Below are 111,834 nucleotides of genomic sequence, written 5' to 3'. Positions count from 1 at the left end.
GACGCCTTTATGGCGCTGGCCGGAGCGAGCGAGCCGCAATGGGGGAGCGAGCCGATCGAGCGGACCGGCTATTTTTGCCGGGCTGCCGATCCGGAGCGCGCGGCCGAGCTGCGGCGCCGGCTGGATCCGGGCGGAGAGAGGCGGCTGCTCGCGCTGTTTCCCGGCATGGGCTCGGGACCGGGCAGCCCGCTCGAGCGGCTCGCCCTGCTGCGCGATCCGCGCTGGCTGGCGGTCGTCTCCTCCGGCATGGAGCTGCCGGCCGGGGCGGAGGCGGTCCGCATCCCGGAGAGCTGCACGGAATCGCAGCTGTACGTCGCGGCCTGCGACGCGGTGCTGACGAAGCCCGGCTGGGGCGCCGTATCCGAGGCGGTCTGCCTCGGCAAGCCGCTCGCGCTGCTGGAGCGGCCCCGCTTCCGCGAGGACCGCTGCATCGCGGAGACGCTCCGCGGCCGGCATCCGCTGCTGATGCTCGGCGAGCCGGAGCTCGCGTCGCCGGAGCTCGGCGGCCGGCTGCTGAAGCTGCTTGCCGGCGGGCCCGGCTCGGCCGCGGCGGCAGCCGGCAGCCTGCTGGAGGAGGCGCCGCTCGCGCCGCCGGGAGAAGCGGCGCGGATCGCCGCCCGCCTGCTGGAGCGGGCCGCCGCAGGCGGACAGGCGCCCGGACTGAGCATGTAGAGAGTGTCCAATAAACGATCGGGAGTGGAAGCGATGAAGATTACGGTAGTAGGGACAGGATATGTCGGCCTCGTATCGGGCGTTTGCTACGCGGAGCTGGGGCACAGCGTCATCTGCGTGGACAAGGATCCGCTGAAGGTCGCGACGCTCCAGAACGGGGAGATCCCGATCTACGAGCCGGGCCTCCAGGAGCTGTCCGTGCGAAACGCGGAGCTCGGGCGGCTGCGCTTCACGTCGAGCCTCGGCGATTCGGTCAAGGGCGCGGATCTGATCGTCATCGCCGTCGGCACGCCGCCGCTTCCGGGCGGCCAGGCGAATCTGGCGTACATCGAGCTGGCGGCGCAGGAGATCGCCGACGCGATGGAAGGCCATCCCGTCGTCGCCATCAAGAGCACGGTGCCGGTCGGCACGAACGAAAAGGTGCGCGAGCTGATCCGGGAGCGGACGGACTGCCCGTTCGACAGCGTCTCGCTGCCGGAGTTCCTGCGGGAAGGCTCCGCCGTCTCCGACACGATGCATCCCGACCGGATCGTCATCGGCACCGACTCGCCGCGCGCCGAGGCGCTGCTGCGCGAGCTGCACGCCGGCCTCGGCTGCGCCTTCGTCGTCACCGACATCCGCAGCGCCGAGATGATCAAGTACGCCTCCAACGCCTTCCTCGCGACGAAGATCTCGTTCATCAACGAAATCGCCAACATCTGCGAGAAGGTCGGGGCCGACGTCACCCGCGTCGCCGAGGGCATGGGCCGCGACAAGCGGATCGGCGCCTCGTTCCTCAAGGCGGGCATCGGCTACGGCGGCTCCTGCTTCCCGAAGGACACGCAGGCGCTCATCCAGATCGCCGGCCACGTCGACTACGAGTTCAAGCTGCTGCGCTCGGTCGTCGAGGTGAACCAGGACCAGCGGTTCAACGTCATCCGCAAGCTCGAGACGATTTTCGGCGGCGAGCTGTCCGGCCGCACGGTCGCCGTCTGGGGCCTCGCGTTCAAGCCGGACACCGACGACGTGCGCGAGGCGCCCGCCCAGGAGATCATCGGCGAGCTGCTGGCGCGCGGCGTCGAGGTGCGGGTGTACGATCCGATCGCGATGGACAACTTCCGCAGCCAGTTCGGCAGCGGAGACGGCTCCGTCGTCTGGTGCGGCAGCGCGCTGGAGGCGGCGGCGGGCTCCGACGCGGTCTGCCTGCTCACCGAGTGGAGCGAGTTCGGCGAGACGGACCTGCAGCGGCTGCGCGCCGTCGTCCGCGAGCCGGTGCTGATCGACGGGCGCAACGCGTTCGACGAGGCCGCGCTCCAGGGAACCGACTTCATCTATTATTCCGTCGGCAGGCCGAGCCTCGCCCGCGGCGTCAAGGCTCCCGTGCCGGAGCTGAGCTACTAGAACCAAGCCGCACGCCGCTTCGGCGGCGGCTTTGCGCGTCAAGCCGAGCGCCGGGCCGAGCGGCAGGCAGAGCGTCAAGCCGCACGCCAGGCCGTGCGCTCGGGCAGCGCTCAAGCCGCGCCTTAAGCCGGGCGCGGTACGGCGCCTTGCTCGGCGGCCGGCCTGCTATCTCCCGCAACGCCTATCCGAACAATCGAGGTGAGGAAACCTATGACGAATCATCGCAAGCTGTCTCTGGCCATGCTCGCCGCTGTCATGGCGGCCGGCCCGTTGTCCGCGCTGCCTTCGGTCGCGCTTTCTTCCCTGTCCGGCGGCGGCATCGCCAGCGCGGCGGGCTCGCTGCCGCAGCCGCCGAACATCGACGGCGCGCTGGCGCAGCTGTACGCGCTGCATGAAGCGCTGCTGGCCGGAGATCCGGCCGACCTGCAGGACGTGCTTCGCTTCCGCGAGGAGCTCGAGGCGCTCGATCCGGCCGCCGAGTTCCAGCTCGCCGCGCCGGTATGGGACAAGATCGACGCCAAGCTGCCGGCTTCGGCGGACCGCGAGTTCATCCGGAACAACCTGTTCGCGCTGTACCGCGACACGCTCGCGCTGACGTACCGTCCTACCTACGACGACCTGCGCAAGCTGCGCTCCAACGCCGACTACCGCGCGGCGCTGGCCGCGATCGTGCGCGCGGGCGGCGACAGCGACCTGACGATGGACGAGGTCGTCGCGTTCTTCTACGGCGACGGCGGCTCGCGCCTCGGCGTCGAGGGCACCGTGCGCAAGCGTATCGCCGAGCTCAGCCAGGCGCAGCTGTTCCAGCTGCTCTACGAGCCGCAGAAGCGCAACGAGCTCATGCTGCGCGTGCTGAACGACCTGCTCGCCCGCACGGACGAGTATACGTTCGCCGCGATGCTGCAGGAGTACGGCATTACGAGCATGGACCTGCAGCAGACGATGGTGGGCTTCCAGGAGCGGCTCGCGTACGAGAAGCCGGCCGCGTCGGCGCTGCTCGTCGCGCTCATGCGGCTGACGAGCGCCGAGCAGGTGCAGGTGTCCCAGCAGGGACGGCAGCATCAATACTCGCTGACCGTCAGCGGCATCGCCATTCCTTCGGTAGCGCTCACCTGGGCCAAGCTGTCCGGCAGCGACGACGTGGCCGTCACGGGCAGCGGCATCGTTACGATCCCCGGCAGCGCCTCCTCGGGGAGCGCGGTCATCCAGGCCCGGCTGCTCAACCCGTACGGCGGTCCGGACAAGGTCATCTTCCAAAAGGAGATTACGCTGACGGCCGAAGGCGCGACGCCATCGCCGACGCCGAGCGAGTCCCCGACGCCGACGCCAAGCGCGTCTCCGACGCCGACGCCGAGCGAGTCCCCGACGCCGACGCCAAGCGCGTCTCCGACGCCGACACCGAGCGAGTCTCCGACACCGACGCCAAGCGCGTCTCCGACGCCAAGTCCGACGCCGGACCCTGGCGGAGGCGGCTTCCCGGGCTTTCCCGGGTTCCCTGGGTTCCCCGGCTTCCCGACGCCGACCCCGGGCAGCGGAGGCGGGTCCGGCGAGGAGCCGGGCAACACCGGTCCGGGCAGCGTAGCGGAGCAGATCGCGGCGATCCTGCAGCAGTATTTCGCCAAGCTCGAGTCGATCAAGCAGCGCTACAACGCCACGAACTCGATCAGCGAGAAGCTGAAGCTGATCCGCGAGGCGTTCAAGGCGGCGCAGGAAGCGCTCGATGCGATCGGCAAGATCAAGGTGCCGGCGCCGACGCCGCGCTCGGCCGGAGCCTTCAGCGCCGAGTGGAACGCCGAGGAGGCGGGCAGCCAGTTTTCGGCCATCTCGGACGCTGCGGCCCAGATCAAAGGCGCGCTCGCCGATTTCGAGGGAGCCGGACAAGCCGGCACGGGCTCGCTGCGGGTGAGCGCGGAGCTTGACTTCGAGACCGAGCAGGCCGACAGCTGGTCGCTCGACATCCCGGCCGAGGTGCTGGAGTCGGCCAAGAGCAGCGGCATCGACTTCATCGGACTCCAAGCGGAAGGCGCGCGCGTCTCCGTGCCGGTGGCGGCGCGGACCGGCAAGCTGTCGATCACCTTGAGCCGCCTGCAGGACAGCGCCGTCACCTCCGCCTCCAGCCTGCCGCTGGCGTCGAGAGCGTACACGTACGAGATCGAGCAGTCCGGCCGCAAGATTACGAGCTTCGGCAGGCCGGTGCGGCTCGAGCTGCCTCTCTCGCGTTCCGGATCGGTCGACGCCGACCGGCTGAGCCTCGTCAAGATCCGGGCGGGCCGGGCAGCCGACTTCCAGTCGGGCGTCGCGGGCTCGGTCTACTCGGCGGACGTGCAGGATGCCGGCTCGGTGTACGCGGTCGTCGAGAACCGGGTGGCGTTCAAGGACATTCCGGCCTCGCATTGGGCGCGGACGACGATCGAGACGATGGCGGCCAAAGGCATCATGAACGGCGTTTCGGCCGGCGCCTTCGAGCCGTCGCGCAGCGTGACGCGCGCCGAGTTCGCCAAGATGCTCGTGCGCACGTTCAACCTTGGCGCCGACGCGGTGCCGCTGACGTTCAAGGATGTCCGCGAGTCCGACTGGTTCGCTCCGTATGTGGGCACGGCGGCGGCGAGCGGCATCACGAGCGGCCGCAGCGCCGACAGCTTCGCTCCGCATGCGGCGATCAGCCGCCAGGAGATGGCCGCGATGATCGCGCGCGCGCTCCAGCAGGCGGGCGGCTATCCGACGTCGCTGCTCACCGAGCAGGCGCTTGCGAGCTTCAAGGACCGGGCTTCCGTCAGCGCTTCGCTGAAGCCGGCCGTAGCGATCGCCGCGCAGCTCGGCATCATCGGCGGCGGCGGCGAGCTGAAGCCGCAGCAGCAGGCTTCGCGCGCCGAGGCGTCGGCGATGCTGTACCGCGCCGCCAAGCAGCTGTAGCCGAATCGAATCGCGGGGGCGGAGCCTTCGCCGGACGGAGGGACATCCGTTCGGCGTCCGCCCTTGCTTTCGTTGCGGGGAAGGAGGATGGATCATGCGCAAGCGCGTGAAAAGGCTGCTGATCGGCCTCGCGGTCGCGCTGCTGCTCGGAGGCGGAGGCTGGATCGCCGCCGAGCGGGCCGCCGACAAGGCGCTGGCCGCCTTCATGGAGCAGCTCGCTCCCCAGCTGGCGGCGGAGGCGGGGGCTTCGGCAGCGGCCGCAGGCGATCCGCTCCTGGCGGGAGCGGTCCCGCCAGGAGCGGGCGCTGCCGCCCCGCCGCTGGAGGCGGAAGGGGCTCCGGCAGCGGGCGGCAAGGCCGCCTCGGCTGCGGCTGATGCCGGCTCCGAGGCGAGCGGCGGCCCGTCCGGCGCGGCAGCCGCGCCGGCAGTGCCGGCGGCCTATGCCGACGCGGCCGCCCGGCTGTCCGCAGCCGAGAAGCGGGAAGCGCTCTCCATCGTCGCCGGCGCGATGGACCGGCAGGAGGCGCTCGGCCTGCTGCGGCTCGCCGCAGGCGGGGTGACGGCGGAGGAGAAGGAGCAGATCAAGCGCAAGCTGCGGGCCGGACTGGACGAGGCCGATTACGGCCGGCTGCGCGAGCTCGCGCGCAAGGCGCTGGCGCTGGATAAGAAGGATGAAGGAGGCTGATCGGATATGAATCGGAATGGGGCAAGCAAAGGGGCGCTGCTGGCGGCCGCGCTGCTGCTGTTCTCGCCCGCAGCGGCGGGATCCTCGGCGGCCGCTCCGGCCGCCAAGGCCGCGGCAGCGGCGAAGACGGTGTCGGCGCTGTCGCTGCCAGCGACGATCGCGGTCGGGGGCCAGGTGCTCGTGCTGGACAAGGGGAGCTCGGTCTTTTTGCATGAAGGAAGGACGTATCTGCCGCTGCGTGCGGCGTCGGAGGCGCTCGGGCTGGAGGCGGCGTGGGACAACGCCGCCAAGAAGCTGTCGCTGCAGCAGCCGTCCGATGCCGGGCGCCAGGCGCTGGCGGCGAAGCTGGCCGCTCGGCTCAAGGCGGAGGGCCGCTCGGCGGACGGAGGCGTCAAGCTCGCCCTGACGCCGGTCCCGGTCCGCTTCCACGCCTTCGGGCAGGAGGCCGCGCTTCCGTCCGGGCAGCAAGTATTCATCGCCAAAGGCACGCTTTACGTCCCGCTGCGCTTCGCCGCGGAGCTGACGGGAGCGTCCGTCGCCTGGGACGGCAAGCGGCTGCGCGTCGACATCGCGCCGGCTGCGCAAGCCGGCAGCGGCGGCGGGGCCGAGGACGGACTGAGCGGCGGGGAGGACGGAGCCGCTCCGCCGGCCGGCGGAGCCTCGTCGCCGGCGCCGACCGCTTCGCCGTCTCCGGCCGGCCCGCCTGCAGGAGGAGGCGGAGGAGGCGGAGGAGGCTGGGCGCCGCCTCCGGCAACGCCTGCGCCGAGCGCCTCTCCGGCTCCATCGGCGCCTCCGGGCTCTCCGGCTCCATCGCCGACGGCATCGCCGTCTCCAGGCGCAACGCCGACGCCATCTCCAGGCGCAACGCCGACGCCGTCTTCTTCGGCATCGGAGGAGGAGATCCACCGCCAGGCAAGGAGCGAAGCCGACGCGCTGCGCGGCAAATGCCGCAGCGATCTCGTCGCGCTCGCGCTGCGCTACTCGTCCGCCTCCACGGGCGCGGAGAAGGCGAAGGCGCGGCAGGAAGGAGAAGCCGTATTCGCGGCTTGCGACGCTGCGTTCGAGCGCATCATGAGCGGGACGAGAGCGAAGCTGGAGGCCGGGGGCTATTCGACCGAGCGTCTGCAGGAATACCGCAAGGAATATGAACGGGAACTGGCGAAAGGGCGCGCGCTGCTGGAGGGACTGCTCGGCTGATTCAAGGACGCGCGCAGCATAAGCGAAAGAGGGGACGGTCATCATGAGCCATCGAAACAAGCGCAAGAAACGTTCCGCCGTCGGCCGCGGAGGGCTGCGGCCGCGGGCCGGGCGCCTGCTGCTCGCGCTGGCGATGGCGGCGGCCGTCGTGCCGGCCGTGCTCGGGTATCTGAATCATCGCGAGCTGGAACGGGGAACGACGGAGACGGCGATGGCGCTGCTGCCGCAGCGCTCCGCGGCTCCCGCGCCCTCGCCGGCAGGCGCAGCAGCGGACCCTGGCGAGGGCACGGGGGCGAGCGGCGCGGCGGCGAGCGGAGACGGAGCGGCCGAAGCTGCGCCTCCGCTCGCCGCTGGTGCCGGCGACGCTGCGAAGGAAGCTTCCGGCGAAGCTCCCCAGTCGGCCGCCGCCGGTGCCGAAGGCGACGCGGAGGAAGCATCCCAGTCGGCCGGCGCGGGAGCGGGCGGCATCGCGAAGGAGGCTTCTCGGCCAGGCGGCGCGGGAGCGGGCGGGCCTTCGCCTGCGGGAGGGCAGTCGGCCGGACAGCCGGCGGGAGCTGCTCCATCGGCGGCGCCGTCTGCGGCGAAGCCGCCGGCCGCGAGTGCCGAGCCGGACACTGCCGTCTACGAGCGGAGGCTGGAAACGATCCGCGAGCAATGCGTCTCGGCGGGAGCCTCGGTGCTCCAGGAAGGCGAGGCACGGCTCCGCGAGGCGAGGAGCGGAGAGCTGACGGAGCAGCAGCGGCAGCAGGCCGGCGCGGAGCTTGCCGGCGAGATGGAGGCTGCCGAATCTGGCTGCCGCAGCCGCTTCGACCGGCTGATCGCGGAGGCGGAGCAGGCGAATGTCCCTGAGAGCGAGCGCAGCAAGTGGAAGCAGAGCTACGAGCAGTCCCGCGAGCTGCTGCGCGCCGGGCTGAGCAAGCAGCTCGACGCCTTGGCGTCGGCTGCAGACCCGCTTAGTTAGTTAGGGGCATCTATCCCCGCCTTTTTGCCCTCTGCTTCGTCACGCAGGCTCGACGTACCCCTGGGTACGCCTATGCCTGCATTCCTGCAGGGATCAAAAATCCGGCCCTATCTGCCTCCTTCGGAGTATGCAAACACGCCCTAGAGCGTGCCCTAGAGCGTGCCCTAGAGCGTGCCCTAGGGCGTGTTCCGCGGCGGCCGGCGCCTGATCCGCGACGGGCCGTGGGCGTTGGCTGGCAAGCGAAAGGGGCCGCAACTTCAAGAGGGCTGTCCCGCAGGTCGATATCTGACCTCGGCCAGCCTGTTCGTTGCTTCCGCATGCGCGGTTTTTCCGCGCGTAGACGGCGCGCCCAGGCCGCAGCGGCAAGCTACGCGCGGTTTTTCCGCGCGTAGGAGGCGCGCCCAGGCCGCAGCGGCAAGCTACGCGCGGTTTTTCCGCGTGTAGGCGGCGCGCCCAGGCCGCAGCGGCAAGCTACGCGCGGTTTTTCCGCGTGTAGGCGGCGCGCCCAAGCCGCAGCGGCAAGCTACGCGCGGTTTTTCCGCGCATAGGCGGCGCGCCCAGGCCGCAGCGGCAAGCTACGCGCGGTTTTTCCGCGCGTAGGAGGCGCGCCCAGGCCGCAGCGGCAAGCTACGCGCGGTTTTTCCGCGCATAGGCGGCGCGCCCAGGTCGCAGCGGCAAGCTGCGCGCGGTTTTTCCGCGCATAGGCGGCGCGCCCAGACCGCAGCGGCAAGCTACGCGCGGTTTTTCCGCGCATAGGCGGCGCGCCCAGACCGCAGCGGCAAGCTACGCGCGGTTTTTCCGCGCATAGGCGGCGCGCCCAGGTCGCAGCGGCAAGCTACGCGCGGTTTTTCCGCGCATAGGCGGCGCGCCCAGGCCGCAGCGGCAAGCTACGCGCGGTTTTTCCGCGCATAGGCGGCGCGCCCAGGCCGCAGCGGCAAGCTGCGCGCGGTTTTTCCGCGTGTAGGCGGCGCGCCCAAGCCGCAGCGAGCTGTGGCGGTGTCTGACTGCTCTCAGGCAGATAAAAAAACCGGTCAAGGCAGTTCAGCCTTGGCCGGTTTGATCGTTGCGGAGCCTTTCGCGGACGACGCGCTCGAGCAGCAGCCGGACGAGCTCGACGTCCTCTTCCTCCAGCGGAATTCCGTCCCAGTGCAGCTGCTGGAGGTTCAGCCATTCGCGGGCGTTGCTGCTCGGCTCGACCGGCTCGGCATATTCCGTGAGGCCGAGCAGATAATCGGACGTCGTATGCAAGCGGCGCGCGATCGTCTGGATCGATTCCAGGGTCGGCTGGCGGTATCCGGACTCATAGCCGGCGTAGGTGCTTTTGGCGACCCCAACATAATCGGCTACTTCCTGCATCGTAAGCTTTCTCTTTTTACGCAGCGCTTTGAGTCGTTTCGCAAACATCCGCCACCATCCCCCCCTGCGGCCTACGTTCCCGTCCGGTGCCGCCAAGGCGTTCCAGAGGGTTCATGCCGGTCTGAAAATGTCACATGTACTGAATATTCGTATTATAGCATGGCTTCTAGGAAGATGCACCCGTAATTATAGGACATTAGTAACATGGCATTGAGACTATAGTCTCAACATCGAGCCGAAAATTTGTATAAATTGTCATTATTGGACGTGACGGGTTATTTCAAGCGGGCTTTCTCGTTCCGCAGAGCGGCGTTTCGAAAAGCGAACCGCTTACGGCGCTGTTTATCGGCAAGCTCCGTTATGGTATGCTTTGGAGAAAGACACTCGGCGAACGGAGCGTACGATTCATGGATACCAAACAATGCGCCGTATGCGGCCGCGACAAACCAGAAGGAGCCTTCCCGAAGCGCACCGGCCGCAAGGGGCGCAGAGGCACGTGCAGAGCTTGCCAGCGCAGGCGCAAGCGGGACGAAGTCGGTGCGGAGGCTCTGCTCCCGCCGGCCGCCGCTCGTCGTGCGCGCGGCCGCGCGGCCGTCCTCGCCCCAGGAGCGTCCGCCGCCGCGCCGACCGCCGGCGGGGGCGAGCGTGCCCCGGGAGCGTCCGTCGCCGCGCCGGCCGCCGGCGGGGGCGAGCGCGCCTCGCAATCCGTCGCCGCGCCGGCTGCCGCCGCGGCCGAACGGGACCCTGCCGCCGGCAAAGGAGCGGCCGCCGTTGCGGCGGCGCGGAGAACCGCGCCCGATCCGCCGGCCGCCGCTTCCGGACGGGAGCCGAGTCCGGACAGTCCGGCCGCGGAGGCGCGGCCTTCCGCCGGCGCTTCCGGCACTGCCGCCGCCCGCTCGCCGGAGGCGGTCGTCTCGTCGGCCGATGCCGTCTCGGAGACGGGACCGTCCAAGCGCAAGCGCAAGCGCCGCCGCCGCCGCAAAGGGCGCAAGGCGGCCGTCGCCGCTTCGCATTCCCATACGCCGGGAGTGCGCTTGCCGTACAAGCCTATCCGGCCGTTCAAGGGTCCTTTTTCGTACGATCCGTCGGTGCTCAACGATAGAGGAACCGGCCTCATCCAGCTGCGGGGCCGCCGCGAGAGCGGCAAGCGCTGGCATACCGAAATCGACCGCGACATCGCGGTGCGCATGGTTCAGGAAGGGGCGGCCGGCATTCTGCATCCGCGCCTCATCCACAAGCTGTACACCAAGAGCGATTTCCGCCTGCTCATCCTGCAGCGGGACAACTATGTCTGCCACTATTGCGGCCGCTTCGGCGATACGATCGACCATGTGTTTCCCAAGTCCAAGGGCGGCCTGAGCACCCCGGACAACTGCGTCTGCGCCTGCTCCGCCTGCAACCTCAAAAAAGCCGATACGCTGCCGGACTATCTCTAGATCCAAAAGTCGAGCCGGATGCGCTCGGCTTTTTTTCGTTCTCTTTTTCCCGTTTGGAACTCCGAACGCCGATGAGAGAATTCTCATTGCTCTCAGGACGCGTTTCGCAACCCGCATCCCGACTGAATTTCGAGCCTTCGAGCGTTCTCATTTTTCAGTCTCCAGCTTGAGTTGCCAGGAACTAACAGCGTTTTTCGGCGGATCGGCGTGCTAGGATAGAGGAGCGAAAGGCTTGCACGGCCTTTTACTCGACCTTCGGCTGACGAAGGATAACAGGAGGAGAATTCATTTTGAATAAGAAATTTCTATCTCTAGCATTGGCCGCCGGAGTCGCGTTCACGGGCGTCTCGGCCGCCGGAACAGCCAGCGCAGCGCCTGCTCAGCCTTCTTCTTCGGCCTTGCTTCAACAGCTTTATGCCGGCTCGGGCTTCAACTTTGAAGAGCTTTTGAATAAACTGCAGCAAAACGGCTTTACATGGCCGGGATATACGGCGAAGCCGACGACGGCCCCAACGGCGACGCCGAAGCCGACGACGGCCCCAACGGCGACGCCGAAGCCGACGACGGCCCCAACGGCGACGCCGAAGCCGACGACGGCTCCAGGGTCCGGACAGGAGGAGAGCGGCACGGCCACCTTTGCGCAGCAGGTCGTCACGATCGTGAACCAGGAGCGCGCCAAGCAAGGATTGGCCGCGCTCAAGAGCGACTCGCAGCTGTCTGAAGTCGCGCTCGTGAAAGCGAAGGACATGTACACGAACAATTACTTCTCGCATACGTCCCCGACGTACGGCTCGCCATTCGACATGATGAAGCAGTTCGGCGTGACGTACAGCTATGCAGGCGAGAACATCGCCAAAGGCCAGCGCACCCCGGCCGAAGTAATGAATGCCTGGATGAACAGCGCGGGCCACAAGGCCAACATCCTGAAGGCCGAGTACACGAACATCGGCGTCGCGTACCATAACGGCGTTTGGGTGCAAATGTTCAAGGCGTAATCTCTCTCTGTAGATCGGCTTGACCGGGCAAGGGCTGTCTCCGATTCGCCATGAGGCGACCGGGGGCAGCCCTATTCGGCTTTCCGGACGGCATTGAGGGCATCGGGGGCATCGGACGGGATCCAGCTGCATGGAACGAAATCTAGCGGCATCGGACAGGATCGGCAGGCAGCGGGCGGCCCGGAAAATGACGCGGCGGCACGGAGTTTTTGATCGCCGCCCACGCGGGCGAGGCTGCATTAGAGTTTTTTCATCCGCCGCCCATGCGCGGTGCCTGCGGGACGCTTCGGGCCTTGCGCGCCTAAGGATTGACCGCTGTCGGGCGAAAATGAGAGCCTTTCATAATCCGCAGCTGGTTGTTTTTGGCTGGTCCGCCGCGAGGAAGCCTGTGTTATTCTGACACCCGTAGGTTTTTGCGCGGACCGCACCATTCCGCTGCCGGGCCCGACGAACGGAGCCCGAAGCGTCCCACCAAGGAGGAACCATGCCCATGACGATGAAGACCATGCTCCGCCCGATGATCAAATCCGCCGCCGCCGTTTTGGCCGGCCTCGCGCTTTTGAGCTCTCCCGTATCGGCCTCCGCCGCTACGACGTATGTCGCCAAGGACGGCGATACGTTCTGGAAGCTCGCGCAGGCGTTCCATGTTCCGCTGGACAAGCTGATGGAGATGAACGAAGGCATCGAGCCGACGAACATCTACTCCGGCTTGAAGCTCTCCATTCCGGCCGGCACGACGATCCACGCCTCGTCCGCAGGCATCCGCCTGATCGCCGCCGACGAGGGAACGAAAAAAGTCATCGATCCGACCGGCAAGTCCTACGAGGTAGGACGCACGCTTCAGATCAAGGCAAGCGCCTATACGTCCGCGGCTTCCGAAAACGGAAAATGGGGAGCGGTCGACTATTTCGGAAACCCGCTTCGCGTCGGCACCGTCGCGGTCGATCCGAAGCAGATTCCGCTTGGAACGAAGCTGTACATTACCGGCTACAGCTACGACGGCCTGCCGGTCGGCGGCATGATCGCGACCGCGACGGATACAGGCGGCAGCATCAAAGGAGACCGAATCGACATCTTCGTGCCCGGCACGACGGCCGAAGCTCGTTCGTTCGGCTTCCAATGGGTCAAGGTGCATGTCCTGACCTGATCCAAGCCAAACCAAACCATACCATACCGCTTCATTTAGATAGAAGAACCGGCTCCTTTCGCCAAGGAGCCGGTTCTTTGTCAATAGAGGCGCATTTTCTCGATTTCTTCCGATTCGCCGAGCAGCTCCGGCACCGTCACCATCTCGTAGCCCTGATCGCGCAGCATGCGGATGAGGCGGGGCAGCGCCTTGACGGTGCCGCTCAGATCCTCGCCGATGCCGCCGCCGGCATGCTGCAGGATGATGCTGCCCGGTGCGAGCGTCTTTTGGGCGTTGCGCACGATCTGGTCGGCGGACAGCCCTCTCCAGTCCTGCGTGTCGACATCCCAATTGACGACGAAGTAGCCGCGGCTCTGGGTCCACATCAGCTGGCGGGGCGTGATTTCTCCGTAGGGAGGCCGCAGGAAGCGCGGCGTGAAGCCGAGATGGGTCCTGAGCAGGCGGCTCGTCGACTCGATCTGTTCCTCGAACTTCGAGGGAGGCAGATGGGCGTAAGACGTATGGTCGTACGAATGATTGCCGATGGCATGGCCTTCCGCGCGGATGCGGCAGAGCACGGAGGGCGCCTTCGCCGCTCTTTCTCCGACGACAAAAAAGGTGGCCCGCACATGCTCTCGGGCCAGAATGTCCAGCACCTCCGGCGTATACTGCTCGTCCGGCACATCGTCGAACGTCAGCGCCACGCGCTTGATGCCGGCCGGTCCGCGCGTGGCGAACGCCCCGGGATACTCCCGCGATAGCGTAATCCAGGAAACCGTCCTTGGCTTGAGGGCGGCCGCCTGAACGACCGCTTCCGCCGGGGCAGCGGTCGGGGCCTCCCCAGCGGAAGCGGCGCCGGCGATCTTCGGCGTTCCGCCCAGAAGCGGCAGCAGCGCGAGCAGCAGGGCGGGCCAACCCGGCCAACGGCGCAAAGGCTTCATCGGTACACCTCCTACAGGGATCAAGCCGGCCTTCCGGATGGCGGTCCAGAGGCTTGCGGATTAGCTATTCCCTGCGTTCCCCCGCTCCATACGGCCCATCGGCCATGAAGAGAGCGACGGCCGATGGCGGCGTCCTTCGCGGACAAGAGACGGATCAGAATTTGAAAATCTGAATCGTGCGCTGCAGCTGGGAAGCCATCTGCTGCATCCGTCCGGTCTCCTCGACGATCGTCTGGATGGAGTCGACCTGCTCGTTCATCGAAGCGGACACCTGCTGGGTGCCGGCGGCGGACTGCTGCGTGATCGCCGAGATGTTGCCGATGGCCTCGGAGATGGCGCGCGCGTTGTCCAGCATGCTCTCGCTCTCGCGGGCGAACTGCTCGATCTGGCTGGAGATGAACTGCACGCTCTCCACGATCTCGCGGAACACCGCTTCGGTCTCGCGCAGCATCTGCGACTGGAGCTCGACGGCCTGCTCGTTGATCTTGATGTTGGCGTTGGCGTCCTTGAGGCCGTGCTCGATGCCTTTGACGAGCGTGAACACTTCCTTGGTCGACGCCGTCGATTCCTCGGCGAGCTTGCGCACCTCCTGGGCGACGACCGCGAAGCCCTTGCCGTGCTCGCCGGCCCGGGCCGCCTCGATGGAGGCGTTGAGCGAGAGCAGGTTCGTCTGCTCCGCCAGATCGGAGATCGTGCGGGTGATGGCGGAGATGCCGCCAGCCGCCTCGGACAGGCGGGCGATCGCCTCGGAGACATGGGCCGCGGCCTCAGCCGTGCGGCGGGTGCCTTCGGCCTGCGTCTCGACGGACTGCTGCCCGCGCTCGACGAGGCGCATCGCCGCCTCCGAGCGCTCGTTCATCATGCGGCTCGATTCGGCGTAGGTGGCCACCTTGGACTCGATCTCGCGGATCGAGTCGCTCATGCCGCCGACCTCCTCGGCGATTTCGCCCGCTCCGGAGGCGAGCTCGCCGGCCGAGGTGCCGACCTGCTCCATGACGGCTTTCACTTGCGAGTTTTTGTTGTAGATGCTCGTGCTCGTCTCGTTGACCATGCGGCCGATGCGGGACGTGTCGGCGAGAATCTCGCGGAGCTTGTCGATCATGCTGTTGAAGGAGTGGGCCAGCTGCCCCAGCGAGGCGCTGGACGTATCGACCCGCTGCGTGAAGTCGCCCTTGGAGATGCCGTAGGCGACCGTCGTCATCTCCTCGATGGAGCTGGTGAGCGAGCGCTCCACGACGGCGGCGAGCGGATAGGAGGCGGCGGCTCCGGCGACGAGCGCGACCGCGACCGGCCAGAGCGGCGAGCCCGCCATCAGGCTGAGGACGAGGAAAAACAGGATGGATACAGCGAGCGCCGTAAAGATGCCGAAGCGAACCTTGTTCTTGATGGAGAGAGAATGATACCATTCCATGCTGAAATCGACTCCTATCGCTGATATGGATAAAGAAAGCGTTACCTAATAATCGGTAATCCGACCATGAAGATGTAGACCTGGGGCCAGGGAAACGAAAAAAAGGGGGAATTGCGTCGAAAGGTGCTTAAGTCCTATTGGGAAGTAGATCGATGTACCCTAAAAAGGGTTAAAACTCTATCCTATTCTGTTAATATTTAGTTGAACCTGAAAAAACGCTGTCCTATAATGTCGCTAAACGACTTCATTTCGATCGGAGGTGAATTAGATGCAAAGCAACAGCGCTTCGCCTCTGGCACGGCAAGTCGACTTTGTATTCCGTCAGCTTGAGTCCGAGCTTACCCATGCCTCCTCGGGTACAGTGCTGATCCATATCCGCAACAATACGGTCGGAAAATACGGCATCCGCCACAATCCTATCGAGCTGAAGCCTCCCGCCTCCCCCCAATCGCCAGCGGGATTGACAGCCGAGCAGGTCAAGGAATTCCGGCAGATGGCGGTGGATGCGCTCAAGAGCAAGTGGAGCTGGACCCATGGCGAGCTTCTATACGACTTCTCGGTGCGCCGCCAAGGAGCCGCCTCCAGCTGGTCGGCCAGCATGCTATGCGAATCGAATTACAATATGGCCAGTTCTCATTTCCGCTACGAGCCGAGGCATCCCGGCCTGTGGGATCGCGGCAGCGTGTCGGAAGAATGATGTTCCCTGAAAAACAGCCTTTGTCCATGGCGGACAAAGGCTGTTTTTCGTTCTGTCTTCGGAGCTGCGCTCTCAGCGCATAGGACGGGCGTTGCCGGACAGCTGCTGCTCGGCGATCTCGACCAGACGTTTCGTTATGTAGCCTCCGAGAGAGCCTGCATCGCGGGTCGCCATGTTGCCGTAATAGCCGTCTTGAGGAATCTGGATGCCCAGCGCCTGAGCGGCCTCGTATTTCATCTGCTCCAGGGCGGCTTGGCAGCCCGGAACGACGAGCCTGTTGTTGCTTGCCATATGCGTCACCTCCTTTTTGATGGAGGTAGTATGCGCCTCGTCTGCCAATATATGCACATCGAGGTCCTCGATTTAAAAATCGGGATCGAGATAGACGTACGGGGAGGCGGGCGGAGGAGCGGATCGCGTCTGTTCGGCTCGGAGCACGAGCGCGGGCTGGCCGTCGTAGACGCCTTCCTCGAGCACGCCTTCCACCGTGAGCCACTCGTCGGTCCGCCGCTGCTTCGCCTGCGCGTCGAGGACCGGCAAGCCGTAGGCCCGGGCGTCGGCGGGACAGCAGGAGACGGCGAAGCGGCTGAGCAGATAGACGCCGTCCGTCGCGCCGGAATCGCGATGGACGAAGCCGGTCAGGCGGATGCGATGGCCTGCGAACGCTTTTCGGTACAGGTCGATCGACGAGAGCGTCTCGATATAAAGCGGCTCCGGAACGTCGATCAAGGGCAGCGCGTGCAGCCGGCGGGCCAGCTCGGCATAAGGACGGGTGAATTCGTCGAACGGAAACGCTTCGGCATCCGCCGCCGTGTCGGAGCGCTGCGGGTGCTCCGCCGCGGCGCCAGGCAGATGGATGCCGGCGCGGGCGGCGTCGGCGCTGCCGAGCGGCACGGCGGGCAGCAGCCCGAAGACGATCGGCAGCAGGAACATCGCGTACACGGCCAGCTGCCTCGGTCCCGCAGCCGCAGGGCCGTGGGCGCCGCAGCCGCAGTCCGCCTCGGCGTCGTCGCCCTGCCAGGCGCGCAGCGCGATCCAGAGCCGGAATACGGCGAGCGCGAACAGGGCGAGCGCGGACAGCTTGACGCCGAGCTCGAGCTTCGGCGCGATGTAGCGGTTCAGCGTCCCGGTCCGTGCAAGCTGCGTGAGCGACAGCGACAAAGCCGCGAGCACGGCCGATTTGGCCGCATGATGAAGGGCGGCGAGAGCGGTTGGAGCCATTTTGCGGAGCGCCTCCTTGTCAAGGAAGATAGACGGCTTCGAGCAGCCAGGAGCCGGTCAGCGTGAAGACGGCGGCCAGGCTGGCGACGAGCAGAACCGTGCGGGCGCGGAACGAAGCGAGCAGGAGCAGCAGGCTCTTGAGATCGATCATCGGTCCGAAGACGAGGAAGGCGAGCAGCGCGCCGTTCTCGAAGCTGCCGCCGAAGGAGGCGGCGACGAACGCGTCCGACGTCGAGCAGAGCGAGAGCAGGAAGGCGACGCCCATCAGGAACAGATGCGACAGCAGCTGGTTGCCGCCGAGCTCCTCGAGGAAGGAGCGGCTGACGGCTGTCTGGAACAGCGTGGCCAGCGCGGCGCCGAGGATGAGATATTTGCCCATGTCGAAAAACTCGTCCGTCGCATGGAGCGCGGCCGACTGCAGCCGGCCTCCGAAGGGGCGCGCCGGCGGCTCCTCCTGCGGCAGCGAAGCGTAGAGCGAGGCGAGATCGGCCTTCAGCGGATCGCTTTTGAGCGTCTTCCACAGGATGGCTCCGATCGCGAAGGCGACGGCGAAGGCGAGCCCGGTCCGCGCGATGGCCATCTGCGGCGTGCCGCCAAACGCGGCCCAGGTGGACGAGAAGACGACGGGGTTGACGACCGGTCCGGCGAGGATGTAGGCGATGCCCGCGTAGGCGGGCATGCCTTTGCGGATGAGGCGCCGCACGGCCGGGATCATGCCGCATTCGCAGAGCGGAAAGACGATGCCGAGCAGTCCGGCCGCCGTCACCGCGAGCAGCGGATGGCGGGGAAGGAGGCGGCGCAGCAGCCGCTCCGACAGATAGATCTGCACGACGGCGGAGATGGCGACGCCGAGCAGCAGGTAGGGCAGCGCTTCGAGCAGGATCCCGATGAAGACGGAGCCGAAGCGGGAGGCGGCAGCCGCGTCCAGCCCCATGTCGCGCCGCGCGATCAGCAGCAGGATTGCACCCGCGCCGATCGTCGAAACGGCGGCGAGCAGCGGCAGCAAGCGTCGGGTCATCGAAAGGAGCTCCTTTCCGGTCCGGCTTGTCCTGTCCTGCGCCGAGAAAGGGCGGACAGGCTGGACGTTCCTCCTCCATGCCTATGCGCGCTCCGCCGAGGACAGAACGGGAACTTCCGCTTTCTGGCCGCATCGCCCAGTTTGGCGTGCTCGCCTTGACTTTTCGCAGAGCGGGACTATAATCGTTCTAAAGGCAACGACAGAATGGAGTACGCGCAGCCAAGGACGTTTCCCAGAGAGCCGGCGGATGCTGAGAAGCCGGCGGAACGGACCGCGCGGAATGGACTCTGGAGCCGGGCTTGTCCCCGCTTGATCCCCGTTAGCGGATCCAAAGGCCGATGCAGCCCCGAAGCGGGCGCCGGCGAATTAGGGTGGCACCACGGTCTCTCGTCCCTTGCGGAGGAGAGGCCTTTTTTGCGTTCAAAAATTCCAAGAGAAGGCGTGAAGCAAGATGAAAAAAGTGCTTTCCGGCATCCAGCCGAGCGGCCAGCTGACGCTCGGCAACTACATCGGAGCTCTCCAGAACTTCGTCCGCCTGCAGGAGACGCATGAATGCTACTTCATGGTCGTCGACCTGCATGCGATCACCGTTCCTCAGGAGCCTGCCGCGCTGCGCGAGCAGTCGCAGTCGATCGCCGCCCTCTATCTGGCGGCGGGCATCGACCCGCAGCATGCGGCCATCTATATGCAGTCCCATGTGCGGGCGCATGCGGAGCTCGGATGGCTGCTGACGACGCTGACGTCGATGGGCGAGCTGGAGCGGATGACGCAGTTCAAGGACAAGTCGGCGGGCAAGGAGTCGGTCGGAGCCGGGCTGTTCGTCTATCCTTCGCTCATGGCGGCCGACATCCTCGTTTACAATGCGGATCTCGTGCCGGTCGGCGACGACCAGAAGCAGCATCTGGAGCTGACGCGCGATCTCGCAGGCCGCTTCAACAGCCGCTACGGCGACTATTTCACGATTCCGGAGCCGTACATTCCGGAGATCGGCGCCCGCATCATGTCGCTCGACGACGTTTCCAAAAAGATGAGCAAGAGCAACCCGAATCCGGGCAGCTTCATCGCTCTGCTCGACGAGCCGGATGTCATCCGCAAGAAGATCAGCCGCGCGACGACCGATTCGGGCCGCGAGATCCGGTTCGACCGCGAATCGAAGCCCGAAGTGAGCAATCTGATGGGCATCTACTCGCTCATGTCGGGCCTCTCGCTGCCGGAGGTCGAGGCGAGATTCGAAGGCCAGGGCTACGGTCCGTTCAAGAAGGAGCTGGCCGAGCGCATCGTCGACGTGCTGGAGCCGCTGCAGCAGCGCTATCGCGAGATCCGCAGCTCCGGCATGCTGGAGGAAGTGCTGAAGCAAGGCGCGGAGAAGGCGTCCGTCGTCGCCGACCGCGTCGTCGCCGGCGTCAAGGAGCGCATGGGCTTCCTTAAAGCCTGATCCGGCCGCAGGCCGAGGCGCGAGGCTGGCGGGTCGCCTTCCGCGGGCTCAGGCAAGCCGCATGAGCCATGCGCGCAAAAAAAAGAAGCGTCTGCCCTTGCGGGCGGACGCTTCTTTTCGTTTTGCCTGCAGCCGGCCGCTCAGCGCTTCTTGAGGCGCGACTTGAGCACGAAGCCGGCTCCGATGAACAGGAACGTGGCCAGTCCGAGCGCGATGGCGGCGCGGCCGCTGTAGCTGATGGAGATCGCGGTGGCGGTCATGAGCGCTACGGACAGCAGGGCGTAGACGAGAGCAAGGGGCTTGGACATGGGGAACGGCCTCCCGAATATAAAGTGGAGAAAAAAACGCGATAGTGAGAATAGAACGAAGCAATCGGAACATAATAAGCTTGCAAGCTTGCAACACACACAACACAGTGCGAACTTCGAAAGGAGCAATTCACAATGGCAAGCAACAACAGCGGCAGCAACAGACTGGTCGTACCAGGCGCAAAACAAGCCCTTGAGCAACTGAAATTCGAAGCGGCACAATCCCTGGGTGTTCAAATCCCGGCTGACGGCTACTACGGAAACGTAGCTACGCGCGACGCTGGATCGCTGGGCGGCTACATCACCAAGAAACTGGTGCAAATCGCCGAGCAGCAGCTGTCCGGAACTCAACGCTAAGCCATACAAGAAAAGGTCCAAGGGAAACCTTGGGCTTTTTTTCTGCTTTTGCCGGGCCAGGCGCACGGGAAAAATGCTGCGCGGCGCACGAAAGCCCCCATCTATTGTGCAGGATGGGGGCGCTCTCGGTCAACCGGCAGGACGTTCAATACGTATTCATCCGCAGCCTCTTCTGCAGCCGCTCGTCGCTCAGCCAGCCGACGTAAGAGCCGAGCGTCTTGTAGTCGCGGTCCATGACGACGACGGCGACGAACGGATATTGCTTGCGATGCCGATAGCGGACGTCGAACCAGCGCACCTCGTACCCCCAGGCATGCTCGGTCATTTCCGAGCAGGCGAACGAGGTGAAATAAAGGAAGGAGCGGACGGAGGCGTCGAACTTCGACTGGTCGATCGCCTCATGCTCCTCGCAGCGGGCGGTGCCCGTCCACGAAAGCTTGCCGCCGCGCAGGTCTCCGATGCGGAAGGCGCCGTCCTTGAGCTGCTTCACGACGTTCCAGCTGGCGGGCTTCAGCGTCGGGATGAGGATGTAGCGCTCGCCCTCGGCCGCTTCGGGGTCGAGTCCGGGCAGCGAGCTTGCGGTGCGCCGATGGACGAGCGTTCTCCAGACGTAATAAAGCACGACGAACGCGTAGAGGACCGGGAAGACGACCTGCGGGGCGGCCGCTCCGAGCGCCCACAGCAGCAGGGCGGCGGCATGGGCGGCGAACAGGAACGGATCGAAAATATGGATGATGTTCCAGGAGATCCATTTGGACGAGATCGGACGGGCCGCCTGCGTGCCGTACGTATTGAAGCAGTCGCTGAAAACATGCACCGAGACGGCGAGCAGCACCCAGAAGGCGAGATGCGTCCACGAGACGTTTCCGCGCCAGGCGAGCCCGATCGCGGCGGTGATGAGAAGCGTCCAGCCGAGCACGGCCGGCAGCGAATGCGAGGCTCCGCGGTGGTTGCGGATATAAAGCGCGTTGCTTTTCAACCTTAGCAGGCCGTCCAGATCCGGCGCCTGGGAGCCGACAATCGTGCCTGCGAGGACGGCGCCGAACATCGCCGGGCTGGCGGCGACGATGGGATCGACGGTGGCGAGTCCGGCGAGTCCGAGACCGAATACGAGATGAGTGCCCGTATCCATCGGTGGATGTCCCCTTTCGATGTTGGACTTCTCTCTAGGCTCCCCCGGGAGAAGGCGGATTATCCGGCTTGAGGCGAGCCGGCCGGGACGAGCCGCGCTTGTCCGGCAGGCCGGTCAATGGTAGGATGAGGCGATCGACCTCGGGCGTTGCGCCGCCCGGGTGCGGACAGGAGGACAAAGATGGACGGATATGCGCTGATGGTGGAGTACAAGATCGAGGAGCGGCACCGGCACGAGTACCTGGAGCGGCTCCGGGAGCTGCGCGAGCGCTGGCCGGACGTCCGGCTCTATGAAGGCTCCGAGCAGCCGGGACTGTTCGTGGAGATCTGGCCTGCGGCCTCGGAGGCGGCGGCCAAGGCATGCCAAGAAGAGCGTCTGGACGGACGCTCTCCTTGGTCGGCGATCGGAGGCTGGACGGCAGGCGGGGCGGGCCGCATCCATGCGTGGACGTTCCGCCCGGCGCCGCTCTAGCGCTGGGCGGCCGGAGTCTGGTTCGTGATGGTCTGCCCCTGGAAGCTGTACTCGTACGCGATCGGACCGTCGAACGTGACATAGTCCAGGTTCAGCGTGAGCAGCAGGTAGCGCATGCCGGTGGACGGATCGCTGATGATGATATGGTCGCGTCCGGCCGCCTCGACGATGCCGCGGAAAATTTTGGCGTTCCACTCTTTGTTGTTCTCGTACGTCATGTAGAACGTAGCCATCTTGCCGCGGTTCAGGCGCAGGATGTTCTCGACGTAGGATTCCTCGGTCGCCGGCAGCATCTGCACCGTTCCGCCCTGAGGCGTGACGACGGCGCCGCTCGGCACGGCCGGCGGCATGGCGACGAAGTTGCCTCCGTAAGGCGATTGCATCGGCATGCCGGGATAGCCGCCGTGGGCGTACATACGGTAATCGTAAACATTCGACATGGTTGTTTCCCCGCTCTCTAGTGGTTGTCGTTGCTTGGTCCTGCAGCTTGCTTCAGTAGACGTTCGGACAGTCCTCGGCGGTCGGCGCGAAGAAGCAATGCGCCTTGAAGCGGCCCGTATTGGCCTGATTGTACCAGGTGCCGGGGCAGCTGCCCGACGGCCGGAAGAACCACAGCGCGTTGCTCGCCGGATGCTGGCGCTCGCCGGCGATGACCCGCTCGGCGAGCCGGATCTCCTTGTCGCGCGCCTTCTGATAGAAATAGCTTTTTTGCACGGCCTCGTATCCGCCCGGACTTTGATACACCATATCGGGAATCGACCGGATGTTGCGGAAGTCGAGGCAGTTGCCGAGGACGCGGTTGACGCTGACGTTGCCGACCATGAGCATGCCGAGCTCGCCTTCGCCTTCCGCCTCCGCCCTCATCAGCCGGGCTAGCAGCCTCGTATTCTCGGCGTTCGTCTTGATGACGGCCATCTTTCTGATCACGCTCCTCCTGCGGGAGTCTGGCCTTGAGCCGGATGCCCTCCGCCTGGGCTCCTGACCACATCTCTAATCTATGCGGGCCGCCGCGGTGTGTTCCTGCGGACAATCCTGCAGCTGCAAAAAAAGTCGGATTGTTGACGCTCCGGCATGTCGAAATCTTGAACAACTTCGGCGCTCCGTTGTCACCGTGTTTGATTTTCGGTATCATAAGTACCGTTGACTACTGAAGCCCTTAGCGCCCCGTTGCGCTTTTGCCGCTCCAAAAACAGGAGGCGCACGAATGTGCTGAAAGACCTGATCGCTCTTACCAAGCCGGGCATCGTCCGGATGAATGCTTTTGCCGCGTTCGGCGGCTTCTGGGTGGCGTCCAAATGGCAGGTCGACTGGCTGCTGCTCGTCTGGATGCTGGCCGGAACTTGCTTGACGATGGCTTCGGCCTGCGTCATCAACAATTACTGGGACCGCGAGCTCGACACGCGCATGGAACGCACCCGCAACCGCGCGCTGCCGACGGGCCGGGTCTCTCCCCGCTTCGTCATCACATACGGCGTCGTGCTCGGCGCGGCGGGACTGGCGCTGCTGTTCGCGCTCGATCCGCTGACCGGCTGGCTCGGCCTGCTCGGCTGGTTCGTCTATATCGTCGTCTACACGATCTGGCTCAAGCGCAGCTCGACGTGGAGCACCTCGATCGGCGGCGTGTCCGGCGCGATGCCGCCGGTCATCGGCTATGCCGCCGTCACCGGCGAGATCGACGCCGGAGCCTGGATCCTGTTCGCGCTGCTGTTCCTCTGGCAGCCCGCCCATTTCTGGTCGCTCGCCATCCGCAGGGTGGAGGAGTACCGCGCCGCCGGCTATCCGCTGCTGCCTGTCGTCAAAGGCATCCGCCGCACCAAGCTGCAGATGATTCCGTATGTGCTGCTGCTCATCCCGACCGTCATTCTGATGTATGCGTACGATTATGTCGGACCGTGGTTCCTGTGGATCTCGGGCATTCTCACCGTCGTCTGGTTCGTGCATACGTTCACCGGCGTCTACGCCTCCACCGAGGAGAAGACGGAAAAATGGGCGAAGGTCAACTTCCTCATTTCGGTCAATTATCTGCTGATCGTGTTCCTGCTCATGATCGCGGACACGTCGCGCCAAGCCGGCCTGTCGATCTGGACGAGCCTATTCTCCTGATCGGCCTCGCGCCGCCGGAGCCCGCAGCGGCTCCGCCTACATAAGGCCATGGGGGCCATAAGGAGAGAACCACGTTGACCTTCATCCGCAGGCACGCCTTCAAGATCGCCCTCTTCGCGCTGTGCGCGCTGATGGGCGCCTATCTGCTCGTCACCTATCTGCAGGACAACCGCAGCTCGGTCAGCTTCCCGATGGACACGCCGGCCCCGGCGTACACGCTGCAGAGCGAGCTGGACGGCGGCAAGGCCTTCTCATCCGCCGAATCAGACGGCAAGGTCCGCCTCGTCTACTTCTATTGGGCGAGCTGCCCGGACGTCTGCCCCGCGACGACGTTCATCCTGTCCAAGGTGCAGGACCAGCTCAAGGAAAAAGGGCTGTTCGGCACCAAAGCCGAGCTGCAGTCGATCACGTTCGACCCTGAGCGCGACACGCCGGAGGCGATCCGCTCGTTCGCGGCCAAGTTCCATGCCGATCCGGCCGGATGGCGGTTCCTGCGCCAGGACGACGCGGCCGCCTCGGAGCAGCTCGCCAAGGACTTCGGCCTCATGGTCGTCAAGGACGAGTCACGCAATTATTCCCATACCGACGCCATTTTCGTCGTCGACAAGAAGGGCAGCATCCGCAAGTACATCATCGGCGGCAACGATCTCAAGAAGACGCCGGACGAAATCGCCGCCTCCCTCGTCGAGGCGGTCGAAGCTCTCACCTAGACCAGGCTGGCCGCTCGCAGCGCCGCGTCCTATCCCGGGCCGCGCCGCGAGCGCCGGCCTTTTGCCGTCCCGCAAAGAAAGGAAGGCGCGCCCATGGCTCTGCTCGGCTCGATCCTGCTGCACAACATCATTCCGCTCTGCGTCATGATCCTGATCGGGGTGTCCCTGCAGCGCATCTTCACGCTCGACATCCGCACGCTGTCCAAGCTGAACTTCTACCTGTTCTCTCCGGCCGTCATCTTCAAGCTGCTGTACTCGACGGACATTCCGGTCTCGCTGATCGGGCAGGTGCTGCTGTTTTTCGCCGTGTTCATGGCGCTCCAATACGCCTTCGTCGAGCTGGTTGTCCGCCTGCGCGGCTACGAGGGCGGGATGCGGGCGGCGATGCGCAACAGCGTGCTCTTCTACAACAGCGCCAACTACGGCATTCCGCTCAACCAGCTCGCCTTCGCGGCGAATCCGTTCACGCTGTCGATCCAGGTGCTCATCATGATGATGCAGTCGCTGCTGCCCAATACGTACGGCATCTACAGCGTCAACGCGCATAAGAGCAGCTGGGCCGGCATCCGCCGCCAGATTCTGTCGCAGCCGGTCATCTACGTCATTCCGCTTGCCTTCCTGCTCAACTGGACGCAGACGCCGATGCCGGTCTACCTGCAGACTCCGCTCGACTATGTGGCCGACGCGTTCATCGGCACCGCGCTGCTGACGCTCGGCGTGCAGCTCGGGAGCATGAAGCGGGGCGCCGCGCCCAAGGCGGGCCGCGGGCTCGATCTCGGCCTGTCGCTCGGGCTGCGCCTTGCCGCCGGACCGGCGCTCGCCGCGCTGACCGTCTGGCTGCTCGGCATCGACGGCCTCGCCGCCAAGGCGCTGATCGTCAGCTCCGCCGTGCCGACCTCGCTCAGCAGCGTGCTGCTGGCGGTCGAATTCGACAACGAGCCGGAATTCTCCTCGCAGGCGGTGCTGCTGTCGACGGTCGCGAGCATCGCGACGGTGACGGGCGTCATCGCGCTGCTGGACCTCTAATCGCGCTTCCCCCCAGTGCCGATAAAGGGAAGAGTTGCATCAAGACGATTCGGCCTGCCCGTGGGGCCAGGCCCGGAGGGAGTCCGCCGCGTGAGAGAATCCATCCGCCGCTACATGCCGTCCCGACGCGAACGCCTGACCTTGTGGGGGCTGCTCGGCTTGCTGTTCATCCTGCTTTCGTCCATGGTGCTGTGGAGCACCGCGCTCTACCGCCAGCAGCTCGTCGACGAGGCTTACCGCGACGCTTCCCGGCAGATGGCGTTCAAGGCCAACGAGCTGAGGCTCGGCGTCGAGCGCCGGGTGCTGCTGACGGAGAGCCTGGTCGCCTTCGTCGAAACGGAGCTGCGCTACAACGGCCATGTCGATTACGGCAGGTTCAACCAGTTTTCCTCGCATTTCGTGCCGGCGCTGCCGGATGTGCGCAATCTGTCCCTCTACCCGAACGGAGTAGCCTGGTACGTCTATCCGCAAAAGGGCAACGAGCTGCTGCTCGGGAACGACTTGTTCAAGGACAAGCGTCCGGCGGTCAAAGCCAACGCGGAGCGGGCGAAAGGGCTGAGGACGGTCACGCTGGTCGGGCCGCTTGACCTGATCCAAGGCGGAAGCGGTCTCATTACCCGACAGTCGGTCTATCTGGACGACCAGTTCTGGGGCTTCGCCTCGGTCGTGCTGGACATGGAGGACCTGCTCAAGGGCATTTCGGACGAGTTCGTGGACGAGCAGTTCGACATCGCGCTGCGGGTGAACGGCAGCGTGCTGCTTGGCGACTCCGGCTTGTTCGGGGACAGTCGCCTCAGGGAGCTCGTGGACGTGCCGGACGGGACATGGGAGCTCGCCGGGGCGCTCAAGAAAGAAGTTCTGGGACAGATCGAGCTGAAGCTGTGGCTGGCCCGCATCGGCAGCGTCGTCGTCATGATGCTCGTGCTGTACTTGCTGTACATGCAGCTGACGGGCCGCTACAAGCTGGAGGCCAAGGTCGATATGCGCACGCGCGAGCTGCAGGAGGCGAACGAGGAGATCGAGGCTTCCAACGAGGAGCTGATCGCGATCGAAGAGGAGCTGCGCGCCCAGAACCGCATGCTGGCGAGCAAGGAGCGGGAGCTGCATTTCCTCGCCTACCGCGATCCGCTGACGGGGCTGTTCAACCGCTCCTGCTTCAACCTGCATCTCGAGCAGACGATCGCCAGAGCGGGGGAGACGCCGGGGAGGAGCGTGGCGCTCCTCTACCTCGACCTGGATCAGTTCAAGCTCGTCAACGACACGTTCGGGCATCAGCTCGGCGACCACCTGCTGCGCGAGGCTTCGCTGAGGCTGACCGACCGGCAGGAGCGGGGGCTGGAGCGGATGCCGGGAGACGGCCCGGCCTGCTTCCGGCTCGGAGGCGACGAGTTCACAGTCGTGCTGCCGGATGTCTCCGGCATGGCCGAGGCGGAGGCGCTGGCCGATGCGATCATCGGCCGCTTCCGGATGCCGTTCCAGCTGCGCGGAGCGGAGTATTTCCTGACGACGAGCATCGGCATCGCCCTCTATCCCGAGCATGGGGCGGACGCGGAGGAGCTGACGAAGCACGCCGATCTGGCGATGTACCGGGCCAAGGACGAAGGCAAGAACCATTACAAATGGTTCGACGGCACCGAGGAGGCCGGAGCCGCGGAGCTGATGGAGCTGCGCAACGGCCTGCGCCGCGCGCTGGAGCGGGGAGAGTTCGAGCTGTACTACCAGCCGCAGATCGAGGCGGCCTCCGGCCGGCTGACCGGGCTGGAGGCGCTGCTGCGCTGGAACCATCCGCGGCTCGGCCAGGTGTCGCCGCAGACCTTCATCCCGCTCGCGGAGGAGACCGGCCTCATCGTCGAGATCGGCGCATGGGCGCTGCGCGAGGCCTGTGCCCAGAACAAGGCCTGGCAGGACGCCGGCGCGGCGGGGCTGCGGATCGCGGTCAATCTGTCGGCGCGCCAGTTCGCGGCTCCGGATCTGGTCGGCACGGTGCGCGGCGTGCTGGAGGAGACGGGGCTCGACCCGAGCTGCCTGGAGCTCGAGATCACGGAGAACATGGCGATGCGCAACGAGAATCTCGCCACGCTGGAGCAGCTGCGCGACATGGGCATCCTGCTGTCGATCGACGACTTCGGCACGCAGCATTCCTCGCTCAGCTACCTGAAGCGGCTGCCGGTCGGGCGGATCAAGATCGACCGCAGCTTCGTCAGCGGCATCGGCGTCGACGAGCGGGACGAGGCGATCATCCATGCGATGCTGCTCATCGCCAGGAGGCTGAAGCTGTCCGTCGTCGCCGAAGGCGTCGAGTCGGAGCTGCAGCTGAGCTATCTGCTGGAGCATGACTGCGACGAGCTCCAGGGCTATCTGTTCTTCCGGCCGCAGCCGGCGGAGCAGACCGGAGAGGTGCTGCGGCGCGTCCGCCACCGTCCTTACGGCTCGCGCCAAAAAGGCCCGGAGCGGGCCTGAGGCTGAGGCGGCTCGCCGGCCTCCCGCCCGCGCCCGCCGTGCCAAGTTTGCACGGACTTCGCCTCGCGAGAAAGAAAAAGAAGACGGCCTGCGGCGCATCCATGCGCTACAGGCCGTCTTCTTTGCTCCAGCGGACGCCCTCCGGCTGCTCCGGGAAGATCAGCTCCTCCTCGAAGCCGGCTTTCTGGAGCTGCTCCAGCAAATATTCCGGCGGCGTCTTCTCTACGCCGGGGTAGCCGCGCCGCGTGTAGATATGCTCGGCGTCCGGGAACTGGTCGCGCAGCATGCCGCGGATGCGCTTGCCGGACGCGTCGTTGTCGGTGAAGATGAACACCTGGGCGTCGCCGGCCTGCTTGCGCAGCAGCTCCAGCTGCGCCGTGCCCGGTGTGCCGTAGGTGCACAGGATGCCGACTTCCTCGCGCAGCACGCGCCGCAGCCGGCTGCGGTCGTTCTTTCCTTCGACGATGATGACGCTCCTCATTCGCCGCCACGCTCCTTTTCGCCCGGCGCGGGGGCGGCTTGTCCGCTCCCGCGCCGTCTCTGTCTTCTTACGATACCCTTCTTGGGGATCCGCTACAAGCAGGCGGGCCGGGCCGGCAACGCGCTTGTCCCTCCTCCTTTCAAAAGGAAGGCCCGCCGAGGCGGGCCTTCAAGGGGTTTTTATGAGAGCGGGGGCTCCGGATTAGTAGCAGAAGCTGCTGATGATGATTACGAGCAGAATGAACAGGACGAGGATCGCGCCCGTGGAACCCCACGCGCCGCCGACTCCGCCTACAGGACCGCAAGCGCCTGCACCTGCAACACCTTCGACATAAGACATCTGATTTGTCACCCCTTTGCTTGCATGTTGGGGTCGTTCGGAGGGAAGCGCCGACGCTTCGGCGTGTTCTCCGGCAGACATGATGCAGTATATGTACCTCCCTGGCACGCGCCCTGTGCATTCACCCAGGTTCAGCGCAATTGGGCGGTCGGGGAGGCGGAGCGGCGCCGGAAGCCGCCGTGGAACGGCAAAATCGCCGCCGCCGTCATGAGCACGAGGAACGAGATGAAATAAGGCGACACGAGGTGGCGCACATGGCCGGCGATCATCGGACCGAGGAAGGCGCCGACCGAAAAGGAGATCGACAGCATCGAGAACGTGCGCCCGTAGCGGTTGCTCGGACTGAGCTCGATGAGCAGCGTCGAGAGGGCGGGGAAGATGACGCCCTTGGCCATGCCGACGACGAACAGCAGGTAGACGAGCGGCAGCGGAGCCTCGGCGGCGATGCCGTAATAGGCGGCCGCGAGCAGAAGCGCGCCGAGCAGCGTGCGCGAGAAGGCCGAGACGCGGTTCAGGAACAGCATGCTGAGCGTGACGAGTCCGCCGAGGCTGACGACGGAGAACAGGATGCCGGTGCGCATCATGCCTTCGGTCGTGGCGGACAGCAGCGGCAGCTCGAAGGAAAGGATGCCCTGCGAGCAGCTGACCGCTACAGGCAGCGCATAGAGCAGCCACGGGATGCGGGCGGTCCCGCCGGCCGCCGCCGAGGGGGGCTCGATGGCGGGCGCGGCCGCCTCGGCCGGGGCGGTCTTCGGATCGCGCACGAACAGGATGGAGCAGACGGCGGTGGCGATCAGCACCCATCCGAGCAGGTAAAACGCGCTGGCGAAGCCGATGCGGGCGACGAGGAAGGCGCCGGCCGCCGGCGAGACGACGGACGCGAGCGTGTGCACGAGCCCGCTGCCGGACATGAGCCGGCCCTGCTGCAGCGCCGACGTGGCCATGCGCGCGAGCAGCGCGCTGCAGGCCGGCGAGAGGAAGGCGAGCACGAAGCCGCTCACCGAGCGCAGCGCGAGCAGCTGCCACGGATTGGTCACCTGCGCCTGCAGCAGCAGGATGACGCCTGCGCCGAGCAGGCTCAGCGAGATGAACAAGCGGCTGCCGAAGCGGTCGATGCCGTAGCCGGCGATCAGGTTGCCGGGCAGATGCGTGAGCGAGTACAGCCCCATCATCAGGCCGATGAAGGACGGCGCCGCGCCGAGCGAGACGGCGAACGGCGTGAGGATCGGATACTGGGCGTGCAGGTCGAAAAACGCCACGAAAAGAAACAGGTACAGCCAGACGGCTGTCTTCACGGCGAACAACCTCCTTTGCGGCGTTCATTTGCCCCGGCGGGGCATGCGGTCAGGCTCTACTACTTGTACGCCCTGCGGCGCCCGGATATGACGGGCCTGGACCGGGGCCGCGTTTACGCTCCGAAGGGAGGCGGGTATAATGGGGACTGGGGATAGAAGAAAGGCGCCGACAATCCGCGCGCCTCACACAGGGGGCTTGAACGATGGATCTTTCCGGACTCGATCTGGATACATGGAAAACGTTCTTCGAAGAAAACTGGCTCGTGCTGGCGGCGGGGCTTGTCGTGCTGCTGCTCGTCGTCGGCATCGTCAAGACGGTCGCCAAGTGGGCGCTGGCGGCGGTCATCGTGATCGGGCTCGTGCTGTACAGCGGCTACAACCTGCAGGATCTGCGCGATCTGGGGGACAAGGTGCGCGACCAGGCGGTGACGGCGATGGCCGGCGAGGCGGCGGAGGCCGTCTACAAGGACAACGGTGACGGCACGTTCACGGTGACCACCCGCAATCTCGAGCTGACGGGCTCGAAGGGCGAGGACAAGGTCGACGTCTCGTTCAAAGGCGCGCCGCTCGGCAGCTGGAGCATCGACGGCACGATCCGCGCCCTGATCGACGGCGCGAAGCGCGGCGGCTAGAAGGAAGCCGCTGCGGATGCGGCTAGCGCCGCCGGAAGGGAGGAGAAGTCGATGGAGGAGCCGGCATGGCTGCGCTCGCTGCTCGGGCTGGAGCCGGTCGCCCTGGCCGTGCTGCTGCTGATTGCCGTGTCGCTGCTGCAGGGCTTCCGCCGAGGAGCGGGGCGCTCCTCGCGGCGGCTGTTCTCGTTCGTTTGGGACGGGGTGCTGCTCGTCCTGTCGCTGCTCGGCGCGGCCAGGCTCGCGCAGCTGCTGTCCGCTCCCGCGGCCGACTGGCTGCGGAGCCGGGTGGCCGTGCCGGAGCGCGGCCTCGGCTCGTTCGAGCAGATCTGGTACACGTTCCTGACGAGCGTGCGCGATCTGCCGCTGCTGCGGCTCGGCGTGCTGTTCCTGCTCGCGTATGCGGCGCTGCGGCTGCTGCTGTCCGCGTTTACGCCGCTGGCCTGGAAGGGCTACGAGGCGCTGGCCCGTCCGCCGCGCAGCGACGACGAGGATGAGCTCGGACCGGAGCGGCATCATCGCGGCGAGCCGTACGCCGAGCATCGGCGTCGCGGGCGGGACGGCGGATACGGGCAGGATCGCTGGAGCGCTCATGACGAGCCGGATGGGACGTACGGGTACGATCCGGAGGAGCGGCATGCGGAGGAGGACGGACCGCGCCGCGGCGGTTCCTTCCGCAGTCCGCGCCCGTCGCGCCGCTCTCCGGGAGGAGGGCTGGCCAGCCGCGCGGCAGGCGCGCTGCTCGGCGGGCTGCATGGCATCGGCCGCTCGCTCGTGCTGCTGGCGGGGCTGTTCCTGTACGTCTCGCTGTTCCCGGCGGCGCCGCTGGCGGCAGGCATCGAGAGCTCGCCCGTCTACCGGCAGGCGGCGGACCGCCTGCTGCAGCCGCTTGCCGGCGATCTGCTGAAGGGCGGCGGTCCGGTCATTACCGAGGCGGTCGGCAGCGAGCTGCAGCAGGTCATGCAGCGCCGCTACGAGCTGATCGACGCCGACATTCCCGACGAGATCGCCGCGGCGGCGCTCCGGATTACGGCCGGCGCGGACGGCGACCGCGACAAGGCGCGGCGGCTCTATGACTGGCTCGGCAGCCGCATCGCCTACGATTGGGACAAGGCCGACGGCTATGTCGAGCGCGGCGTCTGGAAGGAGCAGAATCCGGAGGATACGTTCCGCACCCGCAAGGGCGTCTGCATCGACACGGCCCGGCTGTACGCCGTGATGGCGCGTTCGGTCGGACTGGAGGTCAAGGTCGTGACGGGCATGGGCGCCGACGGCCGCGGCGGCTTCGGCTCGCATGCCTGGAACGCGGTCCGGCTGACGGACGAGGACGGCGGCTGGATACCGCTCGATGCGACGTGGGCGCGGACGGGCGACTGGTTCGACTCGCCGGATTTCGAAAAGACGCATGTCGCAAAAGCATGAACGCAGCCGGTCAAGCCGGTTGCGCAGCACGGCCGCAAGGCGCGCCGTCTCCGCTCGTTCCCGATTTCGGGAGCGCGCCGGGGCGGCGTTTTTTGCGTTCGACGCGACCCGGAAATGTTAGTCCGACAAAAATATGTTGCACAAGAGAAACAAAATTGTGTAGGATGAACATATAGTCGCTCGGCCAACATGTCCTCGGGATAGGCAAGGAGCGGAAGAGGAAAAGGAAAAAGAGAGGGGAGACGCTAGCGATGCAACGAAGCATGCAGAGGCTGATCGGCAGCATGGTCCTGCTCGGAACGATGCTGGCCGTCCAGGCTTGCGGCCAAGCCGGCGAAGCGGGAGGCAAGGAGGAAGGAGGCGCAGCGGCCGCGCTGGCCGTGACCGCCACGACCGGGATGATCGCGGACGCGGCCAAGGAAGTCGGAGGAGAGCGGGTGAGCGTGACGGCGCTGATGGGACCGGGCGTCGATCCCCATCTGTACAAAGCTTCGCACGGCGACATGGTGAAGCTCGACGAAGCGGACGTCGTGCTTTACGGCGGGCTGCATCTGGAGGGCAAGATGACGGAGGTGCTGGAGAAGCTGGGCCGCTCCCGGCCCGTCGTCGCCGTCACGGACGGCATTCCCGAGGACCAGGTGCTCGAGAGCGAGCCGGGCTCGGGCTCGCCCGATCCGCATGTCTGGTTCGACGCCAGCCTGTGGAAGCATGCCGTGGAAAAGATCCGCGACACGCTGATCGAGCAGGACCCGGAGCATGAGGCGGGCTATCGCGAGCGTGCGGACGCCTACCTCTCGGAGCTCGAGGAGCTGCATGCCTACGCGCTGGAGCGGATCGGGTCCATCCCGGAGCAGCAGCGCGTGCTGGTCACCGCCCATGACGCCTTCGGATACTTCGGCCGCGCCTACGGCCTGGAGGTGACTGGGTTGCAAGGGATGAGCACCGCCTCCGAATACGGCTCCAAGGACGTCGCCGCCTTGCGCGATTTCCTCGTCGAGCGCGGCATCCCGGCCGTATTCGTGGAGTCGAGCATCCCGCGCAAGTCGATCGAATCGGTCATCGAGGGAGCAGGACGCCTCGGCCATAAGGTCGTCATCGGCGGAGAGCTGTTCTCCGACGCGATGGGCGAGGCGGGCACGCCGGAGGGAACGTATGTCGGCATGTTCCGGCACAACGTCGATACGATCGCGGACGCATTGAAAGGAGAGAGCGCATCATGAGCAGCAGCGAACGGAATGAAATCGGGCTCGAAGCCTCGCCGCCCGAGCAAGGCCAAGGCGCAGGCGCGCGGCCGGCCCGTCGGCAAGAGGGCGCGCCGCCGGTGCTGGAGGTGAGCGGCCTGAGCTCCGCCTACCGCAGCCAGGCCGTGCTGCGGGAGGTGAGCTTCGAGGCGCCGCAGGGCGAGCTGATCGCGATCGTCGGCCCGAACGGAGCCGGCAAGTCGACGCTCATCAAGACGATCCTCGGCCTGAACCCTTCGCTCGGCGGCAGCGTGCGGGCGTTCGGACGGCCGGTCGCCGAGGTGCGGGGACGCATCGGCTACGTGCCGCAGCGCGAGTCGGTCGACTGGGACTTCCCGACGCATGCGCTCGATGTCGTTATGATGGGCCGCTACGGCCGGCTCGGCTGGTTCCGGCGGCCGGGCCGCAAGGAGAAGGCGATCGCCATGGAATGCCTGAGAGGAGTCGGCATGGAGGCGTTCGCCGAGCGGCAGATCAGCCAGCTGTCCGGCGGCCAGCAGCAGCGGATCTTCCTGGCGCGGGCGCTGGCGCAGGAGGCGGACCTGTATTTCATGGATGAGCCGTTCGCCGGCGTCGACGCCGCCACGGAGAAGGCGATCGTCGAGCTGCTGCGCCGCCTCCGCTCGGAGGGCAAGACGGTCATCGTCGTGCATCACGACCTGGCGACCGTGCCGGACTACTTCGACAGCGTGCTGCTGCTCAACGTCTCGCTGCAGGCGTTCGGCCCGACGGCCGAGACGTTCACGCAGGAAAACCTGCAGCGGACGTACGGCGGGCGGATGGCGTTCGCCGCGGCGGCGGCATCTCCGTCCGCTGTCGAGTCCGGCTCGGCTGCGGCTGCCCCGCTCCACGCGGCTGAGCCTGCCTCCGCATCGGCGAAGAGGGCAGAGGCATGAACGGCCTCTGGAATTCCTTTTCCGCGCTCGCCAGCGATCCGAACCTGCGCTGGATCGCGCTCGGCTGCATGCTGCTCGGCCTGAGCAGCGGCATGATCGGCTGCTTCGCCTATTTGCGCCGCCAGAGCCTCATGGGCGACACGATCGCGCATACGGCGCTGCCGGGCATCTGCGTCGCCTTCCTGCTGAGCGGCACGAAGTCGCTGCCGCTGTTCATGCTCGGCGCCGTCGCCGCCGGCATCGTCGGCACGCTCGCCATCCGGATCATTACGGCCCGTTCGCGGATCAAGCCGGACGCGGCGATGGGCATCGTGCTGTCTTCGTTTTTCGGCGTCGGCATCGTGCTGCTGACGATGATCCAGCATAGCGGCGACGGCAGCCAGAGCGGGCTCGACAAGTTCCTGTTCGGCCAGGCGGCCTCGATGATCGGCTCGGACGTGCAGCTCATGGCCGGCGTGAGCGTCGTGCTCGCGGCGGCATGCACGCTGCTGTTCAAGGAATTCAAGCTGCTCTCGTTCGACCCGGCGTTCGCCAAGGGAGCGGGCTTCCCGGTGTCGGTGCTGGACTTCATCCTGCAGGCGCTGTTCGTCACGGCGGTCGTGACGGGCATCCAGGCGGTCGGCGTCGTGCTCGTCGCCGCGCTGCTCATCACCCCGGCCGTCTCCGCCCGCTTCTGGACGGAGCGGCTCGGCCGCATGCTTGCGCTCTCCGGCCTGTTCGGCATGGTGAGCGGCCTGCTCGGCGCGTGGATCAGCTCCCAGGTGAGCCAGCTGCCGACAGGTCCGGTCAGCGTGCTGGCCGCGGCGGCGCTGTTCCTCGTCTCGGTCGTGTTCGGCACGAAGCGAGGGCTGCTGACGGCCCGTCTGACGCGCCGCGAGGCCCGCCGCCGGCTGCTGCTGCATGCGGCCGGAGCAGCCTCGCCCGCGGCGGCATCATCCTCGACATCGGCAAAGGAGGCCGGCTGACATGAGCATGGACTTCTGGATTTTGCTGACCGGCTCGCTCGCCGCCGTCAGCTGCGCCATTCTCGGCTGCTTCCTCATCCTGCGCCGGATGGCGCTGATCGGCGACGCCATCAGCCACTCGGTGCTGCCCGGCATCGTCATCGCCTACATGGTCAGCGGCTCGCGCGGCTCGATTCTGATGCTCGTCGCGGCGGCGATCATGGGGCTGCTGTGCGTGTTCCTGATCCAATGGTTCAATCAGCGCGGCATCCAGAGCGACGCCTCCATCGGCGTCGTGTTCACGGCGCTGTTTGCGATCGGGGTCGTGCTCGTCAGCCTGAACGCGCGCCAGGTCGACCTCGATCTCGACTGCGTGCTGTACGGCGAGATCGCCTACGCCGCCTGGAACACGCTGCAGATCGGCGGCGTCGATCTCGGCCCGCGCTCGGTCTGGCTGCTCGGCGGCACGCTGCTGCTCGTGCTGGCCGTCATCGGCACGTTCTACAAGCAGTTCAAGCTATGCGCCTTCGACCCGATGCTCGCTGCGGCTGTCGGCATCCCGGCGGCGCTGTTCCATTACCTGCTAATGGGACTCGTCTCCGTCGCCACGGTCAGCTCGTTCGAAAGCGTCGGCGCGATCCTCGTCGTCGGCCTGCTCGTCATCCCGCCGTCTGCGGCTTATCTGCTGACGGACCGGCTCGGCGTCATGATCGGCCTGAGCGCGCTCATCGGCGTCGCCTCGACGGTGCTCGGCTATGCGCTGGCCGTGCGGCTCGACGCCTCCATCGCCGGCTGCATCGTCGTCGCCGCGGCCGCGCTGTTCGCCGCGTCGTTCCTGCTCTCGCCGAAGCACGGCCTGCTGTCCGCCAAGCTGCGGCGCTCCCGCCTGAGCCGCCGCGCGGCATGACGGAAGGCGCCGTCGCCGATCAGGCATGTGGCGGCGGATGGCGGAATCCATTTCAACCGAACGCCGGACTTCCTCGCGGAGGCTCCGGCGTTCTTTTTGACGAAAGAAGGAAAAACGCGAAAAAACGCGAAAATCTTCCCTAAAAATGAGGGATAGGGGAGAACTCATGCAGCCAACCGTCAGCATCGTCATGCCCGCCTATAACCGCGCCCATGTCATTTCCCGGGCAATCGGGTCGATCCGGGAGCAGAGCTTCCAGCACTGGGAGCTGATCGTCGCGGACGACCGCAGCACGGACGGCACGAAGGGCGTCGTCGAGGAGCTGGCCCGGCTCGATCCGCGCATCCGCTATGTCCGCAGCGAGCGGGCCAAAGGACCGGGAGGAGCGAGAAACTGCGGCCTGCTGGAGGCTCGGGGGGACTATGTGGCGTTTCTGGATTCCGACGACCGCTGGCTGCCGCGCCATCTGGAGGCGAGCCTGGACACGCTCCGGCGGACGGGGGCGGAGGTCGCCTTTGCCCTTTGGCTCGAGCGGCACGGTGACATCGAGACGAATACCTTCGACGGGGAGACGGAGCAGCGGCTGCTGCGGGAGATGGGCGAGCGGTTCGACCGCGACGGGACGGCGATCGTGTTCGGAAAGGGGCTGTTCGAGCAGTTTCTGCGGATGCCCCGCAATTTCTTCCAGCTCAACACGATGGTGCTGCGGCGCGAGCTGCTGGACCAGGTCGGGCTGATCGGAGAAGAGCATCATCTGGGCGAGGACACGACCTTCCTCATGCGCTTCTTCGACCGCTTCCGCATCGCGCTGCAGCCCGAGCCGCATTCGGTCTATTACGAGTCGGACGACAGCCTCTACTTCTTCTGCGACCGCCGCCGCATCGATCCCGATGCGCTCGATGCCGAGCTGCTGAGCCGCTTCGAGGCGCTCGGCGAACGCTCCGTCGCCGTCCGCCGCCAGCTGCGGCTGCAGGTGGAGCGCTCGGACGCGATCGGCGAGTCGGCGAGAAGGCGCTGCCTGAGAGGCATCGACTACGGCATTGCCGGCAAATACTTCACGATGGCCTACCTGGCCAAGCGCGACCGGGCGAAAGCGCTGACTTACTGCCGCCGCTCGCTCGCGGCCAAGCCGCATCTCTATGCGCTGCTGCTGGCGGCGCGCCTGCTGACGGGGAGAAGCGGCGGCAGCCGGATGCTGCGGCGCGCGCTGGATCTATGGTAAGCGGCCGCGGGAGCGGACATGCCAAAATCGAACGAGGATTCGCCAAGATCGGATGGAGAATGGCCGGGCCGTACGTCCTATAATGAAGAGGCCGGCACGTTCAAACGGTTGACCCTCTTCGCCGAGCGTTTGCCCGCCCGCTGTGATAGAATGGCAGGGGAAACCATCTGGCAGGGAGGAACTTCGCACAATGTACAAGCTGCTTGCCCTGGACATGGACGGAACGACTTTGACGGACACGCAGACGATCAGCGAGGAGAACGCGGAGTGGATCGGACGCGCCATGGAAGCCGGAATCACGGTCTGCTTCTCGACTGGCAGGGGCTTTCAGGGAGCGATTCCGTTCGCCGAGCAGCTCGGACTCGAGACGCCGCTCATCACGGTCAACGGCAGCGAGATCTGGAGCCGGCCGCATGTGCTGCACCGCCGGACGCTCATGGGAGCGCAGGAGATCCGCCGCCTGCACGAGCTGGCCGTCCGCCACGCGGAGCCTTGGTTCTGGGGCTATGCCGTCGAAGGCGTGTTCAACAAGGAGAAGTGGATCGAGCCGGCGGACGGCTTCGACCGTCTTCACTGGATGAAGTTCGGGTATCATACGGAGAATGACGCGATCCGCGAGTCGATCCGTCAGGAAATCGAGAGCTGGGGCTCGCTGGAAATCACCAACTCCTCGCCGTGGAACCTCGAGCTCAATCCGCTCGGAGTGAACAAGGCGTCGGCGCTGCGCGAGCTGTGCGGCCTGCTCGGCATCGCGATGGAGGAAGCGGTCGCCATCGGCGACAGCCTCAACGACATCGCCGCCATCCGCGAATGCGGCCTCGGCATCGCGATGGGCAACGCTCAGGACGAGGTCAAGGAAGCGGCCGACGCGGTCACGCTCGGCAACAACGAGCATGGCGTCGCCTATGCGATCCGAGAGCTCGTGCTGAAAGGGCGGGGATGACGATGGCGCTCGACATCGTCGGCTGGGTGCTCGTCATCGCCCTGTTCGCCGTCGGCATGGCGGGAGCGGTCTATCCGATCCTGCCGGGCGCGCTGGCGATTTACGCCGCCTTTTTCGTCTACGGCTTCTTCATCGGCTTCGAGCCGTTCGGCTGGGTATTCTGGACGCTGCAGACGATCATCGTCGCGGCGCTGTTCCTGGCCGATTATGCGGTCAACGCCTGGGGCGTCAAAAAATTCGGAGGCTCCCGAGCCTCCGTCATCGGCAGCACGATCGGCATCATCGCCGGACCGTTCGTCATTCCCGGCTTCGGCCTCCTGATCGGTCCGCTGGCCGGAGCGGTCATCGGCGAGCTGATCGCCGGCTCGAGCTTCGACAAGTCGCTCAAGGTCGGCTTCGGCGCGGTCGTCGGCCTGCTGTCGAGCACGCTCGTCAAGATCGCGCTGCAGCTCGCCATGATCGTGCTGTTCGTCATCTGGCTGCTGAATTAACCATCCATTCAATCTGAAAGTCGAAAAGGAGACCCATTCCCATGATCAAGCTTACGATCTGGAACGAATTCGTTCACGAGCAGGAACACGAAGAGGTGCGCAAGGTGTATCCGGACGGCATCCACAACACGCTGGCCAAAGGGCTGGCGGACGCCGAGCTGCAAATCCGCACCGCGACGCTGCAGGAGCCGGAGCACGGCCTCAGCGAGAGCGTGCTGGCCGACACCGACGTGCTCGTCTGGTGGGGCCATATGGCGCATGACCGCGTCGACGACGCGATCGTCGAGCGCGTGCACAAGCGCGTCATGGAGGGGATGGGCCTGATCGTGCTGCACTCCGGCCACTTCTCCAAAATCTTCAAGAAGCTGATGGGCACCGGCTGCGACCTGAAATGGCGCGAAGCCGGCGAGCGCGAGCGCATCTGGGTCGTCAACCCGGCGCATCCGATCGCTTCCGGCCTGCCGGAGCAGTTCGTGCTGGAGCAGGAAGAGATGTACGGCGAGCATTTCGACATCCCGGCGCCGGACGAGCTCGTATTCGTCAGCTGGTTCGAGGGCGGCAACGTCTTCCGCAGCGGCTGCACGTTCCATCGCGGCCAAGGCAAGATCTTCTACTTCCGTCCCGGCCATGAGACGCATCCGACGTACTATGACGCCAACGTGCTCAAGGTCATCGGAAACTCCGTCCGCTGGGCCGCTCCGTCCAACGCCGCGACCCCGGTGCGCGGACATAGCGAGCCGGCCCTCGAGCCGATCAGCGCCAAAAACTAAATCCTTATCTGCTGCGTCTAAAGCAAAAGCGCAGCAGGCATCCGAGCCGAATCCGGCCGCCTTCGCGCGGCCCGGATTCGGCTTTTTTCCATTCCGCGGCGATGCGTCCGAACGGCTGGGGCAAGCCCGCCTTTTGTGATACACTGTCAGAAGCCGGCCTGACGGCCTCTTGCACTCGTCATTCTCAGATCGACGCCAGATCTGCACAGGAAGAAGGATGGACCCTCCAATGGTCAAAAAGGACTCTCTCATTCGCGGCACGCTCATTCTGGCTGCCGCGGCTCTGATCGCCCGCGTGCTGGGCGTGTTCCAAAAGGTTCCGCTCGATTACTTGTTCACCGGCGGCGGCTCGGGCTATCTCGGCATCGCCAACAACGTCTACCTGTATCTCCTCGTCATCGCGACGGCAGGCATTCCGAGCGCCATCAGCAAGATGGTGTCGGAGCGCTATGCGATCGGCCGTCCGGACGAAGCCCAGCGCATCTACCGGGCGGGGCTGCTGTTCGGCGTCGTCACTGGCGTGACGCTCGCCGTGGCGCTGTGGGCGCTCGCTCCCTGGTATGCGGAGCATATCGCCAAATCTCCGGGGGCGGCGGCATCGGTGCGCGCCATCGCGCCTGCGCTCATCCTGTTCCCCGTCATCGCGATGATGCGCGGCTATTTCCAGGGCCGCCAGATGATGAGCGCGGGCGGCATCTCGCAGATCGTCGAGCAGATCGCGCGCGTGCTGCTTGGCGTCGCGCTCGCGGTCGCCGTCTTCAACCTCGGCTGGGGCGACACCTGGGTGTCCGCGGCGGCGACGTTCGGCAGCGTGTTCGGCAGCATCGGCGCGTTCCTCGTCATGCTGTACTACGCCCGCAAGCTGAAGCGCTCCGATCTAGAGGAGCGGCTGGCGGCAGGCGCGGAGGCCGCGGCGGCCTCCGCCGCCGAGACGGGGCGCCGCTCGGCGCCGCCGATGCGGCTGAAGGCCATCTACAAGGAAATGTTCGCGATGTCGATCCCGGTCGTCGTGACCGCGATGACGGTGCAGTTCATCTATCTCGTCGACGCGTCGTTCTTCATCCGCTGGACGGACGGCTTTTTCGCCAGCGAGGCGGCCGCGGAGCAGGTGCGGAACTACCTCATCTACAACGGCCAGTCAATCGCCGGCATCCCGCCGATTTTGGCGATCGCGCTCAGCCAGTCGATCCTGCCGGTGCTGTCGGCGGCCAACTCCGTCGGCCGGCTGGACGAGGTGCAGCGCCAGGCGTCGCTCGTCATGCGCATCGTCGTGTTCACCGGCGTGCCGGCGGCGCTGCTGCTCACCGTCGCCGCGCATAGCGTCAACGGGCTGCTGTTCGTCGACCCGGCCGCCAGCGGCATGGTCGCGGCGCTCACGGTCGGCACGATTTTCCAGATTACGATGATGACGTCCAACTCGATCCTGTTCGGACTCGGCACGCCGCGGCCGGCGATGATCAGCACGCTGATCGGCTACGCCGTCAAGATCGTCGGCAGCCTGCTGCTCGGTCCGCTGCTGGGAGGGTACGGCTTCGTGCTCGCCTCGATGCTCTGCTTCATGGTCATCACCTCGCTCAACCTGCTGGCGATCCGCCAGAAGGTGCGGCTGCAGGTGCTCGGCAAGCGCTGGACGCCTTATCTGGCGGCGGTGCTCATCACCGCGGCGGCCGGCTTCGGCACGGACATGACCGTGCGCGGCATGCTCGGCACGGCGCTGCACGCCAAGCTCGTCTTCCTCGCGGGCGCGATCGCCACGAGCCTCGTCTGCGGCTTCTTCTATCTTTTCCTGCTGATCGCGCTCGGCGTCATCCGCGAGGCCGACGCCAAAAGCTTCCCAGGCCCGCTGCGCAAGCTGCTGCTGCCGCTCGTGCGGCGGCTCGGACGGCGCGAGGGACAGGCCTCGGCAGGCTTGTGAGCCTCTCTTTCCCATTCGTTTCCTGTCATGGTAGAATAGACGGGATTTGATAGAGACGAGAGAGGATCGTGGGTCTTTTGAACCGTAAATTCCGATTAAGCTTGATCCTGCTTTGCCTGCTGGCTGTCACGGCGGCCGGCTGCCAGTCGATCGCCGGACTGGACCTCAACACGGCGATCTTGCAGTCGATGAAGGCCCAGACTCAAGAAAGCCGCAGCACGGTCGCGCTGGCCGTCGCCTTCGAGCCCGAGGCGTTCGAGGGATTGGATAAGCGCGAGCGTCAGCAGCTGGAGCTGCTGCGCGACCTGCGCCTGCGCATCGACTCCGCCAAGGTCGAGAGCGGATCCCGCAGCTCCGCGAGCGGCGCGCTGCTCGTCGGCGGCAAGGAGATCGGCTTCTCGCTGCAGCAGGACGAGACGTCCGCGATGCTGCGCATCGACGGCTTGAAGCGGCCGATCTCGCTGGCGCTCGACGAGGCGTCCTTGCTCGAGCTCGGCTCGGGCGCCTCGCTGACGGATATCGTCGGCGGCTCCGAGGCGACGCCGGAGCAGACCGGCGCGCTCGCCCGCGATCTGGTCGACCGCGCCGGCGCGTACTGGATCCACAATCTGCCGAACGCGAGCCGCTTGAATGTGCAGCCGGTCGCGCAGAGCGTCTACGGCGGCGGCTCGGCGCTGTGGCAAGTAGACGCCGGCTGGAAGGGAATGGAGCTGTTCGATTGGGCGCATGCTTATGTCAAGGCGCTGCTGTCCGACTCCGAGGGGCTCGCTGCGATGCTGGACGGCCTGTTCGAGGTGCTGCAGGACCATCCGGAGGCCGGAGCGGCCAATGAGGACGGAGAGCCGCTGTCCGACGCGGACAAGCCGGCATTCGTGGAGGAAGGCCGGGAAGCGCTCGCGGAGATGCTCCAGGAAGCTTCCGACTCGATGCAGGAAGCCCGCGACGCGGGCGAGCTCGAGGAGATGTTCACCGACGGCAGCTCGCTGAACGTCAAGCTGCTGCTGGATGCCGGCCTCGACATCCGCAGTCTGGATGCGGCGCTGACCTGGGCTCCCGGAGCCGCGGCGTCCGAGGACATCCCGGTGTCGTCGGTCTCGCTGCGGATCCAGACGGAGCTGTGGAACGTGAACGGAGCCGTCGCCGCCGACAAGCCGCAAGCGGATGCCGTGAGCTGGAGTCCGGAGCGCTGGTCCGGGACAGCCGGAGCTTCCCGCTTCCTCCGGGACTTCGACCGCGGCTCGGACGCGTACAAGCTGCTCAAGCAGGAGCTGCAGCTGGGCCGCCAGTCGGCGCAATTCTACGCGTACGGCTACGACAGCTACATCTCGGTGCCGTCCGGACAGACGCTCGTGCCGCTGCGCTCGCTCGCGGACAGCATGGGCGCGTCGCTGACCTACGACAGCGGCCGCAGCAAATGGGCGCTCCAGGATGAAGCCCGCGGCCAGACGATCTGGCTCGCCAAAGGCAGCAAGACCGTTTATTCCGGCGCCGCCAAGACGCAGCTGAGCTTCCCGCCGACCGTCGTCGACGGCACGCTTTATGTCCCGGCCCGGGACATCGCCAAGCTGCTCGGAGCGACCGCGAGCATGACCAAGGCCAGCTATTCCAACATCGTCGAGATCGTCCGCGAAGTCGGATAGTCCCGCAACCGGAAAGGAAGATTCCCATGCAGAAGCTGACGACCGAAGAGCAGTACCGCCAGACCGTCTCGAATAGCGGCGTCACCGTCGCCGTATTCAAGACGACCTGGTGCCCGGACTGCCATTTCATCGATCCGTTCATGCCGGAGCTCGAGCAGAAGTACGCCGGGCGCATCGCGTTCGTCGAGATCGACCGGGACGACCTGCCGGAGCTCTGCTCCGAGCTGAATATCCTCGGCATCCCGAGCTTCGTCGCCTTCCGCGAAGGCAAGGAGCTGGTGCGCTTCGTGAACAAGCTGCGCAAGTCCCGCGAGGAGATCGAGCAGTTTCTGGATCGGGCGCTGGAAGTGGCGGACGCCCTCCCGGGCTGACCGCCGGCGGATAGGAGGAGGCCGAAGCCGCTCTAGGCTTCGGCCTTCTTTGATGTTCTCCGTCACCGGAACGGACCGGAGACGGAAGGCGGCTGCGCGGGCCGAGCCACTCCCGTGGGCAAGAAGGGGGCTTCGCAGGCCGTGCCTTTCTCGGCAGGCAGCCGGCAAGTCCAATGGACAAGAAGCCCGCTGCGCGAGCCGAGCCACTCCGGTGGACAAGAAGGCGGCTGCGCGAGCCGAGCCACTCCGGTGGACAAGAAGGCGGCTGCGCGAGCCGAGCCTTTCTCCGATTCCACTGGAAGCCGGATGCCCTGATTTTTTGACCTCCTATTCGGAGGCCATCCGTCTTCCAAGAGGACCGCTGCCGCTTCTCCGAAAGGCATCGTCTCGCTCCGCTTGCCTTGTCCCTGCCCCGCCCCTCCCTCTTTTTATTTGGGGGAGGGGGCCGTCTCCCGCATACCTGGGAGACGGCAGCGCTTCTCGCGGCCGGTACGATTCGGCGGCTGCAGATCAGCCAGCAAGCCGCATGCGGCTTGCTGCCCCGCCCCCCTCGACTCGGGCGTGTAAACCATACCGGGCGCGAACCAAGCGCTTTCGCCCCTCATCGAGCAGGCGCGCCAATATCCTGCGCTCCAAGGAAATCTCGACTCGGTCGTCTCGGATATGTGAAGGTCGAACGGTCAGAGTTGCGCGGGAAAACCGAGTAACTCGGGCGAGTGAAGGGTCAAACGGTCGGAGATACGCGGAAAAACCGAGTAACTCGGGCGAGTGAAGGGTCAAACGGTCGGAGATGCGCGGAAAAACCGAGTAACTCGGGCCAGTGGAGGGGCGAACGGTCGGGGTTACGCGGAAAAACCGAGTAACTCGGGCATTGGGAGGCCGAACGGTCGGAGATGCGCGGAAAAACCGAGTAACTCGGGTTAGTGGAGGGTCAAACGGTCAGAGTTGCGCGGAAAAACCGAGTAACTCGGGCGAGTGGAGGGAGAACGGTCGGGGTTGTGAGGTCAAATCAAGTCATTCCGGTAGGCAGGCGTATCGGTTGCAGCCTGAAAGAAGGGCTTGCGAGCCGCTGTAACCCGAATTATTCGGGTTGGAGCCTGAAAGAAGGGCTTGCGAGCCGCTGTAACCCGAATTATTCGGGTTGGAGCCTGAAAGAAGGACTTGCGAGCCGCTGTAACCCGAATTATTCGGGTTGGAACCTGAAAGAAGGGCTTGCGAGCCGCTGTAACCCGAATTATTCGGGTTGGAGCCTGAAAGAAGGACTTGCGAGCCGCTGTAACCCGAATTATTCGGGTTAGGTTTAAAAGACGAACGGTCGGAGATACGCGAAAAACCGAGTAGCTCGAGCGAGTGGAGGATCGGACGGGAGCAGGACTGCACTTTGGCGAGCGCAGAGGAGAACGGAACGCCGCGGGTGTCCGGGAGGAATTGGGAACCAGGAGCGAAGCGGACGGGGGCTCGTGGAGAAGCGGCAGCGGTTCCCTTGGAGGCCGGATTGCACCCCTGCTGGGGAATGGGATCAAAGGAATCTGGGCTCCAGGGAGATCGGAACGAGTCCCCGCTCCGCGAAGCGGTTTCGGTTTCGATCCCGCTGGTGGGTCCCGGCGCCGGTTCCGAGTCCCCGCTCCGCGAAGCGGTTTCGGTTTCGATCCCGCTGCGGGGTCCGGCGCCGGTTCCGAGTCCCCGCTCCGCGAAGCGGGGCCGTTCCGGCACCTCGTTTCGGTCCGACGTTCCGGCCTCCGCCCAATAATGGCTTGAGCTTGGTATTTGCTCCGTTTTTCCCCGTCCGCTTCCCGTCCGTTCCTCGTCCGCTCCTGGTCCGTACCTGGTCCGCATCTCGTCCGCTCCCCGTCCGTTCCTCATCCGCACCTCGTCCGCTCCTGGTCCGTTCCCCGTCCGCTCCTAGTCCGTTCCTCGTCCGCACCTCGTCCGTTCCGCCGCCGCTTATTGCCACTTGGAACGAGGACGGGAGCACCGCTTTCGGGGCAAGCTAACGAGGCGGCCGAAAGCGTCGGAAAGACACGGCCGGAGCGGCCCGGACCGCCACGGTTTCGGGGCGGGATCGTCACATTTTCAACATGGCTTTTGCATTTTTTTGCCGCTATAATGAGGGTTGTATCCATAGGAAGAAGGGGTGACAACCGACAATCATGTTCTCCCGAGCTTACCGCCTGCTTGCATGGATGTCCTGCATCGGCATGTTCCTGGTCCTGCTGGCCGGAGCGCTTGTAACCAATACCGAATCCGGCCGCGGCTGCGGAGACGACTGGCCGCTTTGCAACGGCAAGTTTATTCCCGCCTTTACGCTGGAGACCGCCATCGAATACTCCCACCGCGCCGTAACCGGCGTCGTCGGCATCATCGTGCTCGCCACGTTTGTGCTGACCATCCGGCTGTTCCGCCGCCACGGCCATCGCGAGCCGCTCTGGTACGCCGGCCTGACGCTGGCCTTTACGATCATCCAGGCGCTCATGGGCGCGGCCGCGGTCATGTGGTACCAGAGCCCGCCGGTCATGGCGCTGCATTTCGGCATTTCCTTGCTCGCGGTCGCATCGACCGTGCTGCTCGTCATCTGGGTCCGGCGCCACAGCAAGGGCTACGACGCCGCGACCGCCCCCCGGCTGCCGCGCTCGGTCTATGCGCTCGTGCTTACGGCTTGCATTTATTGTTATGTCGTCGTTTATCTCGGCGCGTTCATCCGCCATACCGACTCCGGCGGCGGCTGCCTCGGCTGGCCGCTCTGCAACGGACAAGTCGTGCCTGAGCTGACCGGCGCGACCGGCATCGTCTTCATCCACCGCGTCGCAGGCCTGCTGCTCGGCCTGCTGTTCCTGTGGCTGTACCTGCGCGTGCGCAAGCATGCCCCGGCAGGAGACCGAGCGACCCGCTCGGCCCGCCTCGTGCTGATCCTCGTCGTCTGCCAGATCTTCAGCGGCGCCTGGCTGACCGCGACGATGCACGACGAGCAGTGGTTCCTGTTCACCAACATGCTGCACAACCTGATCATCACCATTCTCTTCTCCATCCTGATCGATCTCGGCATCCAGGCTTGGAAAAGACAGGAAGGACGGACTTCATGAATTTTGCGAATCTGAGGCAATTCACGGAAGCGCTTCGCCAGGACGGCGATCTGGCGGTCATCGACGCCCCGGTCGACCCGAATCTGGAGCTTGCCGAGATCCATCGCCGCATCATCGAGGAGGAGGGCCCCGCTCTCCTGTTCACGAATGTGAAAGGAAGCACATTCCCCGTGCTCACCAATATGTTCGGCACGTCGCGCCGCGTCGATCTGGCCTTCGGCCCGAAGCCGGAGCAGCTCATGAAGACGATCGTCGGCGCCGCCGACCGGCTGCTCCCGCCGACGCTCGGCGCGATCTGGGGCGAGCGCGGCATGATGCTCGACCTGCTCAAGGTCGGGCTCAAGGATGTGCCGAGCGGCTCGGCTCCGGTGCTGCAGCAGGTGCGCCGCGAAGCTCCGCTCCAAGGGCTGCCGTTCCTGACCAGCTGGCAGGAGGACGGCGGTCCTTTCGTCACGCTGCCGCTCGTCTATACGGAGCATCCGCTTCATCCGAAAAAGCATAACCTCGGCATGTACCGCATGCAGATCTTCGACGACCGCACGACCGGCATGCACTGGCAGATCCACAAGGGCGGCGGCTTCCACTACCATGAGGCGGAGAAGCTGAACCAGGAGCTGCCGGTGAGCGTGTTCCTCGGCGGTCCGCCGGCGCTCATCGCTGCGGCGATCGCGCCGGTGCCGGAGCATCTGCCGGAGCTGATGATCGCCTCGCTCATCCTCGGCGGCAAGCTGCCGGTGACGCAGGATCCGCTCGGACGCCACCGCATCCCGGCCGAGGCCGAATTCGCCATCCACGGCACGGTGCCGCCCCATGAGCGCCGGCCCGAAGGACCGTTCGGCGACCACTTCGGCTACTATTCGCTGCAGCATGACTTCCCGGTGTTCAACGTCAAGCATGTGCATCACCGCAAGGACGCCATCTATCCGGCGACGATCGTCGGCAAGCCGCGTCAGGAAGACTACTACCTCGGCGAATACCTGCAGCGCCTGCTCAGCCCGGCGTTTCCGATGGCGATGCCCGGCGTCAAGGACCTGTGGGCTTACGCCGAGACCGGCGTGCATGCGCTCGCGGCCGCCGTCGTGCGCGAAAGCTACTCGCGCGAGGCGCTCGGCACCGGCTTCGCCATCTTCGGCCAAGGCCAGCTGTCGCTGACCAAGTTCCTCATGCTGACCGATCAGCCGATCGACCTGTCCAAGTTCGATACGCTGCTCGAGACGGTGCTGGAGCGATTCCAGCCGGAGACGGATCTGTTCGTGTTCGACAACACGTCCCACGACACGCTCGATTATACGAGCGGCAAGCTCAACCACGGCAGCAAAGGGCTGCTGATCGGCGTAGGCGAGCCGGTGCGGACGCTGCCCTATGAATATACGGAGGGCCCGATTGCGGAGATTAACGACATCGCCGTCTACTGCAAAGGCGCGCTGGTCGTATCGGGGGCGTCCTACGCCGCCGATCCGGAGCTGGCGTCCAAGCTGCTGGAGCGCGTCGCCGAACGCGGCACCGAATGGCCGCTCATCGTGCTCGTCGACGATGCGTCCACGGTCGCCTCGGCGCAGACGCCGTTCCTGTGGACGGTGTTCACCCGCTTCAATCCGGCGGACGACATCTACGCGCTGTCCGACGCGCGCCGCCATCATCTGGCCTATCGTCTGCCGATCGTCATCGACGCCCGCATGAAGCCCGGCTACCCGGACGAGCTGTTCCCGCGCGAGGATATCGTGCAGCTGGTCGACCGGCGCTGGAAGGAATATTTCCCCGGAGCTTGAATTACATCCTAGAGGAGGTCGGCCCATGCTCCGCATGCTGTTTGGAGAAGAGCCGGCAGCGCCGGCCGGCGTTGTCGCCGATGCGCTGAAGGCCATGCAGGCTTATGCCTCCGCCATGCATCTTCATGCCGTCGCGGGACGAGACCAGGACCACAAGGCGCGTACCCGCGAGGTCATGGCCTTCGGCCTGATGGCCTCGCTCGACGAGCTGGAGCAGAGCTGTTATGCCGCTTCGCGCTTCGGCGCGCTCGTGACGAGCGATTCCTGGGCCGACATGCCTCAGGAGGAGCGGCTGCATTACCGCCGTTACGTCTATTTCGACAAAAATGCCTTCATCCGCCTGTTCTCCCTGCTGGACAAGCTCGGCACGCTGCTGAACGAAGCGCTGGAGCTGAACACGCAGCAGTTCAAGGAGCGCTTCTCTTACTTCACCGTGCTGCGGCGCATGCGGGAGAAAAAGCTGCATCTTGCGCTCGGAGGGCCGCTGAGCGACCTTAAGGCCCGGCATGAGAAGCCTGTCGCGCGGCTGCGCAAGCGCCGCAACGAGGAGATCCATAACCTGAACTCCGAGCTGCAGGACGATCTGCTGCAGATGCATCTTCATTTCGGCGAGGAGATCGGCCTGGAGAGCATCTCCGACCAGCTGGAGGACATGGCGAGCGGCCTGGAGCTCGCGGCGGCGTCCCTGCAGCTGGCATTCGCCTACTTGGCGAAGCTGGCGGAGGAGAAAGCCCCGCAATCCGGCCGATAATCGGCGAGGAGGAACGATCCGTGGAGCTGAAAGGAAAAACGGCCCTGATCACCGGCAGCGCCAAAGGGCTCGGCAAGCGGGCGGCGGAGGAGCTGGCCCGCTGCGGCTGCGATATCGTGCTCAACTACCGCACGAGCGCGGACGATGCAGAAGCGCTGGCGCGGGAGCTGGAGAGCCGCTTCCGCGTGCGCAGCCGCGCGATCCGGGCCGATCTGGCCCTGCCCGGCGAGGCGGCAGAGCTGGCCCGCGAGGCGCTGCGGCTGACCGGCCGGGTGGACATCCTCGTCAACAATGCCGGACCGTTCATCCGCGAGCGCCGGGTGTTCGGCGATTACGAGGAAGAGGAGATCATCGCGCTACTGCACGGCAACCTGCTCGGCGCGATGCTGCTGGACCGCCATCTGCTGCCCGCGATGCGCGAGCGGCGGTGGGGACGCATCATCCACTTCGGCTTCGGCCATGCGATGGAAGGCCGCGCCTGGCCTCATCGGGCCGTTTATGCCGCGGCCAAGACCGGGCTCGTGTCGTTCACCAAGACGCTCGCCGTCGAGGAGGGCTCCCATGGCGTCACCGTCAACATGGTCTGTCCGGGCGACATCCGCGGCGACTACAAGGAAAAGTCGATCGCCGACGTGCAGGGCATCGCGGACGACGACTCTCCGCTGGGCCGTCCCGGCACGGGCGAGGACGTCGCCCGCGTCATCGCCTTCCTGTGCCTGCCGCAGTCGGACTTCCTGACGGGCAACATCATCGACGTGACGGGCGGCTTCGACCCGATCCGCACGAGCATCAAGCCGGCCTCGCCCGGCTGAACAAAAAAACGGCTGGCATCCCGGGAGGGGAGCCAGCCGCTTGTTATTTCGAAACCTTCTTAGAAGACCTGGACAACCTCTTGCACGCCTTCGACTTCTTCCAGCAGGGCGCGCTCGATGCCGGCCTTCAGCGTGATCGTGGAGCTCGGGCAGCTGCCGCAGGCGCCGACGAGACGGAGCTTGACGATGCCGTCCTCCACGTCCACGAGCTCCACGTCGCCGCCGTCGCGCTGAAGGAACGGACGAAGCTTGTCAAGAACATCCAGAACCTCGTCGTACATCGTGCTTTGTGCGTTTTCGCTCATTGCATTCAACTCCTTTCTTCCCTATTATAATACAAAGCAAGACGATTGAAAACGGAGGTACGCCATGCTGAAGCCCGTCGTTGAATTCTGCTCGAGCAACATGCATCATGGCACCGACCGGCTGATGCGCGCTCTAGAACAGGATGACCGATATGAAGTCATCGAATACGGCTGCCTCGGCAATTGCGGCGAATGCTATCTGTCGCCGTTCGCGATGGTCGACGGCGAGATCGTCGCGGCCGATACGGTCGAGGAACTGGAAACGGCCCTGCAGGAGAACGTTCTCCGCAAGGCCGCCGAGCGCGAGGCGCTGGACAAGCTGATCGACGACCTGTAGGCGCGATCGGCTTGTTTTCCGTCTCATCCGAAATGGTTTTTGGAACGCCAGAGCACGCCGGTTTTGAGCACTCGCGGCACGCGGCCCATGATGGCCGTATTGCCCATGAGGCCGAAGCCGGCTTTTTTGCCGAGCGAGCCGAGCGTGCCCTTGAGCTTGATCTTGCCGACCTTCGGCGTGCGGCCTTTCCAGATCGCCTGCATGACGTCCGCGACCTGCTTGCCCATCGCGCCGGCAAGCTGTCCGCTCGGAGAGAACGGCACGGACGCGCAGTCGCCGATGACGAATACTTCCGGATAGTCCGGCAGCTGATGAAGCTCGTTGAGCACGAGGCGGCCCTGATGGTCCTTGGCCACGTTCAGCTCGCGCACGACCTCGACCGGCTGGATGCCCGCGGTCCAGACGGTGGCGTCGGTGTAGATCGGCTCCGGCGAGTTGCCGTCATGCAGGACGCCGTCCTCGAGCAGCTTGAGCGACACATGGCCGCGCATCTCCACATGATGCTCGAGGAACCACGCCGAGACGTACGTCTTGAGCTTCGGAGGGAAGGCCGAAAGGATGCTCGGTCCGCGGTCGATGATGCGGATGTTGAGATCCTTGCGCGCCTCGCGCAGCTCCGCGGCGATCTCGACGCCGCTCAGGCCGCCGCCGATGATCGATACCTGGCCGTACGGCTTGACGTCGCCGAGCACCTGGTAGGTGCGGCGCGTATTCGCGAACGTCTGGATGCTGCAGGAGTTCTTTTCGGCTCCGGGAATGCCGTGATAGTTGTCCGTGCAGCCGAGGCCGATCGTCAGCCAATCGTACGATACCGGGTCCTGCCCTTCGAGCAGGACGCGCTTGCCGTCGAGGTCGATGCCCGTCACCTCGCCGTAGGTGATGAGCAGGCGCGAGTCGCTCGGGAAAGAAACCCGGAGATCGATCTCCGGAGACGTTCCCGCGGCCAGCGCGTAGTATTCCGTCTTGAGTCCTTGGAAAGGCATGCGGTCGATCAGCACGATGATCGTATCCGAAGGGATGTCTCCGTCCAGCAGCTCCTGGGCCAGAGCCATGCCTCCGTATCCGCCGCCCAAAATGACAAATCGCTTCATTCGTATCCCAACCCTTGTTCGCTTTTCACGGTGCCGCGATGAAGATGGATGAACCTAATATGCTCGCTGCCGAGCGGAATTACTCGAATACCTTGATCTCGTTGTAAAAGGTGTCGCGCTCGACGGGAACGCGGCCCGCTCCTTTTATTAACCAGATCAGGTCCTCGCGCGACAGTCCTTCCGGCGTGAGCGCTCCTGCGGCATGGCTGATGCGCTCGCGCACGAGCGTGCCGTGCACGTCGGAAGCGCCCATCGTCAGCGACACCTGCGTCAGCTGCGGGCCGATATTGATGAAGTACGCCTTGATGTGGTCGAAGTTGTCGAGCATGAGGCGGCTGATCGCGATCGTCTTGAGATCCTCGTAGGCCGAGTTGCGGCGGCGGATGCCGGCGCGCGGGCTATGCGGCTGCATGGACAGCGGGATGAACACGAGGAAGCCGTTCGTCTCGTCCTGCAGCTCGCGGATCGACATCATGTGCTGGATGCGCTGCTCATGCGTCTCGACGGCGCCGTAAAGCATCGTCGTATGCGTCTTGATGCCGAGGTCGTGCGCCGTGCGGTGCACGTCGAGGTACTGGCTGACGTCGGCCTTCTCGACGCGCATCTTTTTGCGGTACTGGTCGGAGAGGATCTCCGCGCCGCCGCCGGTGAGCGATTCGAGCCCGGCCTTTTGCAGCTCCTGCAGCACCTCGCGGTAGCTGAGCCCGCTGATGCGGGAGAAGAAGTCGATCTCGGCCGCCGTATACGTCTTGAGCGTCACATGCGGGTACTGCTTCTTGAGGGCGCTCAGCGAGTCGACGTAGTATTGGAAAGGCACATGCGGGTTATGGCCGCCGACGATATGGAACTCGCGCACCGTCGGGGTGATGTGCTTGTCGACGTAGTCGATCATCTCCTGCGGAGAGAGCGTATAGGCGCCCTCGTCGCCTTCGTCCTTGCGGAAGCTGCAGAACGCGCAGTGCGCTTCGCAGACATTGGTGAAGTAGAGCGTCATCGTATCGATGAAATAGACCTTGTTGCCGTTTTTGCGCAGGTTGGCCTCGTTGGCCATCTGGCCGATGCTCAGCAGGTCGTCGGACTTGTACAGGAACACGCCGTCCTCGAGGCTGAGCCGCTCTCCCGCGCTGACCTTCTCGCGGATGCCTTGCATGACGGAGGCTTCCGTCGGAGTGATGATGTTCATGGATATGGACCTCCTTGTCCGTGCATCCTGCCTGGCCATGCCTGGCGGGCAGAAGAATCGGGAATGGTCGGCAGGGCGGTTGCCTTTCGCGGCTGTCCTGCCTTGGAGAACTTTGTGAAAAAAGGAACTTTCCCGTGCGTCTACTGCAAACAAACCGTCTTCATTATAAACCTATGGTGGTGAAGCTTCAATATAAAAACGGCAAATGAAAAGGGAAGATGAAGGGGAAACGGATGGAAGGATGTCCGCGCTGAGAGGACGCGGCAGCGAAGCAAAGCAGCGAAGAGAGCCGGCTTGCAAGCCTCACTCCGCCGGCGCGGCGCCGCTTCGCTTGCGGAATTCGCCGGGCGGCATTCCTTTGGCGGCGCGGAACATGCGGGTGAAATAATGGACCGAGGCGAAGCCGGTCCGCTCGGCGATCGCCTTGATCGGCAGCTCGTCGAGCGTCAGCAGCCGGGACGCCTCGCGGATGCGCTCTTGGCGGACATAGCCGGAGAAGCTTTCGTGGATGCCTCCGGAAAACAGGCGCGACAGCTGGCGCTCGGACAGATGCAGCGCGGAGGCGACCTCGGAGAGCGAGAGCGGACGGGCAAGGTTGTCGCGGATGTACCGCTTCGCCCGGCGCAGCAGCCGGCTCGGCCTTGGAGAAGCGGGAGCGGTCCCGGCAGGCTCTGCGCCGAACAGCGTCCGCAACGAAGCCAGCAGGGCGAAGGCGGCGGCGGGGAGAGCGCCGTCAGGCAGCGGGAAGCGCCCGTCCTCGCGGGTCAGCAGCGATTCCCACAGCAGAGCCGACGGCGTGCCGGAGGCATCGGTCCGAACCGGCTGAGCGGAGCGTTCCAGCTCCCGCCAAGCGGCGGCGGCCTCGGGCTCCGAGCCGGACTCGTCCAGCTCGAACGCGACGAAGACGATCGCAAGGCCGTCCTCGGTCGTGATCTGATGCTCGACGCCCGGACGGGAGAGGAAAAGGACGCCGCTTTGCAGCTCGTAGAGCGCCTCGGCATCCCGGTACGTTCCGGTGCCCCTCAGCACATAACAGGCCTCGAAGAAGGAATGCTTGTGCGCCGGATTGCTCGGCAGCCGTCCGTCGGCCCCCCAATAGTGGATGAAAAACCGCTCGGCGCCCGTCTCCGCTGCGGAGATCCGGCTGTTCAGCCGCTCGGCGCTTTCCCGGAATCGGTACATCGATTTCCGCCTCCCTTGGCTTCAAAGTGCAAAACGAAGGCTTCGGCTTCCAAAGACGCCGCCTCCTCCTTTGAGTACGATTATAAGCAAGAACGGCGCAAAATCAATCGGGTGTCCATCGAGGAGGAAACGTCATGATCAGCGAGCGCGAGGTCGATTTTTACAAAAAGAACGGGTATCTGCTCGTCAAGGGAGTGTTTTCGGACGAGGAGGTGGAGGAGATGAGAGGCGGCGTGGAGCGCATCATCCGCCGCGCCGCCGAAGCCAAGCGGGACGACAACGCCGCTTGGCAGGGCGAGTTCCTGCCGCCGGCAGAGCTGAAGAAGCTCGTGCTCAAAGGCTTCCACGACGTCCATTACCATGAAGCCTGCTTCATGCGGGCGGTCGTGCATCCGAACATGGCGGCGATCCTCTCGCGCCTGATCGGGCCGAACGTGCATCTCCACCATACGAAAATGCTCGTGAAGCCTCCCGAAAACGGAGCGGCGTTTCCGATGCACCAGGACTATCCGTACTTCCCCCATGCCCAGCATACGATGCTGGCGGCAAGCGTGCATCTGGACCGCGCAGACGAGCAGAACGGCTGCCTGAGGGTCGTTCCGGGCTCGCATGCGGAAGGCAGCCTGCCGCATGTCGGCTCGTACTATTTGAACCACAAGCAGTATCCGATCTCGGACGGCATTCCTTGTCCCGCGGATGCGGGCGACGTGCTGTTCTTCAACTACCTGACGATCCACGGCTCGGACGCCAACCGCAGCGAGCGCACGCGCCGCAACGTGCTGTTCCAGTACAAGGACCCGGCCGACGAGCCGACGGAGAACGTGCACGTCGATTGGGGCGCGGGCCTGATGGTATGCGGCGGTAACCCTCGGTTCGACAAGGTGAAGCCGGAGTTCCGGGTGACGGGAGTCTAGGCTCGTTCGGTCGGAGCTAGGTTTGGCGGAAACTTGCATCCTTGACGAGAGCTGTGGAAGCTGGCGTTCGGAGCGCTGTGCGCTTCTCCCTTGAGCGTCCCGGGCAAGAGGAGTATACTTGGGAGACGAAGGGCAAGACTACGCAACGCTTCGAACAGGAGGATGATGAGGATGATCGAGATCAGCGAAACAGCCTCGGATAAAATAAAGGAAATGCTCGCGGCCGAGGAAGGGCAGGAGCTGTTCCTGCGCGTCGGCGTCAAGGAGGGCGGCTGCAGCGGCTTCTCCTACGGCATGGGCTTCGACGACGAGCAGAAGGAAGACGACCAGCAGCTCGACGTGAACGGCGTCAAGGTCGTCGTCGACAGCGACAGCGCCAAGTATTTGCGCGGCCTGGAGATCGACTGGAAGGAAGGCGCCATGGGCGGCGGCTTCACCATCCATAATCCGAATGCTACGGTCACCTGCGGCTGCGGCTCGAGCTTCCGCACGGCGAGCGACGCCGGCAAGCCGAAGCCGGACGAGTGCTGAGCGCATGACGATAGCAAGAGCCTGAGGGATCATTCTCTCAGGCTCTTTTTTTGCAGGACTTACATGCAAGGATGCAAAAAAAGCCTTCCTGGAATGGGATATTTATCCTCATCGTATACGCCATGTCCAGGCTCGTCAATGCTCAGCCGGAAACCGCCTTCAGCCCGGTCACGCCGACGATGATCAGCGCCAGGCTGAACAGCCGCAGCGGGCTGCGGGATTCGCCGAAAAACAGCATGTTGACGATAACGGCCAGCGACGTGCCGAGCCCTACCCATACCGTATAGGCGACGCTCAGCTGCAGATGCTGGAACGAGGCGTACAGCAAGGCGAACGAAGCGGCGAAGCCGCAAATGAACCAGAGGCCGTTTTGCAGCGTCTTGCGCTCGGTGAAGCGGTTCAGGCCGACGACGCCTGCCAGCTCGCAGAACGCCGCGGAAAATACGAATACCCAGCCCATGATGATCTCTCCTTGGATGCGAAAATTGGTTTCGATGTCCGCGCGCGGACTAATCGTCAGCGCGAAGAATCGTCTTTGCCGTCGGCAAGCTTGAGCAGGATGACTCCGCTCAGCAGCAGCGCCATGAAGCCGAGCTTAGCGAAGCTGAGCGAGCCGCCGAACAGCAGCAGGTCCATGAGCGCGGCTCCGGCGGTGCCGGCGGCGGCGAAGATGGCGTAGACGGTGCCGGTAGGCAGCAGCTCGCAGGCGCGGAACAGAAAATAAAAGTCGACGGCGATGACCGCGGCGACCAGAACGAAGTGGAGCGGCGCAGTCGCGGCATGAAAGCCGTATACCCATACCAGCTCCATGATGCAGGTGAGCGTGACGAACAGCCAGCCTTTGTTCATGCGGGGCTTGGCTTTGGTCATGACTTGAGAGGACATCTGGAAAAGCTCCTTTCGGGGATAGGAATGAGTTGAACTTAGTGTGGCCTCGATGGACAGGGTTACTCCGGTCCGCAATCGCTTCTGTGCAAGGAAGCAAGCGGCAGGCAAGCACCGGCAATTATGAATGACTGTCAGTCATTTCGGGGCGAAAAGACCGCCGCGTTCAGGCGATCGGCTCCGATCCGAGCGCTGCGGCGAGGAATTGCTTCAGCTCCGCCTTGTGCCCGGCTACCGCGTCGGCCTCGGCGGACGCATAGAGGAAGTTCTGCTCGGCGGCCGTTTCGATCAGCCCGAGCACGAGGCGAGCCGAGAAGTCGGGGCGAGCGGTCGGACGAATTTCGCCGCGCTCGCGGAATTGCTCCAGACGCTCGCGGATCCAGCCGTAGATCGGATCGTAGATCGCTTCCCACTCGCGCACATGCTCGGTCTGGGTGATGCCGGAGTAGATCAGCGCCGTCAGATCGCGATGCGTCTCGGTCACCTCGAAGATCGCCTCGACCATGCTGTCCAGCTGGTCGCGAGCCGAGCCGTCCGGGCGGATCTCCTGCAGCCGCTCCAGAATCCGTCCGACCATGATCTCCGCGATCGCGGGCATGAGCGCGAGCTTGGAGGGGAAATAGAGGTAGAACGTGCCCTGCGCGATGCCGGCCCGCTTGACGATATCGGAAATTTTGGCCTTCTCGATGCCGAGCTCCTGAAAGACGTCGAGCGCCGCCTCGATGATCCTCTCCCGCTTGTCCAAGCGATCCTCTCCTTCCGCGAATGAGATGAATGACTGTCAGTCACTATTAAGATTCATTCTAGCACGCGCGGCTCGATAAAGGCAACCCGGGCAGCGGCGCGAGCGACCGACAAAACGCCTCGGGCAAAGCTGCCCGAGGCGGGTAAGCCGGATTGGATCGGCGAAGCTTAAGCTTTGTATCCTTAGTACCGTGGAGGCGGACCGTAATGCTCGGGACGGCGAGGACCGCCTTGGAACGCCGACACGAGGAGCAGCAGCGCGGAGATGACGTGCAGGAAAAAGCCGAGGAACGGAATCCAGCCGAGCAGCGAGGCGGCGAGGCCGGCGGCGCTGCCGTACACGGGCTCGCGATGCGAGAGCGAGACGAACAGCACGATCAGATGGAAGACGAACATGAAGCCGAGGGCGGCATAGCCGCTGGAGATGACGAACAGGCCGCCGAGGATCGGGATGGCGAGCAGCCCCTCGCAGATGCCGCTGATGAGCCGCAGCGCTTTGGACAAAGACATGGACAAAACCTCCTGGTGGATGGACGTTGCCGGCAACCGTCCGTTTGAGCCAACATACGAAGCATCGGCAGCGAAGTTTCAGGGCTGAAGCTTTTTGCGAAAAAATCCGTGCTTCGGTCCAGCGTCTGCGGCCTGGCGGCCCCGTCCGGGGTCCAGTCGGGATCGGCCGGAGGGTGTGGTAAACTAAGGCGACAGATGGCGTCAAGCATCGGAAGGAATGGTCAAGGAGGAAGGCTCAATGTATCGCATCACGATCGTCGAGGACGACGACAAGATCGCCCGCCTGCTCGGAGAGGCGCTGGAGCGCTACGGCTTCCAGCCGCAGCGGGCGCAGCGGATGAAGGAGCTGACGCTCGACTTCGAGGAGCAGACGCCTCATCTCGTGCTGATGGACATCAATCTGCCGTACTTCGACGGCTTTTATTGGTGCAGGCAGTTCCGCCAGCGCTCCACGGCTCCGGTCATCTTCATCTCGGCCCGCTCGGGGGAAATGGATCAGGTGATGGCGATCGAGAACGGCGGGGACGACTTCGTCACGAAGCCGATCCATCTCGACCTGCTGATCGCCAAGATCAAAAGCGCGCTGCGGCGCAGCTACGGCGAGTATGCCGCCGCGCCGCTCGAGCCGGAGAGCGGCTCCGGCCTGACGGCGCCGGACGGCGACGAGGCGGGCCGCGCTTCGTCCGCAGGCGGCTTCGAGCTGCGCTGCGGAGAGCTGCGGCTGGACGTAAGCCGGAGCCTGCTGCTCTGGCGCGAGCAGGCCGCGCAGCTGAGCCGCAACGAGCGGCTGCTCGCCGAGGCGCTGCTCGAGGCGGACGGCGCGATCGTCTCGCGCGACCGGCTGCTGGAAAGCCTGTGGGACGATACGTCATTCGTCGACGACAATACGCTGACCGTCAACGTGACCCGCCTGCGCCGCAAGCTGGAGGAGCTCGGGCTCGGCGGCGTGCTGGAGACGCATCGCGGGCAGGGCTATCGGCTGAACGACGCCGAGCTGGCCGCCGGACCGGATGGGGGCAGCCGATGATGCCGCTCGACATCGTCCTGCAAGCGGGCGGCAGCCCCCGTCGGCCGCTGCCCGCTGCAAGGAGGCTCCGATGAGCCGCAGAAATGGCGCCGCAAGCGCAGCCCGAAGCAGCTCCGACCGCCGCCTGCGGCGCACGCTGCTGGCGCTCGGCCTCTACGCGCGCGGGCAGCTCGCCGCGGCGGCCGTGCTGGCGCTGGCGCTCGGCGCCGGATCGGTCATCTGGTATCTGGAGCGTACCGGCATCGGCCAGAGGATGGACTGGAGCAATCTGCTCTATTTTTGGCTGCTGTCCGCCGCCGTCGGGGCGACGGCCTTCGGCATCGGCTTCCTCCGCCAGCGCAGCTATCTCGATGCCCTGCTGCGCCTGTCGGAAGCTCCCGGCTGGCGTCCGCTGCAAGGCGCGGCGACGGCGGAGCAGCGCCAGACGGCGCGCATGCTCGAAGGTCTGAGCCGCCTCGCGCAGGACCGGCTGCAGGCGCATGACCGCGAGCGGGAGCTGCATCGGCATTTTGTCTACCAGTGGGTGCATCATATGAAGACGCCGGTCTCGGTCATCGACCTGATCGCGCAGAGCCAGGCTGCCAAAGCAGGGCTCGGGCAGGACGAGCTGCGCGAGCTGACGGACAGCCTGCGCGAGGAGACGGACCGCCTGGCGCGCGGCCTGGAGCAGATGCTGCATACGGCGAGGCTGGAGGAATTCGCGCTTGATCTGCATCCCCGGCGCGTCGCGCTGCATGAGGCCGCCCGCGAGGCGGTCAACCAGCACAAGCGGCTGCTGATCGCGGCGGGCGTCTATCCGCGCATCGAGGGCGAGGCCTGGGCCGAGACCGACGGCAAGTGGGTGCTGTTCCTGCTCGTCCAGCTCGTCGGCAACGCGGTCAAGTATTCCAAGCCGAAGCCCGGCTCCAAGCGGCTTGACATCGCGATCGGCGCCGACGAGGACGGCGCCGCCTGGATCGAGGTGGCCGACGAGGGCATCGGCATTCCGGCGCAGGACGTGCCGCGGGTGTTCGATCCTTTTTTCACCGGGGAAAACGGCAGGCGGACCGAGGAGTCGACCGGCATGGGGCTCTATCTGTGCCGTCAGGTAGCGGCCAAGCTCGGCTTGACGCTCGAGCTGCGATCGGAGGAAGGGCGGGGCACGACGGTCCGCATCGGCTTCGAAGGCCGCGCCATCCACAACCTGACAAGATTGTAAGCTTCCGTGTAAGGTCGATCGATGGGTGGTCTTCCTTGGTCCGGGTATACTGGAGTCATTCGATAGACGAAACCGGGAGGACGACATCGCATGGACGTATTGGAAGTAAAAGCGTTAGGCAAAATCTACAGCACCAAAGGAGAGGTCAGCTACAAGGCGCTCGACGGCATCGACATGACCGTGCAGACGGGCGAGTTCGTCGGCGTCATGGGCCCGTCGGGCAGCGGCAAGACGACGCTGCTCAACCTGCTCGCGACAATCGACAAGCCGACCTCGGGCAGCATCTCGGTGCGCGGCATCGACCCGTCGGGGCTGAGCGACCGCAAGCTGGCGCTGTTCCGGCGCCGGGAGCTCGGCTTCGTGTTCCAGGACTTCAACCTGCTGGACACGCTCAGCCTCAAGGAGAACATCGCGCTGCCGCTCGTGCTCGAGGGCAAGTCGCCGGCGCAGATCGAGCGGGCGCTGCAGCCGGTGGCGTCGCTGCTCGGCATCGCCGCCATCCTCGAAAAGCGGCCGTACGAGGTGTCCGGCGGCCAGAAGCAGCGCGCCGCGATCGCGCGGGCGATCATTCACGAGCCGTCGCTGCTGCTCGCCGACGAGCTGACGGGCAACCTCGACTCCAAGGCGGCCAAGGACGTCATGGAGTCGCTCAAGGATCTCAACGAGCGGCTCGGCGCGACGGTGCTGATGGTGACGCATGATCCGTTCAGCGCGAGCTACTGCAAGCGGATCATGTTCATCAAGGACGGACGGTTCTTCTCGGAGATCCGCCGCGGAGACAATCGCCAGGCGTTTTTCCAGCAGATTCTGGATTCGCTGAGCGTGCTGGGAGGGAATTTCGATGACGTTCCGTTCGCTCGCGCTTAACAATATCCGCGGCAATTGGCGTTCGTACGCGGCCTTTTTCCTCAGCAGCGTCTTTTCCGTCCTCATCTTTTATCTGTACGCCTCGTTCGTGCTGCATCCCGATGTCGTGAACGGCAAGATCGAGCAGGCGCAAGGGGTGAAGAAAATGATGGAGGTCTGCATGTACCTTATCCTCATTTTCTCGTTCTTCTTCGTCCTCTACTCCAGCTCGGCGTTCGTCAAGACGCGCAAGAAGGAGTTCGGCCTGCTGACGCTGTTCGGCACGACGCGCGGCCAGCTGCGCAAGATGGTCGTGTACGAAAGCCTCGCCGTCGCCGCATTGTCGATCGCGGCAGGCCTCGGCCTCGGCATCCTGCTGAGCAAGCTGTTTATCCTGACGCTCGGCGTGCTGATCGGCACCGACGTGCCGATCCGCTTCCTCGTGCCGGGCCGGGCCGTGCTGCTGACGGCAGGCGGCTTCCTGCTGCTGTTCTTCGTCATCTCGCTGCTGAGCGCGCTGCGCGTCGGGCGGTCGGAGATCATCGACCTGCTGGGCGAGGGACGGCGCCCGAAGCGGCCGCCGGCCTTTTCGCCGGGACTGTCGGCGCTCGCCGCGCTCTCGCTCGGCGCCGGCTACGCCATGGCGGCGATGACGACGGTGCAGACGTTCATGATGCTGGCGCTGCCGATCATCGGATTCACGGTGCTCGGGACGTATTTCCTCTACACGCAGCTGAGCGTAGCCGTCATCCGCCTGCTGCAGCGGCGCAAAAGCTTCTACTATAAGGGCACCAATCTGCTGTCCATCTCGCAGCTGGCGTTCCGCATCAAGGACAATGCCCGCATCCTGTTCGTCGTGACGGTGCTGGGCGCGATCGTCATGAGCGCGGCCAGTACGGTGTATGTATTCCAAAAGCTGCAGCGCGACCAAATTCTCGAGCATACGCCGTATACGGTCGGATATGTGGAGCAGGGTCCGGGCCATTCGGTCATGGACCCGGATCAGGCGGCCGCGCTGCTGGAGCAGGACGGCGGCTCCGTAACCGAGCGCTCCGAGGTGAAGGGACTGCATGCGAGCGGTCTGGTCGGAGCCGTGTTCCGCGACGACCGTCCGGGCGACGCGATGGTCGTCGCGCTCAGCGACTACAATCGCGAGGCCGAGCGGGTCGGCTTGCCGAAGCGGAGCCTGGACGGCGACGCCGGCTTTCTCGTCGAGCCCTTCCGCAGCATGCAGGAGAAGGGCAAGCCCGAGGGCGAGCTGCTTGGACGGATCGGCGACGAGCCGCTGCGGCTGAAGCTGGACAAGTCCGCGTACGGCGCCGCGCTGAGCCCGATCGCCCAGGCGTCCTGGCTGCTCGTCGTGTCCGATCGGCAGCTGGAGCGGTGGACCGCCGCGGCTCCGGCCTCCGCCAAGCTGGCGTTCTACGGCTTCGAGCTGGCCGATTGGGAGCATCGCCTGGCCGATGTGAAGCGCTTCGACGAGGCGCTGACGCCGGCAGCCAAGGAGCAGGCGCAGACGTACCGCGTCTCCAGCTATATCGAGATGCGGCAGTCGATCGGCCTGACCGTATTCATCGGCCTGTTCATCAGCGTGCTGTTCTTCATCGCCTCGGGGAGCCTGCTGTACTTCAAGCTGTTCACCGAGCTGCAGGAGGACCGCAGCCAGTTCCGCGCCTTGAACCGGATCGGCCTGACGTCCGGCGAGCTGCGCCGCACGGTCGGCGTGCAGGTGGGGCTGCTCTACCTCGTGCCGTGCCTCGTCGGCATCGTGCACAGCCTGTTTGCGATGCAAGCGCTCGGCACGCTGATCGGGCGGCCGGTATGGATGTACGGCCTCGTCGTCATGGGCGTCTATATTTTGATGCAGGCGGCCTATTGCCTGATCTCCTGGACGACGTACACCCGCAGCATCGTACGGGATTCCCGGGTCTGACGGGCGACTTAAAAATCGGCGGAGCCCCTGCCCGCGGCGCGGGCGCGGCGGATGAATCTCCAGTCAAAAAAGCTCCTTTCGGAACCCGGTTCCGAAAGGAGCTTTTGGTCGTGCCGGCTCGCTGGCGTCAAGCCTCGATCAGTCTTCGCGCCGCTTGCGAGAGAGCAGCAGGAACGAGCCGCCGAGGATGAGGACCAGCGCAGCATACGGATAATAGCTGTCCAGGCTGGCGGTCAGCGCGCTGATGGAAAAGACGGCGCCGAACAGCAGGCTCAGCACGATCAGGATGTTGATCGGAATGAGCAGCCACCGGTTGCGTCCGCCGAACCAGTAGAGCTCCCAGAGGCCGAGCGCGACGGCCAGGATGAAGCCGGGCCAGATCGAGCCCCAGTTGTCCAGCAGCATGGCGAACTGGCTGACAAGGCCGGCGCCGAGCAGGATCCCGCCGGGGACGAGCAGGCCGACCCCTCTGCGATTGAGCATGGAGAAGTACATCCAGTGGAAGAAGATGCCGAGCGGAATGACGAACAAGCTTGGCCAGAAGTGGCCGAAAATTTGCGCGGGCCCGATCCGGGCTCCCTGCTGGAGCATGAGATAGGCTCCGAGCAGGACGAGGACGGCGCCGAGCACGGCCTTGGCATGACGATTCATGGGAGATCCACCTTTCCTGATCCGATTCTTCGATGCCTCTACTTTATCAGCCCCTGCGGCATTTGTCCTCCATCCCGAGACGGAGCTCCTCCGGACGATAGGCCGAGACCGTTGAAGGACGATCGCCTGATCGCATTCGCAGGGAAACAGGGCGGTTCGGCCGCGGACAATCATCCAAGAGAACGGACGCCCGAAAGCATAGAATAGAGTAGAAGAAGAAAGGAGATCAAGAGGATGAACGAAGAGATTCGCTTGGAGGCGGCGCCTGCTCCCGAAGCCGCCGCCGCGCTCCCCGCTCCCGCCGAGCCGGTCCCTGCCGCCGCGGCCGAGCCGCTGCCGGCGCATGCCCCTGCCGAGGAAGGGGCGGCAGACGCCGAGGAAGAGCTCGCCTATGTGCAGAAGGTGCTGTCCAAGCCGTTTCCGAAAGGAGGCGCGAGCGGACGGATGCTGGCTAGCAAATGGGCGAAGACAGCCGCGCTGCTCGGCCATCCGTCGATCGCGCCGCATATTCCGCCGACCCGCCTCTATTCCGAAGCGGCGCTGAAAAGCATGCTCGACCAGCATGGGATGGTCGTCATCAAGCCGGTGCGCGGCACCGGAGGGCTCGGCGTCATCAAAATCAGCCGCGTGGACGGCGGCTACAGCTATTCGTCCGGCTCCAGCACGAAGCGGGCTTCGTCGATCGGCTCGCTGCATCTGGCGCTGAAGCCGCTGCAGAAGGGACGCTCCTACCTGATCCAGAAGGGCATCCATCTGGCGACGGTCGGCGGCCGTCCGATCGATTACCGCGTCAAGTACGTCAAGAACGGAGCCCGCTGGGAAATCCGCTCGATGGTCGGCCGCGTCGCCCGCTCGGGGCTGTTCGTCACGAATCTGTGCCGGGGCGGCAGTCAGCTGACGGCGTCGCAAGGCATCGGCCGCTCGCTGCCGGGAGCGAGCATCCGCGGCAAGAAGCAGGAAATGAGGAGGCTGACGCGGCTGTCGGCGGCGGTGCTGGAGTCCAAGTTCCCGGGCATCGGGCAGCTCGGCTTCGACTATGGCCTGGACCGGAGCGGCAAGATCTGGATTTTTGAAGTGAATACCCGTCCGAAGTAATCAAGGAAGAAATATCCATAAAACTTATTTATCGCTATTTCCGCGTATTCAGCTGTGTATAACTCTATCCACATCCTTCCCCTGATTTTTCCTCGGAATTCCCGTTCTACTCACATATTGTGCACATCTTGTCCACGAGAGACTGTGGATATTCGAACGCTTGTTCCTCGATTTCCGCTCATGCTAAGATTGGGAAGCACATCCAATCCGCAGCGGAAGGAGGCTGGTAAGATGGAGCTGTTGTCTGACGAATTGCTGATCGAAACCTACTTCAGCGCGGTTCAATTCAATCTGGACATGGAGTTCATCAAGCTGCTCGCAAGCGAGATCAAGCGCAGACAACTGAACCCGGAAATGATTCGACTAGGAGCCTGAAGCCCGAACGTGACGCCTGACAAAGAGGCCGCTACGGAGCAGCCGTAGGGCCAGCCGGAACCGCCCTACCCCAGCGTAAGCGGAACGCCGGCATCGCTGCTGTGCGAACAGACGGTACAATACAGCCTGTGCATGCAAACCGGTACCACCTGCCGCTCTTTTTCGGGAGCGAGCATCGACACGGCCGCGGCCGGCCCGTAAGGTGCGTACGGACCCGCCAGATCCTGTTCGGGGCCGCAGTCGAGCAGCGGCTCCAGGCAGCGAGGGCAGTCCGCCTCAAGCAGTCGAATGCCATTGCATACGGGACACATCATGAAAAGGGCATCCTCCCTCGGCATTGAAGTCGAGGTGTAGGATGCCCTTTGGCCGCTTCAGCTAGTCGAATCCGTCCGGCGGCGGCGCTCCGGAGCTCGGGGCTCCGGGCGAAAAAGCGGGGAAATCCGCGGCTACAGCTTGAGGTTGCTGCTGTGGCCGGGAGACAGCTTGGCGGTCGGATCGAGATACACCTTGGCGTTGTTGATCGCCGTCGGCGCCTCGCCGAAGCCGACGGCGATCAGCTTGAGCTTGCCGGGATAGGTCGTAATGTCTCCTGCGGCGAAGATGCCGGGGATCGACGTTTCCATGCGGGTGTCGACGACGATGCAGCCTCCTTCGATAGCGAGGCCCCACTCCGCGATCGGGCCGAGCGAGGAGACGAAGCCGAAGTTGACGATGACGTCGTCGACGTCCAGCGTCTGTTCCTCGCCGGTCTTGGCGTGGGCGAGCGTGACCTTCTCGACGTACACCTCGCCCTCCAGCCGCGCGATCTCCATCGGCACGAGCACCTCTACGCTCGACGCCCGCAGCTTCTCGACGCTATGCTCATGGGCCCGGAACTTGTCGCGGCGGTGGATGAGCGTCACGCTCTCCGCGATCGGCTCCAGCATGAGCGCCCAGTCGACGGCGGAATCTCCGCCGCCGCTGATGAGCACCTTGCGGCCCTTGAACTGCAGCAGGTCGGTGACGAAATAATGGAGGCCCCGGCTCTCGTATGCCGCCGCCTCCGGCAGCTCCAGCCGGCGCGGCTCGAACGCGCCGACGCCCGCCGTAATGATGACCGCGCGGGCGAGATGCGCGCCCTTGTCGGTGCGGATCTCGAATTCCCGCTCGCCGTGCTTGATCAGAGCGGTCACCTTTTCCTCCAGGCAGATCTCCGGGTCGAAATGGTCCATCTGCCGCCGCAGCGAGTCGACGAGCTCCTGCGCCGTCACCTTGGGAAAGCCGGCGACGTCGTAGATGTACTTCTCGGGATAAAGGGCGGCGAGCTGTCCGCCGAGCTGCGGCATGCTCTCGATCAGCTTCACGGAAGCCTGCCTCATGCCGCCGTAAAAGGCGGCGAACATGCCTGCGGGTCCTCCGCCGATGATCGCGATGTCGACCGGCTCTACTTTCACGTCTGTCATTGCCTCGCACCTCCAGATCGTGTTCCTTTCCCTTCCATTATACGTCTCGAGAGCGCGCGTAGAAAGCGCGCCTTCCTTGCGGCCTTTGTACGTTCTTCTAATATTTTTCGTAGGAATTCACCTTGAAGTGGCTCTTGCGGATTTGTTATCATGGCTTGAGTATAAATAAAGGGATTAGAGATGGATGGGAAGGGACGCACCATATGAGCAATATACCAAAGATCGTCATCTTGGGAGCCGGCTATGGCGGCATTCTGACCGCCCTCAAGCTGCAGAAGCAGCTCAACTACAACGAAGCCGACGTCACCTTGGTGAACAAGCATGATTACCACTATATCACGACCCATTTGCATATGCCTGCCGCCGGCACGGACAATCCGGAGAATGCCCGCGTCAACATCTCCAAGCTGATCGACGAGTTCAAGATCGACTTCGTCAAGTCCACCGTCGTGCAGATCCGCACGCAGGACAAGAAGGTCATCCTCGAGGACGGCACGCTGTCCTACGACTATCTCGTCATCGGCCTCGGCGGCGAGCCGGAGACGTTCGGCATCCCGGGCTTGGCGGAGCATGCGATGAGCATCCGCAGCATCAACTCGGTGCGTCTGATCCGCGAGCATATTGAATATCAGTTCGCCCGCTACAAGCGCGAGCCTCATCGCACCGACTACCTGACGTTCGTCGTCGGCGGAGCGGGCTTCACCGGCATCGAGTTCGTCGGCGAGCTGGCTGACCGCATCCCGCAGCTGTGCCGCGCCTTCGACGTCGACCGCTCGCTCGTCAAGCTGTACAACATCGAGGCGGCGCCGAGCGCGCTGCCGGGCTTCGATCCGGAGCTCGTCCAGTACGGCATGGACGTGCTCACCAAGAAGGGCGTCATCTTCCGCATCGGCACCGCGATCAAGGAATGCTCGCCGGACGGCGTCATCGTCGGCGACGGCGAGGAGATCCGCTCCAAAACCGTCATCTGGACGGGCGGCATCCGCGGCAGCCGCCTCATCGAGGAGGCCGGCTTCGAGACGATGCGCGGACGCGTCAAGGTCGACGACTACCTGCGCGCGCCGAGCCACGAGAACATCTACATCATCGGCGACAACTCGCTGATGTTCAACGAAGAAGGGCGTCCGTACCCGCCGACCGCCCAGATCGCGATGCAGCAGGGCGTCACCTGCGCCCATAATCTCGTCGCGGCGATCCGCAGCCAGCCGCTCAAGACGTTCGCCTTCAGCAACAAGGGCACGGTCGCCTCGCTCGGCAAGGGCGAGGGCATCGGCGTCGCCTTCGGCAAGAAGTATCTGGGCCGCAAGGCCGCCTGGCTCAAGAAGATGATCGATCTGCGCTACCTGTTCATCATCGGCGGCATCCCGCTCGTGCTGCGCAAAGGGAAGTTCTTCTAATGCGGCACTGCAGCGTCCAGGTGCGCGGCCTGCTGACCCGCGAGGAGCTCGACCGCTACAACGCGCTGATGGAGGTCGGCTCCTACCTGGAGTCGCAGAGCCGCCACGATCTGGCGTATGCGATCCAGCAGGAGGTCGACCGGCTGATCGTGCCGGGCATCGAGCGGCTCAAGGAGAAGGGCCGCCAGCGCGACCGCGACACGGAGGCGTATCTGAGCGCCAAGCGCGAGGCGGCCGAGCCGGACGAGGAAGAAGACGAGGACTAGAACCAGTGCCGCCCCCAGGCGGGTGAAAAATGGAACGCAAAATGAAGGACGGCGAAGCTTTCGCCGTCCTTTTTGGGCATTTTTCCAAAGGAAAACCGGCGGCTGGCGCTCGGCGAAGCGGAATCGTAGAATCGGACCTCATCTTCGTAATATAACCCATAACGTTCCTGTTTTTATCCTTATATAATGGGCCAATAGCGCGGCTTTGACTACAACTGCTCTGGGGGCGGGCCCGATGATGCATCGTCTGTACAAGCTGAATCTGAAGCAGCAATTCGTCCTGTTTTTTGTTTTGTTGATCGTGCTGCCTATCCTGCTCGCCTACTGGCTGGTCTCCGTGAAGGTGACCTCGGTGACGGAGAAGCAAATGGGCGATACGCTGTTCCAGCTGGCGAAGACGAGCCATCTCACGCTGGACGAGGTGATCGCCTCGGTGGACGGCACCTCGGAGAAGCTGCTGATCTCGCCGGAAATCAGACGGCTGCTGGATGCGCCCGTCTACACGGATTACGACCGGCTCAAGGAATATTTGGCTTTGGATCAGCTGCTCATGAGCTATTCGTCGCCGAATGCGATCAATTATTCCGTCTGCATCCCCGATCTGGCGATGCGATATACGTTCGCGCCGACGTCGGACGTGAAGCCGAACGGAGTGTTCTTCTCCTGCGATACGCTGCCCGGCGGCTGGTTCCAGGATGCGGTGAACGGACGGGGCTCCGGCATCATTCGCATTCTGGTCAAGCCTGGCGACAACGCGAGCAGCGAGAAGACGGCCGCCTATGTGCGGGGCATGACGAGCGCTCACGACAAGGACCGGCCGGCAGCCGTGCTCGTCATCACGGGCTTGAACAGCCTGCTTCAAAAAAATATCCAGTCGCTGCGCATCCCGAGCGGCGGCCAGATCGTGCTCCTCGACAAGTCCAATACGATTTTGGCCGACAATGTCGAGAACCTCGCGGTCGGCGATGTCCTGTCCGTGCCGGCGTCGGTGAGCGGCGCCGAGCAGGGCGTCATTTTGGAGCGGAACGGGCGCGAATCCTGGATGTACGCCTTCCACAGCAGCGCGGACAGCAAGACGAAGCTGCTGTTCAAGATTCCGCGCCAATCGATCGTCGGCGAGCACGAAGGGATCCGGCAGCTGTTCAATACGCTGATGATCGCCTATTTCATCCTCCTGCTGCTCGCCAGCCTTTATTTCATCCGCCATATTTTAAGTCCTCTGACGCGGCTGACGCGGCTGACGCGGTCGTTCGAGCCAGGACGGACGCTCGGCAACGACATGCGGGTCGACCGCCATGACGAGATCGGGATGCTCCACCAGTCCTTTATCGAGATGACCAAAAGGCTCAACCAGACCGTTCACGACAAGTATGTCCTGGAGCTGAAGCATAAGGAATCGGAGCTTGCCTTATTGCATTCCCAAATCAATCCCCATCTGCTCTACAACACGCTGGAATCGATCCACTGGCGGATTCGGCTGGAGGGCGGCGAAGAATCGGCGGAGATGGTCCGCGATCTGTCGCTGCTCATGCGCATCGGTCTGAGCCGGGGGGAGAGCCTCATTACGGTCGAGGAGGAGCTCCGGCATGTCGAGGCGTACATCCGCCTGCAGCTGAAGCGGTATGAGTACGGGTTCGTCGTCCACTGGGACATCGAGGAGGAGACGAAGGCCGTTCGGATTCCGAAGGTCATCCTCCAGCCGCTGGTGGAGAACGCGATCCTTCACGGCATCCGCAAAATGGGCAGCGACGGCCGCCTGAGCATCTCGCTGCGCGTCCAAGGAGGCGACCTGCAGATCGCGATCGCCGACAACGGCTACCGCGCGGCCGACATCTCTAAGCTCCATGCGATTTTGGAAGGCAAGCTGCCCCAGCAAGGGTACGGCATCACGAACGTGCACCGTCGCATCCGGCTTCATTTCGGAGACGGCTATGGCCTCTCCTACAAGGAGATGGCCTCCGGCGGCACGCAGGCCGTCATGGTGATGCCGCTCCATCCGGCCGACTGAGCGCGGGTGCCCGCCTCGGGAGCGAAAAGCGTAATTTTACACCTCACGCCCGTTAGATCGCACCTCGAAGGGAAGGGCGGTCCTACCCTACAATAAAGGTGCAAGCAAATATAGGGAATGCGAGGGGTTAGACCATGAATAAAGGGAAAAGCAAGCGCGCGCTGGCGTACGGCGGCATGGCGATGTTCGTGCTCTTGGCCGGATGCGGCGGCAATGCGAACACCGAAAACACGAAAACGAATTCGAACGCGAGCGCAAACGCGCCGACGGAAAATGCGGCTGCGAACGTGCAGGAGGAAGCGCCGCCTGCCGAAAAGGTGAGCATCGTCGCCTACGCGTACCCGCCGGACAAAACCGCGGAAAACGCCGCGCTCGACGCCCGGATCAAACGGTTCACGGAGAAAAATCCGAATGTCTCCATCACGCCGAAATACTGGAAATACGAGAACTCGGAAATCGCGATCAAGATGGCGTCGAACAGCGCGCAGACCGAATTCACGACATGGGCGACGGAGGGCAAGCTGCTGACCGACAAGAAGTGGATCGCCGATCTGAGCGACTACATGGCGAGCTGGCCGTATGCGAAGGATTTGAACGCGTTCGCTACGAAGCCTTTCGTCATCGAGGGCAAGACATACGGCATTCCGATCGATGCCTACGGCATGACGATTACCGTCAACAAGAAAATCTTCGAAGACAAAGGCGTGCCGCTGCCGCCGATGGATTGGACGATGGAGGAATTCATCGAAGCGGCGAAATCCGTGAACGATCCGGCTAAAGGCATCGCGGGCTTCATCCCGATGGGCAAGGGCACGGAGGCCGGCTGGAACTGGACGAACTTCCTCTACACGGCAGGCGGCGACATCCAGACCGTGGCGGACGGCAAGGTGACGGCGGCGTTCAACAGCGAAGCCGGACTGAAAGCGCTTCAATTCTACAATGACCTGAAGGTCGCGGGCGTCATTCCGAAGCAGTGGGCGCTCGGCTACGGCGACGCGCTGGCGATGTTCAACCAAGGACGCGGCGCGATGGTCATGTGCGGCAGCGGCAACGCGCTGGACGGCGCGATCAACCAGGGCGGCATCAGCAAGGACGACGTCCTGATCTATCCGATTCCTTCCGTCTCCAAAGGCGGCAAGCATATCGGCGTGGCCGGCGGCAACTACAAGGTCATCAACGGCCTGGCCGACAAGGCGCAGCAGAAGGCCGCGTTCGACTTCGTCGTCGACGAGTACTTCACGCAAGAGTACCTGGACGCGATCGATCAGCAGATCGTCGACCAGAAATCCAAAAACCAAGTGTACGTTCCGCAGCTGATCAACTACTGGAACGACGACTCCGAATACGGCAAGAAGTATCAAGCGGTTCTGGATAAGCATGACAACGTCTATAAATATTCCCCTGAGCTGATCCAGCTGATGGAATCGAAGCCGGAAGCGACGTACGAGACGCAGGCCTACTATGCCGAGATGGCGAACGTCATCCAGAAAGTGCTGATCAGCAAAGGCGATCTGGATCTGCAGAAGCTGCTCGACGACGCGGCGGCCAAGGTGCAGAAGGAAAACTTCGATAAAGTCAAGGTTCAATAAGACCGGCAGGCAAGGGGGACCGAGCGGACAAAGTTCGGCGTCCCCCTTTTCGATTGCCCGCACGGGCGATTGCGGCGGAAAGGAAGGAGAAGGGATATGGCGATGCAAGTTCAACCGCAGGCGCCGGCGAAGGCGGATGCGCCCCTTGCCCATGCGAGCCTGGGCAGGCGAATGAAAAAATACGCGTGGGGAAGCTTGTTTCTGCTGCCGGCGGTACTGATTTTCTTGTTGTTCCTGTGGGTTCCGATCGCCAAAGGGATCGGGTACAGCTTCTATCAGGTCGATTTCGTCAATGGCAATACGTTTGTCGGATTGCAGAATTATCAAGAAGTGCTCGGAAATCCCGACTTTTATACGGCAATCAAAAACACGCTGTATTACATGGGGCTGGCGCTCGTCATCGGCTTCTGGGTGCCGATCGCGATGGCGATCGGGGTGTCGGAGCTGAAATGGTTCCGAGGTCCGGCGCGCATCATCGGCTATTTGCCGAGCATCATCCCGGCCATCGTGCTTTACGGCATGTGGCAATGGTTTTACGATCCGATCGGCCCGATCAACACATTCCTGAATTTCTTGGGCTTGCCGAGCTTTGACTTCTACAGCAAAGAACACGCCATGTTCTCGCTCGTCATCTTGGAAACCTGGCAAAATTTCGGGAGCGCGACATTGATCTATATCGCAGGGCTGTCCGCCATTCCGAAGGACATGTACGAGGCGGCCGAGCTGGACGGCGCCGGCGTATGGGGACGGATCCGGTACGTGACCTTGCCGGGCATCAAAAATCTCATCCTGCTGCTGCTCGTGCTGCAGCTGATCTCCACCTCGCAAGCGTTCCAATCCCAGCTGATCATGTTCGGCGGCGGCCCGGACAACGGCACGCTGACCTATCTGCTGCTGACGACGCGCGAAGCGTTCACGTACTTCAACTTCGGCAAGGCGAGCGCGATGGGCGTCTTGATGTTTGTGTTCCTCGTCGTCTTCTCGCTGCTTACGATCAAGCTCAGAAAAGGAGATGATGCCGCATGAAGGCCGAGCAGGAGCGGGCGATCATGTCCCGCTATGATTTTCGCAAGCCGGCCGTCCGGGTAATCTACGGCTTCGTCGTGCTGGCGATCGCGCTCATCTCGGTGTCGATGCTGTACCCGTTCGTCAATACCGTGCTCAACTCGCTCAAGTCGACGCAGGAGTTTTTCGAGTTTCCCGCGCCGTTTTTCCCGAGCGAGTGGCACTGGAGCAATTACAAGGAATCGTTCGGCTACCTGAACATCCCGATGCATTTCAAAAACACCTTGCTCATCTTCGTCGGCAACACCGTCTTCTCGCTGGTCGTCCTCGGCTTGGCCGCTTACGGCTTGTCGCATATGCAGGTGCCGTTCAAAAAAGCGGTGACGCTCTACTTCATGTGCACCCTGCTCATTCCGGCCGCGTCGTACTTGATCCCGAACTTCTTGAACCTGAAGGATCTGGACCTCTTGAACCGATACTGGGCGTTCTGGCTGCCGGCAGGCGCCAATGCCTTTTATCTCATGCTGCTCAAAAACTTCTTCGACGGCATCCACAAGGAAATGCTGGAGGCGGCCCGCATCGACGGCGCTTCCGAGCTGCGGAGCTTCGCGATGATCGCCGTTCCGCTGTCCATGCCGATCCTCATCACGATCACGATGCTCGGATTCTCCACGACCTGGAACGACTTCTACTGGTCCAGCCTCGTCATGCAGGAGGACATGCAGCCGCTCGCCGCGGCGATCTATACCAAAATCATTTATGCCGGCTCCACGATCAACTGGAACGTGCGGTTCGCAATTCTGTCGATGACGCTGCTGCCGCCGGCGGTCATCTTCCTGTTCTTCCAAAAGTATATCGTCGGCGGCTTGAGCGCCGGCGCCGTCAAAGGATGAAAAGCGGGCCTGGCCTCGCATAAAAAAGCCGCTTCCCAAGAGGGAGCGGCTTCATCTTTTGGCGGGCGCGGATCTTACACCTGGAGCAGCTTGACCAGCTTGTCCGCATCGAGCCGATTGCCGACGTAGAAGTCGCCGAAATCGCCGTAGCGGGCGCTCACTTCGTCGAAGCGCATCTCGTACACGAGCTTCTTGAACTGCAGCGCGTCCTCCGCGAACAGCGTCACGCCCCACTCCCAGTTGTCGAAGCCGACGGAGCCGCTGATGATCTGCTTGACCTTGCCGGCGTACTGACGGCCGATCATGCCGTGGCTGCGCATCATCGCGCGGCGCTCGTCCATGCTCAGCATGTACCAGTTGTCGCCGCCGTCGCGGCGCTTGTTCATCGGGTAGAAGCAGATGTGGCGGGCCTTCGGCAGCGTCGGCTTGAGGCGCGCGACGATGTCGGGATTGGACATCGGGTCCTCGCCCGGCTTGCTCATGTAGTTCGACAGCTCGACGATGCTGACGTACGAATACGCCGGCTTCGTGAACGCGGCGAGCGGGCTCTTGTTGAAGCTGGTCTCGAGCTCATTCAGCTCCTCGAGCGTCTCGCGCAGGTGCATGAGCACGAAGTCCGCCTTCTGGCCGACGATGGCGTAGAACGCCGTGCTGCCCTGGCGCTGCTCCTCCTGGGCGCTCCAATCGGCGAGCATCGACTGGATCGCGTCCAGCGCGGCGGCTCGCTCTCCTTCTCCGGCCTGCTTCCAGGCTTGCCAGTCGATCGTGCGGAAATCATGGAGGACGTACCAGCCCTCCAGCGTTTGTGCGGCATCACTCATCGTTGCATGGCTCCTTCCTTCATTAAAGGGAGCGGCGTACGCTCCCGAATTTCGCTCGTAGATCCATTCCCCATTGTAGCCGATCCACCCGTCTTCGTCGAGCCGGACGGCCTTTTGCAAATTGACTTGCCAGGGGGCTTGGCATAAACTGAAAAGGAACGCTAGCCGAAGGGATGATTGGCCGCATGCTTCAAATCGTGATTGCGATGGTGTTGTTTTTTGTCATGATGTTCGGGATCGGCTTCATTCTCAACATGCTGATGAAGACGACTTGGTTCCCCATCTATCTGTTCGTCATCGTGCTGGTGCCGCTTTACATATGGTCGACCTGGGATCACGCCGCTACCTTCAGCGCCAACCTGGCGGAGTTCACCTTCATCGACTGGCTGCCCGTCGTCGCGGCGCTTGTCGGCGCCTACGTGAGCGGCTACGCCATCCGCGCCCTGCGGATCGGCGGCTACAAGATGTTCTAGGGCGCAGGCCGGACAGGCGGCCCGCTTTTCCAGACGGTTCCACCGGAGCCGTGGGAGGAGCGGGCCGTCCTCTTTTTCGGCGACGCCTCCGGGAGACGCAAATGGCAAAAGGAGGCCGCCGCTTTCTCGTGGCGAATGCTGTCGGATGCGGCCGCTCTATGATAAACTGATAGGACGAAAAACGGATTTGAACGGAGGAGAGGCACGCCCATGCGCATCGGAAGCAAGCTGGCTTTTACCGAGCATCACCGGTTCTGCGTCTACCGGGGCTTCGCGCTGAGCCCGCTCGACCAGCGGATGCTCGCGCTCATCTATCAGCCGATGACCGGCGGAGCGGCCTCTTCTCTGTATCAGCTCCTGTACCATCAAGTGGACGAGGGCTACAGCGGCTACTCTCCGATGGACGCGCAGCGCAGGCTGTTCCTCGGGCTCGGGCTCGATCCGAGCGAATCGGGACGCCGCGAGCTCATGCGCTGCGCCTCCGTGCTGGAGGCGCTCGGCCTGCTGACGACCTGCCGGCTGTTCCTGCCGGGGCAGGAGGAGGTCGTCTACGAGTACGAGCTGCATGCGCCGCTGTCTCCGGCGGAGTTTTTCCGCAGCCAGCATCTCAGCATGCTGCTGCGCGACAAGGTCGGCAAGTACGGCGTCGTCGCGCTCCAGGAGACGCTGCTGCGGCGAGAGCCGGACGAGCTGGCGCAGCATGAGCTGCAGAGGGAGAATATCTCGATGCCGTTCTACGAGCTGTTCCGCCTGAGCGCCGCCGTGGACGCCGAGCTGGAGCAGGCGCTGGAGGAGTCCGCGCCTCTCCGGCAGCCGCCGGAGCCTGTCGCCCAGCCGGGAGCGGGCATCGAGTACGGCGACATTCTGTACCGCTTCCCCCGCGGCTCGCTCAACCGGCCGTTCGTGGAGCGGATGCGCGGGGACAAGGACGCGCTCGCCCAGCTCAACTACATCGCCTACAAATACGAGCTCGGTCCGGCGGATCTATGCCGCCTGCTCGACGAGGAGGACGCCTTCGACCGGCGCGGCGGCATCCAGACCGACGCGCTGCAGCTCAAGGCGGCCCAGCTGCATCGGCAGGACCGCAAGCGCGAGGAGGAGCGGCGCGCCGCCGGGTCGCGCCTGCAGGAGGAGGCCGACGCCGAGCTGCCGGAGCAGGGCGTGCAGGCCGAGCATTACTTGCCGGTGCCGTCCCAGCTGACGGGACGCTGCGACATCCAGCAATACAACATGCTCATGCGCAACGAGCCGCATACCCGCTTCCTGAAGCGTTTCTTCCCCGGAGCGGTGCCGGACTGGATCGAGCGGCAGTTCGAGCGCATCGACCTGCACTATCGGCTGCCGGCCCCGGTCATCAACGTGCTCGTGCATTATGTGTTCGGCATGAAGGGCTCGGCGCGGGTGACCAAGACGTTCATCGAGGCGGTCGCTTCGAACATGCTCGTGCAGCAGGTCGACGAGTTCGAAAAGGCGGTGCTGTACGTGCGCAGCCAGACCGAGCTCGAGCGCAGCAAGGAGGCGGCCGAAGCCTCAGGCGCGGCCAAGCCGGCAGGACGCGCCGCCGCCGGAGCGAGAAGCGCGGGCGGGTATCGGCGCGGAGCCGGCCAGCCGCGCAAGCCGGTGCTGCCGGTCGTCGGCGACGATGCCGCGCCGGAGCCGGAGATCAGCGATGAGGAGCTGGAGGAGATGCGCAAGCTCGCGCGCAAGCTCGACGGGCGCTAGCGCAACGAGCCGATCCGAACGAAGGAGGTGGAAGCAATGGAATCGCTGCGCGATCTGCTGAAGAGCATGCCCGGCGGCAGCAAGCTGCGCGCCCGCGCGCAGGAGCAGCTGGACGAGCTGATGCGCGAGCCTAAGGTGCGGAGGCTGATGGAGCAGCATCCGGAGCTGGACGAGGACGTGCTGCGGCGCAACTCCAATCTGGTGTACCAATACGTGCGCGAGCATCGGAGCTGCGAGAGCTGCCCGGGACTCGATCGCTGTCCGAACGATTTCCAGGGCCACTACACGCTGCTGTCAACCGAGACGGTCGCGGACGAGCTGCGGCTGATCGACCGCAAGACGGCCTGCCGCAAGTTCATCGCGCGCCGCAACGAGGAGCAGATCCGCTCCCGCATCCGCAGCTTCTACGTCAGCGAGCGCACGCTGGAGAGCGCCTACTCGGCGGACGAGATTCTGATGAAGGACCGCGCCCGCTCGACGGCGGTCATGAAGGTGCTGGAGTACATCCGCCGGACCAAGGAGCAGGGCCTGCAGCCCGAAGGGCTGTACCTGACCGGCTCGTTCGGCACGGGCAAGACGTTCCTGATGAGCTATCTGCTCAGCGAGCTCGCCAAGAACGGCTGCTCCGGCGTCATCGTCTACATGCCGGACTTCGTCGAGGATCTCAAGGCGATGTTCGGCGAGCCGGGCAAGCTCAAGGAGACGATCGACCTGATGAAGGAAGCCGACATCCTCGTCTTCGACGACATCGGCGCCGAGAATCTGAGTCCGTGGGTGCGCGACCATGTGATGGGCTCGATCCTCAACTATCGGATGGAGCGCAAGCCGACCTTTTATACGTCCAATCATGCGCTGGACGACCTGGAGCAGCATTTCAGCTTCACGAGCAAGGACGGCGAGGAGTATCACAAGGGTCGGCGCCTGATGGACCGGATCCGTCCCTTCGTCGAGGTCGTGCATGTCAAAGGCACGAACAAGCGCGGCCGCAAGGACAGCGCCGAGGAATAGAAGACAAGCCGCTTTTTTCGATCCGCTTGCCGGACGGAAAGAGCGGCTTTTTTTGATCCTCCGTAAAGATGCCCGCGGGCTGCCGCGCTTCGTCGCGCCTAGAGCAGCTTGAGGATGGCGATTCCGTCGTCTCCGAGTCGTCGGAGCTGTGCGGAAAAACCGCGCAACTCGGGTCGAACGGGTGCCGGACGGGGGAGTTGCGCGGAAAAACCGAGTAATTCGGCTCGAATGGGTGCCGGACGGGGGAGTTGCGCGGAAAAACCGAGTAATTCGGCTCGAATGGGTGCCGGACGGGGGGAGTTACGCGGAAAAACCGAGTAATTCGGGGCGAACGGGTCTCGGACGGGGGGAACTGTCAGCCGTGCCATTGGATTGCGGATGGCCGAGCGAAGCGGCAGAGCGAACCAAACCGGAAAGCGAAGCGGACGGGGGCTTGTGGAGAAGCGGCAGCGTTTCCCTTGGAGGCCGGATTCCTTCCTTTTTGAAAAATTGAATCAAAGGAATCTGGGCTCCAGGGAGATCGGAACGAGTCCCCGCTCCGCGAAGCGGGTGCCGGTTTCAAATGCTGCTCCGCGAAGCGGGCGCTCTCGATGTCAGTCCCCGCTCCGCGAAGCGGGTGCCGATTTCATATACGCTCCGCGAAAGCGGGCGCTGTTTCCGATGCCCGCTCCCCGAAGCGAGAGCCGGGCCCTCGTTTCAATTTCCCGCCGCGTTATCCCTTATAAGCTCTCCTTATGCGTTGCATAAATCCGGTTGAAAAATCCGTTGACACGGATAGGAATAGGCTGGTATGATTCGTTTCATAAACCAACTAAACAACTGGGAATTGACGGCTTGTTACCGGACCACCGGCATGAGCGCGGATCGACCAAAAAACCAAGGGGTGTGTCCATCATGTCCAAAAGAAACTCGCTCTCCAAGTGGCCTGTCCTGCTCCTCACGGCTTCGCTCGCTCTCGGTCTGACCGCATGCGGGTCCGGCAACAACGCTGCAAATTCGGCAGGAAGCGGCGGCGCCGCGAACGCGCCGGCTGAAAATACGGCTGCGAATGCCGGCGCGACGGAAGCGCCGGCGCCGAAGGATCCGGTCGAGCTGCTGAACGTCTCCTACGATCCGACGCGGGAGCTGTATGTGTCCTTCAACGCGGCGTTCGCGAAGTACTGGAAAGACAAAACCGGTCAGGAAGTAACCGTGAAGCAGTCGCACGGCGGCTCCGGCAAGCAGTCGCTGTCGGTCATCGGCGGCCTCAAGGCCGACGTCGTGACGCTGGCGCTCGGCTACGACATCGACGCGATCGCCGAGAAAGGCCTGCTGAACAAGGACTGGAAGGGCAAGTTCGAGGACAACAGCGCGCCGTACACGTCGACGATCGTCTTCCTCGTCCGCAAGGGCAATCCGAAAGGAATCAAGGACTGGAGCGATCTCGTGAAGGACGGCGTTCAGGTCATCACGCCGAACCCGAAAACGTCCGGCGGCGCCCGCTGGAACTACCTGGCGGCATGGGGCTACGCGCAAAAGCAGGACGGCGGCGACGAGGCCAAGACGAAGGAATTCATCAAGAAGCTGTTCCAGAACGTGCCGGTGCTCGATTCCGGAGCCCGCGGCTCGACGACGACGTTCACCGAGCGGGGCATCGGCGACGTGCTCCTGGCATGGGAGAACGAGGCGTTCCTGTCCCAAAAGGAGCTCGGCGACAAGTTCGAGATCGTCTATCCTTCGCTCAGCATCCTGGCGGAGCCTCCGGTCGCGGTCGTCGACAAGGTCGTCGACAGCAAGGGCACGCGCGAGGTGGCGGAAGAGTACCTGAAGTATCTCTACACCGACGAAGGCCAGAAGATCGCCGCCGACAACTTCTACCGTCCGATCAACCCGGATATCGCCGCCCAGTACAAGGACACGTTCAAAGACCTCGAGCTGCTGCAGATCGACAAGGACTTCGGCGGCTGGGCGGAAGCGCAGAAGAAGCACTTCGCCGACGGCGGCACGTTCGACGAGATCTACACGCCGGGCTCCAAGTAAGCTGAGCGGACCGACCGCGCTATCCTACCGTTACAGGAGCTGACTTCACATGAAAGGTTCCCGGTCTCGCAGCGTGCTGCCGGGCTTCGGCCTCACGATGGGCATCACGGTGCTGTATCTCGGCATCATCGTCCTCATCCCGCTGGGCTGCATCTTCCTCAAGACGTCCGATTTGAGCTGGGGCGAGTTCTGGACGACCGTGACCGCCCCGCGGGTGATGGCTTCCTACCGGATCAGCCTGCTCACCTCGCTTGCCGCCGCTCTCGTCAACCTGCTGTTCGGGCTGATCGTCGCCTGGGTGCTCGTGCGCTACCGGTTTCCGGGGCGCAAGCTGCTCGACAGCCTCGTCGACCTGCCGTTCGCGCTGCCCACGGCGGTCGCCGGCGTCGCGCTCACGGCGATCTACGCCCCGAACGGCTGGATCGGCCAGTGGCTCGAGCCGCTCGGCCTGAAGGTCGCCTTCACGCCGCTCGGCATTACGATCGCCCTGATCTTCATCGGCCTGCCGTTCATCGTGCGGACCGTGCAGCCCGTGCTTGAGGATCTCGACAAGGAAATCGAGGAGGCGGCGGTCATGCTCGGGGCGGGACGTTGGCGCACGGTGCTGCGCGTCGTGCTGCCGGAGCTGACGCCGGCGCTGCTGACCGGCTTCGCGCTCGCCTTCGCCCGCGGCATCGGCGAGTACGGCTCGGTCGTCTTCATCTCCGGCAACATGCCGATGAAGACCGAGATCGCGCCGCTGCTCATCATGACCAAGCTGGAGTCGTTCGAGCTCGAGCAGGCGACGGCGATCGCGGTCGTGCTGCTCGTGATGTCCTTCGCCATGCTGCTCGTCATCAACTACATCCAGTGGCGCGCCAGCCGGCGCGCCCTGGCGGAATAGGAGGGATCGCCCATGGCAGGCGGAATCGCCACCTCCCGCTCCGTCCGCAAGCCGGCTCCGGCCGACATCGGCCGTCCGACTTCGGAGCCGGCCGCCGTCCGCTGGCTGCTGATCGGCATCGCCGTGCTGTTCCTGACGCTGATCGTGCTGCTGCCGCTCATCACCGTGTTCGTCGAAGGGCTCAAGCACGGCTGGGAAGTCTACCTGAGCGCGCTCATCGACCCCGACGCCGTGTCGGCGCTCAAGCTGACGCTGCTCGTCGCGGCGATCGCGGTGCCGCTCAACACGGTGTTCGGCATCGCGGCCTCCTGGCTCATCGCCAAGTTCAGCTTCCGCGGCAAGAGTCTGCTGCTCAGTCTCATCGATCTGCCGTTCTCCGTGTCGCCGGTCATCGCCGGCTTCATGTTCCTGCTGCTGTTCGGCGCCCAGGGCTACCTGGGGCCGTGGCTGGACGAACGCGGCCTGCAGGTCGTGTTCGCTCCGCCGGGCATCGTGCTGGCGACGATGTTCGTCACGTTCCCGTTCGTCGCCAGAGAGCTGATCCCGCTCATGCAGGCTCAGGGCATTCAGGAGGAGGAGGCGGCGGCCACGCTCGGCGCCAAGGGCTTCCGCATTTTCTGGAGCGTCACCTTGCCGAACATCAAGTGGGGCCTGCTGTACGGCCTCGTGCTCTGCAACGCCCGCGCGATGGGCGAGTTCGGAGCCGTCTCGGTCGTCTCCGGCCATATCCGGGGCGAGACGAACACGCTGCCTCTGCATGTCGAGATTTTATACAATGAGTACCAGTTTTCCGCATCGTTCGCGGCGGCGTCGCTGCTCATGCTGCTCGCGCTGCTGACGCTCGGGGCGAAAAGCCTGGTCGAATGGAAGACCGCTCAGCGGAATCAAGATCTGGAGGGATGAATCATGGCGAAGCCGGTGGAATTGGATGAAGCGTGGCTCGATCGGATCGCAGATCAGGTCAACGGTCTGGAATACGGCTCGGTGCTCATCACCGTGCATGACGGGCGGATCGTGCAGATCGACCGGACGGAGCGCAAGCGGTTCGAAGCTGCCGCGGCACGGCAGCAAGGAACGGCCGCCTCTGCCCAAGGATGATTTCGACGGCAGCGCGGGTCGACTCAAAAAAGGACAGGAGCGGATTTCCGCTCCTGTCCTTTTTTTGACTCGACGAGGCCGTCCGGCAGGCGCTACGCCCGCTGGACGGCGATGCTGGAGCTTGATTTGCGGAATGGTTACTTGGCGTCCTCCAGATCGATCTCCTTCCTGACGATGCCGGCTCCAGGCAGGATCGCCTTTCGGCGCCTCGCGGCTGCCGGGCTGAGATAGCCGAACGATGCGGCTGCGGTCAGCGTCGCGACAGCGACGGCTGCGGCACCGATCCCGCTCGTGGCCGCCAGCGAAGAGCTCTTTACGGCCAATCCGCCGAGGCCGGCTCCGGCTGCCATGCCGAGCTGGAGCATGGAGCTGTTGAGGCTCAGCATGATGCCGGCCGCTCCAGGCGCCAGCGTGAGCAGATGATACTGCTGGGTCGGACCCGACGACCAGGCCGCTATGGACCAGAGCATGAGCAGCGGAACGACGATGGCGGCAGAGTCGGCGAACAGGAACAGCAGCAGCAGGAAGATCGAGTGGAGAACCATGCCGCCGACCAGCATGCGGGGGAAGCCCCACCGGTCCGTGCCGAAGCCCCCGAGCTGGGAGCCGATCAGGGCGGCGATGCCGAGCGCGAACAAGGCGATGCTCACGCTTCGATCGCTCATTCCCGTCACGTCCAGCAGGAAGGGAGAGATGTAGGTATATGTGATGGAATAGCCGCCGATCCAGAAAAACGTGATCAGGAGTCCGATGGCGACCCTCGGATTCGCCAGCAGCTTCAGCTGCTCCCTTAGCGGAGCCGGCTTCTCTCCGTCGGTCGACGGAACCGCATAGATCACGAGCAGGATCGCGAGCAGGCCGAGCAGGCCGATGGCTCCGAACACGAGATTCCAGTCGTACGCGGAGGCGATGAGCCGGCCCAGCGGCACGCCGATGATCAGCGACATGCTGAAGCCCATGACGAGCGTCGCGATGGCGCGGCCCTGCTTGTCAGGCGGGGCGAGCTTGGAGGCGACCGTCATCGCGGTGACGATGAAGACGCCGCTGCTGAGAGCGAGAATGATGCGGGAGACGATCAAGGCTCCGTAGCCGGTGAACGCGAGCGCGGCGAAGTTGCCGGCGGCGAAGACGGCGAGGGAGACGATCATGAGCTTTTTGCGGTCGGCCTTGGCCGCGGCGGCCAGCAGGAAAGGAGTTCCGAAGGCATAGGCCAGGGAGTAGACGGTGATCAGCTGGCCGGCTGCGGCGAGCGAGACTCCGATATCGGCGGCGACCTGATCCAAGATTCCGGCGATAATGTATTCCGACGTGCCGACCAGAAAGCTGACGATGGCCAGCATATAGATTTTCCATTTCCAGCTTGCCGTCATTTTTCTCCAGCTCCTATTTGTTTATATTTCTAAAAATATCGAAATAATAGCCATGAAGTTATATTTCCATATATGTCGAAATAAAAGGTGAAGAAAAATTACTCCAGCAAATAAGGAGCATACTTGCGGGCGATCTCTTTGTTGACGCTGTAATAAATGTACGTTCCGTCCTTGCGCTGCTTCAGCAAGCCGCTTTCCGTCAGCTGCTTGAGGTGGTGGGAGAGCGTGGAGCCGGCGACAGAATCGAGCTTGCCGCTGATGTCGGAGCAGCAGAGGTTCTGTTCTTCCGTGAGCAGCATGGCGATTTTTATGCGGGTCGGTTCTCCGAGAGCTTTGTAGACCTTGACGGCTTGCTTGACGTCCTCGTTGTCCTCGACCATGTCATCCCCGCCTTTCCCAATAGTTCTATAAAGATAGAAATAAACTACCATAGACGCCTCGCCGGCGCAAGAAGGACCTTGAAAAAATGAATACCCTCCTGGCCGAGGGCCGGAGGGTTGAGTTGGATGGGGTAGCGGAACGTTAATCGATGATGTATTTGACAATCACCATGATGATATAGGCGACGGTCATAAAGCCGATCATGCCGCCGAATCCGAACACGAGATCCTTCAGGTCGTCTCGCGGTTCCTCGTTCACATGCTCGCGCGGGTCTCTGACGTTGACGTTCTCCATAGTGCGTCCTCCTCGCTTCAATATCGCTGTCCTGCCGCCGGCGCGGCGGAGTCCATGGCCGGGGGCCAGCACCTCACGTGACAACTTCTCCTAGTAGTATACCCAGACTCCGGAACTTATGTAAAGGCGAATTTTGCCTGTCCGGCTCGGATGGAAGCGATTGCCGCCGAGCGGCCGCCAGCCCTTGCGGACAGGCGGGGACTGACTCGCCGAAGCCCCCTGTGCTACAATAGAAGGTACGGCAATCCAGCGGATGCGCCGCGAAAAGGAGGCCTCTGGACGATGGACCACATCAAGGGCAAGCTCGCCCTGCTGCCCGATCAGCCGGGCTGCTATCTGATGAAGAACGGGGAAGGCACCATCATCTACGTCGGCAAGGCGAAGGTGCTGAAGAACCGGGTGCGCTCGTATTTCAACGGCACCCACAACGGCAAGACGCAGCGTCTCGTCTCGGAGATCCGGGACTTCGAATATATCGTGACGGCAAGCAACATGGAAGCGCTCATCCTCGAGTGCAACCTCATCAAGCAGTACCACCCGCGCTACAACGTCCTGCTCAAGGACGACAAGACGTTCCCGTACATCAAGATCACGAGCGAGAAGCATCCGAAGCTCGAGGTGACGCGGCGGATCGTCAAGGACAAGGGGAAATATTTCGGCCCCTATCCGAACGCCTATGCGGCGCAGCAGACGAAAAAGCTGCTCGACCGGCTGTATCCACTGCGCAAGTGCAACACCTTGCCGGACAAGGTGTGCCTCTACTATCATCTCGGACAATGCATCGCTCCATGCGAGTACGACATCGAGCCGGGCACGTACGAGGCGATGGTGCAGGAGATCGCGCGCTTCCTGAACGGCGGCCAGGACGAGGTCAAGGCGGAGCTGCAGCGCAAGATGGCGGCCGCGGCGGAGGCGATGGAGTTCGAGCGGGCCAAGGAATACCGCGACCAGATCCAGGCGATCGACGCCGTCATGGAGAAGCAGAAGATCACGCTGTCCGATGCGCTCGACCGCGACGTGTTCGGCTATGCGACCGACAAGGGCTGGATGTGCGTGCAGATCCTCTACATGCGCGGCGGCAAGCTGATCGAGCGGCGCACGACGTCGTTCCCGTATTACGGCGAGGCGTATGACGATTTCATGACGTTCGTGACCCAATATTACAGCGACAACCCGGCGTTGCCCAAAGAAATCCTGCTGCCGCTGCCAGGCGCCTCCGCGGCCGTCAAGGAAGGCGAGGCGGACGCCGGGGAAAGTCTCGCTGCGTCCGCTTCTGCCGCGGACTCGGCGGCAGAAGCGGACGGCCTCGCGGAGCCGGAGCCGGAATCGGACGGCGCGGACCCGGCCCCGGGCTCGGCCGCCGACGAGGTGAGGGCCTCGCTCCAGAGCTGGCTCAAGGTGAAGGTGCATTTGCCGCAGCGCGGCCGCAAGCGCGAGGTCGTAGCGATGGCCGAGGGCAACGCCAAGGTGACGCTCGACGAGAAGTTCAAGCTGATCGAGCGCGACGAGGAGCGCAGCGTCAAGGCTCAGGCGGGCCTCGCGGCCTATTTGGGAATGACCGACATCCGCCGCATCGAGGCGTTCGACAACTCCAACATCCAGGGCACGAACCCGGTATCCGCGATGGTCGTGTTCACCGACGGCAAGCCGGACAAGAAGGAGTATCGCAAATACAAGGTGCGCACGGTGCAAGGGCCGGACGACTACGAGACGATGCGCGAGGTCATCCGCAGGCGCTACGAGCGGGTGCTCAAGGAAGGGCTGCCGCTGCCGGATCTGATCGTCGTCGACGGCGGGCGGGGTCAGATCAGCGCGGCCAACGACATCCTCGAGAACGAGCTCGGGCTGCAGGTGCCGGTATGCGGTCTCGTCAAGGACGCCAAGCACAAGACGGCGCAGCTCATGGTCGGCGACCCGCCCGAGCCGGTGACGCTGCCGCGCGACAGCCAGGAGTTCTACCTGCTGCAGCGCATCCAGGACGAGGTGCACCGGTTCGCGATCTCGTTCCACCGCGAGCAGCGCGGCAAGTCGATGACCGAGTCGCGCCTCGACTCGATTTCCGGCATCGGGGAGAAGCGGCGCAAGCAGCTGCTGCGGCATTTCGGCTCGCTCAAGAAGATCCGCGAGGCGAAGGCCGAGGACTTCCGTCCGCTCGGCATCGGCGACAAGCTCGCAGAGCGCATCGTCGAGGCGCTGCGCGAGGAGTAGCGGCGAGGGCGGCCGGCCAGCAAAAAGAGACGAAGCGGGAGGGAGTCCGCTTCGTCTTTTTCGTCTGCGCCGGCCGCGTCAGGCCGGCGGCGGATAGGCGGCCGCGCGCCTTTGCAGGCCGTACCGCCGCATCAGCCACGCGACGGCGATCGGCGCGACGATGTAGATGACGCCGGCGACCGTCTCGGCCGGACGGCCGGTCATGAACAGGGACATCGACATGAGCACGCTGTTCATGACCGCATGGGTGAAGACGGCGGTGAAGAAGCCGAATTTCAGGAACAGGTACGAGAACAGCAGGCCGAGGATCGTCAGCTCGATGAGCCTCGTCGTCGACGGATAGATCGGGTAGGTGACATGGCCGAGCGCCCAGATCACCGTCGGGATGAGCGAGGCGAGGAACGGATTTTTGATCCATTTCATCAGCAGGCCGATGCCGAACAGCCGGTACACCGCCTCCTCCTGGATGGCGGCGCACCATGCGAGCAGCGGCATGAGCCAGAGCGCCGCCATGTTGTACGGCGACTGGGTCACGTCCGTCGTCGCCCAGGCGCCTGTGGCGGCCGAGAGACCGCCGAGGATGAGCGTCTGCAGGCCGAGCAGCAGGAAGGCGAACGCGTAGGAAAGCTTCATCGCGCTCCACGCCTCGGCTCCGAAGCCGGGCTCCGAGCCGGCGGTCCAGAGCGGCCGGCCCTGGGCTCGCCACAGCCCGTCTCCGGCCACGAGCGAGAAGTACGCTCCGACCGCCATGACGAAGGTGAGCGCCGTCATGAAGACGAGCTGGGCCATCGCCGCCAGCTCTGCGTTGACCTCGCCCCCGTAGATCGCCCGCAAGCCGTCCAGCAGATTGAAGTTGTTGATTGTGTAGAAGGCGAGGAAGACCAGCGCCAGCGCCCAGCCCCGGCGGAACGACGTGAAGCGCCTCATGACGATGGCGTAGACGATGGCCAGCAGCGTCATGATACCGGACGGCAGCAGATTGCCGAGCAGCGACAATTGCTCGCCGAGCCGGTCCTGCTCCATCGTATAGGCGGCGTAGGAGGCAGGGACCTCGTAGACGGGCTGGAAGCGGGTCAGCCTGATCTCGCCCTCCAGGCGCTCGCCGGCGGCGAGGACGATCAGGCCCGCTTCGCCGACGGTGATCGCCGCCGCCTCGTAGCGGACGGAGCCCTCTTTGGCCGGGCCCGAGCGTCGCAGCTGGCCGAGTCCGAGCTCGTCGGCCTGTCGCTGGACCGTCCGGTCCAGCGCCTCGCCCTCCAGCGCGGAGCTTCCTCCGTCGCCTCCGGTCGGACCGAGCACCTGCTTCCAGCCGACGAGCTTGCCGCTCGTCATGCCGATCTCGACGAGCAGCCGCCGGCCGTCGTCGAAGTTCTGCGTCACCTGCCAGACATCGACGGGCACCTTGAGTCCGGCGCTGCTGTCCAGCGTCTTGCCCAGCTTCTCCTTCGCCACATAGCCCGCCATCAGCCTGTCGGCCTGATGGACCGCGTGGGCGTTCTGGGGCAGCGCGCGCAGCTGCTTCTGGGCAAAGTCGGCCGCAGCCGCCATCGCCTGCCCGCGGCTGACCGGGTGGACCGGCTCGCTCTCCGCGCCGACTCCGGCTGCCGAGGGGATGACCTGCAGCAGCAGGAATAAAGCGGCTCCGATTGCGCCACACCAAACGTATCTTCGAAAAGCCTGGTCAAGATGGGATGAATTCATCGAAGTCCTCCTTGCTGATGGCGCTGCCTGGTTGGATCCATGGTTTAACCTTACCACAGCGGCTTTCCTTTTATCCATGCCGCCCGGCCGCGCGGACGAGCCAGCGGGCAAAAGAGCGAGCGCGGAGGGGCTAGCATCCTCCGCAATGTCCGCCAGCCTCCAAAAACGAAGCAAATCGGCCGCCAACGCCTGCGGACGCATTTGGTAACCTGTCCTTTATCCTATATAATCAAATCCGATCCTATAGAACTTTAAACTGCCGAATTCCGGACGACAAGCGCCGGGAACGGGGGAACCAGCGCGGACGGCGGCTCGTGGAGCCGGACAGCCGATCCGCAGGGGTGAATTCCGCTCGGAACTTTTCCGGGGGGATAGGGCGGCCGTCACGCCCGAATCCGTCAGCTAACCTCGGAGGCTTCCATGACAGGACTCACACAGGCGCTGGGCACCGGGTGTTTCCGGTGCCTATTTGTCGTGTGCAAAAAAAGGAGAATGGCCGCCTATGACCGCTTGGAGGCTGCAGCTGAGGCAGCTGCTCATCCCTTCCCCGCCGAGGATTCTGATCGCCGGCTTCGCTTTCATCATCGCGCTCGGCTCGCTGCTGCTGATGCAGCCGTTCGCGACCGCGGACGGCCTGGGGACGCGCTGGATCGACGCGCTGTTCACGGCGACATCCGCTACCTGCGTCACGGGCCTCGTCGTCGTCGACACCGGAACGCATTATTCGCTGGCGGGCCAGCTCATCATCCTGGTGATGATCCAGATCGGCGGACTCGGCTTCATGACGATGGCGACGCTGTTCGCGCTCGTGCTGCGCAAGCGCATCTCGCTCAAGGAGCGGCTGCTGCTGCAGGAGGCGATGAACCAAGGCTCGATGGAGGGCATCGTACGGCTGATCCGCCGCGTCCTTTTGTACTCGCTCGTCATCGAGGGCTGCGGCGCGCTGCTGTATGCGCTGCGCTTCCTGTCCGACATGCCGCCCGGGCAGGCCGTCTATTACGGCATCTTCCATGCGGTGTCCATGTTCAACAACGCCGGCTTCGACATCATGGGCAACTACAGCAGCATGACCGCCTATGTCGCGGATCCGCTCGTCAATCTCGTCACCGTCTCGCTCGTCATCCTCGGCGGCCTCGGCTTCATCGTCCTGTCCGATCTGGTCGACTTCCGCAGGCATCGGCGGCTGACGCTGCACTCCAAGGTCGTGCTGCTGACAAGCGGCGGCCTGGTGGCGCTCGGGACGGCCGTCATCTTCCTGTTCGAATACGGGAATGCCGGCACGATGGGACCGCTCGACCTCGGCGGCAAGCTGCTCGCGTCGCTGTTCCAATCGGTCGCGACGCGCACCGCCGGACCGAACTCGGTGGACATCGGAGCGCTGACCCAGGCGAGCCTGTTCTTCATGATCCTCCTCATGTTCATCGGAGCGTCGCCCGGCTCGACCGGCGGCGGCATCAAGACGACGACGTTCATGACGCTCGCGGCGGCGATGTGGGCGATGCTCCGGGGCAAGGAGGACATCGTGCTGTTCCGCTACCGGCTCGCCAAGGAGCGCATCCTCAAGGCGCTGACGATCACGATGCTGTCGATCGCCATCGTGCTCGCCTCGACGATGGTGCTCTGCACGCTCGAGGACCGCGACTTCCTGCGCATCCTGTTCGAGACGGTGTCGGCGTTCGGCACGGTCGGGCTGAGCACCGGCATTACGCCGGGGCTGCAGGATGTCAGCAAGCTCGTGATCAGCTTCGTCATGTTCGCCGGCAGGCTCGGCCCGCTGACGATGGCGTACGCTCTCCGGCCCAAGGCCAGCAAGGAATATTACAAGCATCCGGAAGGCAAGATCATCATCGGATAGGAAAGGAAAGAAAGAGAGACAATGGGTAAGGGAGCCAAAGGAAGTCAATTCTGCGTCATCGGACTGGGCCGTTTCGGATCCAGCCTCGGCAAGGAGCTCGTGCAGCTCGGCCATGAGGTGCTCGGCATCGACCGCAGCGAGGAGCTCGTCGACGATCTGAGCGGCACGCTCACGCATACCGCCTGCGCGGACTCGACGGACGAGGAGGCTCTGCGCGCGCTCGGCATCCGCAATTTCGACTGCTGCATCGTCGCCATCGGCGGGGATATCCAGGCCAGCATCATGACGGCGATCCTCGTCAAGGACGCCGGGGTCAAAAAGGTCGTCGTCAAGGCGGTCAGCGAGCTGCACGGGCGCGTGCTGGAGAAGCTCGGCGCCGATCGGGTCATCTATCCCGAGCGCGATATGGGCATCCGCGTCGCCCATCAGCTCGTCTCGCCGAACCTGCTCGACTACATCGAGCTGAGCTCCGATTACTCCGTGGCGGAGCTGTCCGTGCCGCGCTGCTTGGCGGGCAAGACGCTCGCCGACATCGATCCGCGCAAGCGGTTCGGCTGCAGCATCGTAGCCGTCAACAAGCCGCAAGGCATCATCATCGCGCCCAAGGCCGAGCAGGTGCTGGCCGAGCGCGACGTCATGGTCGTCATCGGCACGAACGAGGGGATCGAGGACTTCGAGAACATGGTCAGCGAGCGCTGACTGAGGGCATCCGGCTGCGGCGGACCGAGCCGGCAAGCGGCTACGGCTGGCCCGGCAGGCCGCTGCGGGCGCTCAGCGGCAAGCCTGAACGCGCCGCGTAGCCGGCCGCCGCTTCCGCGATCCATTGGCGGACGACAGGCTCGAGCAGCGACGGATCGCCGTGGATGAGCGAGGTCGTGCGCCGAGTCTTTTTCAGCTCCGGCAGCGGCACGAGCATGAGGTCGTTGTCCTCCGCCATCTGCGGCCGGATGTACGATCGCGGCAGCAGCGTCGCCGCTCCGCATGTATGCAGCAGGCGCAGGATCGCCTCGAAGGAGTCGATCTCCATGCGCACGTCGGGATGCAGGCGGAACTTGTCGAACAGCTCGTCGGTAAGCGTGCGGAACCAGGTTCCCTTGGAGAACAGGATCATCGGCAGCCCGTTCAGGTCGCCGATCGCGAGCTTGTCGGACAGCATGCGCCCGCGCGGCAGCACGAGCTCGAGATGGTCGTCGAACAGCTTCACGCAGTGCAGCTGCGGATCGTCGATGACGGATGCCACAAGGCCGAGCTCGATTTTCCGGTCCCGGACGAGCGAGACGATCTCGTGGGTCTTGCCGGTCACGGCCTTGATGTCGATCTCGGGATGGCTGGCGGTCAGCGCCTGGATGAGGTCGGGCAGCGTCGTCTGCAGCGTCGTCAGGCTGGCGCCGATCGTCAGCGTGAAGCGGTGGGTCTGCTTGAACTCGGCCAGCGTGAGCAGATACTGCCGATGCATTTGGCGCAGCTGCACGGCGTAGTCGTACGTCAGCTCGCCGATGCGCGTCAGCTCCAGGCGGCGTCCGACGCGGCGGAACAGCGGCGCTCCGAGCTCCTCCTCGAGCTTGGCGATCTTGCGCGAGAGGGCGGGCTGCGACAGGTTGAGCAGCGCCGACGCCTTGTTCATGCTCGACTGCTCGACGATGACGGCGAACAGCTGAAGATCTTCCTGCATCGCGTTCCATCCTTTCGGCGATCCGATTTGCTTATGCTCCTATGTTATAACATTGTATAAAAAATAAACAATATCTTTATAAGCGAAAAAAGGGTACGATGGGAACTGTGGCTAATCTGTGTCCGTCCTGAAGTCGGATGCTGTCGTGAATTGTTGACGCTCCCAAGAACGGGCTGTAAAATGGATAAGGTTTGTCCCTGACGATGATTACGCATTCAAACGGCTGGAAAGGAGAACGCATTATTTATGAAAGGAAATTCCTATTTGGCGCGCAAGCTCCACTCGCTGCTCGGGGTCGTTCCGCTCGCCCTGTTCCTCGTGAATCACGCCATCACCAACTACTCGGCGTTCGAGGGAGGCCCGGAAGGGTTCAACGAAAGCGTCGAGATGCTCAACGGCTTGCCGCTGATCTTCTTCCTGGAGATTTTCGGCATCTTCCTGCCGCTGATCTTCCACGGGGTATACGGCCTTTACGTCGCCTACCAGTCGAACTGGAACAACTCCCGCTTCCAATACGGACGCAACTGGGCGTTCACGCTTCAGCGCCTGTCGGGCGTCATTACGTTCATCTTCATCGTATGGCATGTCTATCAGACCCGCTACCAGGTGCTGATCGGCGAGCTGACGCATGAACAGCTCGGCCATCAGATGCATGAGATCTTCACGAATCCGGTCAGCGTCGTCCTGTACACGATCGGCGTCCTGGCCGCCGTCTTCCACTTCGCCAACGGCATGTGGTCCTTCCTCGTGAGCTGGGGCATCACCGTCGGCCCGCGCGCGCAGCGCATCTCCTCCTACATCTGGATGGGCGTCTTCGTCATCGTGTCGGCTCTGTTCCTGCTCTCGATCGCGGCCTTCCGCAGCGACGAGTTCGCGGAGACGGCAGCGGCCGTACGGACCTGGATCGGATAACACGATAGAGAAGGAGGACCCACTCACATGGCTAAAAACAACATCATCGTCGTCGGCGGCGGACTGGCCGGGCTCATGGCCACGATCAAGGCGGCCGAAGCCGGCGTCCACGTCAACCTGTTCTCCCTGGTGCCCGTAAAACGCTCGCACTCCGTGTGCGCGCAAGGCGGCATCAACGGAGCCGTCAATACGAAGGGCGAAGGCGACTCTCCTTGGGAGCACTTCGACGATACGGTCTACGGCGGCGACTTCCTCGCCAACCAGCCTCCGGTCAAGGCGATGTGCGAGGCCGCTCCCGGCATCATCCACTTGATGGACCGCATGGGCGTCATGTTCAGCCGCACGCCGGAGGGCCTGCTCGACTTCCGCCGCTTCGGCGGCACGCAATACCACCGCACGGCGTTCGCGGGCGCGACGACCGGCCAGCAGCTGCTGTACGCGCTGGACGAGCAGGTTCGCCGCTGGGAGGCCGCCGGCCTCGTCAGCAAGCATGAGCATTTCGAGTTCATGGGCGCGGTGCTCGACGACGACGGCGTCTGCCGCGGCATCACCGGCCAGGACCTGCGCACGATGGAGGTCGTCTCCTTCCGCGCGGACGCGGTCATCCTGGCGACCGGCGGCCCCGGCATCATTTTCGGCAAGACGACCAACTCGGTCATCAATACGGGCACCGCGGCGAGCGCGGTGTACCAGCAGGGCGTCAGCTACGCCAACGGCGAGATGATCCAGATCCACCCGACGGCCATCCCGGGCGACGACAAGAACCGCCTCATGTCCGAGTCGGCGCGCGGCGAGGGCGGACGCATCTGGACGTACAAGGACGGCAAGCCGTGGTACTTCCTCGAAGAAAAGTATCCCGCCTACGGCAACCTCGTGCCGCGCGACATCGCCACCCGCGAGATCTTCTCCGTCTGCGTGGACGAGAAGCTCGGCATTGGCGGCGAGAACATGGTCTACCTCGACCTGTCGCACAAGGATCCCAAGGAGCTTGACGTCAAGCTCGGCGGCATCATCGAGATCTACGAGAAGTTCGTCGGCGACGATCCGCGCAAGCTGCCGATGAAGATCTTCCCGGCTGTCCACTACTCGATGGGCGGACTGTGGGTCGACTACAACCAGATGACCAACATCCCGGGCCTGTTCGCTTGCGGCGAATGCGACTACCAGTACCACGGAGCCAACCGTCTCGGCGCGAACTCGCTGCTGTCGGCCATCTTCGGCGGCATGGTGACGGGACCGAAGGCAGTCGAATACATCAAGGGGCTCAAGAAGTCCGCCGAGGACGCTCCGTCCTCCATCTTCGACCGCGAGGTCAAGCTGCGCACGGACAACTACGAGTCGATCCTGAAGCTCGGCGGCACGGAGAACGCCTACGTGCTCGGCAAGGAGCTCGGCGAGTGGATGACGAACAACATGACCGTCGTCCGCTACAACGACCGCCTCGTGCAGACGATCGACAAGATCAAGGAGCTCAAGCAGCGCTACTCCAACATCAACATCAACGATACCGCGCGCTGGAACAACGCCGGCGTCGCCTACACGCGCCAACTATGGAACATGCTGGAGCTGGCCGAGGCGATGACCAAGGGCGCCCTGCTGCGCGACGAGAGCCGCGGCGCGCACTACAAGCCGGAGTTCCCGGAACGCAACGACGAGCAGTTCCTCAAGACGACGATCGCCAAGTGGACGACGGAAGGTCCGGAGATCTCGTACGAGGATGTCGACACCTCGCTCATCAAGCCGCGCAAGCGCGACTACTCGAGCAACAAGTCCTAACGAGGAGGGAGAACGACCATGGCAACCGAAACCCCGGTCAAGGCGGGCAAGACGGTCAAATTCATCATCACCCGCCAAGACTCGCCGGAAGCGGCTCCTTATACCGAGGAGTTCGAGCTTCCGTACCGTCCCAACATGAACGTCATCAGCGCGCTGATGGAGATCCAGCGCAACCCGGTCAAGACCGATGGCGCCAAGACGACTCCGGTCGTCTGGGAGTCCAACTGTCTCGAGGAAGTTTGCGGCGCCTGCTCGATGGTCATCAACGGCAAGCCGCGCCAGGCGTGCAGCGCGCTCGTCGACAAGCTGGAGCAGCCGGTGCGCGTCGCTCCGATGAGCACGTTTCCGGTCGTGCGCGATCTCGTCATCAACCGCGAGCGCATGTTCAACGCGCTCAAGCGCGTCAAGGCCTGGATTCCGATCGACGGCACGTACGACCTCGGTCCCGGACCGCGCATGGCCGAGACGAAGCGCCAATGGGCCTATGAGCTGTCCAAGTGCATGACCTGCGGCGTCTGCCTCGAAGCCTGCCCGAACGTCAACGACCGTTCGAGCTTCATCGGCCCGGCGGCGATCTCTCAGGTACGCCTGTTCAACGCCCATCCGACGGGCGAGATGAACAAGGCCGAGCGCCTGGAGACGCTGATGGAAGACGGCGGCATCGAGGGCTGCGGCAACTCGCAGAACTGCGTCCGCTCCTGCCCGAAGGGCATCCCGCTCACGACGTCGATCGCCGCGATCAACCGCGACACGACGGCGCAGCTGTTCAAGAACTGGCTGAGCTTCTAGGCTCGGCAATAGGAAAGCCTTCCGGACTGCTCTTTGCGAGCGGTTCGGGAGGCTTTTTTGGCTTGGAAAGGGGACTTCGGTGGACAGGAAGTCGGCTGCGCGAGCCGGGCCACTCCGGTGGACAAGAAGTCGGCTGCGCGAGCCGGGCCACTCCGATGGACAAGAAGCCCGCTGCGCGAGCCGGGCCACTCCGGTGGACAAGAAGCCCGCTGCGCGAGCCGAGCCTTTCTCGGCAGGCAGCCGGCAGCATACTAGGGACAAGAAGCCCGCTACGCGAGCCGAGCCTTTCTCCGATTCCACTGGAAGCCGGATGCCCTGATTTTTTGACCTCCTATTCGGAGGCCATCCGTCTTCCAAGAGGCCCGCTGCCGCTTCTCCGAAAGGCATCGTCTCGCTTCGCTTGCCTTGTCCCAGCCCCGCTGCTCCCCCTTTTTATTTGGGGGAGGGGTCGTCTCCCGCTTACCTGGGAGACGGCAGCGCTTCTCAGCGGCCAGCACGAATCGGCCGCCGCAGATCAGTTGGCAAGCCGCATGCGGCTTGCTGGCCCGCCCCTTCGACTCGGGCGTGCACACCACCGACCACCGCTGGCGCGAAACAAACCGCCGGCGCGAACCAAGGCGCCTGCAGGCGCCTGCGCCCCCTCATCGAGCCCTTTCGGAGTTGCGCGGAAAAACCGAGTAACTCGGTCAAGTGAAGGGGAGAACGGTCGGAGTTACGCGGAAAAACCGAGTAACTCGGGCGGGTGGAGGGGCAAACGGTGGGAGTTGTGCGGAAAATCCGAGTAACTCGGTCAAGTGAAGGGAAGAACGGTCGGAGTTGCGCGGAAAAACCGAGTAACTCGGGCATTGGGAGGGGCAAACGGGCGGAGATGCGCGGAAACTCGGGTCGATTGGAGGCCGAACCGGTCGGGTTGTGAGGTCAATTCAAGTAACTCCGGTAGGCAGGCGTGGCGGTTAAAGCCTGAAAGAAGGACTGGCGAGCCGCTGTAAGCCGAATTATTCGGGTTGGAACCTAAAAGACGAGCTGGCGAGCCGCTGTAAGCCGATTTATTCGGGTTGGAGCCTGAAAGAAGGACTGGCGAGCCGCTGTAAGCCGAATTATTCGGGTTGGAGCCTGAAAGACGGGTTGGTCAGCCGCTGTAAGCCGATTATTTCGGGTTGCAGCTTGAAATAGGGGCTGGCGAGCCGCTGTAAGCCGATTTATTCGGGTTGGAGCCTGAAAGACGAGCCTGCGAGCAGCTATAACCCGATTTTCCCAGGGGTTCAGCCCGTTATAGAGGCTTTAGAGCGTTGCGGAGAATGCGCGATCGCCGAAATCCTCGAGGGCATGGAGATCGGAGCGACTCTCTGCGAAGCGGACGTGGCTCGTGGAGAAGCGGCAACGGTTCCAGCACCGCTGTCCGCTTCCGGGCGAAAAAAAACGGCCTATAGGCCGTCTTTTCAAAGGATCGTCTGTCCGCTCGCCATCAAGATCAAGGAGCTGCTGTATCCGTCGCTGCGGCTTGGATCAGCTGCAAGGAGTTGTCGAGCTTTTGCGTGTCGGCGCGGATGGTGGCGATGAACGTGTTGCCGGCAAGGCCCATGCTTTTGATCAGCGGGCTGTCGGAGACGTCGACCCCGAACCATTGCTCCGTCGACGGATCGTCCGTCGTCACGGTGCGCACGGCGCGGCTGTCGTCTGCATCGAGGCCGAGCTTGGCGGCGTGAGGGGCGAGATCGACCAGGGCGCCGTCTCGCGCCAGCTTCTCGAAGTTCAGCTTGTCCAAAATATAGACGTCGTCCTTGTTCGAGATGAGGTCGATGAGGCTTTTTTGGACCATGGCCATATCCTGACTCGACTGCGGCTCTTCCGGGACGAAGGTCAGATGCACGATCGCCCGCTTCCAATCGGGGAACCGCTTCACGATCTGCTCCTCGGCCGTCTTCAGGTCGACGCCGCCGCCGATCGGGCTGCTGCCGTCCGCGCCGATGAACTGGCCGAAAAACGAGACGGCGATCGCGGCCGGAGGCAGCTTGGCCAGCTCGGCCTCCTCGCGCTTCTTGTCCTGATAGGCGTTGATGCCGTAGACGACGGCGGCGATGAGCACGATCGCTCCGAGCAGATGGAATTTATAATAGCTGAAGAAATGGTCGATCTTCTGCATCGCGGGAGCCATGCCTTTATATTTGCCGTAGGCCTGCTCGTTGTACGCTTCGGTCGATTCCGCGCGATCCCGCTCCTGGATGGTCCGGTAGGCGGCGTTGATCCGCTCCAGCTCGACCTGGCCCTCCTGCAGCTGCGCTCCCGACCTGCTGCTGCGCGCGCGGCGGAGCAGCAGGTCGTACCGCTTCTCCACGTCTTCCTTCGCGGCGCCTGGCTCCAGCCCGAGCTCCGCATACGCCTGCTTGATCTTTTCGTTGTCCATGCCTCACCCTCACTGTCCGCTTGTAGATATCCTCTTTAGTATATCGCCCGCGAAGAAGCGTTTCCACTATCGATGCGGAAGCTCGGCCGTCAAGAGCGGTCCTAATCCCGGCCGCGCGCTCATATGCTGCTAACGGAACGAAAAAAAGCCGCCTGCAGGCGGCGCGGCGGCGATTAGAGCCAATCTTCTCCCCAGTCCTGAATGGACTCGATGACCGGCTTCAGATGCCGTCCCTTTTCGGTCAGCTCATATTCAATGCGAACCGGCATCTCCGGATACACGTTGCGGGTAACGATCTGGCTCGTCTCGAGCTCCTTCATCCGGTCGGTCAGCATCTTGTCGCTCATCTCCGGAATCTGCTCCTTGATTTCCTTGAACCGCTTCGGTCCTCCAAGCAGCACGCGGATGATCAGGCCCGTCCATTTCTTGCCGAGCAGCTCGATCGCCGCCTCATACTTGGGACACATCGTGGAGTAGTCCATTCGCATCACTCCTTCTGTTGCCGCTATTGTATCACATTGACTAAGGAAATGTAAGTGACTGCGGTCCACTAAATAAAGAAAATATATTTACTTGACTTTAGTTAGTTATGGGGATAAGATAAGTCCATCGCAAGACCAGAACCGATAAAGGAGAGGGTTGGAATGTTGGATACGGGGTTGCTCATCTTGAGGATTGTCGTCGGCTTGCTGTTCATCGGCCACGGCGCGCAGAAGCTGTTCGGCTGGTTCGGAGGCTATGGCATCAAAGGCACGGCCGGCTGGCTGGAGTCGCTCGGAGCCAAGCCGGGAGCGCTGATGGCCGTGCTGGCCGGAGGAGCGGAGCTGCTGGGCGGCCTGCTGCTCGCGCTCGGCCTGTGGGTATGGGTGGCGGCCGCGCTCATCGTCTTGACGATGCTCGTAGCGATCGTGAAAGTGCACGGAGCGAACGGCATCTGGTCGACAGCGAACGGCTACGAGTACAATCTCGTGCTGATCGCGGCCGCGCTCGCGATCGGCTTCACCGGAGCCGGCGCTTATTCCATCGACGCGCTTCTATAATAGCCGGATCATACGCACAGAACGTCCCTTCGTCAGGATGCCGACGAGGGGATGTTTTTTTTCGTTGATGCCGTCAGGAGGGGCGGCCGGACGGCAGGCGATGCGGCGCATTCGGGCTCGTCCCGGGGATGGAAATGAGAGGAGCTGCGCAACTTTTGCGGCCAAGATTCGTCTTTTGAGTAAGATGCTCGGCAAAAAGAGATGAGATGGCGGCAAGCATTCGTTATAATGAGTGGAACGGATCCACCAGAGAGGAGGAGACTCCATGCCGGATGATTGGGGATTTTTCGAACGCTTGACGGAGTCCAAGGAGCAGATGAGGATCCTCGTCAATTGCGCCTGGAAAAAAGAGACGCCTCCCTCCGGTCTGAACCGGCTGCTCTCCATCACGATCAACCTGTACTCGGTGCGCAGCCGCCAAAAGAAGAAGGCGGCCATGATCGCCGAGCTGGAGAAGCTGGAGCAGCACCTGGAAGAGGCCGTTCTGGCGGGCGGGGAAGCTTTTTATGCCGGACGGATCAATACGCCGAAGAGGCTAGAATATTACTACTACATCGCGGAGGACGCCGGGCTGGAGCCGCTGGAGAACATGATCCGCGGGCATCAGGACTACCGGCTGCAATATTATGCGAAGCCGGATCCGCAGTGGGAATTTTACCGCTTCATGCTGCCGGATGCGCTGGAGGAGCTGTTCATCCATAACGCGCAGATGGTGTATGCGCTGCTGAACCGCGGGGACGACATCCGCCAGCCGCGCAACGTCTATCACTGGCTGCTGTTTCGGGATTCGGACGACCGCAAGCTGATGCGCATGAAGCTCGAAGGGATGGGCTATCGCATCGAGGAGGGGAAAAGCGGGGAGCCGGAGCCCGATTATCCGTATCCGCTCGTCATCAGCCGATTCGAGGACGTCCGTCTGGAGACGGTGAACGGCCGCGTCGACGAGCTGTACCGCGTCCTCGGCGGAGGCGGCGGCAAGTACGACGGCTGGGGCTCGGTGATGAAGCAGCCGGCTCTGTACCGGCTGCGCCAATGGGCCAAGAAGCGGCTCGGCATCCAGCGGCTGTCGGGCCGGACCAAGGGCTGAGCCGGACGGCTACAGCCGGATGACGATCAGCCCTGCCATGAGGCAGGCGAAGGCGAGCCATTGCAGCCTTGTCAGCCGTTCCCGGTACAGCAGGATGGAGCCGGCGGCGACGACAAGGCTGTTTGTCGCGAAGATCGGTGCGGCAAGATTGGCGGGGCCAGTCTCGAGCGCCCAAGCGTACAGCTGCAGCCCGCCATAGGAGAACAGTCCGGCGAGCAGGCCGAAGCGCAGGCCGATGCCGAACGGCGATGCGGCCGCGGACGGCTTCTTTGGAGCGGACAAGGGAGAGGCGCCGACCGTTTCCGCGGCCGGCCGGCGGGGCCGCTCCCGCCAAGCGGCGGCGGCGAACCAGGCCAGCGACAGCAGATAGCCGCTGAACAAGACGGCCGAGGAGGGCAGGCCGGCTTCGCCGGTCACCTTGAGGCCCCCGTTGCGGAACGTGAACAGCAGCACGGCGGCGCCGGTGTAGATGTACCAGAGGCGGCTGGAGAGGCGGAGCTTCTCCGCAGGACGGATGGCGATCAGCACGGCGGACGCCAGCAGTAGCGCGATGCCGGCCGCTTCGGCCAGGCCGAGCGTCTCGCCGTACAGCCCGACCGACAGCGCCACGACGAGGACGATGTTGAGGTTCGTGAGCGGAGAGGTGATGCTCGCCGGACCGTGCTCCAGCGCCTTCATGAACACCGCGTTGCCCCACGCCGAACCGGCGCCGACGATGCCGCCGGCGAGCCACAGCCGCCCGTCGCCGAGCGCGCTCCAGCCGCCGTCCATCAGGCACTGCGCGGCAAAGCCGGCCGTGCCCGTCGCGTACAGCCCGAGCAGCAGCGCCGTCCGTCCGCCTTCCTTCATTTGGGACACCTTCATCCACCAGCCGGCGAGGCCGAAGACGAGCGCGCTGCCGATCGCGGTCAGCAGCCAAGGCATGTCAGCGGGCATGAGGCGGCGTCTCCTTCCCGCGGCTCGTCCGGCGGACGGGGTAGTCATGCATTTTGTTACACAAATGAAATATTCCTGTCACCGTTTTATTACAAGGAGCGGTTATGATAGTTGCATGACCCCCTTTTAATAAATATTTCTTGGGACCTTCCTTCGGGAAGGTCCACTTTTTTTTGTCCGGCCGCCGGCCTCAGAGAGGCACGCGCACCTGCTGCTTTTGCCGATAGAAGACCCACTCCCGGTAACCGATCTCCTTGAGCTTGGCCCGCACTTCCTCTATCTCGTCGCCGACGCGCGACGGCACATGGGAATCGGAGCCGAAGCTGACCTGCACGCCGTAGAACAGCGCGCGCTCGAGGATCGCATCGGACGGATACCAGCCGCCGACCGTCTTGGTCTTGCCGGAGGTGTTGATCTCGATGGCGGCGCCGCTGCCGGAGATGGCCTGCAGCGCCAGGTCGATGCTCTCGGAGGCCGGGATGTCGGAGAAGGCCGGGTAATAGCCCTTCATCGCGTCGATGTGGCCGAGCACCTGGAACATGCCGCTGACGGCCGACTGGCGGATGAGCTCGTAGTATTCCCGTTTTTGCTCGATCTGCACGAGGTCGGACAGCCCTTTCCAGCGGGTGCGGTTGAAGATGCTCTTGCCCCCCGACAGATGCACGGACCCGATCAGGTAGTCGAACGGATACGGCTCGTAGGCGCGGCGGTACGTCTCGGCATGCTCGGGGAAAAAGTCTGATTCCATGCCGAGCAGCACCTCGATGCGTCCCTCGTACTTGGCCTTGAGCGCCAGCACCTCCTCGACATAGCCCGGCAGCGAGCTGCGGGCCATCGCGATGCCCGGCTGAGGATGATCCTCCTCGCTGCCGAAATACGGCGAGTGGTCCGAGATGCCGATGACGGACAGTCCGGCGTCGATGGCGGCGCGGATATAGTCCTCGATGCAGCCCTCGGCGTGTCCGCATCGCGCATGGTGGGTATGCAGGTCGAATTTCATGGGAACTCCTCCTATTCGCTGCTGATGAACTGCGCCTCGGGCATGCCCTTGAGGTCGCTCAGGAACTGCTGCATCGCCGAATTCAAATAGCGGCCCGACTTGTAGACGACGCCGACCGGATGGCTCACCTCAAGCTCGCTCACCTTGATCATGCGCAGCGTGCCGAGCCGCAGCTCGCTTGCGATCGACTGCTTGGAGACGACGGCGGCGCCGAGGTTGATCTCCGCCATCCGCTTGACCTCCTCGCTGCTCGACAGCTCCATGACGATGTTGGGCACGATGCCGTGCTCGGCGAAGACGCGGTCGACGAAGCGGCGGCCGAGCGTATCCGGCGAGAGCATGATGAGTGGCACGTCCCGCAGCTTGTCGAGCGAGGCATGCTTGAGCGAGGCGAGCGGATGGCTCGGAGAGACGACGAGCTCGAACGTGTCGTAGTACAGCGTCGCCGTCCGCACATGGGGATGATGCTCCATCAGATAGGTCAGGCCGAGATCGACGCTGCCGTTCTCGACGCTCGAGAGCACCTGCGCCGAGGGCATCGTATGGATCGTCGTCTTGATGAGCGGGAACTGGTTCTGAAAATAGGAGAGCACGCGCGGCAGGATCTGGATGGCGATCGAGCTTGTCGTGCCCAGCACGATATGGCCCTGAGGCGTATGGTTCAGGTCGGAAAGCTTCTGCTTGAGCTCCTCGACGATGTCGAGGATGCGCGTCGCGTGGTCAAGGAACACTTGGCCGCGATCGGTAAGCGTGACCGGCTGATTGCGGTCGACGAGCACCGTCTTGAACTCCTCCTCCAGGCTCTTGATCTGGGCGGAGACGGCGGGCTGGGTCAGGTTGAGCAGCTCGCCGGCCTTGCGGAAGCTCATCGTTTTGGAAATGGTAAGAAGCGTTTCCAGCTGGCTGATATTCAGGGGCAGGCTCCTCTCTCGCCTCCGGCAGGGATAGGATTCGATCATCCCCGGTCGATAAGACTTTTTTATCACTCTGCTATTTAGTATAGCCAAGCCGAGGGCGGGTAGTAAAGCGAGCGGGCCTTTACGCAAAAGCAACGAGGAAGCGGCCGTCAAGGGGGCAGGAATCGGCCGGAGGGCGGCGAAGCTCTAAACCGATGGACGGCGAGCCGTCCGGAGGAAACGGGGGAGTTAGGGATGGATCGAAAAGCGATCCGAGGCTGGATCTGGTACGACTGGGCGAATTCAGCCTTTGCGACGACGATGCTGGCTGCCGTCATGCCGGTCTACTACGAGGGAGTGGCCGCGAAAGGCTTGGCGGAGGGCGCCGCTCAGTCGTACTGGGCGAATACGCAGAGCATCGCGATGCTGCTCGTCGCCGTGCTGGCGCCGCTCGCCGGCGCGGCGGCCGACCTGTCGCGCTCCAAGCTGCGGTTCCTCATCGCCTTCACGGTGCTGGGCGCCGCATCCAGCTCGCTGATGGCGCTGGCCGGGGAGGGCGACTGGCTGCTCGCCTCGTGCCTGCTCGTGCTCGGCATCGTCGGCTTCTCCACCGGCAATACGTTCTACGACGCGCTGCTGCGCGACGGCGTGCCGGAGGAGCAGCGCCATGCGGTGAGCGCCAAGGGCTACGCATACGGGTATGCCGGAGGCGGCGCGCTGCTGGCGATCAACCTCGTCATGATCCTGCAGTGGGAGGCGCTCGGCTTCCCGAGCAAGACGGCCGCGACGCAAGTCGTCTTCGCGACGGTCGGCCTCTGGTGGCTGCTGTTCTCGCTGCCGCTGTTCACCCGCTGGAAGGAGCGGCCGGCGGCCGCGGCGAAAGCGGGCGGGCCGACCGTGCTGCAGGCGGCGGGAGCCTCGTTCGGCCGCATCGCCCAGTCGCTGCGCAGCCTGCGGCGCTATCCCGAGCTGCTCAAGTACATGGCGGCGTTCTGGCTGTTCAACGACGGCATCAGCACGGTCATCGTCATGGCGACGATCTACGGCGCGGGCATCGGCATCGACTCCGACGACCTCATCCTCGCGCTGCTCGTGACGCAGTTCGTCGGCCTGCCCGCGACGCTCGCGTTCGGACGGCTCGTCGGCCGCTTCGGCGCCAAGCGCATGCTGAGCGCGTCGCTGCTCATCTATCTCGGCATCGTCATCCTCGGCTACTTCATGACGACGTCGCTTCATTTCTTCGTGCTCGCGACGCTTGTCGGACTCGTCCAAGGCGGCAGCCAGGCGGCCGCACGCTCGCTGTACGCGCGGCTCGTCCCGGCGGACCGCTCCGGCGAATGGTTCGGCTTCCTGGCGCTCAGCAGCAAGTTCACGTCGGTGCTCGGGCCGCTCGTATTCTCGCTCAGCGCGACGCTGACCGGCTCGAGCCGAGCCGCGATCCTGTCGGTCGCCGCCTTCTTCGTATTCGGCTGGCTGCTGCTCCAGCGCGTCGACTTCCGGCGCGGCGCGGAGCAGGCCGCTGTCGGCAGCGGCGACGGCCCGGGGAGCGGATTGCCGCCGGCGGGCCTGTCCTCCTGACGTCAGGAGCGAGCCTTGGCTGCGCAGCTGCTGCATGGACGCAGCAAACCCCCTTGTCGGTTCGGCCACGGGCCGGCAGGCAAGGGGGTTTTTCGGGTTCGGGCTCGGGCTCGGGCCGATCCGGCGCGGCGGGGGTCACAGCCAATCCTTTTTGCGGAAAAGGAACAGCATGCCGCCGCCGAGCATCAGCATGAAGCCGAGCAGGAGGTAGAAGCCGTAGTAGAAGTTCTGGCCGGGCAGATGGACGAAGTTCATCCCGTAGATGCCGGTGATGAACGTCAGCGGCATGAAGATCGTCGTCAGCGCGGTGAACACGCGCATGATCTCGTTCGCCCGGTTGGACAGGCTCGACTGGTACGCCTCGCGCAAGTTGGCCATGAGGTCGCGGTACGTGTCGAACGTCTCGGTGATCTTGACGGCGTTCTCGTAGATGTCGCTGAAGTACTTCTGCAGCTGGTCGTCAATCAGGCGCAGATCCTTCTTGTTGAGCGTGGCGATGACGTCGCGCTGCGGCCCGAGCACCTTCTTGAGCCACAGGATCTCGCTGCGCAGGCCGATGATCTCGTTCAGATGGGACTTCTTGGTATGCATCAGGATGTCTTCCTCGAGCCGCTCGATGCGCACCTCGATCCGATCGCCGACGAGGAAATAATTGTCGACGACGATGTCGACGAGATGGTACAGGAAGCGGTCGGGCCGGCTGACCTCCTGCTCCCACAGGATCGGCTTGAGCGAGCGCAGCTCGTTGATCTTCTGCTTGGTGACGGTGATGATGAAGTGCCGCCCGAGGAAGATGTTCAGCGCGCGGAGGAAGATCTCCTCGTCGTCGAAGCGGATGCTGTTGATGACGATGAAATAATGCCCTTCGTGCAGCTCGATCTTAGGGCGCTGCTCCTCCTCGCTGAGGCAGTCCTCCACCGCCAGGTCATGCAGGCCGAACAGCGGCTGCAGATAGGCGAGATCCTCGACGTCGGCGTCGATCCAGTAAAAGCCCTCCAGCGGAGGGGCGAGCGTCGTTTCCAGCTCGTCTACAGGCGTGAATACGCCGTTGTTGACCATTCGAATCTTCATGGCCGTTCAATCTCCTCTCGTGCGCGAAGACGGACGAGAGCCGGCCGGGCATCCGGGCCGCGGCGCGCCGAAGCGGCCGTGCATCCGCGCGAGCGGTGGACGGCACGGCGGCAACGGGCGGCGGCGAAGGGAGGTCATCCGCCATGCGAGGCGGGGTCCGGCTGGTCGTCTTCGCGATGCTTGCTTGCGGGTGCTGCTGTCGGGACGGGCTTCGGCCTATCGCCTTCCATGGCGTTTCACTCCTTTGCTACCGGTTGAAAGTCTTGTCTAGTATACTCTTCCGGCCGACCACACTCAAGAAGGAAAAACAGGCTGCGCGGCGGGTGCGGCCGGGGCCGGCTGGCGGCGCTCGCAGAGCCGGCTGCGGGGCGCAGACGCGCCGGCGGGGAGCGCGCCGAGGGCAGCGAGCGCGCAGGTCGGCGAGCGCGCCGAGGGCGCGGGTCGCGCCATGTCCACTCGGGCGGACATGGCGGCCTTTCAGCGGCGCCATTCGGGCCATGGCCCATCTTATTCGACTGCCGGGAAAAGGTGCGGCCAGGCCGAGCAGGGCCTGGATGCATCGCTCGGCGCCATGAAAGGTCATCTCATCGGTTTAGCGCAGGACGAGCCGTCAGCTTTCCGGACCACGCCTCCGAGGCTGGCTTTGCCCGCACGCCGCCGGCTGAAAATGGCAGCAGAGCGCAAAGACCCTCGATACGCAGAATCGGCTCTGCCATCGAGGGTCTTTGCGCGCTTAGGAGCGGCCTTTCTCATCTATTCCTTCCTGGATGCGGCGCTCCGCGATCCAGGCCGGGCTGCGCTGCCTTATCGGCTCTGCGGCACCAGCTGCAGCAACCGCCACAGCGCGACCGCAGCCTCGGCGCGGGTCGCGGGCTTGGCCGGCAGCAGCCTGCCCTCGGCGTCTCCGCCGAGAATGCCGGCAGCAGCCAGCGCCTGGACCGAGCTGCGCGCATACGCCGCGATAGCCTCCCGATCCCGGAACTCGGCCGCAGCGGCTGTCGGCGACGCGGAGCTCCCTGCCGCGTCGAGCCGCTGCCGCGCGCGTTCGAGCAGGACGGCCATGTCCTGCCGCCGGATCGGAGCGGCCGGATCGAAGCGGCCGTCGCCGGTTCCGGCCGCGAGGCCCGCGCTGGCCGCGGCGCTCACCTCGGCGGCGTACCAGGCTCCGGCCGGAACGTCGGCGAACGTCGAGGCGCCCGGCTCCGCCGCCGGCAGCCGCAGCGCGCGGACGAGCAGCGCTGCGAATTCGGCTCTCGTCATCGGCCGCTGCGGCTCGAAGCGGCCGCCCGGCACTCCTTGCACGAGACCGAGGCGGGCCAGCCCGCTCGCGGCCGCTGCGGCCCAATGCGTTTCCTTCAAGTCGATGAAGGAAGGCGAAGGCGAGGCGCTCGGAGCTGCCGAGGCGGTCGGAGCCGCGCTGGCCGACGGGGCCGGCGTCGGGGCTGGCGTCGGCTGCGGAGCCGAGGTTGGCGACGGAACGCCGCCCGTTCCCGGAGATGCCGTTGGTCCCGCGCTCGGCTGCGGATCCGGGCTCACGCTCGGGCTCGGCTCCGCGCTCGGCTGCGGGTCCGGGCTCGTGCCCGGCAGCGGCTCGATCTCGCCGGACGGCTCGCCGACGACGATGCCGAGGCCGTTCGTCGCCATGTAGACGCGGCCGTACACGCGCGGATCGCCGGTGATCGCCCGGTTGGCGGCGCCGAACTGATGGGCGTCGTCGTTGATGCGGATCCAGCTCGCGCCGCCGTCGTCGGAGCGGTAGACGCCCCATTGGCCGCCCTGCTTGGCGTAGCTGTACAGAGCCGGCTCGTCCTGTCCCGGAGCGGCTTTGCCGAAGCCGATCGTGACCGCTTCCTCGATGCCGTCCAGACGCTCGAACGTCGCGCCGGCATCGGTCGAGCGGTACAGCCCGAACGCGTCGTCCGGATTTTTGTTGTCCCGGCCGCCGGCGATCCACACCTCGCCCGCCCGGCCGGGCACGGCCTTGAGCTTGCTCGTGATCTTGCGCGGCAGCCCTTCCGCGCCGGTCGCGGCGAACGTCGCTCCGCCGTCCTCGCTCGCATACAGCACGCCGTCCGCGAAGCCGTAGAAGCGGTCGGGATCGACGCGGTCGGAGGCGACGATCGCGCCTGCCGGGATGCCGGCCGCTGCGGTCCACGTCGCGCCGTCGTCCGTCGAACGATAGACGGCTTGTCCTTCCGCTCCCCAGACGATCGAGCCGCCGTCGGCCGCCATCGCGACGAAGCCGCCGTTCACGGACGCGCCGCTGCCCCATGGATTGGCGCCGGGCTGCCAGGTGACGCCGTTGTCATGCGAGACGCCGATGCCGACATCGCTGCCGGAGACGTTGCCGACGCGCACGACATCGTTCGGATCCAGCTCGGCATAGTCGATGTCGGTGCTCGAGCCGATGTACGGATTCGTGATCATCTCCGGCGCACGGCCCAGATCGGCATGGCGGAAGCCTCCGATGTCGCCCATCGCGCTCAGCAGCGGCGCGCCTGACGGCGGGCTGACGAGGCCGAGCACGGCCGTCTCCTCGATGCCTTCGGCCTTGACGGAGATGCGCACCTTCTCGTACACGTCGCCGCCGACCGTGACCGGACGGTCCATCGCGGTCGCGTTGTCCGAGCCGTACATCGTCGCTCCGGTTCCGTAGAGGAAGGAGTCGGAGTCGAACGGATCGATCTTGAGATCGCCGATCATCCAGCCGAGCTTCGGCGACGTCTCCGGCAGCGGATCGGTCTTGCGGCCCCAGTCGAGCCATGGCGACAGCGAGTAGTCCAGCTCGTACTTGTTGACGCGCTCGGGATAGCTGCCGAACGTCCAGAACGGCGTCCAGCTGCGGCCGCCGTCGAGGCTGCGGTAGATCTGCTCGTCCGGCCACCACTTGTTCAGCGTAGCGGCCATCACGATGTCGGGGTTCTGCGCGTCGACCGCGAGCCCGCCGTACGGGCTGGAGGTGGAGCCGGGCCCTTCCGGACTGATGTCGGTCCAGTCGCCGCTCTTCGTATCGAGCGCCCAAAGCGAGCCTTCGCCGCCGTTGTAGGGGCCGATGTCCTTGGCATAGCTGACGTAGAGGCGGCCGTCGCGCGAAAGCACCCCGCGGTTCGGCAGGAAGCCCTGCTCCGGCTGGCCCGGAACCGGCTGCCACGTCTCGCCGGCATCCGTCGAGCGGTAGATCGGGCTTGTCCGCTCGGCCGTTCCGGCGTAGAGCGTCGGCGTCGGGCTGCCCGGCTGCCCGGAGGACTTGTCGAAGACGACCCAGGCGATGCCGAGCGGATCCTTCATGTAGTCGTCGGCGACTTGGCCGACCGCGGTGAACGACGCGACGCGCGCCCAGGTCGCGCCGGCGTCGGAGCTTTTCCAGAGGCCGTTGCCGCTGCGCGCGCCGAAAAACAGCACCCGACCGTCGTTCGGATCGACGGAGAGCCGCTCGCCCATGTTCCGGCCCGGCATGTTGCCGCCGAGCTTGAACGGAAGCTCTGTCCGCTGCCACGTCTCGCCGCGGTCGCTCGAGCGGTACATGAAGCCGTTCATGTCCGTCCAGTCGTTCGTATACGTGCCGAGAGCGGCGTAGACGCGGTCGGCATCGGACGGATCGGCCGCGATGCTCTCGACGCCGAGCAGGTTCCATTCCTCCATGCCGACGCCTTCGAGCAGCTGCTTCCACTTGCCCCCGGTCGAGGCGTCGCGGCGGTAGGCGCCGCCCATGTCGGTGCGCGCATACGCGAGCCCCGCCTCCGCCTCGCTGTAGACGATGCCGGGGATGTATCCTCCTCCGACGACCGCGGCGCGGCTCCACGCGTACGGCTGCTGACGCACGGCAGGCTCCGCGCCTTCCGCCGAGGCTGCCGCCGCGGACGCAGGCGGGACGGCCAGCGGCGCGAGCAGGCAGGCGGCCAGAGCGGCAACGCTCCATTTCTTGAACATCCGATCAGCTCCTTCTTCTCGTCGGCTTCAGCAAGCGGGACTAGGAGAGGAACGAGTCCAAGCCCGCTTTCTGAAAGCGATTTCATCAATCCCTCCTAGTATAAGCGGGAGGTTCGGGACAACCTACCGGCTGAATTGGAGAAATTATCCGTTCACGATCGGACATTTGCGCGGCGGAGAAGGAAAAGACAAACAGGACGAAGCGGAGTCCGTCTCCGTTTCGTCCTGTCTGGATGGGATGAGCATGAGGGGCGATGCGCGCTCGGCGCGATGCGCCTGGCGCGGCGCAAGCGGCCTGCAGCCGCTCGCGGTCAGTGAGCCGACTCCTCCCTGTCGTTGGACAGGCGGGTCACCTCGAACAGCTTGAACAGCAGGCTGAACACGATGGCGGCGACCGTGGCGAGGCCCATGCCCGACAGCGTGAAGTCGCCGATGACGATCTTCGCGCCGCTCAGGCCGGCGACGAGCACGATCGTCGTCAGGTAAAGGTTGGTCGGGCGGCTGTAGTCGATCTTGGACTCGACGAGCATGCGCAGTCCCGAGGCGGCGATGACGCCGAACAGCAGCAGCGATACGCCGCCCATGACCGGCTCCGGAATGTAGGCGATGAGCGCCGAGAACTTGCCGAGGAAGCTGAGCAGGATCGCGAAGACGGCGGCCCCGCCGATGACGTACGTCGAGTAGACGCGGGTAATCGCCAGCACGCCGATGTTCTCGCCGTACGTCGTGTTCGGCGTCGCGCCGACGAAGCCGGACAGGATCGTGCTGATGCCGTTGCCGAGCATCGAGCGGTGCAGGCCGGGATCCTTGGACAGATCCTTGCCGACGATGTTGCCGGTGACGACCAGATGGCCGACATGCTCGGCGATGACGACGAATGCCGCCGGCACGATGACGATCATCGCGCTCAGGTGGAACTCCGGCGTCGTGAACACCGGCAGCTTCAGCCAAGCCGCGTCTACGACGGCCTCGCCTGCCGGTCCCGTCATTCCCATCGCCCAGGCGAGCATGTAGCCGCCGACGATGCCGACCAGGATCGGGATGATTTTCAGGAATCCGCGGAACAGCACCGAGCCGAGCACGGTCAGCAGCAGCGTGGCGATCGACAGCAGGATGGCATCGGTATTCGGCGTCCATTCGCTGCCTGGCTCCCGATTGATCCAGCCGGCCATGCCGGCGGCGACCGGAATCAGCTCGAGGCCGATGACGGCGATGATCGCGCCCATCGCGGCGGGCGGGAAGATGACGTGGATCCAGCCGGTGCCGGCGAGCTGCACGATGATCGCGACAATCGTGAAGACGACGCCGGCGGCGATGAAGCCGCCGAGCGCGGCCGCGTAGCCGCCCCCCGATGCCTGGGTGCCGATGACGGTCAGAGCCGGCACGATGAACGCGAAGCTCGAGCCGAGATACGCGGGAATCTTGCCTTTGGTGATGAAGATGTACAGCAGCGTGCCGATGCCGTTCATGAGCAGGCAGATGGCCGGATCGACGCCGAGGATGTTCGGCACGAGCACGGTCGAGCCGAACATCGCGAACAGATGCTGCAGGCTCAGCAGCAGGCCGAGCCCGGTTGCCGGCCGCTCCAGCACCCCGATTTCTTTTTTCATTTGACTAAGACGCCCCTTCGACTAGCGGATGGTCGGAACGATGCGGATCGGCTAGGCTTGCCTCCGGCCGCATGCACAAACGGTTTCATTCTACAGGGATCGACGCGGTTTGACAATGATTATTCCCTGCTCGCTCTTGTTTCCTGCAAACGATTCTTGACGGAGGACGGCGCAACCCTTATTGTAGAGGGGAGCAGCAACCTGACCACGAACTGAATACGTAACTTTCTTATCAAGAGTAGGCGGAGGGACCAGCCCGATGAAGCCCGGCAACCGGCGTTGACACGCACGGTGCTAATTCTTGCGGACATGAAGCGCATGTCTGAGAGATGAGAGAGGTGCATGTGTTTCCATACACGACCCCTCTCTGTCAGGATAGGGGTCTTTTTTTGCGCCCTTATCCGTGACGGTATTCGGTACGGCCGATTCGCTAGCCGAGAAGGAGTGACCATCATGCCAATCAAAGTGCCCGATTTTCTGCCGGCCAAGGAAGTGCTGGCGGAGGAAAATATTTTCGTCATGGACGAGAGCATCGCCTACCAGCAGGACATCCGCCCGCTGCGGATCGCGATCCTGAACCTGATGCCGACCAAGGAGACGACCGAGACGCAGCTGCTGCGCCTGATCGGCAACACGCCGCTGCAGGTGGAGGTCGTGCTGCTGCATCCGCAGTCCCACACGTCCAAAAATACGAGCTCCCAGCATCTGCAGTCGTTCTACAAGACGTTCTCCGAGGTGGCCCATCTGTACTTCGACGGGCTCATCATCACCGGCGCCCCGGTCGAGCATCTGCCGTTCGAGCAGGTCACCTACTGGGAGGAGCTCAAGGACATCATGGACTGGAGCCGCAGCCACGTCACCTCGACGTTCCATATCTGCTGGGCGGCGCAGGCGGGACTGTACCACCACTACGGAGTGGAAAAATACGACCTCGACCAGAAGATCTTCGGCGTCTACCCGCACACGATCAGCAAGCGCAACGTCAGCCTGCTGCGCGGCTTCGACGAGCTGTTCTTCGTGCCGCAGTCGCGGCATACGGACGTGCGCCGCGAGGACATCGAGCGCATCGGCGATCTCGAGATCCTGTCCGAGTCGCCGGATGCCGGCGTCTACCTCGTCGCCTCGCGGGACGGACGGCAGATCTTCGTCACCGGCCATTCCGAATATGATCCGGAGACGCTCAAGTACGAGTACGACCGCGACATCGCCAAAGGCATGGCCATCGCGCTGCCGGCCAACTACTACCCGGGCGACGATCCGTCCCGGCAGCCGTTGTCGACCTGGAGAGCCCATGCCAACCTGCTCTACAGCAACTGGCTCAACTATTACGTGTACCAGCAGACGCCGTTCGAGCTTGGCGCGCATATCTGATTCGCAAAGGAGACCTTGAAGCCCATGAAGATTGAAAGCCGCCTTGCCCAGATCGGATCCATCCAAGAGCCCGTCACCGGTGCCGTCAGCTTCCCGGTATACCAGGCGACGGCGTTCCGCCATCCCCGCCTCGGCGAAAGCACGGGCTTCGACTACGCCCGCACGAAAAGCCCGACCCGCGCCGTCCTCGAGGAAGCGGCGGCGGAGCTCGAATCGGGCGACGCCGCCTTCGCCTGCAGCTCCGGCATGGCCGCGCTGCAGACGATTTTCGCGCTGTTCAGCCAAGGCGACCATCTGATCGTCTCGCTCGATCTGTACGGGGGCACGTACCGGCTGCTCGAGCGCATCATGTCCCGTTTCGGCGTCACGACCTCCTACGTCGACACGAACGACATCGAGGCGATGGACAAGCTGCTGCAGCCGAATACAAAGGCGGTCCTCATCGAGACGCCGACGAATCCGCTCATGATGATTACGGACGTCGAGGCCGTCTGTACATGGGCCAAGGCCAAGGGCATCCTGACGATCGTGGACAACACGCTGCTGACGCCGTTTTTCCAGCGCCCGCTCGAGCTCGGCGCCGACATCGTCAT

The 111,834-nt window shown here is 64.2% G+C and carries 104 protein-coding genes and 2 riboswitches (2 of these 106 only partly in view); of the genes, 67 read left to right on the top strand and 37 right to left on the bottom strand.

Going from position 1 to position 111,834, the window contains the following annotated elements; genetic code table 11:
* The 6 genes from NYE40_RS18760 to NYE40_RS18735 form a co-directional block, all read left to right on the top strand.
* Positions 1–672 carry the 3' portion of a hypothetical protein gene (locus NYE40_RS18760; RefSeq protein ID WP_339278779.1) on the top strand. Its footprint begins 540 nt before the window's first position, so the window shows 672 of its 1,212 coding nt (coding positions 541–1,212); its start codon lies off the left edge, out of view; it ends in the stop codon at positions 670–672.
* Positions 673–705: 33 nt separating this feature from the next.
* Positions 706–2,052: a UDP-glucose/GDP-mannose dehydrogenase family protein gene (locus NYE40_RS18755; protein ID WP_339278778.1), complete on the top strand. Its 1,347-nt coding sequence runs from the start codon at positions 706–708 to the stop codon at positions 2,050–2,052.
* Between the two features lie 210 nt (positions 2,053–2,262).
* Entirely contained in the window at positions 2,263–4,965 is a 2,703-nt protein-coding gene (locus tag NYE40_RS18750; protein ID WP_339278777.1) for an S-layer homology domain-containing protein, read from the top strand.
* A 94-nt stretch (positions 4,966–5,059) separates the two neighbouring features.
* The gene (locus NYE40_RS18745) at positions 5,060–5,650 is read left to right on the top strand and encodes a hypothetical protein (RefSeq protein ID WP_339278776.1); all 591 of its coding nucleotides are present in this window, start codon (positions 5,060–5,062) and stop codon (positions 5,648–5,650) included.
* A gap of 6 nt (positions 5,651–5,656) precedes the next feature.
* Positions 5,657–6,847 (top strand): copper amine oxidase N-terminal domain-containing protein, encoded by a 1,191-nt coding sequence (locus tag NYE40_RS18740; RefSeq protein ID WP_339278775.1) that lies wholly within the window; start codon positions 5,657–5,659, stop codon positions 6,845–6,847.
* 43 nt (positions 6,848–6,890) lie between these two features.
* Positions 6,891–7,808 (top strand): hypothetical protein, encoded by a 918-nt coding sequence (locus NYE40_RS18735; protein ID WP_339278774.1) that lies wholly within the window; start codon positions 6,891–6,893, stop codon positions 7,806–7,808.
* A 1,041-nt stretch (positions 7,809–8,849) separates the two neighbouring features.
* On the opposite strand, the gene NYE40_RS18730 is transcribed toward NYE40_RS18735, so the two are convergent.
* Positions 8,850–9,212 carry a helix-turn-helix transcriptional regulator gene (locus NYE40_RS18730; RefSeq protein WP_028600493.1) on the bottom strand — a complete coding sequence of 121 codons (363 nt, stop codon included), beginning with the start codon at positions 9,210–9,212 and terminating at the stop codon, positions 8,850–8,852.
* Positions 9,213–9,571: 359 nt separating this feature from the next.
* Here NYE40_RS18730 and NYE40_RS18725 point away from each other — a divergent pair, with 359 nt between their 5' ends.
* The 3 genes from NYE40_RS18725 (at position 9,572) to NYE40_RS18715 (ending at position 12,742) form a co-directional block, all read left to right on the top strand.
* Positions 9,572–10,600 (top strand): HNH endonuclease signature motif containing protein, encoded by a 1,029-nt coding sequence (locus tag NYE40_RS18725; RefSeq protein ID WP_244912726.1) that lies wholly within the window; start codon positions 9,572–9,574, stop codon positions 10,598–10,600.
* A 446-nt stretch (positions 10,601–11,046) separates the two neighbouring features.
* Positions 11,047–11,595, top strand: a complete 549-nt coding sequence (locus NYE40_RS18720) for a CAP domain-containing protein (protein WP_323744206.1) — start codon at positions 11,047–11,049, stop codon at positions 11,593–11,595.
* A gap of 490 nt (positions 11,596–12,085) precedes the next feature.
* Positions 12,086–12,742: a 3D domain-containing protein gene (locus NYE40_RS18715; protein WP_228551653.1), complete on the top strand. Its 657-nt coding sequence runs from the start codon at positions 12,086–12,088 to the stop codon at positions 12,740–12,742.
* 80 nt (positions 12,743–12,822) lie between these two features.
* Here the strand turns inward: NYE40_RS18715 and NYE40_RS18710 are convergent, their stop codons facing one another.
* The gene (locus NYE40_RS18710) at positions 12,823–13,662 is read right to left on the bottom strand and encodes a polysaccharide deacetylase family protein (protein ID WP_028600496.1); all 840 of its coding nucleotides are present in this window, start codon (positions 13,660–13,662) and stop codon (positions 12,823–12,825) included.
* Between the two features lie 154 nt (positions 13,663–13,816).
* On the bottom strand, positions 13,817–15,073 hold the full coding sequence (locus NYE40_RS18705; RefSeq protein WP_101808056.1) for a methyl-accepting chemotaxis protein: 1,257 nt from the start codon (positions 15,071–15,073) through the stop codon (positions 13,817–13,819).
* 268 nt (positions 15,074–15,341) lie between these two features.
* Here NYE40_RS18705 and NYE40_RS18700 point away from each other — a divergent pair, with 268 nt between their 5' ends.
* Entirely contained in the window at positions 15,342–15,770 is a 429-nt protein-coding gene (locus NYE40_RS18700) for a hypothetical protein (protein WP_028600498.1), read from the top strand.
* A 72-nt stretch (positions 15,771–15,842) separates the two neighbouring features.
* Here the strand turns inward: NYE40_RS18700 and NYE40_RS18695 are convergent, their stop codons facing one another.
* From NYE40_RS18695 to NYE40_RS18685, 3 genes are all read right to left on the bottom strand, one after another.
* Complete coding sequence (locus NYE40_RS18695) at positions 15,843–16,061, bottom strand: alpha/beta-type small acid-soluble spore protein (protein WP_028600499.1); 219 nt, start codon at positions 16,059–16,061, stop codon at positions 15,843–15,845.
* A 72-nt stretch (positions 16,062–16,133) separates the two neighbouring features.
* On the bottom strand, positions 16,134–16,991 hold the full coding sequence (locus tag NYE40_RS18690) for a TIGR03943 family protein (RefSeq protein WP_028600500.1): 858 nt from the start codon (positions 16,989–16,991) through the stop codon (positions 16,134–16,136).
* Positions 16,992–17,010: 19 nt separating this feature from the next.
* The gene (locus NYE40_RS18685; RefSeq protein ID WP_028600501.1) at positions 17,011–18,009 is read right to left on the bottom strand and encodes a permease; all 999 of its coding nucleotides are present in this window, start codon (positions 18,007–18,009) and stop codon (positions 17,011–17,013) included.
* Between the two features lie 451 nt (positions 18,010–18,460).
* Here NYE40_RS18685 and trpS point away from each other — a divergent pair, with 451 nt between their 5' ends.
* A complete protein-coding gene (gene trpS / locus NYE40_RS18680) occupies positions 18,461–19,444 on the top strand; it encodes a tryptophan--tRNA ligase (RefSeq protein WP_101808055.1) in 984 nt (327 codons plus the stop codon).
* Between the two features lie 140 nt (positions 19,445–19,584).
* Here trpS and NYE40_RS18675 read toward each other — a convergent pair whose 3' ends face one another.
* Complete coding sequence (locus NYE40_RS18675; protein WP_164820167.1) at positions 19,585–19,752, bottom strand: hypothetical protein; 168 nt, start codon at positions 19,750–19,752, stop codon at positions 19,585–19,587.
* Between the two features lie 135 nt (positions 19,753–19,887).
* Between NYE40_RS18675 and NYE40_RS18670 the strand changes: the two genes are divergently transcribed.
* A complete protein-coding gene (locus tag NYE40_RS18670; protein WP_028600503.1) occupies positions 19,888–20,109 on the top strand; it encodes an alpha/beta-type small acid-soluble spore protein in 222 nt (73 codons plus the stop codon).
* Positions 20,110–20,254: 145 nt separating this feature from the next.
* Here the strand turns inward: NYE40_RS18670 and NYE40_RS18665 are convergent, their stop codons facing one another.
* Positions 20,255–21,241, bottom strand: coding sequence for a metal-dependent hydrolase (locus tag NYE40_RS18665; RefSeq protein WP_028600504.1), 987 nt, complete (start codon positions 21,239–21,241; stop codon positions 20,255–20,257).
* Positions 21,242–21,421: 180 nt separating this feature from the next.
* Between NYE40_RS18665 and NYE40_RS18660 the strand changes: the two genes are divergently transcribed.
* Positions 21,422–21,712: a hypothetical protein gene (locus NYE40_RS18660; RefSeq protein ID WP_101808054.1), complete on the top strand. Its 291-nt coding sequence runs from the start codon at positions 21,422–21,424 to the stop codon at positions 21,710–21,712.
* Here the strand turns inward: NYE40_RS18660 and gerQ are convergent.
* Positions 21,709–22,101 (bottom strand): spore coat protein GerQ, encoded by a 393-nt coding sequence (gene gerQ / locus NYE40_RS18655; protein WP_228551898.1) that lies wholly within the window; start codon positions 22,099–22,101, stop codon positions 21,709–21,711. The two genes, NYE40_RS18660 and gerQ, sit on opposite strands and share 4 nt — an antisense overlap.
* A 103-nt stretch (positions 22,102–22,204) precedes the next feature.
* Positions 22,205–22,627 (bottom strand): cell wall hydrolase, encoded by a 423-nt coding sequence (locus tag NYE40_RS18650; RefSeq protein ID WP_101808053.1) that lies wholly within the window; start codon positions 22,625–22,627, stop codon positions 22,205–22,207.
* A 252-nt stretch (positions 22,628–22,879) separates the two neighbouring features.
* Between NYE40_RS18650 and cyoE the strand changes: the two genes are divergently transcribed.
* From cyoE to NYE40_RS18630, 4 genes are all read left to right on the top strand, one after another.
* Positions 22,880–23,815, top strand: coding sequence for a heme o synthase (gene cyoE, locus NYE40_RS18645; protein WP_084137577.1), 936 nt, complete (start codon positions 22,880–22,882; stop codon positions 23,813–23,815).
* A gap of 74 nt (positions 23,816–23,889) precedes the next feature.
* Complete coding sequence (locus NYE40_RS18640; protein WP_028600506.1) at positions 23,890–24,525, top strand: SCO family protein; 636 nt, start codon at positions 23,890–23,892, stop codon at positions 24,523–24,525.
* A gap of 93 nt (positions 24,526–24,618) precedes the next feature.
* Positions 24,619–25,551 carry an AEC family transporter gene (locus tag NYE40_RS18635; protein ID WP_028600507.1) on the top strand — a complete coding sequence of 311 codons (933 nt, stop codon included), beginning with the start codon at positions 24,619–24,621 and terminating at the stop codon, positions 25,549–25,551.
* 90 nt (positions 25,552–25,641) lie between these two features.
* Positions 25,642–28,011 carry an EAL domain-containing protein gene (locus NYE40_RS18630; RefSeq protein WP_101808052.1) on the top strand — a complete coding sequence of 790 codons (2,370 nt, stop codon included), beginning with the start codon at positions 25,642–25,644 and terminating at the stop codon, positions 28,009–28,011.
* 106 nt (positions 28,012–28,117) lie between these two features.
* On the opposite strand, the gene NYE40_RS18625 is transcribed toward NYE40_RS18630, so the two are convergent.
* From NYE40_RS18625 to NYE40_RS18615, 3 genes are all read right to left on the bottom strand, one after another.
* Positions 28,118–28,492, bottom strand: coding sequence for a toprim domain-containing protein (locus NYE40_RS18625; protein WP_028600508.1), 375 nt, complete (start codon positions 28,490–28,492; stop codon positions 28,118–28,120).
* A 201-nt stretch (positions 28,493–28,693) separates the two neighbouring features.
* Positions 28,694–28,831, bottom strand: a complete 138-nt coding sequence (locus NYE40_RS18620) for a hypothetical protein (protein ID WP_164820166.1) — start codon at positions 28,829–28,831, stop codon at positions 28,694–28,696.
* Between the two features lie 131 nt (positions 28,832–28,962).
* Entirely contained in the window at positions 28,963–30,126 is a 1,164-nt protein-coding gene (locus tag NYE40_RS18615; protein ID WP_153784141.1) for an MFS transporter, read from the bottom strand.
* A gap of 203 nt (positions 30,127–30,329) precedes the next feature.
* On the opposite strand from NYE40_RS18615, the gene NYE40_RS18610 reads away from it, so the two are divergent.
* From NYE40_RS18610 to NYE40_RS18530, 17 genes are all read left to right on the top strand, one after another.
* Entirely contained in the window at positions 30,330–30,758 is a 429-nt protein-coding gene (locus tag NYE40_RS18610; RefSeq protein WP_028600510.1) for a hypothetical protein, read from the top strand.
* Between the two features lie 51 nt (positions 30,759–30,809).
* Positions 30,810–32,177: a transglutaminase-like domain-containing protein gene (locus NYE40_RS18605; RefSeq protein ID WP_153784140.1), complete on the top strand. Its 1,368-nt coding sequence runs from the start codon at positions 30,810–30,812 to the stop codon at positions 32,175–32,177.
* A gap of 251 nt (positions 32,178–32,428) precedes the next feature.
* Positions 32,429–33,397, top strand: coding sequence for a zinc ABC transporter substrate-binding protein (locus NYE40_RS18600; RefSeq protein WP_052333610.1), 969 nt, complete (start codon positions 32,429–32,431; stop codon positions 33,395–33,397).
* On the top strand, positions 33,394–34,314 hold the full coding sequence (locus NYE40_RS18595) for a metal ABC transporter ATP-binding protein (protein ID WP_153784139.1): 921 nt from the start codon (positions 33,394–33,396) through the stop codon (positions 34,312–34,314). Before NYE40_RS18600 ends, NYE40_RS18595 begins: the two co-directional genes overlap by 4 nt.
* Entirely contained in the window at positions 34,311–35,279 is a 969-nt protein-coding gene (locus NYE40_RS18590) for a metal ABC transporter permease (protein WP_153784138.1), read from the top strand. The genes NYE40_RS18595 and NYE40_RS18590 overlap by 4 nt, the downstream gene beginning before the upstream one ends.
* Before the next feature lies 1 nt (position 35,280).
* Positions 35,281–36,165, top strand: a complete 885-nt coding sequence (locus NYE40_RS18585) for a metal ABC transporter permease (protein WP_028600514.1) — start codon at positions 35,281–35,283, stop codon at positions 36,163–36,165.
* Between the two features lie 166 nt (positions 36,166–36,331).
* Positions 36,332–37,387: a glycosyltransferase family 2 protein gene (locus NYE40_RS18580; RefSeq protein ID WP_153784137.1), complete on the top strand. Its 1,056-nt coding sequence runs from the start codon at positions 36,332–36,334 to the stop codon at positions 37,385–37,387.
* A 190-nt stretch (positions 37,388–37,577) separates the two neighbouring features.
* Positions 37,578–38,330, top strand: a complete 753-nt coding sequence (locus NYE40_RS18575; RefSeq protein ID WP_028600516.1) for a Cof-type HAD-IIB family hydrolase — start codon at positions 37,578–37,580, stop codon at positions 38,328–38,330.
* A 2-nt stretch (positions 38,331–38,332) separates the two neighbouring features.
* Positions 38,333–38,821, top strand: coding sequence for a DUF456 family protein (locus NYE40_RS18570; RefSeq protein ID WP_028600517.1), 489 nt, complete (start codon positions 38,333–38,335; stop codon positions 38,819–38,821).
* Between the two features lie 41 nt (positions 38,822–38,862).
* Complete coding sequence (locus tag NYE40_RS18565; protein ID WP_028600518.1) at positions 38,863–39,591, top strand: ThuA domain-containing protein; 729 nt, start codon at positions 38,863–38,865, stop codon at positions 39,589–39,591.
* A gap of 229 nt (positions 39,592–39,820) precedes the next feature.
* Complete coding sequence (locus NYE40_RS18560; RefSeq protein ID WP_043111935.1) at positions 39,821–41,506, top strand: polysaccharide biosynthesis protein; 1,686 nt, start codon at positions 39,821–39,823, stop codon at positions 41,504–41,506.
* A 77-nt stretch (positions 41,507–41,583) separates the two neighbouring features.
* Positions 41,584–43,146 (top strand): copper amine oxidase N-terminal domain-containing protein, encoded by a 1,563-nt coding sequence (locus tag NYE40_RS18555; RefSeq protein WP_339278772.1) that lies wholly within the window; start codon positions 41,584–41,586, stop codon positions 43,144–43,146.
* Positions 43,147–43,172: 26 nt separating this feature from the next.
* On the top strand, positions 43,173–43,517 hold the full coding sequence (locus tag NYE40_RS18550; protein WP_028600519.1) for a thioredoxin family protein: 345 nt from the start codon (positions 43,173–43,175) through the stop codon (positions 43,515–43,517).
* A 2,150-nt stretch (positions 43,518–45,667) separates the two neighbouring features.
* Entirely contained in the window at positions 45,668–46,597 is a 930-nt protein-coding gene (locus NYE40_RS18545; protein WP_028600520.1) for a COX15/CtaA family protein, read from the top strand.
* Positions 46,594–48,366 (top strand): UbiD family decarboxylase, encoded by a 1,773-nt coding sequence (locus NYE40_RS18540; RefSeq protein WP_028600521.1) that lies wholly within the window; start codon positions 46,594–46,596, stop codon positions 48,364–48,366. The genes NYE40_RS18545 and NYE40_RS18540 overlap by 4 nt, the downstream gene beginning before the upstream one ends.
* 25 nt (positions 48,367–48,391) lie before the next feature.
* Positions 48,392–49,117: a Cthe_2314 family HEPN domain-containing protein gene (locus NYE40_RS18535; RefSeq protein WP_028600522.1), complete on the top strand. Its 726-nt coding sequence runs from the start codon at positions 48,392–48,394 to the stop codon at positions 49,115–49,117.
* Between the two features lie 26 nt (positions 49,118–49,143).
* Positions 49,144–49,929 carry an SDR family oxidoreductase gene (locus NYE40_RS18530; RefSeq protein ID WP_028600523.1) on the top strand — a complete coding sequence of 262 codons (786 nt, stop codon included), beginning with the start codon at positions 49,144–49,146 and terminating at the stop codon, positions 49,927–49,929.
* A 59-nt stretch (positions 49,930–49,988) separates the two neighbouring features.
* Here the strand turns inward: NYE40_RS18530 and NYE40_RS18525 are convergent, their stop codons facing one another.
* The gene (locus NYE40_RS18525; RefSeq protein ID WP_028600524.1) at positions 49,989–50,234 is read right to left on the bottom strand and encodes a NifU family protein; all 246 of its coding nucleotides are present in this window, start codon (positions 50,232–50,234) and stop codon (positions 49,989–49,991) included.
* A gap of 67 nt (positions 50,235–50,301) precedes the next feature.
* Between NYE40_RS18525 and NYE40_RS18520 the strand changes: the two genes are divergently transcribed.
* The gene (locus NYE40_RS18520) at positions 50,302–50,571 is read left to right on the top strand and encodes a YuzB family protein (protein WP_028600525.1); all 270 of its coding nucleotides are present in this window, start codon (positions 50,302–50,304) and stop codon (positions 50,569–50,571) included.
* Positions 50,572–50,594: 23 nt separating this feature from the next.
* Here NYE40_RS18520 and NYE40_RS18515 read toward each other — a convergent pair whose 3' ends face one another.
* The 3 genes from NYE40_RS18515 to NYE40_RS18505 all read right to left on the bottom strand — a co-directional run bounded on the left by NYE40_RS18515 (position 50,595) and on the right by NYE40_RS18505 (position 54,027).
* Positions 50,595–51,662 carry an NAD(P)/FAD-dependent oxidoreductase gene (locus NYE40_RS18515; protein ID WP_028600526.1) on the bottom strand — a complete coding sequence of 356 codons (1,068 nt, stop codon included), beginning with the start codon at positions 51,660–51,662 and terminating at the stop codon, positions 50,595–50,597.
* Between the two features lie 79 nt (positions 51,663–51,741).
* On the bottom strand, positions 51,742–52,812 hold the full coding sequence (mqnE, locus tag NYE40_RS18510) for an aminofutalosine synthase MqnE (protein WP_228551897.1): 1,071 nt from the start codon (positions 52,810–52,812) through the stop codon (positions 51,742–51,744).
* A 336-nt stretch (positions 52,813–53,148) separates the two neighbouring features.
* The gene (locus NYE40_RS18505; RefSeq protein ID WP_028600528.1) at positions 53,149–54,027 is read right to left on the bottom strand and encodes an AraC family transcriptional regulator; all 879 of its coding nucleotides are present in this window, start codon (positions 54,025–54,027) and stop codon (positions 53,149–53,151) included.
* A 134-nt stretch (positions 54,028–54,161) separates the two neighbouring features.
* Between NYE40_RS18505 and NYE40_RS18500 the strand changes: the two genes are divergently transcribed.
* Both NYE40_RS18500 and erpA read left to right on the top strand, forming a co-directional pair.
* On the top strand, positions 54,162–54,941 hold the full coding sequence (locus NYE40_RS18500; protein WP_028600529.1) for a phytanoyl-CoA dioxygenase family protein: 780 nt from the start codon (positions 54,162–54,164) through the stop codon (positions 54,939–54,941).
* Positions 54,942–55,112: 171 nt separating this feature from the next.
* Complete coding sequence (gene erpA / locus NYE40_RS18495; RefSeq protein WP_028600530.1) at positions 55,113–55,472, top strand: iron-sulfur cluster insertion protein ErpA; 360 nt, start codon at positions 55,113–55,115, stop codon at positions 55,470–55,472.
* Between the two features lie 142 nt (positions 55,473–55,614).
* On the opposite strand, the gene NYE40_RS18490 is transcribed toward erpA, so the two are convergent.
* The 4 genes from NYE40_RS18490 to NYE40_RS18475 form a co-directional block, all read right to left on the bottom strand.
* Positions 55,615–55,932 (bottom strand): multidrug efflux SMR transporter, encoded by a 318-nt coding sequence (locus NYE40_RS18490; RefSeq protein ID WP_028600531.1) that lies wholly within the window; start codon positions 55,930–55,932, stop codon positions 55,615–55,617.
* 56 nt (positions 55,933–55,988) lie between these two features.
* Positions 55,989–56,321, bottom strand: a complete 333-nt coding sequence (locus NYE40_RS18485; RefSeq protein WP_028600532.1) for an SMR family transporter — start codon at positions 56,319–56,321, stop codon at positions 55,989–55,991.
* A 202-nt stretch (positions 56,322–56,523) separates the two neighbouring features.
* Positions 56,524–57,102 carry a TetR family transcriptional regulator gene (locus NYE40_RS18480; RefSeq protein ID WP_028600533.1) on the bottom strand — a complete coding sequence of 193 codons (579 nt, stop codon included), beginning with the start codon at positions 57,100–57,102 and terminating at the stop codon, positions 56,524–56,526.
* A gap of 182 nt (positions 57,103–57,284) precedes the next feature.
* Entirely contained in the window at positions 57,285–57,611 is a 327-nt protein-coding gene (locus tag NYE40_RS18475; protein ID WP_028600534.1) for a hypothetical protein, read from the bottom strand.
* Positions 57,612–57,849: 238 nt separating this feature from the next.
* Between NYE40_RS18475 and NYE40_RS18470 the strand changes: the two genes are divergently transcribed.
* From NYE40_RS18470 to NYE40_RS18455, 4 genes are all read left to right on the top strand, one after another.
* Complete coding sequence (locus NYE40_RS18470) at positions 57,850–58,638, top strand: response regulator transcription factor (RefSeq protein ID WP_339278771.1); 789 nt, start codon at positions 57,850–57,852, stop codon at positions 58,636–58,638.
* A 70-nt stretch (positions 58,639–58,708) separates the two neighbouring features.
* Positions 58,709–59,836: a sensor histidine kinase gene (locus NYE40_RS18465; protein ID WP_339278770.1), complete on the top strand. Its 1,128-nt coding sequence runs from the start codon at positions 58,709–58,711 to the stop codon at positions 59,834–59,836.
* A gap of 90 nt (positions 59,837–59,926) precedes the next feature.
* The gene (locus NYE40_RS18460; RefSeq protein WP_028600536.1) at positions 59,927–60,703 is read left to right on the top strand and encodes an ABC transporter ATP-binding protein; all 777 of its coding nucleotides are present in this window, start codon (positions 59,927–59,929) and stop codon (positions 60,701–60,703) included.
* Positions 60,678–62,615 carry an ABC transporter permease gene (locus NYE40_RS18455; RefSeq protein ID WP_153784131.1) on the top strand — a complete coding sequence of 646 codons (1,938 nt, stop codon included), beginning with the start codon at positions 60,678–60,680 and terminating at the stop codon, positions 62,613–62,615. Before NYE40_RS18460 ends, NYE40_RS18455 begins: the two co-directional genes overlap by 26 nt.
* Positions 62,616–62,753: 138 nt before the next feature.
* On the opposite strand, the gene NYE40_RS18450 is transcribed toward NYE40_RS18455, so the two are convergent.
* The gene (locus NYE40_RS18450; RefSeq protein ID WP_028600538.1) at positions 62,754–63,266 is read right to left on the bottom strand and encodes a hypothetical protein; all 513 of its coding nucleotides are present in this window, start codon (positions 63,264–63,266) and stop codon (positions 62,754–62,756) included.
* Positions 63,267–63,500: 234 nt separating this feature from the next.
* Between NYE40_RS18450 and NYE40_RS18445 the strand changes: the two genes are divergently transcribed.
* A complete protein-coding gene (locus NYE40_RS18445; RefSeq protein WP_307719990.1) occupies positions 63,501–64,361 on the top strand; it encodes a YheC/YheD family protein in 861 nt (286 codons plus the stop codon).
* 231 nt (positions 64,362–64,592) lie between these two features.
* Entirely contained in the window at positions 64,593–64,736 is a 144-nt protein-coding gene (locus tag NYE40_RS18440) for a sporulation histidine kinase inhibitor Sda (RefSeq protein WP_043111940.1), read from the top strand.
* Between the two features lie 446 nt (positions 64,737–65,182).
* Here the strand turns inward: NYE40_RS18440 and NYE40_RS18435 are convergent, their stop codons facing one another.
* On the bottom strand, positions 65,183–66,178 hold the full coding sequence (locus tag NYE40_RS18435; protein ID WP_153784130.1) for an NAD(P)/FAD-dependent oxidoreductase: 996 nt from the start codon (positions 66,176–66,178) through the stop codon (positions 65,183–65,185).
* A gap of 203 nt (positions 66,179–66,381) precedes the next feature.
* On the opposite strand from NYE40_RS18435, the gene NYE40_RS18430 reads away from it, so the two are divergent.
* The 6 genes from NYE40_RS18430 (at position 66,382) to NYE40_RS18405 (ending at position 73,336) form a co-directional block, all read left to right on the top strand.
* Positions 66,382–67,575 (top strand): NAD(P)/FAD-dependent oxidoreductase, encoded by a 1,194-nt coding sequence (locus tag NYE40_RS18430; protein ID WP_028600541.1) that lies wholly within the window; start codon positions 66,382–66,384, stop codon positions 67,573–67,575.
* On the top strand, positions 67,575–67,841 hold the full coding sequence (locus NYE40_RS18425) for a hypothetical protein (protein WP_028600542.1): 267 nt from the start codon (positions 67,575–67,577) through the stop codon (positions 67,839–67,841). The genes NYE40_RS18430 and NYE40_RS18425 overlap by 1 nt, the downstream gene beginning before the upstream one ends.
* 235 nt (positions 67,842–68,076) lie before the next feature.
* Complete coding sequence (locus NYE40_RS18420) at positions 68,077–69,849, top strand: sensor histidine kinase (protein ID WP_153784129.1); 1,773 nt, start codon at positions 68,077–68,079, stop codon at positions 69,847–69,849.
* Between the two features lie 134 nt (positions 69,850–69,983).
* Positions 69,984–71,438 (top strand): extracellular solute-binding protein, encoded by a 1,455-nt coding sequence (locus tag NYE40_RS18415; protein WP_052333613.1) that lies wholly within the window; start codon positions 69,984–69,986, stop codon positions 71,436–71,438.
* Between the two features lie 102 nt (positions 71,439–71,540).
* Complete coding sequence (locus tag NYE40_RS18410) at positions 71,541–72,464, top strand: sugar ABC transporter permease (RefSeq protein WP_228551651.1); 924 nt, start codon at positions 71,541–71,543, stop codon at positions 72,462–72,464.
* The gene (locus NYE40_RS18405) at positions 72,461–73,336 is read left to right on the top strand and encodes a carbohydrate ABC transporter permease (protein ID WP_153784128.1); all 876 of its coding nucleotides are present in this window, start codon (positions 72,461–72,463) and stop codon (positions 73,334–73,336) included. The genes NYE40_RS18410 and NYE40_RS18405 overlap by 4 nt, the downstream gene beginning before the upstream one ends.
* Before the next feature lie 74 nt (positions 73,337–73,410).
* On the opposite strand, the gene hemQ is transcribed toward NYE40_RS18405, so the two are convergent.
* Positions 73,411–74,157 (bottom strand): hydrogen peroxide-dependent heme synthase, encoded by a 747-nt coding sequence (hemQ, locus tag NYE40_RS18400; protein ID WP_028600547.1) that lies wholly within the window; start codon positions 74,155–74,157, stop codon positions 73,411–73,413.
* A gap of 185 nt (positions 74,158–74,342) precedes the next feature.
* Between hemQ and NYE40_RS18395 the strand changes: the two genes are divergently transcribed.
* From NYE40_RS18395 to NYE40_RS18365, 7 genes are all read left to right on the top strand, one after another.
* Positions 74,343–74,630 carry a YuiB family protein gene (locus tag NYE40_RS18395; RefSeq protein WP_028600548.1) on the top strand — a complete coding sequence of 96 codons (288 nt, stop codon included), beginning with the start codon at positions 74,343–74,345 and terminating at the stop codon, positions 74,628–74,630.
* A gap of 210 nt (positions 74,631–74,840) precedes the next feature.
* The gene (locus NYE40_RS18390; protein WP_101808039.1) at positions 74,841–76,352 is read left to right on the top strand and encodes a helicase DnaB; all 1,512 of its coding nucleotides are present in this window, start codon (positions 74,841–74,843) and stop codon (positions 76,350–76,352) included.
* A 36-nt stretch (positions 76,353–76,388) separates the two neighbouring features.
* A complete protein-coding gene (dnaI, locus tag NYE40_RS18385) occupies positions 76,389–77,360 on the top strand; it encodes a primosomal protein DnaI (RefSeq protein ID WP_101808038.1) in 972 nt (323 codons plus the stop codon).
* A gap of 894 nt (positions 77,361–78,254) precedes the next feature.
* Positions 78,255–79,379 carry a sulfate ABC transporter substrate-binding protein gene (locus tag NYE40_RS18380; protein WP_028599273.1) on the top strand — a complete coding sequence of 375 codons (1,125 nt, stop codon included), beginning with the start codon at positions 78,255–78,257 and terminating at the stop codon, positions 79,377–79,379.
* Positions 79,380–79,428: 49 nt separating this feature from the next.
* Complete coding sequence (cysT, locus tag NYE40_RS18375) at positions 79,429–80,262, top strand: sulfate ABC transporter permease subunit CysT (protein ID WP_028599272.1); 834 nt, start codon at positions 79,429–79,431, stop codon at positions 80,260–80,262.
* A gap of 12 nt (positions 80,263–80,274) precedes the next feature.
* Positions 80,275–81,165, top strand: a complete 891-nt coding sequence (gene cysW, locus NYE40_RS18370; RefSeq protein ID WP_339278769.1) for a sulfate ABC transporter permease subunit CysW — start codon at positions 80,275–80,277, stop codon at positions 81,163–81,165.
* Positions 81,166–81,168: 3 nt separating this feature from the next.
* A complete protein-coding gene (locus NYE40_RS18365; RefSeq protein ID WP_028599270.1) occupies positions 81,169–81,360 on the top strand; it encodes a YezD family protein in 192 nt (63 codons plus the stop codon).
* A 137-nt stretch (positions 81,361–81,497) separates the two neighbouring features.
* On the opposite strand, the gene NYE40_RS18360 is transcribed toward NYE40_RS18365, so the two are convergent.
* From NYE40_RS18360 to NYE40_RS18350, 3 genes are all read right to left on the bottom strand, one after another.
* A complete protein-coding gene (locus NYE40_RS18360; RefSeq protein WP_052333324.1) occupies positions 81,498–82,730 on the bottom strand; it encodes an MFS transporter in 1,233 nt (410 codons plus the stop codon).
* Between the two features lie 98 nt (positions 82,731–82,828).
* Entirely contained in the window at positions 82,829–83,110 is a 282-nt protein-coding gene (locus NYE40_RS18355) for a metalloregulator ArsR/SmtB family transcription factor (RefSeq protein ID WP_028599269.1), read from the bottom strand.
* Between the two features lie 142 nt (positions 83,111–83,252).
* A complete protein-coding gene (locus tag NYE40_RS18350) occupies positions 83,253–83,405 on the bottom strand; it encodes a YqzM family protein (RefSeq protein ID WP_101808037.1) in 153 nt (50 codons plus the stop codon).
* A gap of 282 nt (positions 83,406–83,687) precedes the next feature.
* On the opposite strand from NYE40_RS18350, the gene uvrC reads away from it, so the two are divergent.
* Entirely contained in the window at positions 83,688–85,613 is a 1,926-nt protein-coding gene (gene uvrC / locus NYE40_RS18345; RefSeq protein ID WP_052333323.1) for an excinuclease ABC subunit UvrC, read from the top strand.
* 78 nt (positions 85,614–85,691) lie between these two features.
* Here uvrC and NYE40_RS18340 read toward each other — a convergent pair whose 3' ends face one another.
* Positions 85,692–87,314 (bottom strand): CPBP family intramembrane glutamic endopeptidase, encoded by a 1,623-nt coding sequence (locus NYE40_RS18340; RefSeq protein ID WP_052333322.1) that lies wholly within the window; start codon positions 87,312–87,314, stop codon positions 85,692–85,694.
* A gap of 247 nt (positions 87,315–87,561) precedes the next feature.
* Positions 87,562–87,746, top strand: a riboswitch (cyclic di-AMP (ydaO/yuaA leader).
* Between the two features lie 70 nt (positions 87,747–87,816).
* Here NYE40_RS18340 and NYE40_RS18335 point away from each other — a divergent pair.
* Positions 87,817–89,169 (top strand): TrkH family potassium uptake protein, encoded by a 1,353-nt coding sequence (locus NYE40_RS18335; RefSeq protein ID WP_153784122.1) that lies wholly within the window; start codon positions 87,817–87,819, stop codon positions 89,167–89,169.
* A 21-nt stretch (positions 89,170–89,190) separates the two neighbouring features.
* On the top strand, positions 89,191–89,868 hold the full coding sequence (locus NYE40_RS18330; RefSeq protein WP_028599267.1) for a TrkA family potassium uptake protein: 678 nt from the start codon (positions 89,191–89,193) through the stop codon (positions 89,866–89,868).
* A 40-nt stretch (positions 89,869–89,908) separates the two neighbouring features.
* Here the strand turns inward: NYE40_RS18330 and NYE40_RS18325 are convergent, their stop codons facing one another.
* A complete protein-coding gene (locus NYE40_RS18325) occupies positions 89,909–90,841 on the bottom strand; it encodes a LysR family transcriptional regulator (RefSeq protein ID WP_028599266.1) in 933 nt (310 codons plus the stop codon).
* A gap of 246 nt (positions 90,842–91,087) precedes the next feature.
* On the opposite strand from NYE40_RS18325, the gene NYE40_RS18320 reads away from it, so the two are divergent.
* The 3 genes from NYE40_RS18320 to sdhB are packed head-to-tail and all read left to right on the top strand — an operon-like array spanning position 91,088 to position 94,318.
* Positions 91,088–91,753 carry a succinate dehydrogenase cytochrome b558 subunit gene (locus NYE40_RS18320; protein ID WP_028599265.1) on the top strand — a complete coding sequence of 222 codons (666 nt, stop codon included), beginning with the start codon at positions 91,088–91,090 and terminating at the stop codon, positions 91,751–91,753.
* A 27-nt stretch (positions 91,754–91,780) separates the two neighbouring features.
* The gene (gene sdhA, locus NYE40_RS18315) at positions 91,781–93,529 is read left to right on the top strand and encodes a succinate dehydrogenase flavoprotein subunit (RefSeq protein ID WP_028599264.1); all 1,749 of its coding nucleotides are present in this window, start codon (positions 91,781–91,783) and stop codon (positions 93,527–93,529) included.
* Positions 93,530–93,547: 18 nt separating this feature from the next.
* Positions 93,548–94,318, top strand: a complete 771-nt coding sequence (gene sdhB, locus NYE40_RS18310; RefSeq protein WP_028599263.1) for a succinate dehydrogenase iron-sulfur subunit — start codon at positions 93,548–93,550, stop codon at positions 94,316–94,318.
* A 1,471-nt stretch (positions 94,319–95,789) separates the two neighbouring features.
* Here sdhB and NYE40_RS18305 read toward each other — a convergent pair.
* Both NYE40_RS18305 and NYE40_RS18300 read right to left on the bottom strand, forming a co-directional pair.
* Positions 95,790–96,722 (bottom strand): hypothetical protein, encoded by a 933-nt coding sequence (locus tag NYE40_RS18305; protein ID WP_028599262.1) that lies wholly within the window; start codon positions 96,720–96,722, stop codon positions 95,790–95,792.
* 173 nt (positions 96,723–96,895) lie between these two features.
* Entirely contained in the window at positions 96,896–97,204 is a 309-nt protein-coding gene (locus NYE40_RS18300; RefSeq protein ID WP_028599261.1) for a helix-turn-helix domain-containing protein, read from the bottom strand.
* Between the two features lie 162 nt (positions 97,205–97,366).
* Between NYE40_RS18300 and NYE40_RS18295 the strand changes: the two genes are divergently transcribed.
* Together NYE40_RS18295 and NYE40_RS18290 are read left to right on the top strand one after the other, a co-directional pair.
* Positions 97,367–97,762 carry a DoxX family protein gene (locus NYE40_RS18295; RefSeq protein ID WP_028599260.1) on the top strand — a complete coding sequence of 132 codons (396 nt, stop codon included), beginning with the start codon at positions 97,367–97,369 and terminating at the stop codon, positions 97,760–97,762.
* A gap of 265 nt (positions 97,763–98,027) precedes the next feature.
* On the top strand, positions 98,028–98,849 hold the full coding sequence (locus NYE40_RS18290) for a DUF695 domain-containing protein (protein WP_339278768.1): 822 nt from the start codon (positions 98,028–98,030) through the stop codon (positions 98,847–98,849).
* 9 nt (positions 98,850–98,858) lie between these two features.
* Here the strand turns inward: NYE40_RS18290 and NYE40_RS18285 are convergent, their stop codons facing one another.
* The 3 genes from NYE40_RS18285 to NYE40_RS18275 form a co-directional block, all read right to left on the bottom strand.
* Positions 98,859–99,785: an EamA family transporter gene (locus tag NYE40_RS18285; RefSeq protein ID WP_228551649.1), complete on the bottom strand. Its 927-nt coding sequence runs from the start codon at positions 99,783–99,785 to the stop codon at positions 98,859–98,861.
* A 190-nt stretch (positions 99,786–99,975) separates the two neighbouring features.
* Positions 99,976–100,785, bottom strand: a complete 810-nt coding sequence (locus tag NYE40_RS18280; RefSeq protein WP_028599257.1) for a histidinol-phosphatase — start codon at positions 100,783–100,785, stop codon at positions 99,976–99,978.
* An 11-nt stretch (positions 100,786–100,796) separates the two neighbouring features.
* A complete protein-coding gene (locus tag NYE40_RS18275; protein WP_028599256.1) occupies positions 100,797–101,699 on the bottom strand; it encodes a LysR family transcriptional regulator in 903 nt (300 codons plus the stop codon).
* A gap of 237 nt (positions 101,700–101,936) precedes the next feature.
* Here NYE40_RS18275 and NYE40_RS18270 point away from each other — a divergent pair, with 237 nt between their 5' ends.
* The gene (locus NYE40_RS18270) at positions 101,937–103,259 is read left to right on the top strand and encodes an MFS transporter (RefSeq protein ID WP_101808036.1); all 1,323 of its coding nucleotides are present in this window, start codon (positions 101,937–101,939) and stop codon (positions 103,257–103,259) included.
* A 135-nt stretch (positions 103,260–103,394) separates the two neighbouring features.
* Here NYE40_RS18270 and corA read toward each other — a convergent pair whose 3' ends face one another.
* From corA to uraA, 3 genes are all read right to left on the bottom strand, one after another.
* Entirely contained in the window at positions 103,395–104,330 is a 936-nt protein-coding gene (corA, locus tag NYE40_RS18265) for a magnesium/cobalt transporter CorA (protein ID WP_101808035.1), read from the bottom strand.
* An 804-nt stretch (positions 104,331–105,134) separates the two neighbouring features.
* Positions 105,135–108,260 carry an S-layer homology domain-containing protein gene (locus NYE40_RS18260; RefSeq protein ID WP_101808034.1) on the bottom strand — a complete coding sequence of 1,042 codons (3,126 nt, stop codon included), beginning with the start codon at positions 108,258–108,260 and terminating at the stop codon, positions 105,135–105,137.
* Between the two features lie 311 nt (positions 108,261–108,571).
* The gene (gene uraA / locus NYE40_RS18255) at positions 108,572–109,870 is read right to left on the bottom strand and encodes a uracil permease (protein ID WP_101808033.1); all 1,299 of its coding nucleotides are present in this window, start codon (positions 109,868–109,870) and stop codon (positions 108,572–108,574) included.
* A gap of 226 nt (positions 109,871–110,096) precedes the next feature.
* Positions 110,097–110,206, top strand: a riboswitch (SAM riboswitch).
* Between the two features lie 117 nt (positions 110,207–110,323).
* Here uraA and metA point away from each other — a divergent pair.
* Positions 110,324–111,241, top strand: a complete 918-nt coding sequence (gene metA / locus NYE40_RS18250; protein ID WP_028599252.1) for a homoserine O-succinyltransferase — start codon at positions 110,324–110,326, stop codon at positions 111,239–111,241.
* Positions 111,242–111,265: 24 nt separating this feature from the next.
* Positions 111,266–111,834 carry the 5' portion of an aminotransferase class I/II-fold pyridoxal phosphate-dependent enzyme gene (locus NYE40_RS18245; protein WP_028599251.1) on the top strand. Its footprint extends 601 nt past the window's final position, so the window shows 569 of its 1,170 coding nt (coding positions 1–569); the start codon lies at positions 111,266–111,268; its stop codon lies beyond the right edge, outside the window.

Source organism: Paenibacillus sp. FSL W8-1187, assembly GCF_037965485.1.
GTDB lineage: Bacteria > Bacillota > Bacilli > Paenibacillales > Paenibacillaceae > Paenibacillus_O > Paenibacillus_O pasadenensis.
The sequence above is the reverse complement of the archived record's forward strand: the minus strand, read 5'-3'. Positions and strand labels throughout refer to the sequence as shown.

What these genes read in the sequence shown, in the direction of transcription:
- NYE40_RS18755 (WP_339278778.1), top strand. Translation starts at nt 706, where the DNA reads ATGAAGATTACGGTAGTAGGGACAGGATATGTCGGCCTCGTATCGGGC.
- NYE40_RS18750 (WP_339278777.1), top strand. Translation starts at nt 2,263, where the DNA reads ATGACGAATCATCGCAAGCTGTCTCTGGCCATGCTCGCCGCTGTCATG.
- NYE40_RS18745 (WP_339278776.1), top strand. Translation starts at nt 5,060, where the DNA reads ATGCGCAAGCGCGTGAAAAGGCTGCTGATCGGCCTCGCGGTCGCGCTG.
- NYE40_RS18740 (WP_339278775.1), top strand. Translation starts at nt 5,657, where the DNA reads ATGAATCGGAATGGGGCAAGCAAAGGGGCGCTGCTGGCGGCCGCGCTG.
- NYE40_RS18735 (WP_339278774.1), top strand. Translation starts at nt 6,891, where the DNA reads ATGAGCCATCGAAACAAGCGCAAGAAACGTTCCGCCGTCGGCCGCGGA.
- NYE40_RS18730 (WP_028600493.1), bottom strand. Translation starts at nt 9,212, where the DNA reads ATGTTTGCGAAACGACTCAAAGCGCTGCGTAAAAAGAGAAAGCTTACG.
- NYE40_RS18725 (WP_244912726.1), top strand. Translation starts at nt 9,572, where the DNA reads ATGGATACCAAACAATGCGCCGTATGCGGCCGCGACAAACCAGAAGGA.
- NYE40_RS18715 (WP_228551653.1), top strand. Translation starts at nt 12,086, where the DNA reads ATGACGATGAAGACCATGCTCCGCCCGATGATCAAATCCGCCGCCGCC.
- NYE40_RS18710 (WP_028600496.1), bottom strand. Translation starts at nt 13,662, where the DNA reads ATGAAGCCTTTGCGCCGTTGGCCGGGTTGGCCCGCCCTGCTGCTCGCG.
- NYE40_RS18705 (WP_101808056.1), bottom strand. Translation starts at nt 15,073, where the DNA reads ATGGAATGGTATCATTCTCTCTCCATCAAGAACAAGGTTCGCTTCGGC.
- NYE40_RS18700 (WP_028600498.1), top strand. Translation starts at nt 15,342, where the DNA reads ATGCAAAGCAACAGCGCTTCGCCTCTGGCACGGCAAGTCGACTTTGTA.
- NYE40_RS18695 (WP_028600499.1), bottom strand. Translation starts at nt 16,061, where the DNA reads ATGGCAAGCAACAACAGGCTCGTCGTTCCGGGCTGCCAAGCCGCCCTG.
- NYE40_RS18690 (WP_028600500.1), bottom strand. Translation starts at nt 16,991, where the DNA reads ATGGCTCCAACCGCTCTCGCCGCCCTTCATCATGCGGCCAAATCGGCC.
- NYE40_RS18685 (WP_028600501.1), bottom strand. Translation starts at nt 18,009, where the DNA reads ATGACCCGACGCTTGCTGCCGCTGCTCGCCGCCGTTTCGACGATCGGC.
- trpS (WP_101808055.1), top strand. Translation starts at nt 18,461, where the DNA reads ATGAAAAAAGTGCTTTCCGGCATCCAGCCGAGCGGCCAGCTGACGCTC.
- NYE40_RS18675 (WP_164820167.1), bottom strand. Translation starts at nt 19,752, where the DNA reads ATGTCCAAGCCCCTTGCTCTCGTCTACGCCCTGCTGTCCGTAGCGCTC.
- NYE40_RS18670 (WP_028600503.1), top strand. Translation starts at nt 19,888, where the DNA reads ATGGCAAGCAACAACAGCGGCAGCAACAGACTGGTCGTACCAGGCGCA.
- NYE40_RS18665 (WP_028600504.1), bottom strand. Translation starts at nt 21,241, where the DNA reads ATGGATACGGGCACTCATCTCGTATTCGGTCTCGGACTCGCCGGACTC.
- NYE40_RS18660 (WP_101808054.1), top strand. Translation starts at nt 21,422, where the DNA reads ATGGACGGATATGCGCTGATGGTGGAGTACAAGATCGAGGAGCGGCAC.
- gerQ (WP_228551898.1), bottom strand. Translation starts at nt 22,101, where the DNA reads ATGCCGATGCAATCGCCTTACGGAGGCAACTTCGTCGCCATGCCGCCG.
- NYE40_RS18650 (WP_101808053.1), bottom strand. Translation starts at nt 22,627, where the DNA reads ATGGCCGTCATCAAGACGAACGCCGAGAATACGAGGCTGCTAGCCCGG.
- NYE40_RS18635 (WP_028600507.1), top strand. Translation starts at nt 24,619, where the DNA reads ATGGCTCTGCTCGGCTCGATCCTGCTGCACAACATCATTCCGCTCTGC.
- NYE40_RS18625 (WP_028600508.1), bottom strand. Translation starts at nt 28,492, where the DNA reads ATGAGGAGCGTCATCATCGTCGAAGGAAAGAACGACCGCAGCCGGCTG.
- NYE40_RS18620 (WP_164820166.1), bottom strand. Translation starts at nt 28,831, where the DNA reads ATGTCTTATGTCGAAGGTGTTGCAGGTGCAGGCGCTTGCGGTCCTGTA.
- NYE40_RS18610 (WP_028600510.1), top strand. Translation starts at nt 30,330, where the DNA reads ATGGATCTTTCCGGACTCGATCTGGATACATGGAAAACGTTCTTCGAA.
- NYE40_RS18605 (WP_153784140.1), top strand. Translation starts at nt 30,810, where the DNA reads ATGGAGGAGCCGGCATGGCTGCGCTCGCTGCTCGGGCTGGAGCCGGTC.
- NYE40_RS18600 (WP_052333610.1), top strand. Translation starts at nt 32,429, where the DNA reads ATGCAACGAAGCATGCAGAGGCTGATCGGCAGCATGGTCCTGCTCGGA.
- NYE40_RS18595 (WP_153784139.1), top strand. Translation starts at nt 33,394, where the DNA reads ATGAGCAGCAGCGAACGGAATGAAATCGGGCTCGAAGCCTCGCCGCCC.
- NYE40_RS18590 (WP_153784138.1), top strand. Translation starts at nt 34,311, where the DNA reads ATGAACGGCCTCTGGAATTCCTTTTCCGCGCTCGCCAGCGATCCGAAC.
- NYE40_RS18585 (WP_028600514.1), top strand. Translation starts at nt 35,281, where the DNA reads ATGAGCATGGACTTCTGGATTTTGCTGACCGGCTCGCTCGCCGCCGTC.
- NYE40_RS18580 (WP_153784137.1), top strand. Translation starts at nt 36,332, where the DNA reads ATGCAGCCAACCGTCAGCATCGTCATGCCCGCCTATAACCGCGCCCAT.
- NYE40_RS18575 (WP_028600516.1), top strand. Translation starts at nt 37,578, where the DNA reads ATGTACAAGCTGCTTGCCCTGGACATGGACGGAACGACTTTGACGGAC.
- NYE40_RS18570 (WP_028600517.1), top strand. Translation starts at nt 38,333, where the DNA reads ATGGCGCTCGACATCGTCGGCTGGGTGCTCGTCATCGCCCTGTTCGCC.
- NYE40_RS18565 (WP_028600518.1), top strand. Translation starts at nt 38,863, where the DNA reads ATGATCAAGCTTACGATCTGGAACGAATTCGTTCACGAGCAGGAACAC.
- NYE40_RS18560 (WP_043111935.1), top strand. Translation starts at nt 39,821, where the DNA reads ATGGTCAAAAAGGACTCTCTCATTCGCGGCACGCTCATTCTGGCTGCC.
- NYE40_RS18550 (WP_028600519.1), top strand. Translation starts at nt 43,173, where the DNA reads ATGCAGAAGCTGACGACCGAAGAGCAGTACCGCCAGACCGTCTCGAAT.
- NYE40_RS18545 (WP_028600520.1), top strand. Translation starts at nt 45,668, where the DNA reads ATGTTCTCCCGAGCTTACCGCCTGCTTGCATGGATGTCCTGCATCGGC.
- NYE40_RS18540 (WP_028600521.1), top strand. Translation starts at nt 46,594, where the DNA reads ATGAATTTTGCGAATCTGAGGCAATTCACGGAAGCGCTTCGCCAGGAC.
- NYE40_RS18535 (WP_028600522.1), top strand. Translation starts at nt 48,392, where the DNA reads ATGCTCCGCATGCTGTTTGGAGAAGAGCCGGCAGCGCCGGCCGGCGTT.
- NYE40_RS18525 (WP_028600524.1), bottom strand. Translation starts at nt 50,234, where the DNA reads ATGAGCGAAAACGCACAAAGCACGATGTACGACGAGGTTCTGGATGTT.
- NYE40_RS18515 (WP_028600526.1), bottom strand. Translation starts at nt 51,662, where the DNA reads ATGAAGCGATTTGTCATTTTGGGCGGCGGATACGGAGGCATGGCTCTG.
- mqnE (WP_228551897.1), bottom strand. Translation starts at nt 52,812, where the DNA reads ATGCAAGGCATCCGCGAGAAGGTCAGCGCGGGAGAGCGGCTCAGCCTC.
- NYE40_RS18505 (WP_028600528.1), bottom strand. Translation starts at nt 54,027, where the DNA reads ATGTACCGATTCCGGGAAAGCGCCGAGCGGCTGAACAGCCGGATCTCC.
- NYE40_RS18500 (WP_028600529.1), top strand. Translation starts at nt 54,162, where the DNA reads ATGATCAGCGAGCGCGAGGTCGATTTTTACAAAAAGAACGGGTATCTG.
- erpA (WP_028600530.1), top strand. Translation starts at nt 55,113, where the DNA reads ATGATCGAGATCAGCGAAACAGCCTCGGATAAAATAAAGGAAATGCTC.
- NYE40_RS18490 (WP_028600531.1), bottom strand. Translation starts at nt 55,932, where the DNA reads ATGGGCTGGGTATTCGTATTTTCCGCGGCGTTCTGCGAGCTGGCAGGC.
- NYE40_RS18485 (WP_028600532.1), bottom strand. Translation starts at nt 56,321, where the DNA reads ATGAACAAAGGCTGGCTGTTCGTCACGCTCACCTGCATCATGGAGCTG.
- NYE40_RS18475 (WP_028600534.1), bottom strand. Translation starts at nt 57,611, where the DNA reads ATGTCTTTGTCCAAAGCGCTGCGGCTCATCAGCGGCATCTGCGAGGGG.
- NYE40_RS18470 (WP_339278771.1), top strand. Translation starts at nt 57,850, where the DNA reads ATGTATCGCATCACGATCGTCGAGGACGACGACAAGATCGCCCGCCTG.
- NYE40_RS18465 (WP_339278770.1), top strand. Translation starts at nt 58,709, where the DNA reads ATGAGCCGCAGAAATGGCGCCGCAAGCGCAGCCCGAAGCAGCTCCGAC.
- NYE40_RS18460 (WP_028600536.1), top strand. Translation starts at nt 59,927, where the DNA reads ATGGACGTATTGGAAGTAAAAGCGTTAGGCAAAATCTACAGCACCAAA.
- NYE40_RS18455 (WP_153784131.1), top strand. Translation starts at nt 60,678, where the DNA reads ATGACGTTCCGTTCGCTCGCGCTTAACAATATCCGCGGCAATTGGCGT.
- NYE40_RS18450 (WP_028600538.1), bottom strand. Translation starts at nt 63,266, where the DNA reads ATGAATCGTCATGCCAAGGCCGTGCTCGGCGCCGTCCTCGTCCTGCTC.
- NYE40_RS18445 (WP_307719990.1), top strand. Translation starts at nt 63,501, where the DNA reads ATGAACGAAGAGATTCGCTTGGAGGCGGCGCCTGCTCCCGAAGCCGCC.
- NYE40_RS18440 (WP_043111940.1), top strand. Translation starts at nt 64,593, where the DNA reads ATGGAGCTGTTGTCTGACGAATTGCTGATCGAAACCTACTTCAGCGCG.
- NYE40_RS18435 (WP_153784130.1), bottom strand. Translation starts at nt 66,178, where the DNA reads ATGACAGACGTGAAAGTAGAGCCGGTCGACATCGCGATCATCGGCGGA.
- NYE40_RS18430 (WP_028600541.1), top strand. Translation starts at nt 66,382, where the DNA reads ATGAGCAATATACCAAAGATCGTCATCTTGGGAGCCGGCTATGGCGGC.
- NYE40_RS18425 (WP_028600542.1), top strand. Translation starts at nt 67,575, where the DNA reads ATGCGGCACTGCAGCGTCCAGGTGCGCGGCCTGCTGACCCGCGAGGAG.
- NYE40_RS18420 (WP_153784129.1), top strand. Translation starts at nt 68,077, where the DNA reads ATGATGCATCGTCTGTACAAGCTGAATCTGAAGCAGCAATTCGTCCTG.
- NYE40_RS18415 (WP_052333613.1), top strand. Translation starts at nt 69,984, where the DNA reads ATGAATAAAGGGAAAAGCAAGCGCGCGCTGGCGTACGGCGGCATGGCG.
- NYE40_RS18410 (WP_228551651.1), top strand. Translation starts at nt 71,541, where the DNA reads ATGCAAGTTCAACCGCAGGCGCCGGCGAAGGCGGATGCGCCCCTTGCC.
- NYE40_RS18405 (WP_153784128.1), top strand. Translation starts at nt 72,461, where the DNA reads ATGAAGGCCGAGCAGGAGCGGGCGATCATGTCCCGCTATGATTTTCGC.
- hemQ (WP_028600547.1), bottom strand. Translation starts at nt 74,157, where the DNA reads ATGAGTGATGCCGCACAAACGCTGGAGGGCTGGTACGTCCTCCATGAT.
- NYE40_RS18395 (WP_028600548.1), top strand. Translation starts at nt 74,343, where the DNA reads ATGCTTCAAATCGTGATTGCGATGGTGTTGTTTTTTGTCATGATGTTC.
- NYE40_RS18390 (WP_101808039.1), top strand. Translation starts at nt 74,841, where the DNA reads ATGCGCATCGGAAGCAAGCTGGCTTTTACCGAGCATCACCGGTTCTGC.
- dnaI (WP_101808038.1), top strand. Translation starts at nt 76,389, where the DNA reads ATGGAATCGCTGCGCGATCTGCTGAAGAGCATGCCCGGCGGCAGCAAG.
- NYE40_RS18380 (WP_028599273.1), top strand. Translation starts at nt 78,255, where the DNA reads ATGTCCAAAAGAAACTCGCTCTCCAAGTGGCCTGTCCTGCTCCTCACG.
- cysT (WP_028599272.1), top strand. Translation starts at nt 79,429, where the DNA reads ATGAAAGGTTCCCGGTCTCGCAGCGTGCTGCCGGGCTTCGGCCTCACG.
- cysW (WP_339278769.1), top strand. Translation starts at nt 80,275, where the DNA reads ATGGCAGGCGGAATCGCCACCTCCCGCTCCGTCCGCAAGCCGGCTCCG.
- NYE40_RS18365 (WP_028599270.1), top strand. Translation starts at nt 81,169, where the DNA reads ATGGCGAAGCCGGTGGAATTGGATGAAGCGTGGCTCGATCGGATCGCA.
- NYE40_RS18360 (WP_052333324.1), bottom strand. Translation starts at nt 82,730, where the DNA reads ATGACGGCAAGCTGGAAATGGAAAATCTATATGCTGGCCATCGTCAGC.
- NYE40_RS18355 (WP_028599269.1), bottom strand. Translation starts at nt 83,110, where the DNA reads ATGGTCGAGGACAACGAGGACGTCAAGCAAGCCGTCAAGGTCTACAAA.
- NYE40_RS18350 (WP_101808037.1), bottom strand. Translation starts at nt 83,405, where the DNA reads ATGGAGAACGTCAACGTCAGAGACCCGCGCGAGCATGTGAACGAGGAA.
- uvrC (WP_052333323.1), top strand. Translation starts at nt 83,688, where the DNA reads ATGGACCACATCAAGGGCAAGCTCGCCCTGCTGCCCGATCAGCCGGGC.
- NYE40_RS18340 (WP_052333322.1), bottom strand. Translation starts at nt 87,314, where the DNA reads ATGAATTCATCCCATCTTGACCAGGCTTTTCGAAGATACGTTTGGTGT.
- NYE40_RS18335 (WP_153784122.1), top strand. Translation starts at nt 87,817, where the DNA reads ATGACCGCTTGGAGGCTGCAGCTGAGGCAGCTGCTCATCCCTTCCCCG.
- NYE40_RS18330 (WP_028599267.1), top strand. Translation starts at nt 89,191, where the DNA reads ATGGGTAAGGGAGCCAAAGGAAGTCAATTCTGCGTCATCGGACTGGGC.
- NYE40_RS18325 (WP_028599266.1), bottom strand. Translation starts at nt 90,841, where the DNA reads ATGCAGGAAGATCTTCAGCTGTTCGCCGTCATCGTCGAGCAGTCGAGC.
- NYE40_RS18320 (WP_028599265.1), top strand. Translation starts at nt 91,088, where the DNA reads ATGAAAGGAAATTCCTATTTGGCGCGCAAGCTCCACTCGCTGCTCGGG.
- sdhA (WP_028599264.1), top strand. Translation starts at nt 91,781, where the DNA reads ATGGCTAAAAACAACATCATCGTCGTCGGCGGCGGACTGGCCGGGCTC.
- sdhB (WP_028599263.1), top strand. Translation starts at nt 93,548, where the DNA reads ATGGCAACCGAAACCCCGGTCAAGGCGGGCAAGACGGTCAAATTCATC.
- NYE40_RS18305 (WP_028599262.1), bottom strand. Translation starts at nt 96,722, where the DNA reads ATGGACAACGAAAAGATCAAGCAGGCGTATGCGGAGCTCGGGCTGGAG.
- NYE40_RS18300 (WP_028599261.1), bottom strand. Translation starts at nt 97,204, where the DNA reads ATGGACTACTCCACGATGTGTCCCAAGTATGAGGCGGCGATCGAGCTG.
- NYE40_RS18295 (WP_028599260.1), top strand. Translation starts at nt 97,367, where the DNA reads ATGTTGGATACGGGGTTGCTCATCTTGAGGATTGTCGTCGGCTTGCTG.
- NYE40_RS18290 (WP_339278768.1), top strand. Translation starts at nt 98,028, where the DNA reads ATGCCGGATGATTGGGGATTTTTCGAACGCTTGACGGAGTCCAAGGAG.
- NYE40_RS18285 (WP_228551649.1), bottom strand. Translation starts at nt 99,785, where the DNA reads ATGCCCGCTGACATGCCTTGGCTGCTGACCGCGATCGGCAGCGCGCTC.
- NYE40_RS18280 (WP_028599257.1), bottom strand. Translation starts at nt 100,785, where the DNA reads ATGAAATTCGACCTGCATACCCACCATGCGCGATGCGGACACGCCGAG.
- NYE40_RS18270 (WP_101808036.1), top strand. Translation starts at nt 101,937, where the DNA reads ATGGATCGAAAAGCGATCCGAGGCTGGATCTGGTACGACTGGGCGAAT.
- corA (WP_101808035.1), bottom strand. Translation starts at nt 104,330, where the DNA reads ATGAAGATTCGAATGGTCAACAACGGCGTATTCACGCCTGTAGACGAG.
- NYE40_RS18260 (WP_101808034.1), bottom strand. Translation starts at nt 108,260, where the DNA reads ATGTTCAAGAAATGGAGCGTTGCCGCTCTGGCCGCCTGCCTGCTCGCG.
- uraA (WP_101808033.1), bottom strand. Translation starts at nt 109,870, where the DNA reads ATGAAAAAAGAAATCGGGGTGCTGGAGCGGCCGGCAACCGGGCTCGGC.
- metA (WP_028599252.1), top strand. Translation starts at nt 110,324, where the DNA reads ATGCCAATCAAAGTGCCCGATTTTCTGCCGGCCAAGGAAGTGCTGGCG.